At 52.5% G+C, this 115343-nt stretch carries 108 protein-coding genes, 3 pseudogenes and 1 other annotated feature (1 of these 112 running past the window's edge); of the genes and pseudogenes, 66 read left to right on the forward strand and 45 right to left on the reverse strand.

What is annotated here, in order from left to right; translation table 11 throughout:
- Positions 1-673 (forward strand): FadR/GntR family transcriptional regulator (locus tag AC5JPW_RS00005; RefSeq protein ID WP_494237591.1); only part of this gene is annotated, 673 nt, incomplete at its 5' end.
- An 11-nt stretch (positions 674-684) separates the two neighbouring features.
- Positions 685-2114 (forward strand): annotated as a pseudogene (mdtD, locus tag AC5JPW_RS00010) (multidrug transporter subunit MdtD).
- On the opposite strand, the gene rbsR reads toward mdtD, so the two are convergent.
- The 7 genes from rbsR to kup form a co-directional block, all read right to left on the reverse strand.
- Positions 2080-3072, reverse strand: a complete 993-nt coding sequence (rbsR, locus tag AC5JPW_RS00015) for a ribose operon transcriptional repressor RbsR (RefSeq protein WP_494237593.1) — start codon at positions 3070-3072, stop codon at positions 2080-2082. The pseudogene mdtD and the gene rbsR overlap by 35 nt on opposite strands.
- Positions 3073-3075: 3 nt before the next feature.
- Complete coding sequence (rbsK, locus tag AC5JPW_RS00020; protein ID WP_494237594.1) at positions 3076-4005, reverse strand: ribokinase; 930 nt, start codon at positions 4003-4005, stop codon at positions 3076-3078.
- Positions 4006-4114: 109 nt separating this feature from the next.
- The gene (gene rbsB / locus AC5JPW_RS00025) at positions 4115-5005 is read right to left on the reverse strand and encodes a ribose ABC transporter substrate-binding protein RbsB (RefSeq protein WP_494237595.1); all 891 of its coding nucleotides are present in this window, start codon (positions 5003-5005) and stop codon (positions 4115-4117) included.
- Positions 5006-5032: 27 nt separating this feature from the next.
- Positions 5033-5998, reverse strand: coding sequence for a ribose ABC transporter permease (gene rbsC / locus AC5JPW_RS00030; protein ID WP_494237596.1), 966 nt, complete (start codon positions 5996-5998; stop codon positions 5033-5035).
- Positions 5999-6003: 5 nt separating this feature from the next.
- The gene (rbsA, locus tag AC5JPW_RS00035; RefSeq protein ID WP_494238109.1) at positions 6004-7509 is read right to left on the reverse strand and encodes a ribose ABC transporter ATP-binding protein RbsA; all 1506 of its coding nucleotides are present in this window, start codon (positions 7507-7509) and stop codon (positions 6004-6006) included.
- Positions 7510-7516: 7 nt separating this feature from the next.
- A complete protein-coding gene (rbsD, locus tag AC5JPW_RS00040) occupies positions 7517-7936 on the reverse strand; it encodes a D-ribose pyranase (RefSeq protein WP_494237597.1) in 420 nt (139 codons plus the stop codon).
- Positions 7937-8140: 204 nt separating this feature from the next.
- Entirely contained in the window at positions 8141-10009 is a 1869-nt protein-coding gene (gene kup, locus AC5JPW_RS00045) for a low affinity potassium transporter Kup (RefSeq protein ID WP_494237598.1), read from the reverse strand.
- 221 nt (positions 10010-10230) lie between these two features.
- Here kup and ravA point away from each other — a divergent pair, with 221 nt between their 5' ends.
- Together ravA and viaA are read left to right on the forward strand one after the other, a co-directional pair.
- Positions 10231-11727 carry an ATPase RavA gene (ravA, locus tag AC5JPW_RS00050; RefSeq protein WP_494237599.1) on the forward strand — a complete coding sequence of 499 codons (1497 nt, stop codon included), beginning with the start codon at positions 10231-10233 and terminating at the stop codon, positions 11725-11727.
- The gene (viaA, locus tag AC5JPW_RS00055; protein ID WP_494237600.1) at positions 11721-13172 is read left to right on the forward strand and encodes an ATPase RavA stimulator ViaA; all 1452 of its coding nucleotides are present in this window, start codon (positions 11721-11723) and stop codon (positions 13170-13172) included. The genes ravA and viaA overlap by 7 nt, the downstream gene beginning before the upstream one ends.
- Here viaA and asnA read toward each other — a convergent pair.
- Positions 13169-14161 (reverse strand): aspartate--ammonia ligase, encoded by a 993-nt coding sequence (gene asnA, locus AC5JPW_RS00060; RefSeq protein ID WP_494237601.1) that lies wholly within the window; start codon positions 14159-14161, stop codon positions 13169-13171. The two genes, viaA and asnA, sit on opposite strands and share 4 nt — an antisense overlap.
- 153 nt (positions 14162-14314) lie before the next feature.
- Between asnA and asnC the strand changes: the two genes are divergently transcribed.
- From asnC to glmS, 15 genes are all read left to right on the forward strand, one after another.
- Complete coding sequence (gene asnC / locus AC5JPW_RS00065) at positions 14315-14773, forward strand: transcriptional regulator AsnC (RefSeq protein ID WP_041689565.1); 459 nt, start codon at positions 14315-14317, stop codon at positions 14771-14773.
- Between the two features lie 99 nt (positions 14774-14872).
- Complete coding sequence (gene mioC, locus AC5JPW_RS00070) at positions 14873-15322, forward strand: FMN-binding protein MioC (RefSeq protein ID WP_494237603.1); 450 nt, start codon at positions 14873-14875, stop codon at positions 15320-15322.
- Positions 15323-15695: 373 nt separating this feature from the next.
- The gene (mnmG, locus tag AC5JPW_RS00075) at positions 15696-17585 is read left to right on the forward strand and encodes a tRNA uridine-5-carboxymethylaminomethyl(34) synthesis enzyme MnmG (protein WP_494237604.1); all 1890 of its coding nucleotides are present in this window, start codon (positions 15696-15698) and stop codon (positions 17583-17585) included.
- Positions 17586-17689: 104 nt separating this feature from the next.
- On the forward strand, positions 17690-18313 hold the full coding sequence (gene rsmG, locus AC5JPW_RS00080) for a 16S rRNA (guanine(527)-N(7))-methyltransferase RsmG (protein WP_494237605.1): 624 nt from the start codon (positions 17690-17692) through the stop codon (positions 18311-18313).
- A 613-nt stretch (positions 18314-18926) separates the two neighbouring features.
- Positions 18927-19307, forward strand: a complete 381-nt coding sequence (gene atpI / locus AC5JPW_RS00085; RefSeq protein WP_494237606.1) for a F0F1 ATP synthase subunit I — start codon at positions 18927-18929, stop codon at positions 19305-19307.
- A gap of 8 nt (positions 19308-19315) precedes the next feature.
- Positions 19316-20134, forward strand: coding sequence for a F0F1 ATP synthase subunit A (atpB, locus tag AC5JPW_RS00090; protein ID WP_494237607.1), 819 nt, complete (start codon positions 19316-19318; stop codon positions 20132-20134).
- A 47-nt stretch (positions 20135-20181) separates the two neighbouring features.
- Positions 20182-20421, forward strand: a complete 240-nt coding sequence (gene atpE / locus AC5JPW_RS00095) for a F0F1 ATP synthase subunit C (protein ID WP_004393045.1) — start codon at positions 20182-20184, stop codon at positions 20419-20421.
- 58 nt (positions 20422-20479) lie between these two features.
- On the forward strand, positions 20480-20950 hold the full coding sequence (atpF, locus tag AC5JPW_RS00100; protein ID WP_044182687.1) for a F0F1 ATP synthase subunit B: 471 nt from the start codon (positions 20480-20482) through the stop codon (positions 20948-20950).
- Positions 20951-20963: 13 nt separating this feature from the next.
- Positions 20964-21497, forward strand: a complete 534-nt coding sequence (gene atpH, locus AC5JPW_RS00105) for a F0F1 ATP synthase subunit delta (protein WP_494237608.1) — start codon at positions 20964-20966, stop codon at positions 21495-21497.
- Positions 21498-21509: 12 nt separating this feature from the next.
- Positions 21510-23051 carry a F0F1 ATP synthase subunit alpha gene (gene atpA / locus AC5JPW_RS00110; RefSeq protein WP_437888186.1) on the forward strand — a complete coding sequence of 514 codons (1542 nt, stop codon included), beginning with the start codon at positions 21510-21512 and terminating at the stop codon, positions 23049-23051.
- Between the two features lie 50 nt (positions 23052-23101).
- Positions 23102-23965 (forward strand): F0F1 ATP synthase subunit gamma, encoded by an 864-nt coding sequence (gene atpG / locus AC5JPW_RS00115; protein WP_494237609.1) that lies wholly within the window; start codon positions 23102-23104, stop codon positions 23963-23965.
- 26 nt (positions 23966-23991) lie between these two features.
- Positions 23992-25374 carry a F0F1 ATP synthase subunit beta gene (gene atpD, locus AC5JPW_RS00120; protein ID WP_437888184.1) on the forward strand — a complete coding sequence of 461 codons (1383 nt, stop codon included), beginning with the start codon at positions 23992-23994 and terminating at the stop codon, positions 25372-25374.
- Positions 25375-25394: 20 nt separating this feature from the next.
- Positions 25395-25814 carry a F0F1 ATP synthase subunit epsilon gene (locus tag AC5JPW_RS00125; protein WP_004107274.1) on the forward strand — a complete coding sequence of 140 codons (420 nt, stop codon included), beginning with the start codon at positions 25395-25397 and terminating at the stop codon, positions 25812-25814.
- 312 nt (positions 25815-26126) lie between these two features.
- Complete coding sequence (glmU, locus tag AC5JPW_RS00130) at positions 26127-27497, forward strand: bifunctional UDP-N-acetylglucosamine diphosphorylase/glucosamine-1-phosphate N-acetyltransferase GlmU (RefSeq protein ID WP_494237610.1); 1371 nt, start codon at positions 26127-26129, stop codon at positions 27495-27497.
- Between the two features lie 194 nt (positions 27498-27691).
- Entirely contained in the window at positions 27692-29521 is a 1830-nt protein-coding gene (gene glmS, locus AC5JPW_RS00135; RefSeq protein ID WP_494237611.1) for a glutamine--fructose-6-phosphate transaminase (isomerizing), read from the forward strand.
- Between the two features lie 33 nt (positions 29522-29554).
- Here glmS and AC5JPW_RS00140 read toward each other — a convergent pair whose 3' ends face one another.
- On the reverse strand, positions 29555-29902 hold the full coding sequence (locus tag AC5JPW_RS00140; protein ID WP_494237612.1) for a hypothetical protein: 348 nt from the start codon (positions 29900-29902) through the stop codon (positions 29555-29557).
- 330 nt (positions 29903-30232) lie between these two features.
- Between AC5JPW_RS00140 and pstS the strand changes: the two genes are divergently transcribed.
- The 7 genes and pseudogenes from pstS (at position 30233) to AC5JPW_RS00175 (ending at position 38020) form a co-directional block, all read left to right on the forward strand.
- Positions 30233-31273: a phosphate ABC transporter substrate-binding protein PstS gene (gene pstS / locus AC5JPW_RS00145; protein WP_494237613.1), complete on the forward strand. Its 1041-nt coding sequence runs from the start codon at positions 30233-30235 to the stop codon at positions 31271-31273.
- 139 nt (positions 31274-31412) lie between these two features.
- The gene (gene pstC / locus AC5JPW_RS00150) at positions 31413-32372 is read left to right on the forward strand and encodes a phosphate ABC transporter permease PstC (RefSeq protein WP_494237614.1); all 960 of its coding nucleotides are present in this window, start codon (positions 31413-31415) and stop codon (positions 32370-32372) included.
- The gene (gene pstA / locus AC5JPW_RS00155) at positions 32372-33259 is read left to right on the forward strand and encodes a phosphate ABC transporter permease PstA (protein WP_494237615.1); all 888 of its coding nucleotides are present in this window, start codon (positions 32372-32374) and stop codon (positions 33257-33259) included. The genes pstC and pstA overlap by 1 nt, the downstream gene beginning before the upstream one ends.
- A 45-nt stretch (positions 33260-33304) precedes the next feature.
- Entirely contained in the window at positions 33305-34078 is a 774-nt protein-coding gene (gene pstB / locus AC5JPW_RS00160; RefSeq protein ID WP_131413014.1) for a phosphate ABC transporter ATP-binding protein PstB, read from the forward strand.
- 13 nt (positions 34079-34091) lie between these two features.
- A complete protein-coding gene (gene phoU / locus AC5JPW_RS00165; RefSeq protein ID WP_494237616.1) occupies positions 34092-34817 on the forward strand; it encodes a phosphate signaling complex protein PhoU in 726 nt (241 codons plus the stop codon).
- Between the two features lie 457 nt (positions 34818-35274).
- A pseudogene (locus AC5JPW_RS00170) lies at positions 35275-36786 on the forward strand (carbohydrate porin); the annotation flags it as partial.
- Between the two features lie 55 nt (positions 36787-36841).
- Entirely contained in the window at positions 36842-38020 is a 1179-nt protein-coding gene (locus AC5JPW_RS00175; protein ID WP_494237617.1) for an esterase, read from the forward strand.
- 38 nt (positions 38021-38058) lie between these two features.
- Here the strand turns inward: AC5JPW_RS00175 and yieH are convergent, their stop codons facing one another.
- The gene (gene yieH / locus AC5JPW_RS00180) at positions 38059-38724 is read right to left on the reverse strand and encodes a 6-phosphogluconate phosphatase (RefSeq protein ID WP_494237618.1); all 666 of its coding nucleotides are present in this window, start codon (positions 38722-38724) and stop codon (positions 38059-38061) included.
- Between the two features lie 169 nt (positions 38725-38893).
- Between yieH and AC5JPW_RS00185 the strand changes: the two genes are divergently transcribed.
- Positions 38894-40228, forward strand: a complete 1335-nt coding sequence (locus tag AC5JPW_RS00185) for an NCS2 family permease (RefSeq protein ID WP_494237620.1) — start codon at positions 38894-38896, stop codon at positions 40226-40228.
- A 53-nt stretch (positions 40229-40281) separates the two neighbouring features.
- Here the strand turns inward: AC5JPW_RS00185 and AC5JPW_RS00190 are convergent, their stop codons facing one another.
- The 9 genes from AC5JPW_RS00190 to AC5JPW_RS00230 form a co-directional block, all read right to left on the reverse strand.
- Positions 40282-40848 carry an NADPH-dependent FMN reductase gene (locus AC5JPW_RS00190; RefSeq protein WP_494237621.1) on the reverse strand — a complete coding sequence of 189 codons (567 nt, stop codon included), beginning with the start codon at positions 40846-40848 and terminating at the stop codon, positions 40282-40284.
- A gap of 21 nt (positions 40849-40869) precedes the next feature.
- Entirely contained in the window at positions 40870-41616 is a 747-nt protein-coding gene (locus AC5JPW_RS00195) for a 4'-phosphopantetheinyl transferase family protein (RefSeq protein ID WP_494237622.1), read from the reverse strand.
- A 166-nt stretch (positions 41617-41782) separates the two neighbouring features.
- Positions 41783-42463, reverse strand: coding sequence for a hypothetical protein (locus tag AC5JPW_RS00200; RefSeq protein ID WP_494237623.1), 681 nt, complete (start codon positions 42461-42463; stop codon positions 41783-41785).
- The gene (mnmE, locus tag AC5JPW_RS00205; protein ID WP_494237624.1) at positions 42460-43824 is read right to left on the reverse strand and encodes a tRNA uridine-5-carboxymethylaminomethyl(34) synthesis GTPase MnmE; all 1365 of its coding nucleotides are present in this window, start codon (positions 43822-43824) and stop codon (positions 42460-42462) included. The genes AC5JPW_RS00200 and mnmE overlap by 4 nt, the downstream gene beginning before the upstream one ends.
- 99 nt (positions 43825-43923) lie before the next feature.
- A complete protein-coding gene (gene yidC, locus AC5JPW_RS00210; protein WP_494237626.1) occupies positions 43924-45567 on the reverse strand; it encodes a membrane protein insertase YidC in 1644 nt (547 codons plus the stop codon).
- 2 nt (positions 45568-45569) lie between these two features.
- Positions 45570-45827 (reverse strand): membrane protein insertion efficiency factor YidD, encoded by a 258-nt coding sequence (gene yidD, locus AC5JPW_RS00215; RefSeq protein WP_437433072.1) that lies wholly within the window; start codon positions 45825-45827, stop codon positions 45570-45572.
- Positions 45791-46150 carry a ribonuclease P protein component gene (gene rnpA / locus AC5JPW_RS00220; protein WP_088221260.1) on the reverse strand — a complete coding sequence of 120 codons (360 nt, stop codon included), beginning with the start codon at positions 46148-46150 and terminating at the stop codon, positions 45791-45793. The genes yidD and rnpA overlap by 37 nt, the downstream gene beginning before the upstream one ends.
- Before the next feature lie 16 nt (positions 46151-46166).
- Positions 46167-46307, reverse strand: coding sequence for a 50S ribosomal protein L34 (rpmH, locus tag AC5JPW_RS00225; protein ID WP_000831330.1), 141 nt, complete (start codon positions 46305-46307; stop codon positions 46167-46169).
- A 229-nt stretch (positions 46308-46536) separates the two neighbouring features.
- Positions 46537-46617: a hypothetical protein gene (locus tag AC5JPW_RS00230; protein WP_494238110.1), complete on the reverse strand. Its 81-nt coding sequence runs from the start codon at positions 46615-46617 to the stop codon at positions 46537-46539.
- Between the two features lie 361 nt (positions 46618-46978).
- On the opposite strand from AC5JPW_RS00230, the gene dnaA reads away from it, so the two are divergent.
- The 5 genes from dnaA to yidA all read left to right on the forward strand — a co-directional run bounded on the left by dnaA (position 46979) and on the right by yidA (position 53997).
- Positions 46979-48379 (forward strand): chromosomal replication initiator protein DnaA, encoded by a 1401-nt coding sequence (gene dnaA / locus AC5JPW_RS00235; protein WP_494237629.1) that lies wholly within the window; start codon positions 46979-46981, stop codon positions 48377-48379.
- 18 nt (positions 48380-48397) lie between these two features.
- Complete coding sequence (gene dnaN, locus AC5JPW_RS00240) at positions 48398-49498, forward strand: DNA polymerase III subunit beta (protein WP_494237630.1); 1101 nt, start codon at positions 48398-48400, stop codon at positions 49496-49498.
- Positions 49498-50571, forward strand: a complete 1074-nt coding sequence (gene recF, locus AC5JPW_RS00245; protein ID WP_494237631.1) for a DNA replication/repair protein RecF — start codon at positions 49498-49500, stop codon at positions 50569-50571. Before dnaN ends, recF begins: the two co-directional genes overlap by 1 nt.
- 28 nt (positions 50572-50599) lie before the next feature.
- Entirely contained in the window at positions 50600-53014 is a 2415-nt protein-coding gene (gene gyrB, locus AC5JPW_RS00250) for a DNA topoisomerase (ATP-hydrolyzing) subunit B (protein ID WP_494237632.1), read from the forward strand.
- Between the two features lie 170 nt (positions 53015-53184).
- Positions 53185-53997 carry a sugar-phosphatase gene (gene yidA, locus AC5JPW_RS00255; RefSeq protein ID WP_494237633.1) on the forward strand — a complete coding sequence of 271 codons (813 nt, stop codon included), beginning with the start codon at positions 53185-53187 and terminating at the stop codon, positions 53995-53997.
- 22 nt (positions 53998-54019) lie between these two features.
- Here yidA and AC5JPW_RS00260 read toward each other — a convergent pair whose 3' ends face one another.
- On the reverse strand, positions 54020-55105 hold the full coding sequence (locus AC5JPW_RS00260) for an FAD-binding protein (protein ID WP_494237634.1): 1086 nt from the start codon (positions 55103-55105) through the stop codon (positions 54020-54022).
- A 134-nt stretch (positions 55106-55239) separates the two neighbouring features.
- On the opposite strand from AC5JPW_RS00260, the gene AC5JPW_RS00265 reads away from it, so the two are divergent.
- On the forward strand, positions 55240-56466 hold the full coding sequence (locus AC5JPW_RS00265; protein ID WP_494237635.1) for a YidR family protein: 1227 nt from the start codon (positions 55240-55242) through the stop codon (positions 56464-56466).
- Here AC5JPW_RS00265 and AC5JPW_RS00270 read toward each other — a convergent pair whose 3' ends face one another.
- Positions 56467-56799: a YceK/YidQ family lipoprotein gene (locus AC5JPW_RS00270; protein WP_494237636.1), complete on the reverse strand. Its 333-nt coding sequence runs from the start codon at positions 56797-56799 to the stop codon at positions 56467-56469. It lies immediately after the preceding gene.
- Positions 56800-57038: 239 nt separating this feature from the next.
- Positions 57039-57114: a sequence feature (ROSE (Repression Of Heat Shock gene Expression) occurs in the 5'-region of heat shock genes and acts as an RNA thermometer to modulate expression.), on the forward strand.
- Here AC5JPW_RS00270 and ibpA point away from each other — a divergent pair.
- From ibpA to AC5JPW_RS00295, 5 genes are all read left to right on the forward strand, one after another.
- Positions 57108-57521: a small heat shock chaperone IbpA gene (gene ibpA / locus AC5JPW_RS00275; protein WP_437433064.1), complete on the forward strand. Its 414-nt coding sequence runs from the start codon at positions 57108-57110 to the stop codon at positions 57519-57521. (Overlaps the previous feature by 7 nt.)
- A 101-nt stretch (positions 57522-57622) precedes the next feature.
- Positions 57623-58051 (forward strand): small heat shock chaperone IbpB, encoded by a 429-nt coding sequence (gene ibpB, locus AC5JPW_RS00280; RefSeq protein ID WP_494237637.1) that lies wholly within the window; start codon positions 57623-57625, stop codon positions 58049-58051.
- Positions 58052-58177: 126 nt separating this feature from the next.
- Positions 58178-59839, forward strand: coding sequence for a putative transporter (locus AC5JPW_RS00285; protein ID WP_494237638.1), 1662 nt, complete (start codon positions 58178-58180; stop codon positions 59837-59839).
- Positions 59840-59948: 109 nt separating this feature from the next.
- Positions 59949-60296, forward strand: coding sequence for a YidH family protein (locus AC5JPW_RS00290; protein ID WP_494237639.1), 348 nt, complete (start codon positions 59949-59951; stop codon positions 60294-60296).
- Entirely contained in the window at positions 60286-60636 is a 351-nt protein-coding gene (locus tag AC5JPW_RS00295) for a DUF202 domain-containing protein (protein WP_494237640.1), read from the forward strand. Before AC5JPW_RS00290 ends, AC5JPW_RS00295 begins: the two co-directional genes overlap by 11 nt.
- Positions 60637-60640: 4 nt before the next feature.
- On the opposite strand, the gene dsdA is transcribed toward AC5JPW_RS00295, so the two are convergent.
- Both dsdA and dsdX read right to left on the reverse strand, forming a co-directional pair.
- A complete protein-coding gene (gene dsdA, locus AC5JPW_RS00300; protein ID WP_494237641.1) occupies positions 60641-61972 on the reverse strand; it encodes a D-serine ammonia-lyase in 1332 nt (443 codons plus the stop codon).
- A 17-nt stretch (positions 61973-61989) separates the two neighbouring features.
- Positions 61990-63327, reverse strand: coding sequence for a D-serine transporter DsdX (dsdX, locus tag AC5JPW_RS00305; RefSeq protein WP_494237642.1), 1338 nt, complete (start codon positions 63325-63327; stop codon positions 61990-61992).
- A gap of 230 nt (positions 63328-63557) precedes the next feature.
- Between dsdX and dsdC the strand changes: the two are divergent.
- Together dsdC and AC5JPW_RS00315 are read left to right on the forward strand one after the other, a co-directional pair.
- A pseudogene (dsdC, locus tag AC5JPW_RS00310) lies at positions 63558-64471 on the forward strand (DNA-binding transcriptional regulator DsdC).
- Positions 64472-64604: 133 nt separating this feature from the next.
- The gene (locus tag AC5JPW_RS00315) at positions 64605-65693 is read left to right on the forward strand and encodes a cellulase family glycosylhydrolase (protein WP_494237643.1); all 1089 of its coding nucleotides are present in this window, start codon (positions 64605-64607) and stop codon (positions 65691-65693) included.
- Here AC5JPW_RS00315 and emrD read toward each other — a convergent pair.
- From emrD to AC5JPW_RS00350, 7 genes are all read right to left on the reverse strand, one after another.
- Entirely contained in the window at positions 65596-66780 is a 1185-nt protein-coding gene (gene emrD / locus AC5JPW_RS00320; RefSeq protein WP_494237644.1) for a multidrug efflux MFS transporter EmrD, read from the reverse strand. The two genes, AC5JPW_RS00315 and emrD, sit on opposite strands and share 98 nt — an antisense overlap.
- A 176-nt stretch (positions 66781-66956) precedes the next feature.
- Complete coding sequence (locus AC5JPW_RS00325) at positions 66957-67790, reverse strand: EamA family transporter (protein ID WP_494238111.1); 834 nt, start codon at positions 67788-67790, stop codon at positions 66957-66959.
- A gap of 65 nt (positions 67791-67855) precedes the next feature.
- On the reverse strand, positions 67856-68119 hold the full coding sequence (locus tag AC5JPW_RS00330; protein ID WP_494237645.1) for a YkgJ family cysteine cluster protein: 264 nt from the start codon (positions 68117-68119) through the stop codon (positions 67856-67858).
- A complete protein-coding gene (locus tag AC5JPW_RS00335) occupies positions 68116-69765 on the reverse strand; it encodes a dynamin family protein (RefSeq protein WP_494237647.1) in 1650 nt (549 codons plus the stop codon). The genes AC5JPW_RS00330 and AC5JPW_RS00335 overlap by 4 nt, the downstream gene beginning before the upstream one ends.
- Positions 69766-69768: 3 nt before the next feature.
- Positions 69769-71592, reverse strand: coding sequence for a dynamin family protein (locus tag AC5JPW_RS00340; RefSeq protein WP_494237648.1), 1824 nt, complete (start codon positions 71590-71592; stop codon positions 69769-69771).
- 17 nt (positions 71593-71609) lie between these two features.
- Positions 71610-72146 carry a hypothetical protein gene (locus AC5JPW_RS00345; protein WP_494237649.1) on the reverse strand — a complete coding sequence of 179 codons (537 nt, stop codon included), beginning with the start codon at positions 72144-72146 and terminating at the stop codon, positions 71610-71612.
- Between the two features lie 11 nt (positions 72147-72157).
- The gene (locus AC5JPW_RS00350; protein WP_494237651.1) at positions 72158-72991 is read right to left on the reverse strand and encodes a GTPase; all 834 of its coding nucleotides are present in this window, start codon (positions 72989-72991) and stop codon (positions 72158-72160) included.
- 365 nt (positions 72992-73356) lie between these two features.
- Between AC5JPW_RS00350 and ivbL the strand changes: the two genes are divergently transcribed.
- The 5 genes from ivbL (at position 73357) to nepI (ending at position 77456) form a co-directional block, all read left to right on the forward strand.
- On the forward strand, positions 73357-73455 hold the full coding sequence (gene ivbL, locus AC5JPW_RS00355; protein ID WP_103281084.1) for an ilvB operon leader peptide IvbL: 99 nt from the start codon (positions 73357-73359) through the stop codon (positions 73453-73455).
- Between the two features lie 104 nt (positions 73456-73559).
- Positions 73560-75245, forward strand: a complete 1686-nt coding sequence (gene ilvB / locus AC5JPW_RS00360) for an acetolactate synthase large subunit (RefSeq protein ID WP_494237652.1) — start codon at positions 73560-73562, stop codon at positions 75243-75245.
- A gap of 3 nt (positions 75246-75248) precedes the next feature.
- Positions 75249-75539 (forward strand): acetolactate synthase small subunit, encoded by a 291-nt coding sequence (gene ilvN / locus AC5JPW_RS00365; protein ID WP_458045150.1) that lies wholly within the window; start codon positions 75249-75251, stop codon positions 75537-75539.
- Between the two features lie 168 nt (positions 75540-75707).
- A complete protein-coding gene (locus AC5JPW_RS00370; protein WP_494237653.1) occupies positions 75708-76160 on the forward strand; it encodes a DUF1198 domain-containing protein in 453 nt (150 codons plus the stop codon).
- 111 nt (positions 76161-76271) lie between these two features.
- The gene (gene nepI / locus AC5JPW_RS00375; RefSeq protein ID WP_494237655.1) at positions 76272-77456 is read left to right on the forward strand and encodes a purine ribonucleoside efflux pump NepI; all 1185 of its coding nucleotides are present in this window, start codon (positions 76272-76274) and stop codon (positions 77454-77456) included.
- A gap of 37 nt (positions 77457-77493) precedes the next feature.
- On the opposite strand, the gene AC5JPW_RS00380 is transcribed toward nepI, so the two are convergent.
- The 6 genes from AC5JPW_RS00380 to AC5JPW_RS00405 form a co-directional block, all read right to left on the reverse strand.
- On the reverse strand, positions 77494-78399 hold the full coding sequence (locus AC5JPW_RS00380; RefSeq protein WP_494237656.1) for an EamA family transporter: 906 nt from the start codon (positions 78397-78399) through the stop codon (positions 77494-77496).
- Positions 78400-78505: 106 nt separating this feature from the next.
- Positions 78506-79885, reverse strand: a complete 1380-nt coding sequence (locus tag AC5JPW_RS00385) for a carbohydrate porin (protein ID WP_494237657.1) — start codon at positions 79883-79885, stop codon at positions 78506-78508.
- Positions 79886-80033: 148 nt separating this feature from the next.
- Positions 80034-80336: a PTS lactose/cellobiose transporter subunit IIA gene (locus AC5JPW_RS00390; protein ID WP_437889869.1), complete on the reverse strand. Its 303-nt coding sequence runs from the start codon at positions 80334-80336 to the stop codon at positions 80034-80036.
- Positions 80337-80342: 6 nt separating this feature from the next.
- Entirely contained in the window at positions 80343-81731 is a 1389-nt protein-coding gene (locus AC5JPW_RS00395) for a glycoside hydrolase family 1 protein (RefSeq protein ID WP_494237658.1), read from the reverse strand.
- A gap of 14 nt (positions 81732-81745) precedes the next feature.
- Positions 81746-83074 carry a PTS sugar transporter subunit IIC gene (locus tag AC5JPW_RS00400; protein ID WP_494237659.1) on the reverse strand — a complete coding sequence of 443 codons (1329 nt, stop codon included), beginning with the start codon at positions 83072-83074 and terminating at the stop codon, positions 81746-81748.
- A gap of 11 nt (positions 83075-83085) precedes the next feature.
- A complete protein-coding gene (locus AC5JPW_RS00405) occupies positions 83086-83400 on the reverse strand; it encodes a PTS sugar transporter subunit IIB (RefSeq protein WP_494237660.1) in 315 nt (104 codons plus the stop codon).
- Positions 83401-83695: 295 nt separating this feature from the next.
- Between AC5JPW_RS00405 and AC5JPW_RS00410 the strand changes: the two genes are divergently transcribed.
- On the forward strand, positions 83696-84649 hold the full coding sequence (locus tag AC5JPW_RS00410) for a LacI family DNA-binding transcriptional regulator (protein WP_494237661.1): 954 nt from the start codon (positions 83696-83698) through the stop codon (positions 84647-84649).
- Positions 84650-84721: 72 nt separating this feature from the next.
- On the opposite strand, the gene AC5JPW_RS00415 is transcribed toward AC5JPW_RS00410, so the two are convergent.
- The gene (locus tag AC5JPW_RS00415) at positions 84722-85264 is read right to left on the reverse strand and encodes an RNA 2'-phosphotransferase (protein ID WP_494238112.1); all 543 of its coding nucleotides are present in this window, start codon (positions 85262-85264) and stop codon (positions 84722-84724) included.
- Between the two features lie 234 nt (positions 85265-85498).
- On the opposite strand from AC5JPW_RS00415, the gene AC5JPW_RS00420 reads away from it, so the two are divergent.
- A complete protein-coding gene (locus AC5JPW_RS00420) occupies positions 85499-86413 on the forward strand; it encodes a LysR family transcriptional regulator (RefSeq protein WP_494237662.1) in 915 nt (304 codons plus the stop codon).
- Positions 86414-86441: 28 nt separating this feature from the next.
- Here AC5JPW_RS00420 and AC5JPW_RS00425 read toward each other — a convergent pair whose 3' ends face one another.
- The 4 genes from AC5JPW_RS00425 to AC5JPW_RS00440 are packed head-to-tail and all read right to left on the reverse strand — an operon-like array spanning position 86442 to position 90148.
- On the reverse strand, positions 86442-87302 hold the full coding sequence (locus AC5JPW_RS00425) for a fumarylacetoacetate hydrolase family protein (protein WP_494237663.1): 861 nt from the start codon (positions 87300-87302) through the stop codon (positions 86442-86444).
- 26 nt (positions 87303-87328) lie between these two features.
- A complete protein-coding gene (gene ttdB / locus AC5JPW_RS00430) occupies positions 87329-87937 on the reverse strand; it encodes a L(+)-tartrate dehydratase subunit beta (RefSeq protein ID WP_494237664.1) in 609 nt (202 codons plus the stop codon).
- Entirely contained in the window at positions 87934-88833 is a 900-nt protein-coding gene (gene ttdA / locus AC5JPW_RS00435) for a L(+)-tartrate dehydratase subunit alpha (RefSeq protein ID WP_494237665.1), read from the reverse strand. Before ttdA ends, ttdB begins: the two co-directional genes overlap by 4 nt.
- A gap of 19 nt (positions 88834-88852) precedes the next feature.
- Complete coding sequence (locus tag AC5JPW_RS00440) at positions 88853-90148, reverse strand: MFS transporter (protein WP_494237666.1); 1296 nt, start codon at positions 90146-90148, stop codon at positions 88853-88855.
- Between the two features lie 895 nt (positions 90149-91043).
- Between AC5JPW_RS00440 and AC5JPW_RS00445 the strand changes: the two genes are divergently transcribed.
- The 6 genes from AC5JPW_RS00445 (at position 91044) to AC5JPW_RS00470 (ending at position 97603) form a co-directional block, all read left to right on the forward strand.
- A complete protein-coding gene (locus tag AC5JPW_RS00445; RefSeq protein ID WP_494237667.1) occupies positions 91044-91745 on the forward strand; it encodes an oligogalacturonate-specific porin KdgM family protein in 702 nt (233 codons plus the stop codon).
- A 371-nt stretch (positions 91746-92116) separates the two neighbouring features.
- On the forward strand, positions 92117-93007 hold the full coding sequence (locus tag AC5JPW_RS00450) for a carbohydrate ABC transporter permease (RefSeq protein ID WP_494237668.1): 891 nt from the start codon (positions 92117-92119) through the stop codon (positions 93005-93007).
- Complete coding sequence (locus AC5JPW_RS00455; RefSeq protein WP_494237669.1) at positions 93000-93902, forward strand: carbohydrate ABC transporter permease; 903 nt, start codon at positions 93000-93002, stop codon at positions 93900-93902. The genes AC5JPW_RS00450 and AC5JPW_RS00455 overlap by 8 nt, the downstream gene beginning before the upstream one ends.
- A gap of 12 nt (positions 93903-93914) precedes the next feature.
- Positions 93915-95057, forward strand: a complete 1143-nt coding sequence (locus AC5JPW_RS00460; protein ID WP_494237670.1) for an ABC transporter ATP-binding protein — start codon at positions 93915-93917, stop codon at positions 95055-95057.
- On the forward strand, positions 95054-96340 hold the full coding sequence (locus tag AC5JPW_RS00465; protein WP_494237671.1) for an ABC transporter substrate-binding protein: 1287 nt from the start codon (positions 95054-95056) through the stop codon (positions 96338-96340). Before AC5JPW_RS00460 ends, AC5JPW_RS00465 begins: the two co-directional genes overlap by 4 nt.
- Positions 96341-96445: 105 nt before the next feature.
- A complete protein-coding gene (locus tag AC5JPW_RS00470) occupies positions 96446-97603 on the forward strand; it encodes an oligogalacturonate lyase family protein (protein ID WP_494237672.1) in 1158 nt (385 codons plus the stop codon).
- Positions 97604-97657: 54 nt separating this feature from the next.
- Here AC5JPW_RS00470 and nfsB read toward each other — a convergent pair whose 3' ends face one another.
- Entirely contained in the window at positions 97658-98311 is a 654-nt protein-coding gene (nfsB, locus tag AC5JPW_RS00475; protein WP_494238113.1) for an oxygen-insensitive NAD(P)H nitroreductase, read from the reverse strand.
- Positions 98312-98517: 206 nt separating this feature from the next.
- On the opposite strand from nfsB, the gene AC5JPW_RS00480 reads away from it, so the two are divergent.
- Together AC5JPW_RS00480 and AC5JPW_RS00485 are read left to right on the forward strand one after the other, a co-directional pair.
- Positions 98518-99453: a LysR family transcriptional regulator gene (locus AC5JPW_RS00480; RefSeq protein ID WP_494237673.1), complete on the forward strand. Its 936-nt coding sequence runs from the start codon at positions 98518-98520 to the stop codon at positions 99451-99453.
- A 214-nt stretch (positions 99454-99667) separates the two neighbouring features.
- Positions 99668-100621 carry an aldo/keto reductase gene (locus AC5JPW_RS00485; protein ID WP_494237674.1) on the forward strand — a complete coding sequence of 318 codons (954 nt, stop codon included), beginning with the start codon at positions 99668-99670 and terminating at the stop codon, positions 100619-100621.
- A gap of 43 nt (positions 100622-100664) precedes the next feature.
- Here the strand turns inward: AC5JPW_RS00485 and AC5JPW_RS00490 are convergent, their stop codons facing one another.
- Positions 100665-101060, reverse strand: a complete 396-nt coding sequence (locus AC5JPW_RS00490) for a (R)-mandelonitrile lyase (protein WP_494237675.1) — start codon at positions 101058-101060, stop codon at positions 100665-100667.
- Between the two features lie 151 nt (positions 101061-101211).
- Here AC5JPW_RS00490 and AC5JPW_RS00495 point away from each other — a divergent pair, with 151 nt between their 5' ends.
- Positions 101212-102120 carry a LysR family transcriptional regulator gene (locus AC5JPW_RS00495; protein WP_494237676.1) on the forward strand — a complete coding sequence of 303 codons (909 nt, stop codon included), beginning with the start codon at positions 101212-101214 and terminating at the stop codon, positions 102118-102120.
- Here AC5JPW_RS00495 and AC5JPW_RS00500 read toward each other — a convergent pair.
- Together AC5JPW_RS00500 and AC5JPW_RS00505 are read right to left on the reverse strand one after the other, a co-directional pair.
- The gene (locus AC5JPW_RS00500; RefSeq protein WP_494237678.1) at positions 102095-103264 is read right to left on the reverse strand and encodes a multidrug effflux MFS transporter; all 1170 of its coding nucleotides are present in this window, start codon (positions 103262-103264) and stop codon (positions 102095-102097) included. The genes AC5JPW_RS00495 and AC5JPW_RS00500 overlap by 26 nt on opposite strands.
- 189 nt (positions 103265-103453) lie before the next feature.
- A complete protein-coding gene (locus AC5JPW_RS00505; RefSeq protein ID WP_494237680.1) occupies positions 103454-104353 on the reverse strand; it encodes a LysR family transcriptional regulator in 900 nt (299 codons plus the stop codon).
- Positions 104354-104470: 117 nt separating this feature from the next.
- Between AC5JPW_RS00505 and AC5JPW_RS00510 the strand changes: the two genes are divergently transcribed.
- From AC5JPW_RS00510 to AC5JPW_RS00555, 10 genes are all read left to right on the forward strand, one after another.
- Complete coding sequence (locus AC5JPW_RS00510) at positions 104471-105220, forward strand: SDR family NAD(P)-dependent oxidoreductase (protein ID WP_494237681.1); 750 nt, start codon at positions 104471-104473, stop codon at positions 105218-105220.
- A gap of 212 nt (positions 105221-105432) precedes the next feature.
- Entirely contained in the window at positions 105433-106131 is a 699-nt protein-coding gene (locus AC5JPW_RS00515) for an amino acid ABC transporter permease (protein ID WP_494237682.1), read from the forward strand.
- Positions 106109-106876 (forward strand): amino acid ABC transporter ATP-binding protein, encoded by a 768-nt coding sequence (locus tag AC5JPW_RS00520; protein ID WP_494237684.1) that lies wholly within the window; start codon positions 106109-106111, stop codon positions 106874-106876. The genes AC5JPW_RS00515 and AC5JPW_RS00520 overlap by 23 nt, the downstream gene beginning before the upstream one ends.
- 37 nt (positions 106877-106913) lie before the next feature.
- A complete protein-coding gene (locus AC5JPW_RS00525; protein WP_494238114.1) occupies positions 106914-107687 on the forward strand; it encodes an amino acid ABC transporter substrate-binding protein in 774 nt (257 codons plus the stop codon).
- A 260-nt stretch (positions 107688-107947) separates the two neighbouring features.
- On the forward strand, positions 107948-108706 hold the full coding sequence (gene nqrC, locus AC5JPW_RS00530) for an NADH:ubiquinone reductase (Na(+)-transporting) subunit C (RefSeq protein WP_494237685.1): 759 nt from the start codon (positions 107948-107950) through the stop codon (positions 108704-108706).
- Positions 108707-109011: 305 nt separating this feature from the next.
- Positions 109012-110952, forward strand: coding sequence for an FTR1 family iron permease (locus AC5JPW_RS00535; protein ID WP_494237686.1), 1941 nt, complete (start codon positions 109012-109014; stop codon positions 110950-110952).
- Between the two features lie 29 nt (positions 110953-110981).
- Positions 110982-111509 carry an iron transporter gene (locus AC5JPW_RS00540; protein WP_494237687.1) on the forward strand — a complete coding sequence of 176 codons (528 nt, stop codon included), beginning with the start codon at positions 110982-110984 and terminating at the stop codon, positions 111507-111509.
- Between the two features lie 109 nt (positions 111510-111618).
- Positions 111619-112998 (forward strand): Fe-S-containing protein, encoded by a 1380-nt coding sequence (locus tag AC5JPW_RS00545; RefSeq protein WP_494237688.1) that lies wholly within the window; start codon positions 111619-111621, stop codon positions 112996-112998.
- Between the two features lie 2 nt (positions 112999-113000).
- Entirely contained in the window at positions 113001-114284 is a 1284-nt protein-coding gene (locus AC5JPW_RS00550; protein ID WP_494237689.1) for an ABC transporter permease, read from the forward strand.
- Positions 114274-115343: the 5' portion of an ABC transporter permease gene (locus AC5JPW_RS00555; protein ID WP_494237690.1), read on the forward strand. Its footprint extends 61 nt past the window's final position; 1070 of the gene's 1131 nt are visible here — the first part of the coding sequence; the start codon lies at positions 114274-114276; the stop codon falls past the right edge of the window. Before AC5JPW_RS00550 ends, AC5JPW_RS00555 begins: the two co-directional genes overlap by 11 nt.

Genomic DNA, 115343 nt, shown 5'->3' on the forward strand with positions numbered 1-115343 from the left:
AAAGAACCTTTCCTGGATGTTGGCAGAGAAACTCGCTCAGCAAATCCTTAAAGGTGAATATGTCCCAGGAAGCATCCTGCCTGGTGAAATAGAGCTAGGAGAACAGTTCGGCGTCAGTCGGACAGCGGTCAGGGAAGCAGTAAAGACATTAACAGCAAAAGGAATGGTGCTGCCTCGCCCACGTATCGGTACACGTGTCATGCCGAAGGATAACTGGAACTTCCTGGATAAAGAGTTGCTGTCATGGTGGATGAGCGAGGATAATTTTCAGGAAGTCATTGAGCACTTCCTTATAATGCGCAGCAGCCTCGAACCTCAGGCTTGCCATTTAGCGGCAATATTAGGTGAGGCCGAACAGAAAGCGCATCTGAATACATTAATGGAAGAGATGGTCTGGCTCAAAAAACATTTTAACCGCCAACGCTGGATTGAAGTGGACATGGCCTGGCACGAACATATCTATGCCATGAGCGCCAATCCTTTCCTTATCTCTTTCGCTGCACTCTTCCATTCGGTCTATCACACCTATTTCACATCTATTACCCAGGATCAGGTGATTAAGCTCGACCTGCATCAGGCGATTGTTGATGCCATTCAGGAAAGTAATGGGGAAGGTGCCTTTCAGGCCTGCCAGATTCTATTGAAGACACCTCACGCGCCTGCGGCAAAATAACGGGATCCCGCATGACAGAGAAAAAACACCGCAGCATGGCCGGATTGCCGTGGATTGCAGCAATGGCTTTCTTTATGCAGGCACTGGACGCCACCATATTAAACACCGCGCTCCCCGCCATTGCCGAGAGCCTCAATCGCTCCCCCCTGGCGATGCAATCCGCCATCATTAGTTATACGTTAACTGTCGCAATGTTGATTCCGGCCAGCGGTTGGCTGGCAGACAGATTCGGTACCCGCCGCGTATTTATGCTGGCCGTCAGTTTGTTTACCCTCGGTTCTTTGGCCTGCGCGCTCTCCACCTCGCTGGCTTCCCTGGTCCTGTTCCGCGTTCTTCAGGGAATTGGCGGTGCGATGATGATGCCCGTCGCGCGTCTGGCGCTTCTTCGAGCCTACCCGCGCAGCGAATTGCTTCCAGTATTGAACTTTGTGACCATGCCTGGCCTGGTAGGCCCAATTCTCGGGCCGGTACTGGGTGGCGTTATGGTTACATGGGCCAGCTGGCACTGGATATTCCTGATCAACATTCCCATCGGTCTTACCGGCCTGCTCTACGCACGCAAATACATGCCGAACTTCACCACGCCACGTAAACGCTTTGATATGGGCGGCTTCTTTCTGTTTGGCCTGAGCCTGGTGCTGTTCTCCAGCGGTATGGAACTCTTTGGCGAGAAAATAGTGGCAAGCTGGCTGGCTTTCGCCGTCATCGTCAGTGGGATTGTGTTATTCCTTCTTTATATACGCCACGCGCGCCGTCACCCCACTCCACTAATCTCGCTTAACCTCTTTAAGACCCGAACCTTTTCGGTGGGGATCGCCGGGAATATCGCTTCACGACTGGGGACCGGATGCGTACCGTTCCTGATGCCGCTGATGCTGCAAGTTGGATTCGGTTACTCAGCACTGATTGCCGGCTGCATGATGGCACCGACAGCGATGGGTTCTATTCTGGCTAAGTCGCTGGTCACACAGGTGCTTCGTCGCCTGGGCTATCGCAAGACGCTGGTGGGGATTACGCTGTTTATCGGATTGATGATTGCCCAGTTCTCGCTGCAATCACCGTCGATGGAAGTCTGGCTACTGATATTGCCGCTGTTCATTCTGGGGATGGCGATGTCGACGCAGTTCACCGCGATGAACACCATTACACTTGCGGATCTGACCGATGAGAACGCCAGTAGCGGTAACAGTGTTCTGGCTGTCACCCAACAGCTCTCGATCAGTTTAGGCGTTGCTGTGAGTGCGGCAGTTCTGCGGTTTTATGAAGGGTTTGATAGCAACAACACCGTGGAGCAGTTCCACTACACCTTTATTACCATGGGTGTTATCACGCTGATATCGGCCTTTGCCTTTATGCTGTTACGGCCAAAAGATGGCCGTAACCTGATCAAAGAGAAGCACTGACCGTTAGGCCGATCCGCGCTCCATCAACACCGGCGTAAGCTGTAAACGCTGCTGTTGTTGAGTGGGATCGGCAATGCGATGAATCAACACATCAATCGCCAGTTCACCCAGTTCATCTTTCGGCTGATGAATAGTGGTCAGAGGTGGCGTCATGTAGCGTGCCAGCTCAATATCATCGTACCCGACAACAGCGATATCCTCAGGCACTTTCAATCCAGCCTGATACAGCGCCTGATAGGCACCGAAAGCCATCGCGTCGTTACCAATAAACACCGCCTGCGGGCGGACATCCCTCGCCAGCAAGGTTTGCATGGCTTCAAGCCCACCAGCAAACTCAAAATCGCCGATAATCTCATCCCCTTCGTGGATGGTCAGCCCGGCATGAGTCATTGCCGCACGATAACCTTCCAGACGCAGACGCGCAGGGGTTTTATCCAGCGGCCCCGTGATACAGGCAATATGTGTATGACCTTTCTGGATAAGGTATTGCGTTGCCATGTCGCCGCCCAGCAGCGAGTTATCCTGAATCAGGTCACTGTCACCGTCGAACGGCGCCCAGTCCATCATCACGGTCGGCACTGAAGGGTAACGCTGGAGAATTTCCTGAGAGGGCTGATGAGTTTCAGTACAGAGAAGCAGAAGGCCATCGACACGCTTTTGCATCAGCGTTTCCAGGTTGCGGTTCATGCGCTGCTCATCGCCTTCAGTATTACAGAGCACAAGGCTATACCCTCGCTCAAAGCAGCTACGTTCCACGCCCCGAACCAGCTCAGAGTAAAACGGGTTGGTACTGGCAGTGATTAACATCCCGATGGTACGGGTCTGATTTATTTTCAGGCTGCGTGCGAGCGCAGAAGGCGCGTAATTCAGCGCCTTGATCGCAGACTCCACCTTTTCGCGGATGGCATCACTGACAAAACGATCTTTATTGATGACATGTGAAACGGTCGAGGTAGACACACCCGCCACGCGGGCCACATCCTTCATCGTAGCCAAGCATCACCCCTGCTGACTGAGGAAATCATCAATTTCTTTGCGCCACGGCACTGACGGTTGCGCACCTTTACGGGTGACAGCAATCGCTGCCGCCGCATGAGCAAATCGAATGGCGTCATCAAGCACATGGTTTTCCAGTAATGCTGTCATTAATGCGCCATTAAAGGTGTCGCCCGCCGCGATGGTATCAATGGCTTTCACTTTGAAGCCAGGAACACGACGACCTTCACCTTTCACACTCGCCCAGACGCCACGACTGCCGAGCGTAATGATGACCGTCTCAATGCCTTTAGTATGGAGTACTTGCGCCGCATTTGAGGCGTCTTCATCGCTATTAACCCGGATACCGGTCAGTTTCTCAGCTTCTGTCTCATTCGGCGTGATGATGTCCACCAGCGCCAGCAGCTCATCTGACAGCTCACGAGCAGGAGCCGGGTTCAGCGCCACAATAGTGTTGTTCTCATGGGCAATGCGCGCGGCTGCCAGTACGCTCTCAACCGGCGACTCCAGTTGCATCAGCAACGCGGAAGCCTGACCAATAAGCGCACGTTGTGCTTCAACGCGCTCTACGGAGAGCGCTGCGTTTGCCCCCGCATGAATACCGATGACATTCTCACCTTCGCCGTTAACGAAAATCAGCGCAACGCCCGTGGACTCCCCGGCAACAACACTCACCGGCGACACATCGATATGGTCACTGATCAGCTGCTGGCGAACTCGTTCACCGGTGTCGTCATCGCCCGTGCAGGCAATAAAGGCAATGTCGGCACCGCTGCGACCCGCAGCGACGGCCTGGTTTGCACCTTTGCCACCAAACGCGATTTGATACTGACTACCGGTAACCGTTTCCCCTGGGGTCGGGAAAGATTCAAGGTTGAGAATGTGATCGGCATTAATGCTGCCAAGGACGACGAGTTTGCCAGTGGTTTTCATGATGAGCTTGTCCGTTAAATTGCGCCACCCACGAACGGGTGGCGCGTGCCCTGCATTTCTTTTATTCGTTATCCCCAGACCCGTTCCCGAAGGAGGGTCTGAATCCGTCTTACTGTTTGATAACCAGTTTCAGGTCAACCGGGATTTTGGCGTGTACTTTCTCGCCTTTCAGCACTTTATCAGCGGTGACAACGCCCGTTGCGCCAATTTGCTCTGGTAACTGAGCGATAGTTGCTGCCATTTTACCGTCATTTACGGCTTTCACACCGTCCGGCGTACCGTCAAAACCGACCACCATGACATCGGATTTACCCGCAGTTTGCAGTGCGCGCATGGCACCCAGCGCCATTTCGTCGTTCTGAGCGAATACAGCCTGTACGTCCGGATGCGCAGTCAGCAGGTTCTGCATAACGTTCAGACCTTTCGTGCGGTCAAAGTCAGCAGGCTGGCTGGCCAGGACATTGAATTTATGAGCCGCAACGGCCTGCTGGAAACCTTCACCACGCTCACGGGCTGCGGAAGTCCCTGCAATACCCTGCAGTTCGATAATTTTCGCGCCTTCACCGGCTTTCTTGGCGATGTAGTCACCGGCGATTTTGCCGCCCAGTACGTTATCAGAAGCGATGTGGCTGACCACTTCACCTTTCGCCGCTGCACGGTCAAGGGTGATAACCGGGATGTTTGCCTGGTTCGCCATCTTCACGGCATTACCAACGGCATCGGAATCGGTTGGGTTAATCAGCAGCAATTTTGTACCACGAACAGTCAAATCCTGAACGTTAGCCAGCTCTTTAGCCGGGTTGTTCTGTGAATCCAGCACTACCAGGTCGTAACCCAGTTTGTCAGCTTCTTTCTGCGCCCCATCTTTCAGACTCACAAAGAACGGGTTGTTCAGGGTGGAAACAACCAATGCAATCGTATCCTTGGCCATCGCATTCGCGCTTACGGTGGCGCTCAGTGCAACAGCAGAAACCAAAAGAGCCAGTTTTTTCATGTTCATATTCATGATGTCCTGTTGTGTAGGTAATTACTGCTTTTTGTTGTCTACCAGCACCGCGAGCAGAATCACCACTGCTTTAACGATCATCTGGTAATAGGAAGAGATGCCTAATAAATTCAATCCATTACTCAGGAAACCAAGGATAAGCGCACCGATCAATGTCCCCACGATGCGCCCCTTACCTCCTGCCAGGCTGGTACCACCCAATACAACGGCGGCGATAGCGTCCAGCTCATAACCGGTTCCTGCGACTGGCTGTGCGGACGAAAGGCGCGCCACTTCGATAATGCCAGCAAGCGAAGCCAGTAAACCACAGAGGGAATAGACGATAACTTTCACTTTATCAACGCTGATACCTGACAAGCGCGTTGCCGCTTCGTTACCCCCAAGGGCATAAATATAGCGTCCAAGACGGGTGTGGTGCAGCAAATACCAGGTCGCGATAAACACCACGGCCATAATCCAAATCGGCGTCGGGATCCCCAGCGGACGACCAATACCAAACCAGCCAAAAACATCGGCATTATCGGTAAAGCCCGTATTCATTGGGCTACCGTTGGTGTACACCAGCGTCACACCACGCAGTAACAGCATCATGACCAGCGTGGCGATAAACGCCTGCACACGCCCTTTCGCCACAATGACACCCGTCACCGCACCGATAGCTGCACCTAAGGCCAGGGCGGCGGCGACAGCCACCAGCGCATTCACTTCCATACCGACAAGCGACGCGGCGACCGCACCAGTCAGAGCCAGCAAGGAACCGACGGACAGGTCGATCCCGGAAGTCAAAATGACCAGCGTCATGCCAACCGCCATAATCGCGTTGACCGAGGTCTGTTGCAGAATATTCAACAGGTTATTGACGGTAAAAAAGTTCGGGCTCAAGGTCGATACAATCGCAATCAGCACCAGTAAGGCGATCAGTGATTTTTGTTCCATCAACCACGCTTTGGTGAAATAGCGGCGACCAGAAACAGCCTGGGTAGTCATCTTTTTTACTCCTGATTCACACGATTAAGCTTGCCCACTGCGGCAGCCATCAATACTTCCTGAGTGGCCTGCTCGCGCGTGAATTCACCGCCGAGATGCCCTTCGTGCATCACGATGATGCGATCGCTCATGCCCAGCACTTCTGGCATTTCCGATGACACCAGAATGATGCTCAGGCCATCGGCCTTAAACTGGTTAATAAGCTGATAAATCTCTTTTTTCGCCCCCACGTCGACGCCACGGGTCGGCTCATCAAGGATAAGCACCTTCGGCCGCGTCATTAAACCGCGCGCAATGGCAACCTTTTGCTGATTACCACCGGAGAGCAAACCAATCGCCTGTTCCATCGACGGGGTTTTAACGTTGAACAAGCGGATAAAATCGCTAACCGCCTGCTGTTCATCTTTATGTTTGAGATTGCCGCCGGGACGGCTGAAATAGCCCAGCGCCGTCAGCGACATGTTCTCTTTAACCGACATACCGAGCACTAAGCCATCGCGCTTACGGTCTTCTGAGATGTAGACGATACCGTTCGCCAGGCCATCCTGCGGCGTGCGGGTCACCACTTCATGCCCATCCAGCGTGACGTAACCGCTGGTGCGCGGCATCGCGCCATACAGCACCTTCATCAGTTCGGTACGTCCGGCGCCCATCAGGCCCGCCACACCCAGGATTTCACCTTTGCGCAGCGTGAACGAAACATCGTGCACGCCGGGGCCACACAGATTGTCCACTTTCAGGCGGATGTCACCCGGTGCTTTATCAAGGCGCGGATACTGATCTTCGAGCTTGCGGCCGACCATCATTTCAATCAGTGAATCTTCGGTGAGCGAAGCGACTTCGCGTTCAGCGATAAACTGACCATCGCGGAACACGGTCACATCATCACAAATCTCGAAGATCTCTTTCATACGGTGGGAGATGTAGACGATGCCGCGCCCTTGCGCTTTCAGTTCGCGAATCACCCGGAACAGAGATTCTGTTTCGGTATCGGTCAGGGCATCGGTCGGCTCGTCCATCACAATCACTTGTGACTCGTAGCTCAGCACTTTGGCAATTTCGACCATCTGCTGATCGCCAATGGACAGCTCGCCCACCAGCTTGTCACTTTTAAAGCGTAAATTCAGTTTTGCCAGCAGCTTGTCGGCTTCGGCATACATCTTTTTCCAGTCGATTTTGCCGAAACGCCCAACGAACTCACGGCCAAGAAAGATGTTTTCCGCGATGCTCAGTTGCGGGATCAGGTTAAGTTCCTGGTGGATAATGCCAATGCCCGCTTCCTGGGACGATTTTGGCCCCGTGAAGGTTGTCTCTTTCCCCAGCCATAGCAGTGAGCCGGCATCACGCATGTAGATACCGGTCAACACTTTCATCATGGTGGATTTGCCCGCGCCGTTCTCACCGACCAGCGCCATCACGCGGCCAGCATAAACATTCAGCGCCGCACCGGAGAGGGCTTTAACCCCCGGGAATGCTTTGTCGATTCCCTTAAGTTGCAGTAACGCGTCCATGTCGGCCTCAGAAAGTGACGCCAGCACAGAGAATGATATTCGCATACGGGGAACACTCCCCGCTGCGAATAACCGCCTGACTGTCCGCGGTCTGTTTTTTGAATTGTTCGTGGGTCACATAACGAACATTTATGGTGTTGCCCTGGTGTTGTTGCAGTTGCTCAATATGCTTGAGCAACGTTTCGTGGAGCTGCGGATTATGTTCCTGAATTTCCGACGCAATGATAGCTGCTTCAACCTGCATCTCTGTCGTAACCACATCCAGCACCTGCATAAAGCCAGGTACGCCCTGAGTGAGAGCCATATCAATACGCTGAGTACTCTGCGGTACGGGCAAACCCGCATCACAGACGACTAAGGTATCGGTATGCCCAAGACGGGAGATGACCGACGAGATTTCTGAGTTGAGAACAGTACCTTTTTTCATTTTATGCTCCATTAGCGAAACGTTTCGCTATACCCAGTGTAAACCTGAGAATGTTCAGAAAACCACCGTGGCGTTACAGAAGTGTGATCGAAATCGAAACGTTTCGCTCGCGTTGCAGCAAGAAAACATTTCTTTGCTTTCCTAAGCAAAATTGCGGGCGTGAAATAACAAAAACCCCTCAAAAAGAGGGGTTTTAAAAGGTCTTTATATTTCAACCTGTGTGCCGAGCTCAATAACCCGGTTGGGGGGGATTTCAAACTGATCCGGTGCACGCAGGGCATTACGCTGCAGAAGCAGATAGAGCTTGCCGCGCAAGCGCAAATACCAGGGGCGCTTGCCCACAATCAGCGATTCATGTGACATAAAGAAGGAGGTCTCCATCATGCGGCAGCTTAATCCTTCCAGGCCACAGCGATGGAATACCTCTTCAACGTTTGGCGTTTCACGCCAGCCGTAGCTCGCTACCACACGCCAGAACGTCGGTGAAAGCTGCTCTATTTGCACACGACGCACGTTGTGCACATAAGGCGCATCTTCCGTACGCAGCGTCAGCAGAATAACGCGCTCGTGAAGCACCTTGTTGTGCTTGAGGTTGTGCATCATAGCAAACGGGATCACGTTCAGCGCACGAGACATATAGACCGCCGTGCCTGGCACACGTACCGGCGGTGATTTTTCCAGTGACGCAATCATCGCTTCCAGAGAGTTACCGTGTTCGTGCATACGGCGCAGCAGGCGGAAACGCTCGCTCTTCCAGGTCGTCATGATCACGAACATCACCAGACCCAGACTCAGCGGCAACCAGCCGCCGGACAAGAGCTTGTCGAGATTCGCCGAGAAGAGCGGGATATCGATAAACAGGAAGCCCGTCAGCAACAACCCAACGAACAGTTTGTTCCAGTGCCAGTTTTTACGCGCCACGGTCATCGACAGAATCGACGTCAGCACCATGGTGCCGGTCACGGCGATACCGTAAGCTGCGGCCAGGTTACTGGAGTGCTCAAAGCTCACGATCACCACGACCACGGCGCAATAGAGCAACCAGTTAACAAAAGGAATATAGATCTGCCCGGATTCCATCTCCGAAGTGTGAATGATACGCATCGGTGACAGGTAACCCAAACGTACCGCCTGACGCGTCAGGGAGAAGACACCAGAAATCACCGCCTGCGATGCAATCACTGTCGCCAGGGTGGCAATAATCAGCATCGGAATCAGCGCCCACTCAGGAGCCAAAAGGAAGAACGGGTTTTTGATCGCTTCCGGCGTTTTCAACAACAGTGCCCCCTGGCCGAAATAGTTCAGTACCAGTGAGGGAAGTACTACTGAGAACCAGGCCACACGGATTGGTAATTTGCCGAAGTGGCCCATATCCGCATACAACGCTTCAACGCCGGTGATCGAAAGCACGACCGCGCCCAGCGCGACAAACGAAACGGTTTTGTATTCAAGGAAGAAATTGACGGCCCAGGCCGGATTCAACGCCTGCAGCACTTCAGGGTTGGATATAATCCCACGTGCACCCAGCATCGCCAAAATCAGGAACCAGGCGAGCATGATAGGCGCAAACAGCTTCCCCACCAGCCCTGTTCCGTGTTTCTGAATAGCAAACAGCAGCGTCAGTACCACGATAGAAAGCGGAACGGTCCAGGTATCCAGTGAAGGGGCAACGATTTCCAGACCTTCGATGGCCGACATGACTGAGATGGCAGGCGTAATCACAACCTCTCCATAGAAGAAGCTGCCGCCAATAAGTCCCATGATCACCAGAATAGAGGTCATCCGCGCCGACGTATTGCGACCGGCGAGCGACATCAATGTCAGAATACCGCCCTCACCGGCGTTATCCGCACGCATCACGAAAGTGAGGTATTTAATGGAAACGACTAAAATCAGTAACCAAAAAATCAGCGATAAAAAGCCAAAAACGGCGTCGCGTTCTACACCGAAACCAAACTGACCTGACAAACATTCACGAAGAGTATAAAGCGGGCTGGTGCCAATATCACCGTAGACAACCCCAATAGCCGCGAGTGTTATCGCGGGCAACGATTGCTTATTATCAGTGCTCATAGACTAATCTTTTGTTTGAATGACAAATGTGTGCTTAGTCCCTTGGCCCACAAAAAGCGCACAGTATGCACGATTATTTGCTAAATCGTACCCCTAAATGCGACCACATTATTCTGGCGCAATGAAAATGATGCCATTGTTCAGTCTATTACAAGCCCTTATCTAAACGTCTATACTCGCACAGGCAAGCCGGAATCGCGGCGAAAGGATGCAAATCAATTATGGCTCACTCACATTTATTAGCAGAAAGAATTTCCCGTTTAAGCAGCGCACTGGAAAAAGGTCTTTTTGAGCGTAGCCACGCTATTCGCCTGTGTCTGTTAGCCGCATTAAGCGGCGAAAGCGTCTTTCTGCTCGGCCCGCCAGGGATAGCCAAAAGCCTGATTGCCCGCCGCCTGAAATTCGCCTTTAAACACGCCCGTGCATTTGAATACCTGATGACCCGTTTTTCCACACCAGAAGAGGTGTTTGGCCCTTTGTCTATTCAGGCTCTGAAAGATGAAGGGCGTTATGAACGTTTGACCCAGGGCTATTTACCGGAAGCGGAAATCGTTTTTCTCGATGAAATCTGGAAAGCCGGTCCGGCAATCCTGAATACGTTGCTCACTGCCATCAACGAACGTCGTTTTCGTAACGGTGCCAGTGAAGAGAAAATCCCCATGCGTTTGCTGGTGGCAGCATCCAATGAATTACCTGAAGCAGACAACAGTCTCGAAGCTCTGTATGACCGCATGTTGATTCGCCTGTGGCTGGATAAAGTACAGGAGAAAGGGAATTTCCGCTCAATGCTGATAAGCCAGCAGGATGAGAGTGACAATCCGGTTCCTGCCGATTTGCAGATTAGCGATGAAGAGTACAATCAATGGCAGAAAGATATCACGCAGGTCAAACTGCCTGACGTTGTCTTCGAGCTTATCTATCTGCTGCGCCAGCAGCTCGATAGTTTGCCCAATGCGCCTTATGTCTCTGACCGACGCTGGAAAAAAGCGATTCACCTGTTACAGGCGAGTGCCTTCTTCAGCGGACGCGATGCGGTTGCCCCTATCGATCTTATCCTGCTCAAAGATTGCCTGTGGTATGACGCGCAGAGCATGCAGTTGCTGAAAAATCAGTTAGAGATATTGATGACCGGGCACGCCTGGCAACAGCAAACCATGCTGACGCAACTGGCGACCATCGAGCAGCGTCGCATTCAGATCCAGCAACAACAAAGCGATAAAACCGCGCTGAAAGTTTCCCGTCAGGGCGGAATGTTCAGCCGCCGTCCGCATTATGATTTACCGGAAGATCTGCAGGATTCCACGCTGACCCTTCTGCTTCAGCAGCCGCTTAAGCTTCACGACATGCAGGTCATCCACGTCACTATCGAACGTGTGGCTCTGGCACAATGGCTGGCTAAAGGGGGAGAGATACGCGGCAAACTAAACGGGATCGGCTTTGCTCAGGTGCTGAACCTGGATGTTGACGGTGGACTCAATGTGTTAATCCGCGATGTCAGCCTCCAGGGATCGCGCCTTGCTCTACCGGGCAGTACCAGTGCAAACGTGCCGGAGGAGGTAACACAGCAACTGGAAGCGTTAGACACTCTCTGGCATCAGCAACACACCCGGTTCAGCGAACTGCAAAAATGCCTGTTCATCCCGGCCGACTGGCTGGGCCGCATTGAAGCCAGCCTGCAGGACGTGCGCGCGCAGATTCAACAGGCGCGTCAATGCTAACGCTGGACGCCCTGAATGCAATACTGACCATCGGTGAAGAGGCGCTCATTGAAGAGCTGATTGTCGCCTTGCTCGCCTCACCGCAGTTGGCCATTTTCTTTGAAAAGTTTCCCCGTCTTCGCCATGCCATCACCGAAGACATTCCCCGCTGGCGTGACGCGCTTAAAAGCCGCCTGAAAGAGACTCAGGTCCCTCCGGAACTGACCGAGGAGGTGCTGTCCTATCAGCAGAGCCAGTTGCTCTCTACATCACAACTGATTGTCCAGCTTCCGCAAATCCTCACCCTGCTGGATAAGCTTCGCTCACCGTTTGCCGCTCAGGCCCATGCCATGGTGACGGATAACCCGAGCTTCACCCCCGCTTTGCACACGCTCTTTTTACAGCGATGGCGACTGAGTCTGGTGGTTCAAACCACCGCATTTAATCAGCAGCTATTAGAAGAAGAGCGCGAGCAATTGCTCAGTGAAGTGCAGGAACGCATGACGCTAAGCGGTCAGCTTGAGCCTGTATTAATCGAAAACGAAAATGCTGCCGGGCGGCTATGGGATATGAGTGCAGGTCAGATCAAACGTGGCGATTACCAGCTTATTGTTAAGTACGGTGATTTTTTAACGGAGCAGCCGGAATTAAAACAACTGGCGGAACAGCTCGGTCGATCCCGCGAAGCGAAATCCGTACCCCGCAAAGATGCGCCAATGGAAACCTTTCGTATGCTGGTGCGAGAGCCGTCGACAGTACCGGAACAGGTCGATGGTATTCACCAAAGTGACGACATTCTGCGTCTTCTGCCACCGGAACTGGCAACATTGGGCATCACAGAGCTCGAATATGAGTTTTACCGCCGTCTGGTGGAAAAACAGCTGATTACCTATCGGCTTCATGGTGATGCCTGGCATGAACGGGTCGTAGAGCGACCTGTCGTGCATCAGGATTTCGATGAGCAACCACGTGGCCCCTTTATTGTCTGCGTGGACACTTCTGGATCCATGGGCGGTTTTAATGAACAGTGCGCAAAGGCATTCTGTCTGGCGCTGATGCGCGTTGCGCTGGCTGATAAACGTCGCTGCTACATCATGCTGTTTTCCAGTGAAGTGGTGCGTTATGAACTCACCAGCCAGCAGGGGCTTGAACAGGCAATTCGTTTTCTCAGCCAGCGCTTTCGTGGCGGTACGGATATCGCGAGCTGTTTTCGCGCCATTATTGAACGTATGCAGGGGGGAGAGTGGTATGACGCCGACGCGGTGGTTATTTCCGACTTCATCGCCCAGCGACTGCCGGATGATGTGGTCACTAAAGTGAAAGAACTGCAGACCGTGCACCAGCAACGTTTTCATGCCGTTGCGATGTCGGCACACGGTAAGCCCGGCATCATGCGCATTTTCGATCATATCTGGCGCTTTGATACCGGGATGCGCAGCCGTCTGCTGCGCCGCTGGAAGCGTTAAAGCAGAGACGAAACGCTTGAGCGTACTTGCTCCGGCCAGACGCCACACTGCACCTGACCAATGTGCGGCAGTTGCAGCAGAAGCATCGTCAGGCGTGATTGCCCGATACCACCGCCGATGGTTTGCGGCATTTCGCCCTGCACCAGTGCCTGGTGCCATTCCAGACGCAGACGATCTTCATCGTCGGTGATTTTAAGCTGGCGCTTCAGCGTTTCCGCATCCACACGGATCCCCATAGAAGAGAGTTCCAGTACATCTTCCAGGACCGGGTTCCACACCAAAATATCGCCATTCAGACCATGCAGCCCGCTGTCACCAGGGGTGCTCCAGTCATCATAATCCGGTGCACGTACGTCATGACGCTGACCATCGCTCAGCTTGCCACCAATCCCGATCAGGAAGACAGCACCCAACTCTTTGGCAATGGCGCGCTCGCGACCCTTGGCATCCAGATCCGGGAAGCGACTCAGCAATTCCTGGCTATGCACAAAGTGGATCAGATCGGGCAGGAAGCTGGTCAGGCCAAATTCCTGGCTTACGGCGGCTTCGGTGGCTTTGATCCCGGCATAAATGGCTTCAACAGTCGATTTCAGGGTACCAGTATGGCGCTCCCCCTCACCCATCACACGTTCCCAGTCCCATTGATCGACATAGACAGAGTGAATGGGTGACAGACGATCTTCGTCAGGGCGCAGGGCCTTCATGTGCGTGTACAAGCCCTCCCCAGCACTAAAATCATGCTGCCCGAGCGTTTTACGTTTCCATTTAGCCAGCGAATGCACCACTTCGAATTGCGCATCCGGCAGGTTTTTGACTTTAACCTGCACCGCTTTCTCAGAACCCGACAGGTTATCCTGAGTGCCATCCCCAACGCGGCTTAAAATAGGAGCCTGGACCTCAATAAGTCCTAGTTTTTCTTCCAGCTGGCGGGAGAAGTGCGACTTCACGAAAATAATCTGACGTTGTTTGCTGATGTAGGCGGATTTCATTATTCACTTCCTTTTCTCTGTCTGTTGCAGCCATTAAGCAACAAAAAACCTCTGCCATTCAATAATCAATAACAAAAAAGGGCATTCAGGTTTTGATTCGTTAAAATGAAAAGCTAAAATAGAACGATTGTTTATTCAACATAAGAAAAACCTATGGAAAATTATCAGATCGACAATCTGGACCGCGGCATCCTTGAGGCATTAATGGCAAATGCGCGCACGGCCTATGCCGAGCTGGCCAAACAGTTCGGCGTCAGCCCGGGGACCATCCACGTTCGCGTTGAGAAGATGAAACAGGCGGGGATCATTACCGGTGCTCGCATTGACGTCAGTCCCAAACAATTAGGTTATGACGTCTGCTGCTTTATCGGCATCATTCTTAAGAGCGCGAAGGACTACCCTTCAGCGCTGGCCAGACTGGAAAGCCTGGAAGAGGTGACCGAAGCGTATTACACCACGGGCCATTACAGCATCTTCATTAAAGTGATGTGTCGATCGATTGATGCCCTGCAACAGGTGCTTATCAACAAGATCCAAACAATTGATGAAATTCAGTCCACGGAGACACTGATCTCCCTGCAAAACCCCATCATGCGCACGATCCGCCCGTAACAGGGCGTTTTCACTCCCACCTAATACCCATATTGTCCACAGGTAGATCCCAGCTCGTTCACAGCGTACAATACGCCCCTCTTAACGGGAGTGGACTTCATGGCAGATATTACACTGATTAGTGGCAGCACCCTGGGTGGCGCGGAATACGTCGCTGAACATCTGGCTGAAAAGCTGGAAGACGCGGGTTTCAGTACCAAAACCCTGCATGGCCCACTGCTGGAAGATCTGCCGCAGGAAGGCATCTGGCTGGTGGTGAGTTCAACCCACGGTGCAGGCGATCTGCCTGACAACATTCAACCTTTATATGATCAGTTGCAGGAACAGAATGTTTCATTGTCCGGGGTTCGCTTTGGGGCAATCGGAATCGGTAGTCGTGAATATGACACTTTCTGTGGCGCCATTGAGAAATTAGAAGCGTCATTGAAAGCTAACGGTGCAAAACAGATCGGCGAAACAGCAAAAATTAACGTGCTTGAGCATGACATTCCTGAAGATCCGGCTGAAATTTGGCTGGGATCCTGGATTAATTTACTCAATAACGATTAAAGATCACGCAATCAGATGTGGATAACTAGGCTTAAAAACGCTGATCAACCGGTAGTTATCCAATGAATAACTGTTGTTCAGTTTTTGGGTTGTGTATAACTACCTCTTTTGATCCCAGCTTATACTGTGCAGGATCACCGATCATTCACAACTAATGATCCAAGCTAAGATGATGATCTTCCTACCTGGATCCAGCTTATCCACAAGGCAGTGGGATCCTAATAAGAGATCACAATAGAACAGATCTCTCTAAATAAAGATCTTCTTTTTAATACCCAGGATCCCAGTGCTTTCTCCCTGAGCTAAAGTTGAGTAGAATCCACGGCCCGGGCTTCAATTCCATTTCTAACCGCTTTACGCGAGGCAATTCACCATGTTTTATCCGGATCCTTTTGACGTCATCATCATTGGCGGGGGTCATGCAGGCACTGAGGCCGCGATGGCCGCTGCGCGTATGGGTCAACAAACCCTGCTTTTGACACACAATATCGACACGTTGGGGCAGATGAGCTGCAACCCGGCGATTGGCGGCATTGGGAAAGGACACCTGGTGAAAGAAGTGGATGCCCTTGGCGGCTTGATGGCGAAAGCGATCGATCATGCTGGCATTCAGTTTAGGATACTAAACGCGAGCAAAGGCCCAGCGGTGCGAGCTACCCGCGCTCAGGCAGACCGCGTGCTTTATCGTCAGGCCGTGCGTACTGCGCTGGAAAACCAGCCGAATCTGATGATCTTCCAGCAGGCGGTTGAAGACTTGATCGTCGAAAACGATCGTGTCGTGGGTGCAGTCACCCAGATGGGATTGAAATTCCGTGCCAAAGCAGTTGTACTGACTGTTGGGACGTTCCTCGACGGCAAAATACATATTGGTCTGGATAACTACAGCGGTGGCCGTGCTGGCGATCCGCCTTCTATTCCACTCTCACGTCGACTGCGCGAACTACCTCTGCGTGTAAGTCGCCTTAAAACGGGTACACCGCCGCGTATTGATGCGCGCACAATCGATTTCAGTGTACTGGCGCAGCAGCACGGTGATGACCCAATGCCGGTCTTCTCGTTCATGGGCAATGCTGCTCAGCACCCGCGTCAGGTGCCGTGCTACGTCACACACACAAACGAAAAAACACACGATGTGATCCGTAATAACCTCGATCGTAGCCCGATGTATGCTGGCGTGATCGAAGGGATCGGTCCGCGCTACTGCCCGTCGATAGAAGACAAAGTAATGCGCTTTGCCGATCGTAATCAGCATCAGATCTTCCTCGAACCGGAAGGACTGACCTCAAACGAAATTTATCCGAACGGCATCTCCACCAGCCTGCCGTTTGACGTGCAGATGAAAATTGTTCGCTCAATGCAGGGCATGGAAAACGCAAAAATCGTTCGTCCGGGCTACGCCATTGAGTACGATTTCTTCGACCCACGTGACCTGAAACCGACGCTGGAAAGTAAATACATCCAGGGGCTGTTCTTTGCCGGGCAGATCAACGGCACAACCGGTTACGAAGAAGCCGCTGCACAAGGGCTGTTGGCTGGTCTTAACGCCGCACGCTCGTCTGCTGAAAAAGAAGGCTGGGCACCAGCGCGCTCTGAAGCGTATCTCGGTGTGCTGGTGGACGATCTTTGCACCCTCGGGACCAAAGAACCGTACCGTATGTTCACTTCTCGCGCCGAATACCGCCTGATGCTGCGTGAGGATAACGCCGACCTGCGTCTGACTGAAAAAGGCCGTGAACTGGGTCTGGTCGATGATGAACGTTGGGCTCGCTTCAACGAAAAACTGGAAAACATCGAGCGTGAACGCCAGCGCCTGAAATCCGTCTGGGTCAACCCGACTTCTGAGACGGCTCCGGAAGTGAATAAAAACCTGACGGCGCCACTTTCTCGCGAAGCCAGTGGGGAAGATTTGCTCCGTCGTCCGGAAATGACCTACGAACAGCTGGTACAACTGACTGCTTTCGCACCGGGCCTGGCAGATGCGCAAGCCGCTGAACAGGTTGAAATTCAGGTGAAATATGAAGGTTATATTGCCCGTCAGCAGGACGAAATTGAAAAGCAGCAGCGCAATGAAAATACCTTGCTGCCTGCATCGCTGGACTACCGTCAGGTGAATGGGTTGTCGAACGAAGTGATCGCCAAGCTGAACGATCACAAGCCGTCATCCATTGGCCAGGCATCGCGTATTTCAGGGATTACGCCTGCCGCTATCTCCATTCTGTTGGTGTGGCTGAAAAAGCAAGGCATGCTGCGCCGCAGCGCGTAACATGTTGCTCATCGCCCGGTGATGCGTTGCACGCCGGGCAGACAGAACTCCAAAAGCGGGTGAACGTCGTGACACTCGTCTGACATCTTTAACAGGTATCCACTGTGCTTAACAAACTTTCCCGTCTGCTGGATGAAGCAGGTATTTCGCTCACCGATCACCAGAAAACTCAGTTAGTTGCTTATGTTGAAATGCTGCATAAGTGGAACAAAGCTTACAACCTGACTTCTGTACGCGATCCTGATGAAATGCTTGTCCGTCATATTCTCGACAGTATTGTGGCAGCGCCCTATCTTCAGGGGGAGCGTTTTATTGATGTCGGAACCGGACCGGGATTGCCTGGCGTGCCCCTCTCAATTGTGCTGCCCGACGCGCATTTCACACTTCTTGATAGCTTGGGCAAACGCGTACGTTTCTTACGTCAGGTGCAGCATGAGCTTAAGCTGACCAACATCACCCCCGTACAGAGCCGAGTGGAAGATTTCCCTGCGGAGCCGCCCTTTGATGGTGTGATTAGCCGTGCATTTGCTTCGCTCACAGACATGGTTAACTGGTGCCACCATTTGCCGGGGCAAAACGGACGCTTTTATGCGCTTAAGGGATTGATTCCTTCGGATGAAATTGCACTGCTACCGCCAGAACTCATTGTGGAATCTGTCGTTGAATTAACGGTCCCTCACCTGGAAGGTGAACGTCATTTAGTGGTCGTTAAGCTAAACAAAATTTAATTTCTCTCAAAAAATGTAGAATTCGTGCTGTTTTTGGATTGTTAAAAAACGGCACTGAAAATGGTGATACGTCCAGTTACATTTAACGGAGTTGTTACCTGCATTTTTCCTGTTTTTAACGATGTGATTTTGCTTAACCCTTAAAATAGTAAACAGTGAAAATATCAGTCTGCTAAAAATCGACTCTGCAACAGAATTGGTGTTGTTAAATAATTATTATAAATGTCAATGCAAGGTTTTTATTGTGTACCCGGGTCTTTTAAAAAGAGTTGTGGATAATCGCGTTGAATATCAAAATGTTGAAATGGCGCATTTTCCGCAAGGGCATCGTCGTGCTAACGCATAAATGTTTAAATTGTGATCTGGTACGCACTTTATTCTCAGGGTTTTCGCGTTATTTGGGATTTTGCTTAAAGGTTCACAGTTTCCTGAAAAGTTGAAAAACAGGACACGAGAAAAATATTTAAACATTTATTCACCTTTTCGCTACTTATTGTTTGAATTCACGGGGCCGCACCGTATAATTTGACCGCTTTTTGGTGCTTGACTCCGGGCGTTAAAGAACGTTTTATACGACACGCGGCATACCTCGAAGTGAGCAGGAGTGAATACGATGTCGGTGTCGCTTTTAAGTCCAAATATTGCTCGTAGGCTTCTGCTTGTTCAGCTTCTGGCAGTGATTGCTTTAGGAACGCTGTTTAGCCTCAAAGACCCTTTCTGGGGCGTCTCCGCCGCGTGTGGAGGGATGGCAGTAATTTTGCCAAATATGTTGTTTATGATTTTTGCCTGGCGTCATCAGGCACATACACCTGCTAAAGGCCGCGTGGCCTGGTCCTTCGCCTTCGGTGAAGCGTTTAAGGTGTTGGCAACATTCGTGTTGCTGGTGGTGGCGCTGGCGGTTTTCAAGGCGGTATTTTTACCGCTGATAGTCACGTGGGTTTCGGTGCTGGTTGTTCAGATACTGGCACCTGCTGTAATTAACAACAAAGGGTAAGAGGCATCATGTCTGCAGGAGAAATCTCAACACCGCAGGAGTACATTGGCCACCATCTGAATAACCTTCAGTTGGACCTGCGTACGCTCTCGCTGGTGGATCCGCATAACCCCCCGGCCACCTTCTGGACACTCAACATTGACTCCATGTTTTTCTCGGTGGCTCTGGGTCTGTTGTTCCTGGTCATGTTCCGTAGCGTAGCCAAAAAGGCTACCAGCGGCGTCCCGGGGAAATTCCAGACGGCAATTGAGCTGGTTATTGGTTTTGTCCATGGTAGCGTGAAAGACATGTACCACGGCAAGAGCAAGCTCATTGCACCACTGGCCCTGACGATTTTCGTCTGGGTATTCCTGATGAACCTGATGGATTTGCTGCCTATCGATCTGCTGCCGTACATCGGCGAGCACATCTTTGGTCTGCCTGCATTGCGTGTGGTGCCGTCTGCTGACGTTAACATCACGCTTTCCATGGCGTTAGGCGTATTTATCCTGATTCTGTTCTACAGCATCAAAATGAAAGGCCTGGGTGGTTTTGCTAAAGAGCTTACACTTCAGCCGTTCAACCACCCGGTGTTTATTCCGGTCAACCTGATCCTGGAAGGTGTTAGCCTGCTGTCCAAACCGGTTTCTCTCGGTCTGCGACTGTTCGGTAACATGTATGCCGGTGAGTTGATTTTCATTCTGATTGCTGGTCTGTTGCCGTGGTGGTCACAGTGGCTTCTTAATGTGCCATGGGCCATTTTCCACATCCTGATCATTACGCTGCAAGCCTTCATTTTCATGGTTCTGACGATTGTCTATCTGTCGATGGCATCTGAAGAGCATTGATTTTTAATACACTACTACGTTCTAACTGAAACAATCTGGAGACTGTCATGGAAAACCTGAATATGGATCTGCTGTACATGGCTGCCGCTATTATGATGGGTCTGGCGGCAATCGGTGCTGCGATCGGTATCGGCATCCTCGGGGGCAAATTCCTGGAAGGCGCAGCGCGTCAACCTGATCTGATCCCACTTCTGCGTACTCAGTTCTTTATCGTTATGGGTCTGGTGGATGCTATCCCAATGATCGCTGTAGGTCTGGGTCTGTACGTGATGTTTGCTGTCGCGTAGTACGGGTTGCTTAACAGCAAATATTTAAGAACGTTAACCAGATAAGAGGCATTGTGCTGTGAATCTAAACGCAACAATCCTCGGCCAGGCCATCGCGTTTGTCCTGTTCGTTCTGTTCTGCATGAAGTACGTATGGCCGCCTTTAATGGCTGCCATTGAAAAACGTCAGAAAGAAATTGCTGACGGTCTTGCTTCCGCTGAACGGGCTAAAAAGGACCTGGACCTTGCACAGGCCAATGCGACCGACCAGCTGAAAAAAGCGAAAGCTGAAGCTCAGGTCATCATTGAACAGGCGAACAAACGCCGTGCTCAGATCCTGGACGAAGCGAAAGCAGAAGCCGAGCAGGAACGTACTAAAATCGTGGCGCAGGCGCAGGCGGAAATTGACGCTGAACGTAAACGTGCCCGTGAAGAGCTGCGTAAGCAAGTGGCTCTGCTGGCTGTTGCCGGTGCCGAGAAGATCATCGAGCGTTCCGTGGATGAAGCTGCTAACAGCGACATCGTGAATAAACTGGTCGCTGAACTGTAAGGAGGAGGGGCTGATGTCTGAATTTGTAACGGTAGCTCGCCCCTACGCCAAAGCAGCTTTTGACTTTGCCGTCGAAACCCAAAGCGTTGACCGCTGGCAGGATATGCTGGTGTTTGCCGCCGAGGTGACGAAGAACGAACACATGGCAGAGCTTCTCTCCGGTGCAATGGCACCGGAAACGCTCGCTAATTCGTTTATCGCAGTCTGTGGGGAGCAACTTGACGACAACGGCCAAAACCTGATTCGGGTGATGGCAGAAAATGGTCGTCTTAAAGCGCTCCCTGATGTTCTTGAGCAGTTTATTCAATTGCGTGCAGCCAGCGAGGCTATCGCTGAAGTCGAAGTGACTTCTGCGACCGCACTGAGTGAAGAACAGCTTTCGAAAATCAGTGCCGCGATGGAAAAACGTCTATCACGCAAAGTGAAGCTGAATTGCAAAATCGATAAGTCTGTAATGGCAGGCGTAATCATCCGTGCGGGTGATATGGTCATTGATGGCAGCGTACGCGGCCGTCTTGAACGCCTTGCAGACGTCTTGCAGTCTTAAGGGGACTGGAGCATGCAACTGAATTCCACCGAAATCAGCGAACTGATCAAGCAGCGCATTGCTCAGTTCAGTGTTGTGAGTGAAGCTCACAACGAAGGTACTATTGTTTCCGTAAGCGACGGTGTTATCCGCATCCACGGCCTGGCCGATTGTATGCAGGGTGAAATGATCTCCCTGCCGGGTAACCGTTACGCTATCGCACTGAACCTGGAGCGCGACTCCGTAGGTGCAGTTGTGATGGGTCCTTACGCTGACCTCGCCGAAGGCATGAAGGTTAAGTGTACTGGCCGTATTCTTGAAGTTCCGGTTGGCCGTGGCCTGCTGGGTCGCGTGGTGAACACCCTGGGTGCACCAATCGACGGTAAAGGTCCGGTTGATAACGATGGCTTCTCGCCAATCGAAGTTATCGCACCGGGCGTTATCGAACGTCAATCCGTCGATCAGCCGGTACAGACCGGTTATAAATCCGTTGATGCCATGATCCCAATCGGTCGTGGTCAGCGTGAATTGATCATCGGTGACCGTCAGACCGGTAAAACCGCGATGGCAATCGATGCGATCATCAACCAGCGCGATTCCGGCATCAAATGTGTGTACGTGGCTATCGGCCAGAAAGCGTCCACCATTTCTAACGTGGTTCGTAAACTGGAAGAGCACGGCGCACTGTCCAACACTATCGTTGTTGTGGCAACCGCGTCTGAATCTGCTGCACTGCAATACCTGGCGCCGTATGCCGGTTGCGCAATGGGCGAATACTTCCGTGACCGCGGTGAAGATGCGCTGATCGTTTACGATGACCTGTCTAAACAGGCTGTTGCTTACCGTCAGGTTTCCCTGCTGCTCCGTCGTCCGCCAGGACGTGAAGCATTCCCGGGCGACGTTTTCTATCTGCACTCCCGTCTGCTGGAACGCGCATCCCGCGTTAACGCTGAGTACGTTGAAGCCTTCACCAAAGGCGAAGTGAAAGGTAAAACCGGTTCCCTGACTGCGCTGCCAATCATCGAAACCCAGGCGGGTGACGTTTCTGCGTTCGTTCCGACCAACGTAATTTCTATTACCGATGGTCAGATCTTCCTGGAAACCAACCTGTTTAACTCCGGTATTCGTCCGGCAGTTAACCCGGGTATCTCCGTATCCCGTGTGGGCGGTGCTGCTCAGACCAAGATCATCAAGAAACTGTCCGGTGGTATTCGTACCGCACTGGCACAGTATCGTGAACTGGCTGCGTTCTCTCAGTTCGCATCCGATCTGGATGAAGCAACCCGTAAACAGCTGAGTCATGGTCAGAAAGTGACCGAGTTGCTGAAACAGAAACAGTATGCCCCTATGTCTGTTGCACAACAGGGCCTGGTGCTGTTCGCGGCTGAACGCGGTTACCTCGAAGATGTGGAACTGGCGAAAATCGGTAGCTTCGAAGCCGCTCTGCTGGCTTACGTCGACCGTGATCACGCTCCGCTGATGCAAGAGATTAACCAGTCCGGTGGCTATAACGACGAAATCGAAGGCAAGCTGAAAGGCATCCTCGATTCCTTCAAAGCAACCCAGTCCTGGTAACGTCTGGCGGCTTGTCTTAGGACAGGCCGCAAGGCATTGAGGAGAAGCTCATGGCCGGCGCAAAAGAGATACGTAGTAAGATCGCAAGCGTCCAGAACACGCAAAAGATCACTAAAGCGATGGAGATGGTCGCCGCTTCCAAAATGCGTAAATCGCAGGATCGCATGGCGTCCAGCCGTCCATATGCAGATACCATGCGCAAAGTGATTGGTCACCTTGCTAACGGTAATCTGGAATATAAGCACCCTTACCTGGAAGAACGCGACGTTAAACGCGTGGGCTACCTGGTGGTGTCGACCGACCGTGGTCTGTGTGGTGGCTTGAACATCAACTTGTTCAAAAAAGTGCTGGCGGATATGAAAGTCTGGTCTGATAAAGGCGTTCAAAGCGACCTCGCTATGATCGGCTCTAAAGGCGTCTCTTTCTTTAACTCCGTAGGTGGCAACGTTGTCGCTCAGGTAACCGGTATGGGGGATAACCCTTCCCTGTCCGAACTGATCGGCCCGGTAAAAGTCATGCTGCAGGCTTACGACGAAGGTCGTCTGGACAAGCTTTATATTGTCAGTAACAAATTTATCAACACCATGTCTCAGGTTCCGACGATCACTCAGTTGCTGCCGTTACCGGCTGCAGAAGATGAAGAGTTGAAGCGTAAATCCTGGGATTATCTGTATGAGCCAGATCCAAAAGCGCTGCTGGATACCCTCCTGCGTCGTTATGTTGAATCTCAGGTTTATCAGGGTGTTGTTGAAAACCTGGCCAGCGAGCAGGCCGCACGTATGGTGGCGATGAAAGCCGCTACCGACAATGGCGGCAGCCTGATTAAAGAGCTGCAGTTGGTATACAACAAAGCTCGTCAGGCCAGCATTACTCAGGAACTCACCGAAATCGTCGGTGGTGCATCCGCGGTATAACCAGGTTAATTCGTAGAGGATTCAAGATGGCTACTGGAAAAATTGTCCAGGTAATCGGCGCCGTGGTTGACGTCGAATTCCCTCAGGATGCCGTACCGCGCGTGTACGATGCTCTTGAGGTAAACAATGGTAACGAGAGCCTGGTGCTGGAAGTTCAGCAGCAGCTCGGTGGTGGTATCGTGCGTACCATCGCCATGGGTTCTTCCGACGGTCTGCGTCGTGGTCTGGAAGTTAAAGACCTCGAACACCCGATCGAAGTCCCGGTAGGTAAAGCAACCCTGGGTCGTATCATGAACGTCCTGGGTCAGCCGATCGATATGAAAGGCGACATCGGTGAAGAAGACCGTTGGGCTATTCACCGTGCAGCACCGTCCTATGAAGAGCTGTCCAGCTCTCAGGAACTGCTGGAAACCGGTATTAAAGTTATCGACCTGATGTGTCCGTTCGCGAAGGGCGGTAAAGTCGGTCTGTTCGGTGGTGCGGGTGTAGGTAAAACCGTAAACATGATGGAGCTGATCCGTAACATCGCGATCGAGCACTCCGGTTACTCTGTGTTTGCGGGCGTAGGTGAGCGTACTCGTGAGGGTAACGACTTCTACCACGAAATGACCGACTCCAACGTACTGGACAAAGTATCCCTGGTTTACGGCCAGATGAACGAGCCACCGGGAAACCGTCTGCGCGTTGCACTGACCGGCCTGACCATGGCAGAGAAATTCCGTGACGAAGGTCGTGACGTACTGCTGTTCGTCGATAACATCTACCGTTACACCTTGGCCGGTACTGAAGTATCTGCACTGCTGGGTCGTATGCCTTCAGCGGTAGGTTACCAGCCGACGCTGGCGGAAGAGATGGGCGTTCTGCAGGAACGTATCACTTCCACCAAAACCGGTTCTATCACCTCCGTTCAGGCAGTATACGTACCTGCGGATGACTTGACTGACCCATCACCAGCCACCACCTTTGCTCACTTAGATGCAACCGTGGTACTGAGCCGTCAGATCGCGTCTCTGGGTATCTACCCGGCCGTTGACCCGCTGGACTCCACCAGCCGTCAGTTGGATCCTCTGGTTGTTGGTCAGGAACACTACGACACCGCGCGTGGCGTACAGTCCCTGCTGCAACGTTACCAGGAACTGAAAGACATCATCGCCATCCTGGGTATGGATGAACTGTCTGAAGAAGATAAACTGGTGGTAGCGCGTGCTCGTAAGATCCAGCGCTTCCTGTCCCAGCCGTTCTTCGTGGCAGAAGTATTTACCGGTTCTCCGGGCAAATACGTCTCCCTGAAAGACACCATCCGTGGCTTTAAAGGCATCATGGAAGGCGAATACGATCACCTGCCAGAGCAGGCGTTCTACATGGTCGGTTCTATCGACGAAGCCGTGGAAAAAGCCAAAAAACTTTAACGCCTTAATCGGAGGGTGATATGGCAATGACTTACCACCTGGACGTCGTCAGCGCAGAGAAACAAATGTTCTCTGGTCTGGTCGAGAAAATCCAGGTAACGGGAAGCGAAGGTGAACTGGGTATTTACCCGGGTCACGCACCGCTGCTCACCGCCATTAAGCCTGGTATGATTCGCATCGTTAAACAGCACGGTCATGAAGAGTTTATCTATCTGTCCGGCGGCATTCTTGAAGTGCAGCCTGGCAGCACGACCGTTCTGGCTGATACCGCAATTCGCGGCCAGGATCTCGACGAAGCGCGAGCTCTGGAAGCTAAACGTAAGGCTGAAGAGCACATCAAGAGCTCTCACGGTGACGTGGATTACGCTCAGGCGTCTGCGGAACTGGCCAAAGCGATCGCTAAACTGCGCGTTATCGAGTTGACCAAAAAAGCGATGTAACACCGGCTTAAAGTCAAAAAGCCAGTCTGATTATCAGGCTGGCTTTTTTTATGGCTGTCATCCAGACATTCGCCATGCTTCTTTATTCAGGACTAAAAAAAATAATAAAAACAGGATGCTGCCGTCTATTCCTGCATATTGCTCCCTGCATTATCCGACAAATATCCGTGTAATAGCCGATAATATGCCCTAAATTACTTTTCAAAGCGGTGGGTTGAGCATTTCATCCGCAGCCCAATTCGCATCGAAAAAAATGTAGAAGTTTCAACGTGAAACAGTAAAAATTCCACTCAAATTACAGTCAGGACGCGTATGTTGAACACGAAAATGAGTGTGGTGATCCTTGCCGCGGGCAAAGGCACACGCATGTATTCCGATCTGCCGAAGGTGCTGCATACCCTTGCCGGGAAAGCGATGGTTCAGCATGTGATTGATGTGGCTAACAATCTTGGGGCGAGCAACGTGCACCTGGTCTATGGTCACGGCGGCGATCTGTTAAAACAAACACTGTCTGACGACAAACTCAACTGGGTTTTACAGGCCGAGCAGCTCGGTACCGGGCATGCCATGCAGCAGGCCGCGCCCTTCTTCACTGATGATGAAGATATTCTGATGCTTTACGGCGATGTACCGCTGATTTCAGCCGAAACGCTGACGCGCCTGCGTAATGCCAAACCGCAAAATGGTATTGGCCTGCTCACGGTTAAGCTCGACGACCCTACCGGCTATGGTCGTATCACGCGTGAAAATGGCAATGTGAGTGGCATTGTTGAGCAGAAAGATGCCAGCGAAGAGCAGCTCAACATTCAGGAAATCAACACCGGCATTCTTATCGCCAACGGTGGGGATTTAAAACGCTGGTTGAGCAAACTCACCAATAATAATGCACAAGGTGAATACTACATCACCGATATTATCGCCCTTGCTTACCAGGAAGGCCATGAAATCGCTGCCGTTCATCCTGAGCGTCTGAGCGAAGTTGAAGGTGTGAACAATCGTCTGCAGCTTTCTCGCCTTGAGCGCGTCTATCTCACTGAGCGGGCCGATAAACTCCTGTTGGCTGGTGTGATGCTGCGCGATCCCGCGCGTTTTGACTTGCGTGGCGTATTGGTTCACGGTCGTGATGTCGAAATCGACGTTAACGTGATCCTCGAAGGCCAGGTCACCCTCGGTCATCGCGTTAAAATCGGCGCGGGATGTGTTATCAAAAACAGCGTCATCGGTGACGATTGTGAAATCAGCCCCTACAGTGTTGTAGAGGATGCAACGCTTGATGCGGCTTGCACCATTGGCCCCTTCGCGCGTTTGCGCCCGGGTGCTGAACTGCTGGAAGGTGCCCATGTCGGTAACTTCGTTGAGATCAAAAAAGCGCGGTTGGGCAAGGGCTCAAAAGCAGGGCATCTGAGCTACCTTGGTGATGCTGAAATTGGTGATAACGTCAATATCGGTGCAGGCACCATCACCTGTAATTACGACGGTGCAAACAAACACAAAACCCTTATTGGTGATGATGTGTTTGTCGGTTCAGACACCCAACTGATTGCACCGGTTAGCGTCGGCAATGGCGCTACGATCGCCGCTGGCACGACGGTAACGCGTAATGTGGCTGAGAATGAACTGGTGCTTACTCGGGTGCCGCAGGTGCATAAAGCGGGCTGGCGTCGTCCGGTGAAGAAGAAGTAGCGAACAGTATTCGTTTGCCTGATGGCGGTTATGTCTTATCAGGCAAATCAGGGATGAGGGGATAACATAATCCCCCGCCCACTGGCAGTATCATAAAAATAACCCCACTCTCTACAAGGCTCGGGGCGCCTGGAAACAGGCATACAGGTTGACCGACAACGCATGGCGTAAAGCCAAAATCGGAATCAAAAAATATGTGTGGAATTGTTGGCGCTATCGCGCAGCGTGATGTTGCAGAAATCCTTCTCGAAGGTTTACGTCGTCTGGAATACAGGGGTTACGACTCCGCCGGTCTGGCCGTGGTTGATGCAGAAGGTCATATGACCCGCCTGCGCCGCCTTGGTAAGGTACAGGTATTGGCCCAGGCTGCGGAAGAACACCCTTTGCACGGTGGAACAGGTATTGCGCACACGCGCTGGGCGACACACGGTGAGCCCTCAGAAGGCAATGCTCACCCGCATGTATCTGACCACATCGTGGTAGTACACAACGGCATTATTGAAAACCACGAACCGCTGCGTGAAGAGTTGAAAGCACGTGGATATACCTTCGTCTCAGAAACTGATACCGAAGTGATTGCTCACCTGGTGCACTGGGAGCTGGAACAGGGCGGTTCGCTGCGTGATGCAGTACTGCGTACTATTCCGCAACTGCGTGGTGCATACGGTACGGTCATCATGGATTCCCGTGACCCGAGCACCTTGCTGGCCGCGCGTTCCGGCAGCCCAATGGTTATCGGTCTGGGCATGGGCGAGAACTTTATCGCCTCTGACCAACTGGCGTTGCTGCCGGTGACTCGTCGATTTATTTACCTTGAAGAAGGTGATATTGCCGAAGTTACCCGCCGCTCCGTCTCCATCTTTGATAAATCTGGCGCAGGTGTGAAACGCCAGGAAATTGAATCCAACTTGCAGTACGACGCGGGCGACAAAGGTGCTTACCGCCACTACATGCAAAAAGAGATTTACGAGCAGCCGAACGCGATTAAAAACACGCTGACCGGGCGTATCAGCCACGGTGAAGTGGATTTAAGCGAGCTGGGCGCCCATGCCAATGAGCTGCTAAGCAAAGTCGAACACATCCAGATTATTGCCTGTGGGACCTCCTACAACTCCGGTATGGTGTCCCGTTACTGGTTCGAATCCCTGGCTGGTGTTCCCTGCGATGTGGAAATTGCATCTGAATTCCGTTACCGCAAATCAGCCGTGCGTCGGAACAGTCTGATGATCACCCTTTCACAGTCTGGCGAAACGGCAGATACCCTGGCGGGTCTACGTCTGTCAAAAGAGCTGGGGTATCTGGGTTCTCTGGCGATATGCAACGTGCCGGGTTCTTCTCTGGTGCGCGAATCTGATCTCGCCATTATGACCAATGCTGGCACTGAGATTGGCGTGGCTTCCACCAAGGCGTTTACTACTCAGTTAACGGTGCTGTTGATGCTGGTGGCGAAACTGGCTCATCTGAAAGGTCTGGATGCCTCTGTAGAACACGAGATTGTTCATGGCCTGCAGACGCTGCCGAGCCGTATTGAACAAATGCTGTCGCAGGACAAACGCATCGCGCAACTGGCCGAAGATTTCTCTGACAAGCATCACGCGCTGTTCCTCGGTCGTGGCGATCAGTACCCGATCGCGCTGGAAGGCGCGCTGAAGCTAAAAGAGATTTCTTACATCCACGCTGAGGCTTATGCGGCAGGCGAGCTGAAACATGGCCCGCTGGCGCTGATTGATGATGACATGCCGGTTATCGTGATTGCGCCGAACAATGAACTGCTGGAAAAACTGAAGTCCAATATTGAAGAGGTGCGCGCGCGCGGTGGCGTGTTGTATGTCTTTGCTGATAAGGATGCCGGTTTTGCCAGCAGCGACAATATGCACATCATTGAGATGCCGCACGTAGACGAAGTGATTGCGCCGATTTTCTACACCGTGCCGCTGCAGTTACTGGCGTATCACGTTGCATTGATTAAAGGCACAGACGTGGATCAGCCGCGAAACCTCGCGAAATCCGTGACCGTCGAGTAAATCTCCAGACGCCCCGCTAGCCGGGGCGTTTGTCTATTTCAGGCTGTTCAGCTTACTCTCAAGCGAGCTAACTTTGCGCTCCATAGCGTCAATTTTGCTATTCAGGTCCTGGTTGCTTCTTTCAAGAGTTTTCACTGAATCTTTCAAAGATTTGTTCTCATCTTTTAGGCGGGAGACCGCATCTCGGGTTGCAATTAAATCTCTCACCGAAATATTGGGATCAGCCTCTAAACGTATTTCATGTGATGCATTTCGTCCGCTACTGCTCACTATGCCTTGATCATGGAAACTTTCCCAGATGACTTTCCCATCAGCATGACCGTCAGTAGCGGGAATAAGAACCAACAAACCAAAGGCAAAAGCAGAATTTTTGAACATCATGTCCTCCTGGTTAGCCAAAAAAGATATGTTAAACAAAGAGATTAACATCTTGAATAAATGAAAATTAATCAATTTTTTTCGAATTTACTAATGATGTAATCGAGATTTTGATCTACTTTTTTATTGTCACAAAAGTAAAATCTGATTGAAAACTAACCGTCATCAAAATTAGCATCCCCATGATGCTTCAAGAATTTTTACGCGAATTTCGACTTTAGTGGCCATTGTCATCAAACAGTAACAATCCTTGCATATAACTGTCATCAAAGTGTCCTATTTTGCTCATCGTAGCCACTAAACAACGATTTACGATTCCTAGCAGGAGACATTATGAACGTTATGCGTACCACTGTCGCAACTGTTGTCGCCGCGACCTTTTCTCTGAGTGCTTTTGCAGTAAACGCCGCTGCAAGTCTGACGGGTGCGGGTGCAACTTTCCCTGCGCCGGTGTATGCCAAATGGGCTGATACTTACCAGAAAGAAAACGGTAGCAAAGTAAACTACCAGGGTATCGGTTCTTCTGGTGGCGTAAAACAGATCATTGCTAACACCGTTGATTTCGGTGCTTCTGATGCTCCTCTGGCTGACGACAAACTGGCTCAGGAAGGCCTGTTCCAGTTCCCTACCGTTATCGGTGGTGTTGTTCTGGCAGTGAACCTGGAAGGTTTCAAATCTGGCGAGCTGGTGCTGGATGGTAAAACGCTGGGTGATATCTACCTGGGCAAAATCAAAAAATGGGATGACGCGGCAATTGCTAAGCTGAACCCAGGCAAAAAACTGCCTTCTCAGAACATCGCTGTCGTGCGTCGTGCTGATGGTTCCGGTACTTCCTTCGTGTTCACCAGCTACCTGGCTAAAGTGAACGAAGAGTGGAAATCCTCTATCGGTGCTGGCTCTACTGTTAACTGGCCGACCGGTCTGGGCGGTAAAGGTAACGACGGTATCGCTGCATTCGTACAGCGTCTGCCGGGCTCCATTGGTTATGTTGAATATGCTTACGCTAAGCAGAACAACCTGACCTACACCAAACTGCTGTCTGCTGATGGCAAGCCGGTGTCTCCGACCGAAGCAAGCTTCTCCAACTCGACTAAAAACATCGACTGGAGCAAATCCTTCGCTCAGGACCTGACCAACCAGAAAGGTGCAGATGTGTGGCCAATTACGTCCACCACCTTCATCCTGGTGCACAAAGAGCAGAAAAACCCAGAGCAGGGTGCTGAAGTTCTGAAATTCTTCGACTGGGCTTACAAAAACGGTGGCAAACAAGCTAACGAACTGGATTACGCAACTCTGCCTGAGAGCGTGATTGCACAGGTTCGTGCAGCATGGAAAACCAACGTGAAAGACAGCAGCGGTAAAGCGCTGTACTAAGCAAAGTTTCTAACGATGGCGGGTAAGTTTCTCTCTTATCTGCCCTACCAAATCCGGTAACATGTTGTTTTTTGTAGGCCCGGTCAGTGTTCACACTACCGGGCGTCGTTCAAATAGTGTCTAACGTAAAGAGTAACTTATGGCTGCAACCAAGCCGGCTTTTAGCCCACCGGGCAAAAAAGGTGACATGATTTTCAGCGCGCTGGTAAGACTGGCTGCGCTGATTGTGCTATTGCTGCTCGGCGGCATTATCGTGTCTCTGATTTTCTCCTCCTGGCCGAGTATCCAGAAATTTGGTTTCTCCTTCCTTTGGACTAAAGAGTGGGATGCACCGAACGAAATTTTTGGTGCGCTGGTGCCGATTTACGGCACGCTGGTCACCTCATTTATCGCTCTGCTGGTCGCTGTCCCGGTCAGTTTCGGTATCGCCCTGTTTCTGACGGAACTCGCTCCAGGCTGGCTTAAGCGCCCATTAGGGATCGCGATTGAGCTGCTGGCAGCCATCCCCAGTATTGTGTATGGCATGTGGGGTCTGTTCATTTTTGCACCGCTGTTTGCGAAGTATTTCCAGGAACCGGTTGGCAATGTGATGGCCGCCATTCCTTTTGTTGGCGCGCTGTTCTCCGGTCCGGCTTTCGGTATCGGGATTCTGGCCGCAGGCGTTATCCTCGCCATTATGATTATTCCTTACATCGCTGCGGTTATGCGCGATGTGTTCGAACAAACCCCGGTGATGATGAAAGAGTCTGCCTACGGCATTGGCTGCACCACCTGGGAAGTTATCTGGCGTATCGTTCTGCCGTTTACCAAAAACGGTGTGATTGGTGGTGTGATGCTGGGTCTGGGCCGTGCACTGGGTGAAACCATGGCGGTGACCTTTATCATCGGTAACACCTACCAGCTCGACAGCGCTTCTCTGTTTATGCCGGGTAACAGTATTACCTCCGCACTGGCGAATGAGTTCGCGGAAGCGGAATCCGGACTGCATGTTGCCGCACTGATGGAACTGGGCCTGATCCTGTTCGTTATTACCTTCATCGTGTTGGCTATTTCTAAAGTGATGATCATGCGTCTGGCGAAAAACGAGGGGGCACGCTAATGGCTACGCTTGAAATGCAGGCCACCGCAGAGCTGGCTGAATCCCGTCGCAAGATGCAGGCAAAACGCCGTGCTAAAAACCGTCTGGCCTTAACACTCTCTATGGCGACCATGGCATTCGGTCTGTTCTGGCTTATCTGGATCCTGATGTCGACCGTGACCCGCGGTATTGATGGAATGTCGCTCGCACTGTTCACTGAGATGACGCCGCCGCCGAACACGGCAGGTGGTGGTCTGGCGAATGCGCTGGCAGGCAGTGGATTACTGATCTTCTGGGCAACTGCAGTGGGTACGCCGCTCGGCATCATGGCCGGGATTTACCTGGCTGAATACGGCCGTAAATCGTGGCTGGCTGAAGTGATTCGCTTCATTAACGATATCCTGCTGTCTGCCCCATCTATCGTTGTGGGCCTGTTCGTCTACACCATTGTGGTGATGCAGATGCAGCACTTCTCTGGCTGGGCGGGTGTGATAGCGCTGGCGCTACTGCAGGTGCCAATCGTTATTCGTACGACCGAGAACATGCTGAAACTGGTGCCGGATAGCCTGCGTGAAGCGGCTTATGCACTGGGTACACCGAAATGGAAAATGATCTCTGCGATTACGCTTAAAGCCTCTGTTTCCGGCATCCTGACCGGGGTTCTGCTGGCCGTTGCGCGTATTGCTGGTGAAACGGCACCGTTGCTGTTTACGGCGCTGTCGAACCAGTTCTGGAGCACCGACATGATGCAGCCTATCGCGAACCTGCCGGTAACCATCTTTAAATTCGCCATGAGTCCATTTGCTGAGTGGCAACAGTTGGCCTGGGCCGGTGTGTTGCTGATTACTCTGTGTGTGCTGTTGCTGAACGTCCTGGCGCGTGTGGTTTTCGCGAACAAGAAACACTAATTTTTGCGGCACGGCGTAAGCGGTGCTGATTGAGGAAAGAGACAAATGAGTATGGTTGAGACAACGCCGGACAAAATTCAGGTTCGTGATTTGAACTTCTATTACGGTAAATTCCATGCCCTGAAAAACATCAGCCTGGATATTGCCAAAAATCAGGTCACGGCTTTCATCGGGCCTTCAGGCTGCGGTAAATCCACCCTGCTGCGTACGTTCAACAAAATGTTCGAACTGTACCCGGAACAGCGTGCAGAAGGTGAAATTCTGCTGGATGGGGACAACATCCTCACCAATACTCAGGATATCGCCCTGTTGCGTGCGAAAGTTGGCATGGTCTTCCAGAAACCGACCCCGTTCCCGATGTCGATTTATGACAACATCGCCTTTGGCGTGCGTCTGTTTGAAAAGCTTTCTCGTCCTGATATGGATGAGCGCGTGCAGTGGGCATTGACCAAGGCCGCATTATGGAATGAAACCAAGGATAAATTACACCAGAGTGGTTACTCTCTCTCTGGTGGTCAGCAGCAGCGTCTGTGCATTGCGCGTGGTATCGCCATTCGCCCGGAAGTGTTGTTGCTGGATGAGCCTTGTTCTGCACTGGATCCGATCTCAACCGGTCGTATTGAAGAGCTGATCACTGAGCTTAAGCAGGATTACACCGTCGTGATTGTTACCCACAACATGCAGCAGGCTGCGCGTTGCTCCGATCACACAGCGTTTATGTACCTCGGCGAGTTGATTGAGTTCAGTAATACTGATGATCTGTTCACGAAGCCGAAGAAGAAACAAACCGAAGATTATATTACTGGCCGCTACGGTTGATTTGGAGTGCATCATGGACAACCTCAATCTTAATAAACACATTTCTGGCCAGTTTAACGCTGAGCTGGAAAGTATCCGCACTCAGGTCATGACCATGGGTGGCATGGTGGAGCAGCAACTTTCTGACGCTATCACCGCCATGCACAACCAGGACAGTGAACTGGCGCAGCGCGTAGTTGAAGGTGATAAACAGGTCAATATGATGGAAGTTGCCATCGATGAAGCCTGTGTACGCATCATTGCGAAGCGTCAGCCGACCGCCAGCGACCTGCGCCTGGTGATGGCGATTATCAAGACCATCGCTGAACTGGAACGTATTGGTGATGTGGCTGACAAAATCTGCCGCACGGCGCTGGAGAAGTTCTCTTCTCAGCACCAGCCACTGCTGGTGAGCCTGGAGTCTCTGGGTCGCCATACCGTTCAGATGCTGCATGATGTGCTGGATGCGTTTGCTCGCATGGATATCGACGAAGCGGTACGTATTTATCGCGAAGACAAGAAAGTGGATCAGGAATATGAAGGCATCGTGCGTCAGCTGATGACCTACATGATGGAAGATCCGCGCACGATTCCAAGCGTGCTGACCGCGCTGTTCTGCGCACGCTCTATCGAGCGTATTGGTGACCGCTGCCAGAACATTTGCGAATACATCTTCTACTTCGTGAAAGGCCAGGACTTCCGTCATGTAGGCGGCGATGAACTGGATAAATTACTCGCCGGAAGCGATCCGAAAGAGTAATGCTTTATCTCTGCTTTCTCCCAACGCCAGCGTCTGCTGGCGTTTCTCTTTCTGGCTGATGCGTTTTTTGTGAATGCGTTACTGCGCTAAAAATTCGCGGTCAATCACACTTTATTCTTTTGCTCATTGCTGGTGGATTAAAAATCGCTATGTTGTGGGCTGAAACTGGATTGCTACCGCGTTGCGGGCTAAACCTGACATCTCCCTAACGGAGGTGCCAGGTTTTTTTGTTTTTGGGGCATGGAAAAGTGCTCTACCGCATTGCGATATCCAGTACAGGATTGTTACTGCTTTAGACAGGCAAAACCTGAACTTACGCACGTATTACTACGGGCGGGTTCAGGTTTTTTTTTATTCAAAAAATGGTTGGATGGAAACCATGAAAAAAACAATACCCTTAATTCTGGCGTCATCATTTTTATACTCAGTCACACCGGCTCTGGCCGCAACAGAAAACCTGACCATTGAACAGCGCCTGGCGGCACTGGAAAAAGACCTCAGCGAAACCAAAAAGGAATTACAGCGCTACAAGGACGATGAGAAAAACAAGCAGGCGCTTTATTACTCTCAGCCGGTAGCCACGGCAGCTAAAACCCCGGCTGCGGCACCTGCTGCTGTTCTGGTACAGGCCGCTCCGGCAGCGGGTGCTCAGCCTGCGAAAGCAGATGCCGTGACGTCGATGTCGATGAAAGATCTCAGTGCGTTCGTCAAAGACGAGATTGGCTTTAGTTACAACGGTTATTTCCGTTCAGGCTGGGGCGCTTCCACCAATGGCTCGCCAAAAGCATGGGCTATCGGATCGCTGGGGCGTTTTGGTAATGAGTACACCAGCTGGTTTGATTTGCAGCTCTCTCAGCGTGTCTACAATGAAAATGGCAAAACGGCGAAGGCTGTGGTGATGCTGGACGGTAACGTCGGTCAGTCTTATGCATCGGGCTGGTTTGGTGACAACAGCAGCAACGATAATCTCCTGCAATTTTCCGATATCTACCTGACCACCACCGGGTTCCTGCCGTTTGCGCCTGAGGCTGAACTGTGGGTCGGTAAACATCAGTTGCCTAAGCACGAAGTGCAGATGCTTGACTGGAAAACCCTCCCTACCGATAACGCGGGCGGTGTCGGGATCGAAAATATGGCGCTGGGTAGCGGCAAGTTGGATATTGCCCTGCTGCGTGCCGATATTGACCAGTACGATCGTACGCTCAGCCACTCGCAGCAACTCAACACCAACACCGTGGATGTGCGTTATAAAGCGATTCCGCTATGGAATAACGCTGAGTTGATGGTGAATGGTCGTTATGCGATGGGGAACTCCACTGACGAGCAGAAAGATAACGTTAACGACAACGGGTATTACAAATGGAAAGATACCTGGATGTTTGGTACCGCGCTGACTCAGAAACTCAATAACGGCGGCTTTAACGAGTTCAGCTTCCTGATGGCGAACAACTCACTGGCGAGCAGCTTCTCCCGCTACACCGACTCCAGTCCGAATACAGCCTTTAATGGTCGTTACTATGGCGATCACACCAACGGTACCGCGATTCGCCTGGTCTCTCAGGGGGAAACCTATCTGACTGACAACGTGATTGTGGCTAACGCGCTGGTGTATTCACGCGGTGAAGATATCTACAGCTACGAAACCGGCGCACACAGCGACTTTACCAGCTACCGTGCGGTGATTCGCCCGTCTTACATCTGGGATAAATACAACCAGACTGGCGTAGAACTGGCGTATTTCAATCAGGAGAACAAAGATCAACTGGGCGTGAAATACAAAGAATCCGGCTATAAAACGACGCTTTACCATGCGTTCAAGGTCAACACCAGTTTGCTGACTTCTCGTCCGGAAATTCGTTTTTATGGGACGTACATCCACGCATTAAACAACGAACTGGATAACTTTAGCTTTGCTGATGAGAAAAACGATCAGTTTGCCGCCGGTGTTCAGGCTGAGGTCTGGTGGTAATCGTCCGGGGATTAATGGGTGTGTTTGAACGGAAAAACAACACGAAGGATAAGATATGAAACGACAACTTGCCTGCCTGACCCTCGCGGTGACTGCACTGTTGGGCGGTACGACGGTACCAGCGCTGGCTGCACCGTTCCCGGTTACGCCGGATATGTCCGTTCCGGTGAGCCAGTACGTCACTCAGGTTAACGTGGACAAAAGCATCACGTATCGCCTGTTCGCGCCGGGTGCCAAACGGGTCTCGGTCATTACGGGGTCCACGCCGGATAGCTTCGTCTCCCATGACATGACCAAAGATGAAAAGGGTGTCTGGTCCTGGAAGAGTGAAAGCCTGAAACCGAATTTGTACGAATACTATTTCGATGTGGATGGGTTCCGGTCGGTGGACACGGGAAGCCGTTTCCAGAAACCGCAGCGTCAGGTGAATACCAGCCTGATTCTGGTGCCGGGGAGTATTCTGGACGATCGCGCTGTTCCGCACGGCGATTTGTTGACGGTGACCTATCACTCGAAAGAGCTGCGTGCTGAGCGTCGTGTCTATATCTGGACGCCACCGGGCTATGACGGTAAAGGAGAGCCACTGCCGGTGCTCTATTTCTACCATGGCTTTGGTGATACCGGACTTTCGGCTATCGATCAGGGGCGTCTGCCGCAGATCATGGATAACCTGTTGGCAGAAGGCAAAATCAAGCCGATGCTGGTGGTGGTGCCGGATACGGAAACCGACATCGTGCAGGCAATTGCGGAAAATTATCCGCCGAAAGAGCGCCGCAAAACGTTCTATCCGCTTAACGCGAAAGCCGCTGATCGTGAGCTCATGCACGACATTATCCCGATGGTCGACGGACGCTTTAACGTGCGTAAGGACGCAGACGGACGGGCGCTGGCCGGGTTGTCGCAAGGCGGTTATCAGGCGCTGGTCTCAGGGATGAATCATCTGGACAGTTTTGGCTGGCTGGCGACCTTCAGCGGCGTGACGACCACGACGGTGCCGGATGCAGGTGTCGCTGCTCAACTTAACCAACCGCAAGCCATCAATGCCCGGCTCCACAACTTTACGGTGGTAGTGGGTGAGAAGGACTCGGTGACCGGCAATGACATTGCAGGTCTCAAGGCTGAGCTGGAAAAACAGGGAATCAGGTTCGACTACAAGATGTACCCGGGCCTGAACCATGAAATGGACGTCTGGCGTCCGGCCTACGCTGAGTTTGTACAGAAGTTGTTTAAGTAAGGTGTTACGCCTCTCTCTTCGTGGGAGAGGCGTCATACTTAGCGACTGATATTCCAGTCACGCGCATGCCAGAGTGCCGGCAACTGCGACAGTTCGGTAAAGGTCGTCACCTGCGGGTGTTCAATGGGCTTGTTATGCGGATCGGCGCAGAAGTAGAACACCTCCATTCCTGCCGCAATCCCGGACTGTACCCCGGCGACGGAATCATCAATCAGAATGCAGCGCTTCGTGTCCACCGCCAGCGCTTTGGCTGCGTGGAACATTAACGCCGGATCCGGCTTCCAGCTTTGAATATCGTAACCACTGAACAGAAGATCCGGGAAATGGTGTAGCAGACCGGTTTTGCCGAGCGAGTGCTGCATTTTGCTGACCGGGCCATTGGACACCACGCAGACGGGCACGGTAACCCCATCCAGCAGCTCTTTCGCGCCGGGGATGATTTCCAGTTCGGAGTCAAACAGGCGAGCCACTTCGCTACGGAATACCGGTTCCAGTGCGGTTCTTTCCAGTTTCTGGCCATGCTCTTCGCCAATCACGTCAATGATCTCGTAGAGCTTCATGCCTTTAAAGCGTTTGAACACCTCCTCAAGATCGAGAGTGATGCCAAATTCTTTAAACATATGCACATACGCGCGCGAACAAATGACTTCACTGTCGACCAGGGTGCCGTCACAGTCGAAAAATACTGCTTCTATTTTGGGCATGCCTTTTCCTGTTACTCGCAAGTTTAACGTTTACTTAAGGCAGATTACCCCACGCAATCGTTGCCGTATAAGCAAATTCAATGAAAAAAAGTGTGTGATAACGGTCAACATTGTCTCATTTTGGTATAGGATAGCGACGAATTTTCCCTCCTTTGTCCGGAAATTGATAATGAGCCAACAACACACTACCCAGGCGTCGGGCCACGGGTTGCTCGAGCGCGTGTTTAAACTGCGCGAACACGGCACGTCGGCACGCACCGAAGTGATCGCCGGTTTCACGACCTTTTTGACGATGGTGTACATCGTTTTTGTAAACCCGCAGATTTTGGGTGTCGCTGGCATGGACACCAGCGCCGTCTTCGTTACCACCTGCCTGATTGCCGCGTTCGGTAGCATCCTGATGGGCCTGTTTGCCAACCTGCCGGTGGCACTGGCACCAGCAATGGGTCTGAATGCCTTCTTTGCCTTCGTGGTTGTCGGCGCGATGGGCCTCTCCTGGCAGATCGGCATGGGCGCGATTTTCTGGGGTGCGGTTGGCCTGCTGCTGCTGACCATCTTCCGTGTGCGCTACTGGATGATTGCTAATATCCCGGTCAGCCTGCGTGTGGGTATCACCAGTGGTATCGGTCTGTTCATCGGCATGATGGGGCTGAAAAACGCCGGTGTTATCGTGGCGAACAAAGACACGCTGGTCTCAATCGGCAACCTGACCTCCCACAGCGTCCTGCTGGGCGTGCTGGGCTTCTTCATCATCGCGATTCTGGCTTCCCGTAACATTCATGCGGCGGTGCTGGTGTCTATCGTTGTGACCACCCTGCTGGGCTGGCTGCTGGGCGATGTGCAGTATCACGGTATTGTCTCTGCACCGCCAAGCATCACAAGCGTGGTGGGTAACGTTGACCTGGCTGGTTCATTTAACATCGGTCTGGCGGGCGTCATTTTCTCCTTCATGCTGGTTAACCTGTTCGACTCCTCCGGTACGCTGATCGGTGTAACCGACAAAGCCGGGCTAGTGGATGAGAAGGGTAAATTCCCGCGCATGAAGCAGGCGCTGTATGTCGACAGCATCTCGTCCGTAGCGGGTTCCTTCATCGGCACCTCTTCCGTGACGGCGTATATCGAATCCTCTTCCGGTGTCTCCGTGGGCGGCCGTACCGGTCTGACAGCGGTTGTCGTCGGTATCCTGTTCCTGCTGGTTATCTTCCTGTCTCCGCTGGCAGGGATGGTACCGGGCTATGCTGCTGCGGGTGCGCTGATCTATGTTGGCGTGCTGATGACCTCCAGCCTTTCCCGCGTGAAGTGGGATGATCTGACTGAAGCGGTTCCTGCGTTTATTACTGCGGTGATGATGCCGTTCAGCTTCTCTATCACTGAAGGTATTGCGCTGGGCTTCATCTCTTACTGTGTAATGAAGCTTTTCACCGGGCGTCTGCGTGACCTGAGCCCGTGTGTGATTGTGGTTGCACTGCTGTTCCTGCTGAAAATCGTCTTCATCGACCATTAATTTCAGCAAGCATTAAAAAAAGCCCGGTACGCACAAAGCGACCGGGCTTTTTATTAGCGCTTCACCCGCTGAATATAATCACCAAACGCCGTTAACTGCCCGGTCAGATGATCCAGCGTGCTCTGATCAACCACTTCACCTGTCTGCTGGTCGACCTTGTTCTGAATGACCCCGCCCATAAATTCAGGTTTGTTCATCACCATCGCATCCAGGAAGACCAAAATCTGGCGTAAATGATACTGACAGCGTGCGCCGCCAATGGCCCCCATTGAGCTGGTCTGAATCAGTACCGGTTTACCTGCCAGCGGCTGGTTGGGCAAGCGGGAGAGCCAGTCGATGGCATTTTTCAGGCCGCCCGGAACGGAGTAGTTATACTCCGGGGTCACAATGACCACGCCGTCGGCCTCACGGATCTGCTGCGCTATCTCTTCCACGCTAGCGGGAACGCCTTCGTCTTGCTGAACATCCGCATCGTACAACGGAATAGCACCGATAGAGGGTAAGGGAGACACTGTCATTCCCGCCGGAGCGAGTTTTGTCAGCGTGCGTGCGACCATTGCATTGAATGATCCTTTGCGCAGACTTCCCAGTAACGTCACAACTTTTAGTGGTGCAGTCATAATGAGTTCCTTGCGATAAGGTCAGTTAAGGATGAGGGCTTTTTCTGCTGGTAAGCTGGTGAATCGCATTAATCGGGAGGCGGGGTCGTTGGCGCGTGTCTGCACATCAGAAAGGTAGCGCCAGCCGTTTTTATAATCAAACTCCCAGATTTTCAGGCTTTCAATGGCGGGTGTGGCAGCAACTGACCAGATCAGCACGTCTTCAGCATCACACAGTACTTCCACTTGAGCCAGTTGCTGTACCCTCAGGCGTCCGGCACCTGGCAGTAATTGCAGCATATCGTGACCGTCCTGCATCTGGCTTAATAATTTCAGCACGCTTTGTCTGAGGGTAGAGAGCTGCGCCTGGGCTTCATTGGGATCGTTCTGGTTGTTGATCCACAACTGTTCGTTGTTGGTAAAGAACTTATTTTGCTGAGAATGAGGGCTATGAAAGCTGCGTGTCGCGCGCTGGAGTTCCATATCCAGTCCGCATTCGCCTTCTGTCGCGATCGCCACACCGACCATGTTCCCGGCGTAAGCCAGAGAAAAGTGCGGCAGGTCAGGATCGGCAAACCCCGGGCGTCCACTGGCTTCAATAATGATGTCCGGCAGCTCACTGACGCCGTAAAGCATAAACATCATTTCGGCGAGTAAGGCGCGTGATGCCAGAAAGCGAGACTGCTGATGCTCAGGAAGTTGTCTGGCGCTATCGCGGCAGACCTGTGAGAGTCGGGTTGAATCTATACATCCTTCTGAGAGGATCCCTCGTGCAAAATGCGTTGCCATTTTTCGCTCCGTGATAATGGTCCGGTACTGGAAACGATAATTCACATTATCGCGCATACCGCATAGGTTTTAATGTGGAAAAACGTTTCTGAAAAGCCCCTGGAGGTGACTTTTACAATTAATTTAGTCAATACGTGCCCATCTACATATTTCCTTCACAATTGAATCAATAGGGCAGTACAAACGTCCAGTTGTAGTTCACCCGTGCGAGGGTCAGAGAACCTTCTACGGAGCCGTAACGTTGATGCCGGTATTGCTCAAAAAAGTGGCGAAGGCGTAGGGGAAGGTATTGTGCACGATAGCGTAAGAGTGTTGTATGCCAGAAAGGCGGTGGAAGCTGAGTATTAGTATGACGGGCAATCAAACGATCGCGCCAGGGGGAGTTCAGAAGCGCATCACAGAATTTCTGCCGCGCTTGCACGCTTTGTTCATCAGGGATCCCTGCCAGTAAAAGCTGGCTGGGTAATGCCACTAAGCGAAGCGCATTGATGCGTATCGGCCGAGCCTGCCAGGCTTGCCAGAGTACGAGTAACTGCGCTAGTTCTTCAGGCTGCTGGTGGTCAGCATACAGCGGCAAGGTGACAGGCAGAAAAGTAAAATGTAATCCGTCCGGCGGCATCGTATCGGCCCGTTCATCACCGTCGGTCAACAACGTTAGCTGTTTGAGCAAAGTGAAAACCGCAGCGGGTATGGACGGTTGGATCCCACTCGCCAGCGCCAGTTTATGGGGATCGTAATAGGCCTGCAGCCTCTCCTCACCACAATCTGGCGCACGCTGCCAGGCGGCCAGCGTTTTTTCACTGGTCGCTTCGTAGAGAGCATTAAGCGCCGCCGCGGTCCAGGTCATTTCCCGATGCAGAAACTCGAGAAAATACGACCGAGCAGGTCATCAGAAGTAAAGTCGCCGGTAATCTCGCTGAGCGACTGCTGCGCGAGGCGTAGCTCTTCAGCCAGCAATTCTCCTGCCCATGCACCTAATAACTGCGCCTTGCCCTGTTGGAGGTGGTTTGCTGCCTCTTCCAGCGCCTGCAGATGACGACGGCGTGCCAGGAAGCCGCCTTCCATGTTGGTGTCGAACCCCATGCTCTGCTTGAGATGGTTTCTCAGTGCATCCACACCTTCACCGGTACGTGCTGAAAGGCGAATAAGTGAGTGACCATTTACATCGCTGATGCCCAGCGTCTCGCCAGTGACATCCGCTTTGTTACGTACGACGGTAATTGGCAATTTTTGCGGCAGTCGGGCAATAAAATCAGGCCAGATTTCGGCAGGATCCTGCGCATCCGTCGTGGTGCCATCGACCATAAACAGCACACGGTCAGCTTGCTCAATTTCCTGCCAGGCACGTTCAATACCGATACGCTCAACTTCATCGTTCGCATCACGCAGGCCGGCAGTATCAATAATATGCAGTGGCATGCCGTCGATATGGATGTGTTCGCGCAGTACATCGCGTGTGGTACCGGCAATATCCGTCACGATTGCGGCTTCACGGCCCGCCAGAGCGTTCAGCAGGCTTGATTTGCCGGCATTCGGGCGACCGGCAATCACCACCTTCATCCCTTCACGCAACAGGCTGCCCTGGCGCGCTTCGGCACGTACTGCATCCAGATCGACAATGACCTCGTTGAGCTGGGCTTCAATTTTGCCGTCAGAGAGGAAGTCGATTTCCTCATCCGGGAAGTCGATCGCCGCCTCAACGTAGATTCGCAAGTGAGTAAGTGCTTCCACTAAGTGATTCACGCGAGCGGAAAACGCCCCCTGCAATGAGTTCAGCGCGGAGCGTGCTGCCTGCTCGGAGCTGGCGTCGATCAGATCGGCGATAGCTTCTGCCTGGGCTAAATCCAGTTTGTCATTAAGGAACGCGCGTTCAGAAAACTCGCCTGGGTTTGCAATGCGCAGGCCTGGGATGGTCAGGATGCGTTTTAGCAGTAAATCCAGAATGACCGGACCGCCATGACCCTGTAGCTCCAGTACGTCTTCGCCGGTAAAGGAGTTGGGGCCGGGAAACCACAGGGCAATACCCTGATCCAGCGCCTTGCCGTCGACGTCGTTGAACGGCAGATAATCGGCGTAGCGAGGCTTTGGCAGCTTGCCTAAAACCGTCTGCGCCACATCACGGGCTTTCAGGCCTGAAATACGCAGGATACCCACGCCACCGCGTCCTGGTGGGGTTGCCTGGGCGACAATGGTGTCGTTATGGCTCATGGTTTGTCTCTTTTTTACCAATAAAAAAGGCGGTCAACTGACCGCCCTCTCTTTACTCTTCCGTTTGCCGGGTGGCGTGTGGCTTAACCCGGCCATTCATCAGGAGCTTTTCTTCTCGCGGCTATGCAGGCCACGCTTCTCCAGACCACGGTAAATCAGCTGTTGCTGAATGATGGTCACCAGGTTGCTGACGATATAGTACAGCACCAGACCTGACGGGAACCACAGGAAGAACACGGTGAAGATGACCGGCATAAAGGTCATGATCTTCTGCTGCATCGGGTCGGTCACGGTGGTCGGCGACATCTTCTGAATGAAGAACATCGTTACGCCCATCAGGATCGGCAGGATGTAGTACGGGTCTTGTGCGGACAAGTCATGGATCCACAGAGCGAACGGCGCATGGCGCAGCTCAACGGAGCCCATCAGCATGTAATACAGTGCCAGGAAGATTGGCATCTGAATGACCAGCGGGAAACAACCACCCAGCGGGTTCACTTTCTCTGCTTTGTACAGCGCCATCATTTCCTGGCTCTGACGTTGCTTATCATCGCCCAGACGCTCACGCATGGCCTGAATCTTAGGCTGCAGCATGCGCATTTTCGCCATGGAGGTGTACTGCGCTTTGGTCAGCGGGTACATGATGCCACGAACGATAAAGGTGATAGCGATGATGGAGAAGCCCCAGTTACCCAGGAAGCTATGGATCCATTTCAGCAGTTTAAACAGCGGCTGAGAGATGAACCACAACCAGCCGTAGTCCACGGTCAAATCCAGGTGCGGTGCAGCGGCTGCCATTTTGTCCTGAATTTCCGGACCCACCCACAGGGTGCTGTTCAGCGCAACAGTCTGGCCAGGCTGTACCAGAACCGGCTGGGATTTGTAGCCGATGGCGGCAATACCGTTACCGAGGTTGCTGGTGTAGAAGTTATTGGCACCCTCAGCATGTGGGATCCACGCAGTAGCAAAGTACTGCTGCAGCATCGCCACCCAACCGTTATTCGCGCTCAGGTTAAGGTTTTCGTTGTCAGCAATGGTATCGAACTTATATTTCTCATACTTCGCGTCAGGCGTAGAGTACGCTGCGCCGCGGAAAGTATGCAGTGCGAAGTTGCTGCTGCCGGTATCGCGATGCGATGGCAGATTGATGGATTGCTTCAGCTGACCAAAGGAAGAGACTTCCAACGGTTTTTCGCTGCTGTTCTGCACGTTGTAGCCCACGTTTACCGCATATTCACCACGTTTCAGGGTGAAAGTTTTGGTAAAGGTGTTGCCAGCAGCATCCGTAAAGGTCAACGGAATCGCTAATTCGTTCTGGCCATCAGCCAGTACGAACGCATCTTTTTCGATGTTGTACAGCGGACGCGGACCATTAGCCGGGTTATCCGGGCCGTCGCGACCGGTCAGACCGCTCTGCGCCTGATAGATAAACTGCGGTGTGGTTTCCAGTAACTGGAAAGGTTCGTTAGAACCCAGCTCTTTCGGGTAACCCAAAAGCTGCGCCTGCTCAACATCACCACCACGGGTGTTGATGGTCAGTTCCAGCACGTCGGTTTTAACCGTAATCAGTTTCCCCTGGCCACTGGCTGGTACGCCCTGGTCGGCTGCGCTACCCGCTGCGGTGGTCGTAGTCTGCGTGATCTGCTGCTGAGGCTGAGGATTTTTATCCTGCTCCCAGGCTTGCCAGATCATGAAAGACACGAACAACAAAGCGATGACAAAAAGATTGCGTTGCGAATCCATCGTTAGTGTTCTCTGGTATTAAAGGGTCCTGGCGGGACGGGATCGTCTCCACCCGGATGTAAAGGGTGGCATTTTAATACGCGTTTCACTGTCAACCAACTGCCTTTTATCACTCCAAACCTGCGCAATGCCTCAATTCCATAGTGAGAACAGGTTGGTGTGAAACGGCAACGCGGCCCGAGTAGCGGACTAATCAGGATTTGATAGACCCGAATAAGGCCTATCAGGAGCCGTGAGCCAGGCGACAATGGCGGCGCCATAATTTTTCCAACGCTTCCGAGAGAGCACGGTTATCGAGATCGGCAACCCCCTTTTTCGCCACCACCACGAAGTCCATTGCAGGAAGTTCGTGTTGACGTAAACGGAAACTTTCACGCGTCAGACGTTTAATCCGATTGCGCTCATGAGCACGTTTAACATTTTTCTTGGCGACGGTAAGACCGATACGGGGATGCCCCAGCGAATTCAGGCGGCCGAGGATGGTGATTTGCGGCGTGCCAGCCCGTTGTGGCTGCTGGAAGACGAAGGTGAAATGATTGGGAGTTAACAAACGTAACTCCCTGGGAAAAGCTAGCTTAACCACTCAGGGGTTAGCTTTATTACTTGGAAACGGTCAGACGTGCGCGGCCTTTAGCGCGACGACGAGCCAGAACCTGGCGACCATTTTTAGTAGCCATACGAGCACGGAAGCCGTGAGAACGGTTGCGCTTCAGTACGGACGGTTGAAAAGTGCGTTTCATGGCGATTTCTACCTAAACTTGAATGAATTCACTGACTTTTGCGTATGCCCGTAAGGCTAAGCGAACGACTAACGCTTCAGTGTGGGTGATTTAAGAGGCCGGATTGTAATAATTGTACACTCCGGAGTCAATTCTCTTTCCTTATAACGCGTCTATTTTTGCACATATTAGGGTGAAAAACAGCCAGCGTTCGACGGTTGAAAACGAGCATAACACGCCGGGGGGAGGATTATACGGCCCGGACAGGAAATCGCAAGGATCGTCCAGGATCTTCGTTAGATCGATTAAGCAAGAATTTAGCTTTACTCATTAAATTTTCCAATATGCGGCGTAAATCGTCCCGCACCCTATTCCGGATCGTTTACACTTAGCCGGTTCCAAAATGCCCTGTGGATAAATCGTGAAGAATCTGTGAGAAACACAAGATCTCTGAAGCAGTTTAGGCTATGATCCGCGGTCCCGATCGTGATCCGAGGATCTGCACCGGGCAAATTACACCATCCTTTCCATCGCGCAGCGCACCGCCAGCAACACGGTAGCCTGAAGGATGTAGTGTAAAACCGCAGATAGCGGTTCGCACGTTAACCCTCGTTGGGTCTGATCGACGTGTGTCAACAATCATTAATGTTTCTGTCTTTTTATTTATCGATTTTGTTCGAGTGGAGTCCGCCGTGTCACTTTCGCTTTGGCAGCAGTGTCTTGCCCGATTGCAGGATGAGTTACCAGCCACAGAATTCAGCATGTGGATCCGCCCATTGCAGGCGGAACTGAGCGATAACACGCTGGCTTTGTATGCGCCAAACCGTTTTGTACTCGATTGGGTAAGAGACAAATACCTCAATAACATCAACGGGTTGCTGAATGATTTCTGCGGCACGGATGTGCCACAATTGCGTTTTGAAGTCGGGACAAAACCCGTCACGCAAATGCACCGGGAACCTGCACATGTGGCGGCACCCGTGCAAACAGCCTATGTACAGCAACCACAACGTGCTGCTCCTGCGGTACGTCCGGGTTGGGATAATGTTCCAGCACCGGCAGAGCCAACTTACCGCTCTAACGTTAACCTAAAGCATACCTTTGATAACTTCGTTGAAGGTAAGTCGAACCAGCTGGCTCGTGCGGCGGCCCGACAGGTCGCGGATAACCCTGGCGGTGCGTACAATCCTTTATTCCTCTATGGCGGTACTGGTTTGGGTAAAACCCACCTGTTACACGCGGTAGGGAACGGCATTATGGCGCGTAAGCCCAATGCCAAAGTCGTCTATATGCACTCCGAACGCTTTGTTCAGGACATGGTAAAAGCCCTGCAGAACAATGCGATAGAAGAGTTTAAGCGCTATTACCGTTCCGTTGATGCGCTGCTGATCGATGACATTCAATTCTTTGCCAATAAAGAACGATCCCAGGAAGAGTTTTTCCACACCTTTAACGCCCTGCTCGAAGGCAATCAACAGATCATTTTGACGTCGGATCGTTATCCGAAAGAGATCAATGGTGTTGAAGATCGTCTGAAATCCCGCTTTGGTTGGGGACTGACGGTGGCGATCGAACCACCTGAACTGGAAACCCGCGTGGCGATCCTGATGAAAAAAGCAGACGAGAACGATATCCGTCTGCCGGGTGAGGTGGCGTTCTTTATTGCCAAACGTCTACGCTCTAACGTGCGTGAGCTGGAAGGCGCACTGAACCGCGTTATTGCCAACGCCAACTTTACCGGACGCGCGATCACCATTGATTTCGTGCGCGAGGCACTGCGTGATTTGCTCGCGCTGCAGGAAAAACTGGTCACTATCGACAATATTCAAAAGACGGTGGCGGAGTACTACAAAATTAAAGTGGCGGACCTGCTGTCTAAACGCCGCTCCCGTTCGGTGGCTCGCCCACGCCAGATGGCCATGGCGCTGGCGAAGGAACTGACTAACCATAGCTTGCCGGAGATTGGCGATGCGTTTGGGGGTCGTGACCACACTACCGTGCTGCACGCCTGCCGTAAAATTGAGCAGTTGCGTGAAGAGAGCCACGATATCAAAGAAGATTTTTCCAATTTAATCAGAACATTGTCTTCCTGATGCGATGAAAGTGACGCTATGAAATTTACCGTTGAACGTGAACATCTTTTAAAGCCACTGCAACAAGTCAGTGGCCCGCTGGGCGGTCGTCCGACTCTGCCTATCCTCGGTAATCTGCTGCTTCAGGTGGCAGACGGTATCCTGTCGTTGACCGGCACCGATCTCGAAATGGAAATGGTTGCTCGCGTAACCTTGCAGGCAGCACATGAGCCTGGTGCGACAACCGTACCGGCACGTAAGTTTTTTGATATTTGCCGCGGTCTGCCGGAAGGCGCTGAGATTGCCGTGCAGCTGGAAGGTGAGCGTATGCTGGTCCGTTCCGGGCGCAGTCGTTTCTCACTCTCTACATTACCTGCCGCTGATTTCCCGAATCTCGATGACTGGCAGAGCGAAGTGGAATTCACCCTTCCTCAGACCACGATGAAGCGCCTGATTGAAGCCACGCAGTTCTCGATGGCTCACCAGGACGTGCGTTACTACTTAAACGGCATGCTGTTTGAAACCGAAGGTGAAGAGCTGCGTACCGTAGCGACCGATGGTCACCGCCTGGCGGTGTGCTCCATGCCAATTGGTACAAGCCTGCCGAACCATTCAGTGATCGTGCCGCGTAAAGGCGTTATCGAACTGATGCGTATGCTTGATGGCGGTGAGAACCCGCTGCGCGTGCAGATTGGTAGCAACAACATTCGCGCACACGTCGGTGATTTTATCTTCACCTCGAAGCTCGTTGACGGTCGTTTCCCGGATTATCGCCGCGTATTGCCGAAAAATCCGGATAAGCACCTTGATGCGGGTTGCGACATTCTGAAGCAGGCCTTTGCCCGTGCCGCCATTCTCTCCAACGAGAAATTCCGCGGTGTGCGTCTGTATGTCAGTGAAAATCAGTTAAAAATCACCGCCAACAACCCGGAACAGGAAGAAGCGGAAGAGATTCTGGATGTCACTTACGCTGGCAGTGAGATGGAAATTGGCTTTAACGTCAGCTATGTCCTTGATGTGCTTAACGCACTGAAATGCGAGAACGTGCGCATTTTGCTGACGGATTCTGTTTCGAGCGTTCAGATCGAAGATGCCGCATCGCAGTCGGCAGCCTATGTCGTTATGCCAATGAGACTGTAATGTCGCTCACCCGCTTGCTGATCCGCGACTTTCGCAATATCGAAAGCGCGGATCTCCAACTTTCTCCCGGCTTTAATTTCCTGGTTGGTGCCAATGGCAGTGGCAAAACCAGCGTGCTGGAAGCCATCTATACGCTCGGTCATGGCCGTGCGTTTCGCAGTCTGCAAATTGGTCGCGTCATTCGTCACGAGCAGGAATCGTTTGTTCTTCACGGGCGATTACTGGGCGAAGAACGAGAGACCTCTATCGGTCTGACCAAAGATAAGCTCGGCGACAGCACGGTACGTATTGACGGCACTGATGGGCATAAAGTGGCTGAGCTGGCGTTACTGATGCCAATGCAACTGATAACCCCGGAAGGGTTTACTTTGCTCAATGGCGGCCCCAAATACAGAAGAGCCTTCCTCGACTGGGGATGCTTTCACAATGAAGCCGGTTTCTTTACCGCGTGGAGCAACCTAAAGCGGTTGCTCAAGCAACGCAATGCTGCGTTGCGCCAGGTAGGGCACTACGGTCAATTGCGCCCGTGGGACAAAGAACTTATCCCGCTGGCGGAACAAATCAGCGGCTGGCGTGCCGAATACAGTGCCGCCATCGCGGCTGACATGGCAGATACCTGCAAACAGTTTTTACCCGAGTTCAACCTGACTTTCTCTTTCCAGCGCGGCTGGGAAAAGGAGACTGATTACGCTGAGGTGCTGGAAAGAGGCTTCGAGCGCGATCGCATGCTGACCTACACCGCGCATGGCCCGCACAAAGCGGATTTTCGCATACGTGCTGATGGTGCGCCGGTAGAAGACACGCTTTCACGTGGGCAGTTAAAACTTCTGATGTGCGCTTTGCGTTTGGCACAGGGGGAGTTTTTAACCCGCGAGAGCGGACGACGGTGTTTGTACCTGATAGATGATTTTGCCTCAGAACTTGATGATGAGAAGCGCGGACTGCTTGCCAGCCGCTTAAAAGCTTCACAGTCACAGGTTTTTGTCAGTGCAATAAGCGCTGACCACGTTGTGGACATGTCGGACAAAAATTCGAAGATGTTCACCGTGGAAAAGGGTAAAATAACGGATTAACCCAAGATAAAATGAGCGAGAAACGTTGATGTCGAATTCTTATGACTCCTCCAGTATCAAAGTCCTGAAAGGGCTGGATGCGGTACGTAAGCGCCCGGGCATGTATATCGGCGATACGGATGACGGCACCGGTCTGCACCACATGGTATTTGAGGTTGTGGATAACGCTATCGACGAAGCGCTCGCAGGTTACTGTAAAGACATCGTTGTCACCATTCATAGCGATAACTCTGTCTCTGTACAGGATGATGGCCGCGGTATTCCAACCGGTATCCACCCGGAAGAGGGTGTCTCAGCGGCGGAAGTCATCATGACCGTTCTGCACGCGGGTGGTAAATTCGATGATAACTCCTACAAAGTTTCCGGCGGTCTGCACGGCGTAGGGGTTTCCGTGGTTAACGCCCTGTCACAGAAACTGGAACTGGTTATCCAGCGTGACAACAAAGTGCATCGTCAGCTTTACGCTCACGGCGTACCGCAGGCTCCGCTGGCAGTGACAGGCGATACAGAAAAAACCGGCACCATGGTGCGTTTCTGGCCAAGCTACGAAACCTTCACCAACGTCATTGAATTTGAATACGAAATTCTGGCAAAACGCCTGCGTGAGCTGTCATTCCTGAACTCCGGTGTGTCTATTCGCTTGAAAGACAAGCGTGATGGCAAAGAAGACTATTTCCACTATGAAGGTGGTATCAAGGCCTTTGTTGAGTACCTCAACAAGAATAAAACGCCGATCCATCCGAATATCTTCTACTTCTCCACCGAAAAAGACGGTATCGGTGTCGAAGTGGCGTTGCAGTGGAACGACGGTTTCCAGGAAAACATCTACTGCTTCACCAACAACATTCCGCAGCGCGACGGCGGTACTCACCTTGCAGGTTTTCGTGCGGCGATGACCCGTACCCTGAATGCCTACATGGACAAAGAAGGCTACAGCAAAAAAGCGAAAGTCAGCGCCACCGGTGATGATGCCCGTGAAGGCCTGATTGCTGTTGTCTCGGTTAAAGTACCGGATCCTAAATTCTCCTCTCAGACCAAAGACAAACTGGTCTCCTCTGAGGTGAAATCGGCGGTTGAACAGCAGATGAACGAACTGCTGAACGAATACCTGCTGGAAAATCCGTCCGACGCCAAAATTGTGGTCGGCAAAATTATCGACGCAGCGCGTGCCCGTGAAGCGGCCCGTCGCGCACGTGAAATGACTCGCCGTAAAGGTGCGCTGGACCTGGCGGGCCTGCCGGGCAAACTGGCGGACTGTCAGGAACGTGACCCGGCACATTCCGAACTGTACCTGGTGGAAGGGGACTCTGCGGGCGGCTCTGCAAAACAGGGACGTAACCGTAAGAACCAGGCCATTCTGCCGCTGAAAGGTAAGATCCTGAACGTTGAGAAAGCGCGCTTTGACAAAATGCTCGCCTCTCAGGAAGTCGCAACGCTGATTACTGCACTGGGCTGCGGCATTGGTCGCGATGAGTACAACCCGGATAAACTGCGTTACCACAGCATCATCATCATGACCGATGCGGACGTCGATGGTTCGCACATCCGTACTCTGTTGCTGACCTTCTTCTATCGTCAGATGCCGGAAATCGTTGAGCGTGGCCATGTCTACATTGCTCAGCCGCCGCTGTACAAAGTGAAGAAAGGCAAGCAAGAACAGTACATCAAAGACGATGAAGCAATGGACCAGTATCAGATCTCCATTGCGCTGGATGGTGCCACCCTGCATGCCAACGCCAATGCGCCAGCACTGGCCGGTGAACCGCTGGAGCGTCTGGTTTCTGAATACAACGCGGCACAGAAAATGATTGGCCGTATGGAGCGTCGCTTCCCGCGCAGCCTGCTGAAAGAGCTGGTTTATCAACCGACGCTGAGCGAGAGCGATCTGGGTAATGAGCAGACAGTAACCCGTTGGGTGAACGCGTTGGTGACTGAGCTGAACGAGAACGAACAGCACGGTAGCCTGTGGAAATTCGATATCCGCGAAAACGCTGAACAGCAGCAGTTTGAGCCGATCATCCGCGTGCGTACCCACGGTGTGGACACCGATTACCCGCTGGATCACGAGTTTGTGACCGGTGCGGAGTATCGCCGTCTCTGCACGCTGGGCGAGAAGCTGCGTGGTCTGATCGAAGAAGATGCCTTCATTGAACGTGGTGAGCGCAAGCAGCCAGTTGCCAGCTTTGAGCAGGCTCTGGACTGGTTAGTGAAAGAGTCCCGTCGTGGCCTCTCTATTCAGCGTTATAAAGGTCTGGGCGAAATGAACCCGGATCAGCTGTGGGAAACGACTATGGATCCGGACAGCCGCCGCATGCTGCGCGTTACCGTTAAAGATGCGATTGCAGCTGACCAGCTGTTCACCACCCTGATGGGTGATGCCGTTGAACCGCGTCGTGCCTTTATCGAAGAGAACGCCCTGAAAGCGGCAAATATCGATATCTAATCTGCTCTGCAAATAAAAAGCCTGGTCGCATCATGCCTCCGGGCTTTTTTTTGCCTGCAAAAGGGGAATCTCTCGCTGCGATCCTGGCCCCTTTTACCCTCGACTCTTTTGCTGTTTTTTGAGCTAAATCGCGTTAGCATGAGTCTGGAATCATTTACTCCGGGGATCTCATGGCTATCAAACTTATCGCAATCGATATGGACGGAACGTTGTTGTTGCCGGACCATACCATCTCTCCTGCTGTTAAAAACGCTATTGCGGCTGCTCGTGAACGTGGCGTCAAAGTCGTGCTGACCACCGGGCGTCCTTACGCCGGTGTCCACGCGTACGTCAAAGAGTTGCATATGGAGCGTGAAGGAGATTACTGCATCACCTACAACGGCGCGCTGGTACAAAATGCCAGTGACGGCAGCACGGTGACACAAACTGCGCTGAGTTATGACGATTACCTGTACCTGGAAAAACTGTCCCGCGAAGTCGGTTCTCATTTCCATGCGTTAGACCGTAATACGCTCTACACTGCCAACCGAGATATCAGCTACTACACAGTGCACGAATCCTATGTCGCGACTATCCCGCTGGTGTTCTGTGAGCCGGAAAAAATGGATCCGAACACCGAGTTCCTGAAAGTGATGATGATCGATGAGCCGGAAATTCTGGATAAAGCGATTGCCCGTATCCCGGCCGAAGTGAAAGAGAAATACACCGTGCTGAAAAGCGCGCCGTACTTCCTCGAAATTCTTGATAAGCGCGTGAATAAAGGCACTGGTGTGAAATCGCTGGCCGACGTGCTGGGCATCAAACCGGAAGAGATCATGACCCTTGGCGACCAGGAAAACGACATCGCCATGATCGAATATGCAGGAATGGGTGTGGCAATGGATAACGCCATTCCTTCAGTGAAAGCGGTGGCTAATTTTGTCACCAAATCGAACCTCGAAGATGGCGTAGCTTACGCGATTGAGAAGTTTGTGCTGAACTAAGTCTCGCGATGGGCAAGGGCCATTACGCCCTTGCCTGCGTTGCCTCTTCCCGGTGAACAGGAATATGGCTTACACCACTTTTCATGATTGCACCGCGAATCCATGGTGTCGTCAGACAACGGTTTTTCACCACTTTTCCCAGCAATTTAATGCGTAATCCCAGCGTTTTACGCTGATAAACCGCATTGGCGCTCTCGGGCGCATCTTGCAGTACCCCGGCCAGAATCTCTGCGCTGTCCAGCGCATAACTGATCCCTTCCAGCGAACTGGCGCTGATAAATCCTGCCGCTTCGCCAATCAAAAAGGCGTTTTCTTTGCCGCACACAAAATCTTTCCAGCGGGACGGGCACAGCACGGTACATTTTTCGTTTTTTACCGGCTCACCAAAACGGAAATCAAAAGGCACCAGGCGATTTTTGAGTGCTTCAAATTGTTCACGCCCTTCCTTCATGGCAAATGCACCGCCAAAAATAAAATAACCGTCTTTGGAAATACTCCATGCATAACAATCGGTTGTTTGATTATCAAACACGCAGGAGTAGAACGGCGACGGGTGGGTATCCTTAAACCACTGCTGTAGCGCGACATATTTTCGAATCTCATGATCCGGGTATAGCTGACGCCGTACCATAGAATTCGCGCCATCACCGCCCACAAGATATGTGGCAGTGGCGTCATGGGTTTCCCCTTCCACCGTATAACGCAAATGCCAGAGTTCATTGTCGCGCCAGATTTTGCGGCATAAGGCATCGTGATGAACGGTAACCGAATCCGGAATTAGCGATTTCATCCACAAATCAAACGCATGCCTGTCGATATTGAGATAGCTGCGCTGGTAGTTCCGTTCTATGCCCGTCTGCACATCCAGCGTTTGCACGCTGAAAATCTGCGGATCGGCCATCACATGCTTCGGCATCGTAATTCCCGCACGAATAAACGAACGTTGCGCATCCGGCGCGAGCAAACCGCCGCAGGGTTTCATAAACCCGTCTGTGCCTCGCTGCTGCTTTTTATCCAGCGCGAGCACATTTTTCTTGCCCGCTAGCTGCCGGGCCAGCGCAGCGCCTGCAGGCCCCAGACCAATAATGGCTACGTCAAAATGCTGCATATTCCCTCCTCTCATTGATGAGGAGAATAATTTGCTCCGGTGAAGTCAGGGTGAAGTGAAGGTAAAACGGGTAGGTTAATCCCTCTGCCTTGCGATACCCTGATGCTAAACATGGCATCAGGGTCATCCATCACATGAAACAAATCACCACCGCCCCCCGTAATCATCAACTCACTAATATTCATACCTGGACGCCTGACAGCCAGTGGCTGGTGTTTGATGTGCGTCCGTCCGGCGCCTCTTTTACTGGCGAAACCATTGAGCGCGTCAATATTCATACCGGTGAGGTCGAGGTTATCTACAAGGCGCCTGAAGGTGCGCATGTAGGCGTGGTGACCGTTCATCCTGATGACGAGAAATATGTCTTTATCCATGGGCCAGAGAACCCGGATGCCGACTGGCACTATGATTTCCACCACCGCCGCGGGGTTGTCACTGCACAAGGACAAACCGCCAATCTGGATGCCATGGACATCACCGCGCCTTTCACCCCAGGTGCGTTGCGCGGAGGCAGCCATGTACATGTTTTTAGTCCCAATGGTGAGCGCGTGAGTTTTACCTACAACGATCATGTGATGCATGAATGGGATGCCCGTTGCGACCTGCGAAACGTGGGGGTGGCCGTTCCATATGGCCCGGTGCAACCACTGGGGGCTCATCCGCGTGAATATGCAGGTAGCCACTGGAGCGTGCTCATTAGCCACACAGCAGTCAATCCAGAACCAGGCAGTGATGACATCAACCGCGCCTACGAAGAGGGTTGGGTGGGCAACGACAAAATTGCGTTCATTGGCGATACTCTGTCGATAAAAGGCGAGAAAGTGCCGGAGCTGTTTATTGTGACGTTGCCAGAAAGCGAGTCTGGCTGGAAACAACCGGGCGATGCGCCGCTGCAAGGCACCGCAACCACCCTGCCTGCTCCACCAAAAGGGGTATTACAGCAACGCCTGACCTTCACTCACCAGCGCGCCTGGCCGGGGCTGGTTAACGTTCCGCGTCACTGGGTACGCAGCAATCCGCAGGCTACGCATATTGCGTTTCTGATGCGAGATGATGCAGGAATCGTGCAGCTCTGGTTAATCACACCTCAGGGTGGGGAGCTGCAGCAACTGACCCACTCGCTGACCGGCATTCAGTCTGCTTTCAACTGGCATTCATCAGGGAAGGTATTGGGTTTTGTGACGGATAATCGTATTGCCCGATGCGACGCCCAGAGTGGAGAAATAACCTTTTTGACTTCCGATCACGGAAATTGCCCGTCAGCAGACGCGATCGTGTTCTCACCGGACGGAAAACAGATCGCCTGGATGGAAGAGGTGGGCGGTTTCCGTCAGTTGTGGACGACGGAAACAGGCCTGTAATCACTGCGCCGGCATCGGCGCAGGTGGAATCACATTATTGGTTGCAAGATTCGCTTGCTCGCTTTTTTCCACCCGTGACTTGATAGAGCTGTCGGTGCGGAACATGTCCCACGGCAGCAGTAATGTGTCAATTACCGCCGTGAACGGCATATCCAGAACAACCAGGGATTTCATGCCAATGTTGGTGTCATCGTCCGAGAGCATCGTCGAACTCGCTTTCATCCCAGGGTAAACACCCTCTTTACCGCCGGTGTGAGACATGACACTGGAACATCCGCTGACTAAGACCATCCCGCTAAGTAACGCTGAAGCTATCAGAATTTTTTTCATCATGAGTCAATCATAGTTATGTGCAGTATGAGGACTGCTTCAGGCGTTATAGCTGCCTTTGCTGTAAAAACCCAGTCCTCGCGCTCCGCTCTGTGGCGGCATTCGCAATTTGGCATTTTGTGCTGTGATCCCAGTCTATGCAAAGCGCCAGAAACTGCAAAAAAAAGTCAGAAAATGACCCTTGAAAAGGATGTGACTAACCCAATTTTAAGATTGTAGCCCGAAAACACGCCGGAAGGGTGTTGTGCTACAGCGGCCTGTCCATAGTGGAAGGCAATTAATTATCTCGCTGATTTCAGGAGCTTTTACTCATGCGTAACTTCGATCTTTCTCCGCTTTATCGTTCTGCTATTGGTTTCGATCGCCTGTTCAACCTGCTGGAAAATAATCAGAGCCAAAGTAACGGTGGCTACCCTCCGTACAATGTTGAATTGGTTGACGAAAACAACTATCGCATCGCGATTGCGGTCGCCGGATTCGCAGAGAGCGAACTGGAAATCACCGCCCAGGATAACCTTCTTATTGTAAAAGGCGCGCATGCAGCCGAGCAGAAAGAGCGCACCTATCTGTATCAGGGCATTGCCGAGCGCAACTTTGAGCGCAAATTCCAGCTCGCCGAAAACATCCACGTGAAAGGTGCGAATCTGGTGAATGGCCTGTTGTATGTCGATCTTGAACGTGTGATCCCGGAAGCGAACAAACCGCGCCGTATCGAGATTAACTAATTACCTGAATTTACCTGAACTAATTTGCTCGCCGTCAGGGAGCATATGCGAGCCGCGAGGCTTGCAGGAACTCACTCGCTTCTCAGAAGGAGAAACAGACTATGCGTAACCACGATTTATCCCCATTACTGCGTCAGTGGATCGGTTTTGACAAACTGGCTCACGCCCTGCAAAACACCACTGAGCAACAATCTTTCCCGCCTTACAACATTGAAAAAGGCGATGATAATCACTATCGCATTACCCTGGCGCTGGCCGGTTTTAGCCAGCAAGAGCTGGATATTCAGCTCGAGGGAACGCGTCTGGTGATCAAAGGGACGCCTGAAAAACCGGCGAACGAACCAAAATGGCTGCACCAGGGGTTGGTGGTACAACCTTTCACCCTTAGCTTTACGCTGGCTGAGCATATGGAAGTATCCGGCGCGACCTTCAACAACGGGCTGCTGCATATCGATCTGACCCGGAATGCGCCAGAAGCTATTGCGCCGCAGCGCATCGCTATTAGCGAGCGCCCGGCATTAAATAGCTAGCCATAGTTTGATTTACCCCACAAAGCCCCGCGTCGCCGGGGCTTTTTTGTGCGCCATCGCCCATACATCCCGCTGCCGCTCTGAGAGAATCCCTTGTGTTTACAATGTTATTCACAGGGAACCATCATGAGTGATATAGCGTTAACTGTAAGCGTACTGGCTCTGGTCGCAGTTGTCGGATTGTGGATCGGCAACATCAAAATTCGCGGCGTGGGTTTTGGGATTGGCGGCGTGTTGTTTGGCGGCATTATCGTCGGGCACTTTGTCGATCAAGCGGGCGTCACGCTCAGTAGCCCGATGCTGCACTTCATTCAGGAGTTCGGCCTCATTCTCTTTGTTTACACCATTGGTATTCAGGTCGGGCCGGGTTTTTTTGCCTCGCTGCGCGTTTCGGGCCTGCGTCTGAATCTGTTCGCCATTCTGATTGTTATCCTCGGCGGGCTGGTCACAGCGATTCTGCACAAACTCTTTAATATCCCGCTGCCGGTGATCCTCGGTATCTTTTCCGGTGCGGTGACCAATACGCCAGCGCTCGGTGCCGGGCAGCAAATTCTTCACGATTTAGGAACACCGACGACTATCCTCGACCAGATGGGGATGAGCTACGCAATGGCCTATCCCTTTGGCATTTGCGGTATTTTGCTCACCATGTGGCTATTGCGCGTCGGGTTTCGCGTCAACGTTGAACGTGAAGCCCAACTCCACGATGACGGGGTCAGCAATGGCAATTCACTGATTAAAACCATCAACATTCGCGTTGAAAACCCGAACCTGAATAACATGGCGATTCAGGATGTGCCGATTCTCAACAGCGACAAAATTATTTGCTCGCGTCTGAAGCGTGATGAAACGCTGATGGTACCTTCTCCCGGCACCTTAATTCAGTTGGGCGATTTACTGCATCTGGTGGGCTTATCGAAAGACCTGCATAGCGCGCAACTTGTGATGGGTCAGGAGGTGGAAACCTCGCTCTCCACACGCGGCACGGATTTACGCGTGGAGCGTATCGTGGTCACCAATGAAAAAGTCCTCGGCAAACGCATTCGCGATCTGCATTTTAAAGAGCGCTATGACGTGGTGATTTCCCGTCTCAACCGTGCCGGGGTCGAACTGGTGGCGAGCAGTGACACCAGCCTGCAGTTTGGTGACATTCTGAACCTTGTGGGCCGTCAGGCAGCCATTGATGCGGTCGCTGATGAACTGGGTAACGCGCAGCACAAACTCCAGCAGGTGCAAATGTTGCCGGTCTTTATCGGTATCGGCCTGGGCGTGTTACTGGGGTCGATTCCGGTCTTTGTGCCGGGGTTCCCGGTGGCGCTGAAACTCGGTCTGGCGGGCGGCCCACTGATCATGGCGCTGATTCTTGGACGTATCGGCAGCATCGGTAAGCTCTACTGGTTTATGCCGCCGAGCGCCAACCTTGCGCTGCGTGAACTGGGTATCGTGCTGTTTCTGGCGGTCGTCGGGCTGAAATCCGGCGGCGATTTTATCGCCACGCTCACCCATGGCGATGGTATTAGCTGGATGTGTTACGGCATCTTTATTACTGCCATTCCGCTCTTGACCGTCGGTGTACTGGCGCGCCTGTTCGGCAAGATGAACTACCTGACCTTGTGCGGCATGCTGGCCGGGTCGATGACCGATCCTCCGGCACTGGCGTTTGCTAACGGACTACATGCTACCAGTGGTGCTGCTGCACTCTCATATGCCACCGTTTATCCGCTGGTGATGTTCCTGCGTATCATCACACCGCAACTACTGGCGGTGCTATTCTGGGGGATAAGCTAGCGTACAACCATTCGCATCCCGCCCAAAGGGATGCTAAAAGTGTTCACCATGTTCCCGAACACTATTCAGTTTCCCGGCAGAGAGCCTCTGCCGGGACAAGGAGTCCTCCATGAAATCTTCCCTGCCGGGAGAAGCGCCGGATTACCGTTTCTCGCTGGCGAATGAGCGTACTTTTCTCGCCTGGATCCGCACCGCGCTGGGCTTTCTGGCGGCGGGCGTCGGGCTGGATCAACTCGCTCCCGAGTTCGCTACCCCGCTGATTCGCCAGGTACTGGCGCTGCTGCTCTGCCTGTTTTCCGGTGGGCTGGCGGTCTACGGCTATCTGCGTTGGCTGCAGAACGAAAAAGCGATGCGGCTGAAAGAGGATTTACCCTATACCCGCAGTTTGCTGACTATCAGCATTGTGCTGGTGGCGGTCGCGGCAGTAGTGATTGGGCTGGTCTGGTATGAGGGATAACCGTAAGGCGCGGCGTGAAGCCGACCCAGGCCTGCAGCCAGAGCGGACGTCACTGGCATGGTGGCGGACGTTTCTGGGCTACAGTGCCCTGCTGGCCTTTGCGGTTAAACATAACTGGCAGCAATCCGGAGTGACGTTCTGGGTTTCAATCGTCGTTCTGGCCGCTGTCGCGACTGTTCTGTGGCGCTATACGCACAAACGCACCTTAATGGATGTGGAGAGCAGTGATTTTTCCAGGCCAAAAGCCGTGCGCGATAAATTGCTCATTGCGCTGGCCGTGCTCTCCCTCGCCCTGCTTTTTGCGGCGAACCATCTGCGCCACATCCTGTTAGCGCTGTAGCCTGTTAAGGATACAACTGTCCTTTCGCCAGATACTGCGCCATCTCCGCCTCCGGCACCATGCCACCACCTGTCGCCCAGATAACGTGTGTCGCATTCGCCATCTGTTCTGAGGTTAACCCGTGCATTTGATGGTATTCGCGACTGGAGGAGACATGCAGTGGCCCCGGCATCCCGGCCAGCGCAGACGGCTCCAGGCGAATGTTCTCTTCCTGCGCCAGCAAGCCCAGCAGGTCGTACATCGTCTGATCATCAAGCGTGTAGAGACCATCCAGCAGGCGTTGCATTGCGCGCCCGACAAAGCCCGATGCTCGTCCAACCGCGAGACCATCTGCTGCCGTCACATTGTCGATGCCAATTTCCTGAACTGATATCTCATCGTGCAGACCGGTGTAAACCCCCAGCAACATGCAGGGTGAGTGCGTCGGCTCAGCAAAGAAGCAGTGTACGTGGTCACCGAACGCCAGCTTCAGGCCAAAAGCGACCCCGCCAGGTCCACCGCCTACGCCGCAGGGCAGGTAAACAAACAGCGGATGGTCAGCATCCACCACGCGCCCTTGCTGCGCGAACTGGGCTTTCAGGCGCTGCCCGGCAACCGCGTAGCCCAGGAACAGGGTGCGGGAGTTTTCGTCGTCAATAAAGAAGCAGTTCGGATCTGTTTCTGCCGCTTTGCGCCCCTGTTCCACCGCCACGCCATAATCTTCTTCATATTCCACGACGGTTACGCCGTGGCTGCGCAGTTTGGCTTTTTTCCATGCCCGGGCGTCGGCAGACATATGCACAGTCACCTTAAAGCCGATACAGGCACTCATGATGCCGATCGATAGCCCCAGGTTGCCGGTCGACCCCACCGCAATGCTGTACTGGCTAAAGAACTGCTTGAATTCCGGGGAAAGCAGCACGCTGTAGTCATCCTGTGTGCTCAATAGCCCCGCTTCCTGCGCCAGTTTTTCCGCATGGGCCAGCACTTCATAAATGCCACCACGGGCTTTAATGGAGCCGGAAATCGGCAGATGGCTGTCTTTCTTCAGCAACATCTCACCGCTGATGCGTTGCCCGTACTCCTTTTCCAGCCGTTTTTGCATCAATGGAATGGCGACCACGTCAGATTCAATTATCCCACCCGTGGCGGCGGTTTCCGGGAAGGCTTTCGCCAGGTAGGGGGCAAAACGGGCCAGGCGCGCGTGGGCTTCGTGAACGTCCTGCTCCGTCAGGCCAACATAAGGTAAACCCTGCGCAAGAGAGGTGGTGCCGGGGTTAAACCAGGCCGTTTCTTTGAGCGCGACCAGATCCTTGACCAAAGGATACCGGGCGATGAGCGTTTGCATGTTTTCCATAGGACGTCTCTTTACGTTTAGATGATAAAGGAAAGCAGGAATGTGACCGCCAGTGCAACGACTGAAGCGATAAATGTTGCTGTTGTGTAGTACCTGAACGTTTCACTGAGGGTGGCACCGCAGTACTGCTTCACCAGCCAGAAGAGTGAGTCTGTCACGATCGTGCAGCCAATCGCCCCGGAACCGATGGCAATGGCGATGATCTCCGGGCTAACGTTGGGGTAGAGCGGTAACATCGGCGCGACAATCGCCGTTGCACCCATCATCGCAACCGTTGCCGAACCGACTGCGGCGTGCAGAATCAGCGCGACCAGCCAGGCGAGCAGAATTGGATGCATATGCATATTTGAGAGGATCACCGCCAGGGTGTCCGCCAGTCCGCTGCTTTTGAGTATCGCGTTGAACGCTCCGCCTGCACCGATAATTAGCAGAATATTTGCAATCGAACCAAAGCCGTTTTCTGTATGGGTCAGCAGTGTGCCCATGCTGATATGCTGGCGCAGACCAAGGATGTAATAGGCCACAAAGACGGCGATGAACATGGCGGTGATGGGGTTACCGATAAACTCCAGCAATGTATAAAGCGAGCTGCCTTTTGCCATATTCAACTCAGCAACGGTTTTCACCAGCATCAGGCCAATAGGCAGCAGTACGGTAAACAGCGTTGCGCCAAGGGATGGCAGCGTGCTTTCATCCCGAATTTTAAGATCTGAAAATTCCGCGGGCACCGCTTTGAAAGGCAGACAATTGCCGAGACATTTCAGGAACAGTGGACCGCCAATTAATGAGGCCATCAGGCCAACCAGCAGGCCGTAGACGATTACTGTACCCAGGTCGGCCCCCAGTTTATTCGCCACAAACAGCGCAGCCGGGTGCGGCGGTACGACACAATGCACGGCCATCAGCGCGGTACACAGTGGAATTGCCAGCTTGAGCAAAGACGTTTGGGTTTTTTTGGCAATCGAGAACGCCAAAGGAATGAGCAGCACAACGCCAACTTCAACGAACAGCGTGATCCCGCAAATCAGCCCCACCAGCACCATGATGACATCCGTTGAGAGCCAGCGGCAGCGCTGAAGCGTAAGACCGATGCGCTCCGCCGCACCGGATACTTCCATCATTTTGCCAAGAATGGTGCCAAGACCGATGACTGCAGCAAGAAAGCCCAGCGTCCCGCCAATCCCGCTTTCAACCGCATTGACCATCTCCAGCGGGCCCATGCCCATCATCGCACCCACGAAAAAGCTGGCTAACAATAGCGCCAGAAACGGGTGAAACTTGAATTTCACGATGGTCAGAACAATTAATACGATGCTTATCAGCAACGTGCTCACAACCCAGATTTGAGAGTGCATAGTTCAACCTTTCCCAGTGATTAACCTGCTGTTATTGGACTGAAAAACGGTGTGGGCTGACAAACGATAAAAATCATCGTTCAGATGAGCTAAATTGAATCAAAAGGGTGATTTTGGTCAGGTAATAGCGTTTATCTCGCTTGATGATTCGTTTTTGATCATCCAGACGCTGATTTTTCAGGCGTGATTGATTACCCTTTCCGGCACATTCACTCCATTTTGAGATTGGCATGGAACCGCTTCGCGATATCAGAAATCGGCTGCTTAACGGTGGGCAGTTATCCCGGCTGTACACGTTTGAGGTCACGGCCAGACATGAATCGTTCGCCCTGGCGGCGGATGAGCTTTCTCTCAGCCCGAGTGCAGTGAGTCACCGTATTAACCAGCTTGAAGAGGAGCTGGGTATCCAGCTGTTTGTCCGATCGCACCGCAAAGTGGAACTCACCCACGAAGGCAGGCGGGTGTTCTGGGCGCTGAAATCCTCACTGGATACGCTTAACCAGGAAGTCCTGGATATTAAAAATCAGGAGCTTTCCGGCACCCTGACGGTCTACTCTCGCCCTTCCATTGCCCAGTGCTGGCTGGTGCCTGCGTTGGGGGATTTTTCCCGTCGTTATCCTTCGATTTCGCTCACCATTCTTACCGGCAATGACAATGTGAATTTGCAGCGGGCAGGCGTCGATTTGACGATGTGCCATCAGCGCAGATGACACACCACTTCCTGATGGATGAGGCGATTCTGCCGGTTTGTAGCCCCGATTACGCTCGCCGTTTTGATTTAACGAATACGCTGGTGAACCTGCCACACTGCACGCTACTTCACGATCGTCAGGCGTGGAGTAACGACTCTGGCACTGATGAATGGCATAGCTGGGCGCAGCATTTCGCGGTCAACTTGCCGACATCTGCTGGGATTGGCTTCGATCGTTCAGATTTAGCCGTTATCGCGGCAATGAATCATCTTGGCGTTGCGATGGGGCGAAAACGGTTGGTGCAAAAGCGTCTTTATAGCGGGGAGCTCATCGCTCCTTTTGGCGAAATGACATTGAAATGCCACCAGCACTATTACATCACCACGCTTCCGGGCAGACAGTGGCCTAAAATTGAGGCATTTATCCAGTGGCTTAAACAGCTTTCGGGTTAATATCATCGTGCGTTTGGAAGGACTCTGACCATTGTGGAGAAGCGTTGAGAATTTATTACGCTTTCACACTACACCTCAAACCAAAAAGCATGCTAAATACATGTAATCACCACCGATTTTGGCAAGGTTAATCGTGTTAAAACCTCTGTTAGCTGTTGCTCTGCTCCTGGCCGGAACCCCTGCGTTTGCTGCTGATACGCCGCTTACGGCGGCACGCTATGCCCGCGAGTTAGGTGTTGGCATGGACGTTGACTGGGCGCGGACCGATCGCGGCATCCGTGAATTTGACCCGCTGGTTGCCCGCGACTTCTACGCTGAAGGCATCCGCCATGTGCGCATCCGTGTCGCCGATACGCTGACCGAAGCCCGACTTATTCATCTGCGTAAGCTGGTGGAAGCCTGCGAGCAAAATGGCCTGATCCCCATCATCTCTTATCAGGCTGATGCCTTCAAAGCCGACCCTAATGTGAAGAATGAGGCATTGCTGGTGGCGTGGTGGACGACGGTGGCGACGTATTTCGGCACCGGACACCCGACGCTGGGATTCGACCTGATTTACGACCCGGCGGATAAGCTTAATCGCGATCAGGTGACACTCAATCGTGCCTACGAAAACATTATCAGTACGGTGCACGACATTAATCCCCAGCGCATGATCTTTATTGCTCCGCGACTGCGCGCCGCACCGGAAGAACTCAATACGCTGAAATTGCCACCGCATAGCCAGAATTACCTGCTGGCAGAGTGGCATATTTTCCCCTGGGGACCGTTGAAGAATAGCGGCAAGTATCCGTGGACGTCGGGCACGACGGCAGAGAAAGCGGCAATCCGCGCGCGCATCAATATGGCGGTACGCTGGCAGCAGAAAACCGGGCACGCGACCTGGGTTGGTGGCTGGTCGGTCGGGGAAACCATCAAAAATGCGCCTGTAGAGTCACAACTTGCCTTCGCCACTTTTATGGCCTGTGAGCTGAATAAAGCGCAAATTCCCTACGCGATTAACACCGATACGCAATTTTATGATGGGGAAGAAGGGGACTGGCGTCCGACCACCGAGCCTTTACTGAAACTGATGATCTCCCCTGAATGTGAAAAGCCCGACGCGAAGTCGGGCCATCGAAACACTAGACAGTCTGTTCATGTTGCCCCTGACGTAGCGCCAGCGGCAACCAACTCAACAGAATCAGCACCCCCGCGAACGTCATCAGCATCCCGAGGCTAAACTGGCTGGTCTGCGGCAGTTTAGCCGAGAGCCAGGCCAGTCCACCTGACCCCATGTTTTGCATCCCCCCGACCAGTGCTCCGGCCGTTCCCGCAAGAAAAGGGAACGGCTCCATTGCGCCACTGGTGGCGAGGGGAAAGAGCATGCCTGCGCCAAAGAAGAACAGCGCGGCGGGCAGCAGCAATGTCCAGAGGCTCATCACGCCAAACCAGCCGGGGATCCACATCATCAACCCTGCCAGTAAACAACTGATGACGGCCTGCCACATCAACGTTGAGAAACGCTTATTTTGCCGCCCGGCAAACCAGGCACCGAAAAAGGCGGCGGGAATCGGCAGAATAAACAGGATGCTGACCGCCATGCTGGAGAGCCCCAGTACCGAGCCCATCAACACGCCGGAACAGGCTTCGAACACCGCGATACCTGCCAGTCCACCGATCAACATCAGTAAATAACAGTTGAACATGCCGTTGCCGAGCAGGGTTTTGTAGCGCGTCATTAAGCTCATCTTGAGCGTGCCGGAGGGGCGGGTTTCCGGCATCCAGCGTGCCATGCTCCAGGTGACGCCAGCACAGAGCACCAGCAAAAAGAGATAACAGGCGCGCCAGCTCCAGACCGTTGTCAGCAGACCACCGATCAGCGGGGCCAGCAGAGGGCTTATCAAAATTCCCATATTCAGCAGGCTGTTGGCGTGGCGTAACTCGGTTCCCGAATAGAGATCGCGCGGTAATGTACGCGCCATAACCCCACCGACGCCGGTGCCCATCCCCTGGAAGGCGCTGGCGATGATCAGCACCGTCAGACTTTGCGTAAACAGCGCCACCAGCGTTGCCAGCATAAAGAGGCTCATGCCAAACAGGATGGCCGGGCGACGACCAACACGGTCGGCAATGGGGCCATAAAATAGCTGCGAGACGCCGTAGGTGAGCAGGTAGGCTGCCATCACGCTTTGCACCGCCCCTTCGCGCACATTCAGATCCTGCGCCATACCGGCAATGGCTGGAATATAAATGGTCTGTGTCATCTGACCGACCGCCACCAGCAGGACCAGCATTAAAAGCAGACTGACGTTACGTTCTCTTTTCATTCGTGAATTACATTGCCAAAAGTAGATATCGAAGGACAGGATGCTGTCATACCCGCAAAATGCGAGAGGAATCTACCACGGTCATGTGACAAGACAAGAAGGGCGACCATAAAGTGTCGCGAGAAACAGGCAGGTTTTGTAAACGATTTTCGGCAAGATTTGTTGCCAGTCTGCTATCAGGAGAGACGCAGCAGAATCGCCCCCAGTGCAATGCCACAGGCTGCGACAACGCGCAGGCCAGAAACCTTCTCTTTAAGCAGAACGAAGGCAATAAAAGCACCAAACAGAATGGACGTTTCACGCAGCGCTGCGACCACCGCCAGCGGGGCCTGGGTCATTGCCCAGAGCGCAAGCCCGTAGGAGCCCATTGTGCCGATGCCTCCTGGTACGCCTTTCTTCCAGTGGGTGATCAGGTAGCGCGACGCTTCCTGGCGGCGCATTAACATTGCCCAAAGTAATAAGCAAAAACCGTTCAGGAAAAAGGTCCAGAGGGTGTAGCCCAGGGCCGTGCCAGAGAGGCGTACTCCGGTACCGTCGACCAGCGTATACCCGGCAATAAAGCAGGAGTTGAGCAGCGCCAGCCAGATCCCTTTCCGCGAACGGTTTCGGCCGTTACAGGCCATACCGAGTATTGAAAGGCAGATGACCCCAATGCCCGCCCATGCCAGAGATGAGAGTGAGTCGCCAAGAAAAATCACACTAATCAGCGCCACCAAAAGTGGTGCTGTACCGCGCATCAGCGGGTAAGTCTGGCTCATGTCTGACACCTGGTAGGTCCGAGCGACCAGCACGGTGTACACCACCTGCAAAGCACAGGAAACGGCTAAATACGGAACACTGGCAAGCGCCGGTTGAGGCGAGAACGGGAGCATAATCAGGGCCATCGCCGCTGCGGTGCCGCTCACACTGATGGCGGAGTAGAGCTTATCGCTGCCTGCTTTGACGATGGCATTCCAGCTTGCATGCAGCAAAGCGGCGAACAGCAAAATAGAGAAAACCGTGATGGTCATAATGAATGAGATGAGAGAGTTGTCATAAAAACTTAACATGAAGGGCGCGCCGGAGACCAGCGCGGCTAAAGTTTCTCGCAGATCGCGACATTCAGACGCACAAACTCATCCCACGGAATAACATCAGCCAGTTTTGCCCGGTAATACTCTTCAACCCGGCAAACCAGCGGACGGGACGCGTAGATAGCGCACAGATGGGTCTCTTCAACGAAATGGTGACAAACACCGTCCCCGCGATCAAGGAATGCCGTTTCGGGGCTGGCACTCACCCTGCGGCAACATTTGCCGCAGGCATTACACGGAAAAGGCGTGAGCTGTGGTTCATTCATGCAACATCACGCAATTGTAATAACAAACGTTGTGCTTCAAGCTGCGCGTCACCTATGGCCTGGTCCTGACTGCTGGCGATATCCCGCGACGCTTTGACTTTGTCCACGACCTCCTTGAACCAGGGGGTTAGCGCATCATTAATTAATTGCATGGCATTGGCTTCGAATTGCGCTGCCGTCGTGTGAGCAAAATCATCGACTTCCTGTTGATAGCGTTCCCACTCGCGGCGCTGCTGTTCGCTTTGTTCACGCGCCTGTTTGCTTTCACTGTCTTCGGCAAAAATGTCCCACAGTGAACTGATAACCGTGATAGCTGGGCCTACGTAAGGGATCCATTTTCCGATTACGGCAGCACCCCATTTCTCCATGGTTTTTGGTCCGATGCCTTTCATCAGCGAGGGCAACCAGTCTTTCACCAATTTGAGGCCAGTCACTACGTGCTCAGGTTTGGCAAGCGAGCCCAGAGAGGTAACCGCGTGGTTGACCATTTCGGCATTCAGACCGTTCTTTGCATCATTCCCGCCCGATTCAGAAGGGGTTTGTTCACCCGGTTTTTGCGGAATATCATGTGTCGCAGTGGCTTGTGCCTGGCGCAGAATAGCGTCTTCAAGAGTTTCGACATCATCCTGGAATCGCTGCACCAGATAGTCCGTTTCCTGCCTTTGCACCGCTTCGACTTGCCCACTGGCCTGGGTAAACAGGGCTTCAATTTTCGCTTGCGCCTGTTCCGGATCCTGACGGAGAGCGGCTTTACTCCCGCGGTACATCACATCGCGCTGACGTTTTATTTCATCGACAATCGTTTTGCGACAGAGATGTTGCTGTTCAACGATATTTTTAAGCAGTGCATCGTAGCCGCGGACGGTTTCACTGGTGGTTTTATTGCTCAGCGTCTCAAGCAAATGGTCCAGAAATCGACGCAGTTCGCTGCTCAGGCGACGGTAGATAGCCTGCTTGTCGATACCATCGATAAAGGTTTTGAGCGCCTCTTCAAAAGCGGGAAATGCACTTAACTTGAGCAGACCGTCTATCTTTTCCCGTTTCGCTTGCAGCGCCATCTCGGCGTTGACGCGTAGAATTGGGATGTTATGCAATACCTCCTGCATACCCTTTTCTTCCGCAAGTGCCTGTAGACGGCTGCGGATGTCATTTTTCAGACGCGTAAATTCTTCCACATCCATTTTGTCTTTTTCATTGAGTACCAGAAAAAGTTGTTTTTTTGCCTGGAGGATCTCTATCAGTACCTGGAGCGTCTTTTCCTCTTCGGCCGCTCCGGATGGATTAGCGACGAAAATAATGGCATCTGCTTTTAGCATTTGTTCACGAGTGACTTTTTCGTGCGCCAGTGGGGCATCCACCCCTGGCGTATCAAGGATAAGGATGTTATTCCAGTGGTAGGCATCAACCCGATCGGTAAGTGGAATATCGCCCGTTGCGGCGACTTCCTCACCAATAAGGGCGTTGATAAGCGTGCTCTTTCCTGCGTTATAGACACCATAAACCATGATGCTGGCATCGGGCTGGCTGCGCTTGTCCTCAAACTGATCTTGAATGGGGTTGAATTTTTCAGTCAGTTCCGGGAATTGACCTGCCAGCTTTGCTGCCAGGTCATAGGTTTCAAAAAGGGCTGCTGCTGACATTTCCATTCGTTAACCCACCTCTTTTACTAATGTGTCTTCTGCGCTCTTCTTGAGCACGGCCAGTGTGGTTTTGAAATCCCTTATTTCCGTTTCCAGTGTGGAACAGGAGTCGCCCATATCCCGGAGCAGAGTGCTGAAATGGGTATCGACCTGCAGCTGAATCTCTTTTTCGATGCGTTCGTTATAAATATCCAGTACGCGTGTGCGTAAGTCGTTGAGGTTATCTCCAACCGCCACCTCGATATTACGCATACCCGGTCGAGAGCTATTCCCCGTCATCGCGCCTAACCCGGCCCCGATACTGGCCCCAACGGCTACGCCAACTGGCCCCAGTAACAGTCCCAAGCCGCCACCAATTAACCCACCGAGGCCACTGTTTCGGCTTCGTGTACCTTTGGTATAACCGTCGGGGATCTGTTCAGTGACTTTCTCTACCGAGAAGGTGGGCAAAGAGAGCGATGATGTCTGCCATGTTGCAGTTATGGTTGCCTTAAACTCTTTCATTACGTCAGCCAGAATGGCGTTCAGCGCACTGCCAATACGCTTTTCCATCTGGCTGTCCCACGTAGATTTTGACTGTTTTAAGGCGGCATTTACTTGCGACTCGTCATCGCGACCGGCCGCCAGCGTGTCGAATGTGGCCTGAATATCTGCGCGCATTTGTGACTGTGCTTCACGGATGGCGGGCACCATTTGTTTTGGCAAACCCGCACTCAGCTTCTCGAGCTCTTGGACGAATGAACCCGTCAGCCTGTGGTACTCCGTCACTTCACTGATGCATCCAGTGAGAAAGTTTTTGAAATTGGTCATAGGCACGGCACGCTTCATACGCACACCACGTGCCTGGGAGATCTGGTGCAATGTGGCAAACAGTTGCCCCATACCGCTCTCTCTAATGGCTTCCGGGTTATCCGCATTCAGTTCCGCATAGCGTGCTGAGAGGGACAAAATCTCAACGTTACTGATATCGAGGTTTGCTTCCTGAAGCTCTTTTTTGACGTAATCGCGTTGAAGCTGGCGATCCTGAGCAGACTTCATCACGCAACGTTCTGTCGCTTCATTTTTTTCGCTGTCCCAACCATGCGCTTTTTTGTCGCTACTGGTGAGCAGCAGCATGATGTTCTTTTCTTTGCTGTACAGGTCGCGAATTTCCGCCAGATCGCTGGCGCGACCCGGTGCGGAAGACTTCATGGTGTAGAGGATGAGATCAGCGTGGTCAGCATGCTCTTTGGCCAATTCACCATTTTCGGCACGTACCGAATGCAGGCCTGGTGAATCAACCCAGGTCAGACCCGGCAGACGGAAACTCTGGATAGAACTTGTGGCTTCGGTTGCGCCAACCCGAAACTTTGCCTGCTGTTCCGCTTCATTATGTGCATCGCCGTTTTCAGCATTCGAGTTCTCGTAGGTTTGATAATCGTGCTTTTTACCATCCTGCTGTTCCGGCGTCGGATCGGTATAGCCCCAGGCCATGTAATTACCCAGTGAGCTTTTTCCCGATTTTACTTTGCCATAGACGTAGACCAGCAGGGAGTCTTCGAAGTTTTTCCGAAAACTGAGCCCTTTATCTTGGTTTTCAAGCTTGGTTTTCCAGGCTCTATCCAGTGTTTCCAGCCCGTCAATAAATTCAGTAAGGGAGTGGCTTAACGGGCTGGAGGCCGGGAGTTTGACGCGCGCATCAGCCAACAGCTCCGAGAGGGTTGCGTGAAATTTCTGGTAGCGGCTGGCGAATTTGGCATCTAACGCTTTGGCGTCATTCAGTGATGAATCAAATTGCTTCTGTAATTGCTGAAAAGACGCGAGGAGATCCTCGCGTAACATCTCTTCGTTCATGCGCTTTCCCTGTGGCTTTATCCGCGTAACTGTTGATGAATGCGCTCAAACTGGCGGCGATAATCCTGAAGCTCCTGCAATTGTTCCTCGCAATCGGCTAACTCATCGACCGCCTCATGGAAGGTTTCTGTCATGGTCAGCTCAACGTCGTAGCACTCTTCGAACGCCTTCAGGTTTTCGCAGGTGGTGGTGTTCAGCAAATGCAATTCGTTAATGTCAGTGAAGAATTCTTCGACGGTACGCTTGTGCTGTTTGCCGGTCTGCAAAATAGCGGCTTTGAATGATGGGTTGGATTGGTAATCCACATTCACCCAGCCTGATAACAGTTGCTGAAAATCGTTGGCACGCTGTTTCCCTTCCTGACTGAAAGCCGCTTTGATGCTGTCACGTAGCTCTTGCTGTTCGCGGTCGCGACGTTCCTGCTCGGCACGTTCCCGACGACGACGTTCTTCATCGTCACCACCGTTGCCGTTTGAGCTTTCATCGCTGGATGAGGACGCTATCCATGCGCCAACCCCTAATACCGCGGCGCCAATTAACCAAGGTAATGCCATGTTCTTTCTCCTTATACTGCAGGGAATTTATTGAGGTTCTGTTTCATCCAAACGCGAAAATCGCCCATCGCCTTATCAAAAGGGGCAAAACCATTCTGGATTTTCTGTTTGGCTTGCAGTTGTCTGGCATGCAGGGCGAATTCAGCTTGTTTGAACTCCGCAATCATTTCCTCAATAGCAATCACCTGGCGCTCGCGTTTTACTGCGCCAGCCCCGGTATTTAAAGAATCCAAATGTTGGGCTAAATCGTAAAGATGGCTTGCAGTAACCAGACCCTCTATTTTTTGGGTCACTCCAGCCTGAAAGCGGGAGCCAGAAATGGCGAAGCAGCGAGGGGTAAAGCCCAGATCATCCCGACACTGTTCAAGCATGCGTTGCTCAATGGCGGCAATTTTTTCCGGCGTTTCATCGTCAGACTTACTCAGCACCAAAATAATGTTCTGTTCGGCAAACTGACCGAAGGAGTCTTTGAGCTTGCGCAGAATATCGATTTCAATTTTCTCCAGCTCACCCTGCGGCTGGTGAACAAACAGGACGATGTCTGCTTTTGCTGCCCCTTCGTTGGCAATCAGGTCATCACCATTGTTTGCATCCAGACCAGGAGTATCGAGGAAAATAAAATCCTCGGTTTCGAATGATTTCAATTCGGCGGTTTCGCGGATGTCATTGGTGCGAAAACATTCTGTTTCGATATGGTTAGTTAACATATTCAGCAGGAAGCTTTTGCCCGCATTCATCAAACCCCATGCCACAACGATCGGCTTGTCGGCTGCGATGTCCTGATCCAATAAACTGTCTGCTTTGCTCAGTAATTGCGTGTGCAGTGACTTAATTGATTCGTCCATAAATAGTCTTGAATTAAGTAAAGTGGCGATTAAATAAGATGCATCGCAATAATTAATGCATCACCGGAATAATTTTTAATTGAAACTATTTGATCTCTACTAATAAATCTAAAGTGTGCTGCATGCTTATTATCTGTAGTGAAGTGACACAATGTGTCACTCAGAAAAAATAAAACGTCACCTTATATCTTCGGCAGAATGAGGATTAAACTTAAATTTCTTTATGCCTAAAAATGGGGGGATGACAGCCATAACAGAGTGTGATCGCTCGCACGATTCCTCGCTGTCCTGAAAAAAGCGGTTGTCGAAGTGCAGATCCTGTGGTTGTATAAATCCTGTTAAATAATTCAAATACGAGTTCCTAAATGAACGCTTCCACTATGACGATGAACCTACTAAAAACCGCGCACAACGCCGCGGTGGTCGTCGTGCGTGTGGTGGTGGTCGTCGGCAACGCGCCGTAGGGACTGGAACAACACACGATTCCAAAACCCCGCCGGCGCAAACCGGGCGGGGTTTTTAGTTTTAGCCCACCCGGAAAGTCGGCCCAGAAGAAAAGGACTGGAGCATGGCAAGTTCGGGCACAACATCAACAACACGCTATACCGGCGCGCAACTGATCGTTCATTTACTGGAACGTCAGGGGATTACCACGGTAACGGGTATTCCTGGTGGCACGGTTCTCCCTTTATACGATGCGTTAAGCCAGAGCACGAAAATCCGTCACGTATTGGCGCGTCATGAGCAAGGTGCCGGATTTATCGCGCAGGGCATGGCGCGCACGCAGGGCAAACCGGGCGTCTGCATTGCCTGTAGCGGCCCGGGTGCCACCAACCTGGTGACGGCCATTGCCGATGCGCGACTCGACTCCATCCCGCTGATTTGCATCACCGGCCAGGTTCCGGCCTCGATGATCGGCACCGATGCATTCCAGGAAGTCGACACTTACGGTATCTCTATCCCCATCACCAAGCACAACTACCTGGTCCGCGATATCACCGAGCTTCCGCAGGTGGTGAGCGACGCGTTCCGTATTGCGCAATCCGGCCGTCCAGGCCCGGTGTGGATAGATATTCCTAAAGATGTTCAGACTGCCACTATCGAACTGAGCGAGCTGCCAGAGCCGGGCGATAAAGCTCCTGCTCCGGCATTCGAAGTGCAAAGCGTGCAGGATGCGGCGGCGATGATCAACGCAGCTAAACGCCCGGTTCTTTACCTGGGCGGTGGCGTAATCAACTCCCCGGAAGCGGTTCGTGCGCTTGCGGAGAAAGCCAACCTGCCGACCACCATGACGCTGATGGCGCTGGGTGTGCTGCCAAAAGCGCACCCGCTGTCGCTGGGCATGTTGGGTATGCACGGTGCGCGCAGTACCAACTTTATTCTGCAAGAGTCTGATTTGTTGGTTGTTATGGGTGCACGTTTTGATGATCGGGCGATTGGCAAAACGGAGCAGTTCTGTCCAAATGCCAAAATCATTCATGTAGACATCGACCGTGCCGAGTTTGGCAAAATCAAACAGCCGCATATCGCTATCCAGGGAGATGTGGGGGAAGTGGTGGCGCAGTTGCTGCCGCAGATAGAGGCGCAACCGCGTGATGAATGGCGCGGCACCGTCAGCCAGTTGCAGCAGGAGTTCCCGTCTGCCATTCCGCAGGCTGGCGACCCGCTGACGCACTATGGTCTGATTAACGCCGTTGCGGCCTGTGTGGACGACAGTGCGATTATTTCTACCGATGTCGGCCAACATCAGATGTGGACCGCGCAGGCGTATCCGCTGAACCGCCCGCGTCAGTGGCTGACTTCTGGTGGTCTGGGAACGATGGGCTTTGGTCTACCTGCGGCCATTGGTGCTGCACTGGCAAACCCGGAACGTAAAGTGATCTGCTTCTCCGGTGACGGCAGCCTGATGATGAATATTCAGGAGATGGCCACCGCCGCCGAGAACAATCTGGATGTGAAGATCATCCTGATGAACAACGAAGCGCTGGGCCTGGTGCACCAACAGCAAAGTCTGTTCTACAAACAAGGCGTGTTTGCGGCGACCTATCCTGGCATGATCAATTTCATGCAGATTGCCGCCGGTTTTGGTCTGCAAAGCTGCGACCTGAATGCGCAAGCGGACCCACATGCCGCGCTGCAGGAAATTATTTCGCGCCCGGGCCCGGCGCTGATCCACGTGCGCATCGACGCACACGAAAAAGTGTATCCGATGGTGCCACCGGGTGCGGCAAATACTGAAATGGTGGGGGAATAAGCCATGCAACAGACAACTTCTGACAACGTCATCCTCGAACTCACCGTCCGTAACCATCCGGGTGTCATGACCCACGTTTGCGGCCTGTTTGCCCGTCGCGCTTTCAACGTGGAGGGTATTCTCTGTTTACCAATCAAAGAGAGTGAGCACAGCCGTATCTGGTTGCTGGTGAATGATGACCAGCGTTTACAGCAGATGATTAGCCAAATTGAAAAGCTGGAAGATGTGGTGCAGGTGGTGCGTAACCAGTCCTCGCCTGGCATGTTCAATAAGCTGGCAGTGTTCTTCGAATAACAGGCGTATTAGCCCGGTTTACCGGGCTTTTTTATGAGTCTTCACCTTCCACATCAGCCATCTGCGTGATCCTCATATGGGAATAAAATCCGTAACCTGCCGGGAAGGCTGTCCTTTTTACCTCAATTACTTTTATGATGTGCCTCCTTCGTTATGGCAGGAGTTTTCATGATCTGGTTAACGCTCGCGACCCTGGTTGCCGTTTTTATCATCGGATTCAGAGTATTAACCTCTGAACCGCGCAGAGCCGTGCGCCGCTTAAGTGAACGATTGTCTGTCACGCCAGTGCCGGTCGAAACCATGATTGATCAGATGGGAAAAAGTGCGGGCAGCGAGTTTATCAGCTACTTAGCGCGCCCGGACGAAGCCCATTTGCAGAACGCCGCTCAGGTGCTGTTTATCTGGGAAGTGTTTATCGTCGACGGCAGCGAACGTCATCTGCAGTACTGGCACCGGATATTACAAAAAGCCCGGCTGGCTGCACCGATAACCGATGCACAAATCCGCCTGGCGCTAGGGTTTCTGCGCGAACTTGAACCAGATGTGTCAGAACTTAACGCCTTTCAGATGCGCTACAACACGCTCTTTATCCCCGAAGAAGGCGTGCACTGGCTGCACTGATTCCCCCCGTACGTAAAGGCAGCATAAAGTTGCCAAACTGTTAAATGAATCACATCTTTGTTTGTTACACTGCGCGACTTTCACGGAAAAAAACCACGGCAGGTAACAAAAATGATTGAAACATCTCCCGGTTCGCAGCCTCTTCACAACGGCGTTACCCGACCCAACTGGTCAGCGGTTTTTGCTGTGGCATTTTGTGTCGCCTGCTTAATTACGGTGGAATTTCTTCCGGTCAGCCTGCTGACGCCAATGGCGCAGGATTTGGGCATTTCTGAAGGGGTCGCTGGGCAGTCGGTGAGCATCACGGCGTTTGTCGCTATGTTTGCCAGCCTGTTTATAACCAACATTATTGGTAAAACGGACAGGCGCTATGTGGTGATCGTCTTTTCTGTTTTGCTGACGCTCTCCTGCCTGCTGGTCTCCTTTGCGAGTAGCTTTGCACTGATGCTGATTGGGCGTGCCCTTCTGGGACTTGCTCTGGGCGGCTTCTGGGCGATGTCTGCCTCGCTGACACTGCGTCTGGTACCGGCGCGTACCATCCCAAAAGCGCTGTCGGTGATTTTTGGTGCGGTGTCGATTGCACTGGTGATTGCCGCCCCGTTGGGCAGTTTTTTAGGCGGTATTATCGGCTGGCGTCATGTGTTTAATGGCGCGGCGGTGATGGGTCTTCTGTGCATCGTCTGGGTGTGGAAGGCTCTGCCGTCGATGCCGGGGCAGACGGAGCATCACCAGAATATGTTCGGCCTGCTCAAGCGTCCTGGCGTGCTGGCAGGGATGATCGCTATCTTTATGGCCTTCGCCGGGCAGTTCTCCTTCTTTACGTATATTCGCCCGGTTTATATGAACATGGCCGGCTTCGACGTGGATGGCCTGACGCTGGTACTGCTGAGCTTTGGCATTGCCAGTTTTGTCGGTACTTCATTCTCGTCGCATATCCTGAAGCGCTCGGTGAAGCTGGCGCTGGCCTGTGCGCCGCTGATACTGGCAATTAGTGCACTGGTGCTGATTCTGTGGGGCAGCGATAAGGTTGTCGCATCCGGGATTGCCATTATCTGGGGGCTGGCATTTGCTCTGATCCCGGTGGGCTGGTCGACCTGGATCACCCGTTCGCTGGCTGACCAGGCCGAAAAAGCCGGGTCGATCCAGGTGGCCGTTATTCAGCTTGCCAATACCTGCGGTGCTGCCGTGGGGGGGTATGCGCTTGACAATTGGGGTCTGCTTTCACCGCTGGTGCTTGCCGGTTCGCTGATGCTGCTTACGGCGCTGCTGGTGGCGAGTAAAGTGAAGGTGAAGTGATTTCCCCCTCTCCCCGAGAAAGGGAGAGGGAAACCCGTCAGGCCGAAACCTGAACGCGTTTCTTTGAATCCAGGGAAATCAGCAGGACGGAAGAAACAATCAGCAGGGTGCCCAGCCAGTCCGGCAGTGTAAACGCGATGCCCAGCAGAGCGACTGACAGCAGGGCGCTGCTCAGTGGCTCGGCACAGCTCAGAATGCTGGCGCGGGACCCACCAATCATCTGTGCCCCTTTCAAATAGAGGCTAAAAGTCAGCGCGGTACCAATCATCACCAGATAGAAGAACGCCATCATCAGGTTGCCGTCGATGACAAAGTCATTGCCCCTACCGGCATAAAACGGTGTCAGCATCATACCTGCCAGGAACATACTCCAACCCACAATTGGCAGCGTACCGTAACGGGCAATCAGCGCCGACGGATAAGTCGTATAAAGTGCCGCAGAAAAGGCCGAGGCGATACCCCAGATCAAGGCTTCGGTAGAGACGGTCAACGTCGTCGGGTTGCCGTGGGTCACCAACAGGAAGGTCCCGAGCAGCGAGGTGGCAATGGCTGCTGTCACGGGCAGACTGGGCTTCGTTTTACGCACCAACGCAAACCACATCACGATGATGGTTGGCGAGAGAAATTGCAGCACGGTGGCGGTGGCGGCGTTGGATTTTTCGATGGTGACCAGGAAGGTCAACTGCACGATCAGCGCACCAAACAGCGAGAAAAACAGCAGGCTCAGGGTGTCTTTGCGGTTCTTAACGATCGAGAAAATCTTGTCGCCGTTAAAGAATGAGAGAATGAGCAGCACCACACCGCCAGACAACAGACGTACCATTGTCAGCCAGGGGGCATCGATATGACTTCTCTCCATGATGTACTGCGCGCATACGCCCGAGCTACCCCATAAAACGGCGGCTGCCAGTACGTAAAGCATCCCTTTTTTTGTGGAACCCATTTTCCAACCTGCCATGCTGATTGCTTATTATTAAGCCGCGCATCATAACATAAGCAGATTGTGATCGGAGTCGCATCCGTGCTCCCCCGATTACACTTGATCCAGATTAGAACCAGGCTTCCCACATCGCGCCGATGTTGAACGAATCCAGCGTGGTGTCGTTGGTACCATTCACACGCGCGGTGTGTTTGTTATCCACTTCGCCACCGGTCACGTAGAAGCGCAGCATTGGACGGAATTCTGGCCCCATATCGATGGAGATGTTCTGCGACAGGGTCGCTTTCCAGCCATCGTTGTCACCGCCTTTGTCATACGCCACTTTCTGCCAGCCCAGTTCGAGCCAGGTAGAATGGACGTCGTTCCACCAGTACATCGGACGCACGATGGCGTTGTAGTTCTTACGGTTGTCGGTCTTAACTGCACTGTTGTCGTAGTCATGGAAGGCGAGCAGATATTCCACCTGCATCTGACGACTAAATTTGTGCAACCCTTCGAAGCTGGCATAGATGGTTTTCAGATCGTCGGTTTTGTTGTAAACGCTGTTATCTGAGTTATCAGAGTAACGAGCGATGACCTTGTTCACGCCACTGTCGTTGGTGTGGCTCAGCACCACGCCGCCCTGCCAGGCTTTCAGGCGATCGTCACTTTCAATGGCTTTAGAATCAAAACCATAGTTAGCATAAATTTCCAGATCCAACGGGCCGACCTTCATGCCGTGGATTTTTGAGGTCAGCGCGTAGTTGCCTTTATCGCCCGTGCCGGAACCCCCGGTACAGGAGATGCGTGATGGGTTATCGCCCTCATCGATCATTTCCGGATTACAGGACTCGACGGAGGCGACGGTCGCGATATCAAACTGCACGCCACCAATATCGAAGTTTTTCACCCCGGCACCCTGTCCGTCGTGGTTCATCCAGAAGTAGTCGTTGATGCCCTGTTGCGGACGCTGATGGAAGTCACGACCGGCCCAGAAGTAGGCATTTGGATTGGACTCCAGCAGGTTGGTCACACCGGCATAGGCTTTTTTCAGGTTAACTTCGTCGCCCCAGTGGTCAAACATCACGTTGACATCCCAGATAGCGCCGTGTGAACTCTTGAACGCTTTGGAGAGCTGGAATTCACCGCCGTTGCCTTCGTTACCCAGACGACCAATCGCTGAAGAACCGTTATACGAGCCATCTACGCCCACATATTTCTGATCGCCAGCCTGGTAATGGGCACCGTAACGGGCGTAACCGCTGAATTTCACACCATAGGGGATCGCCAGGTCCGGCGTTTGTGCGGTACTTTGTGGTTCCGTAATGACATCCGCTTTTTTAGCAATGGCGGCATCCATTTTTGCCTGACGATCGGCCAGCGCTTTATCCACCGCTTTCGCGACGATGGCGTCAATTTGTTCCTGAGTAAATTCTTGTGCTACCACCGAACCAGAGCAAAGCGCAGCCGCAACTGCCAGCGCCACTGGAAGTTTATTATTTAATTTCATGATTATCTCAGTTTAGTTTGTTGTTTTCAGACAATAACCATCCCGTCCTGATGCGACAGAACAACATGCCTTTATCAAAACAAGCTGATTTTGTTATTTTTAATTTGGGTACAGATTAAACTAATTTACCGTAATCACTTCTCCATTATTAACGCTGATAAAGATGAATAATCTCCTCCGATAATTCACGCGCCAGCAATGATGTCATTAAATGATCCTGGGCATGTACCATAATTAATGTCATAGGTTGCCGGCCTTCCCCGGCATCCTGTTCAATTAATTTGGTCTGCATCTGATGCGCCTGACGCGAATAGCCATCTGCTTCACGCAGCAGGTTTTTCGCTTCGGTAAAGTTGCCCAGACGGGCCTCGCGCAGTGCTTCAAAGCACAGGCTGCGGGATTGACCGGCGTTCACGATAATTTCCATTACCGCTTCTTCTAATGCGACCATATTCATTTACTCTTCGTCAAAACCATTATTGCCTGCGGTGGCAGTAAACCATTCGCCGCTTTTCTTAATGGTACGTTGTTGGGTTTCTAAATCTAACTGCACAAAACCATATCTATTTTTATAGGCATTACACCATGACCAGTTATCAATAAATGTCCACATATGGTAGCCAAGGCAATGACACCCTTCGCTGATTCCTTTATGCAGCCATTTCAGATGGTCGGAAATAAACGTAATACGGTATTGATCGTTTATTTGGCCATTTTCAACAAAGCGTTGTTCGTTTTCGACACCCATACCGTTTTCAGAAATAAAACAGCGTGGGTTGCCATAATTATCACGAAGATTGACCAGAATATCGTAAATACCGGGTTCGTAAATTTCCCAGCCACGATACGGGTTCATTTTGCGTCCCGGCATTTCGTAATAATCAAACAGCCATTCGGGCATAAACGGCGAATCCGGGTTGACCGCACTTTCCCGACACTTCACACGACGTGGCTGATAGTAGTTAATCCCTAACAGTTCGATTTTCCCTTCTGCAATCAGCGCCACATCTTCCGGCTGGCAAGCGGGGAGCTGACCGTATTCCTTAAGCAGCGCCACCAGGTCCGCGGGATACTCGCCACGCAGTACCGGATCGAGAAAGCTGCGGTTAAACAGCAGATCGGCATAATGCGAGGCCTTCACATCCGCCGGATGCTGCGAGCGCGGGTAAGACGGCGTCAGGTTCAGCACTATGCCAATTTCTCCTGCGTAGTGCCCGGCGCGAAACGCTCTTACGGCGCTGGCATGTGCCAGAACGGTGTTATACGCGACGGTGGCTGCGCGTTTGAAATCCACCACGTTCGGGTAATGGAAGTCATACAGATAGCCGCCTTCTACCGGCACAATCGGCTCGTTAAAGGTGAACCAGTGGTTGACCCGATCGCCGAAAAGCTCAAAGCAAATCTGCGCGTAACGGCTGAAAGCATCCACTACTTCACGGCTCTCCCAGCCTCCTTTCTCCTGCATCACCATCGGCATATCAAAGTGGAACAGGGTAATGAATGGCGTGATCCCCTGCGCCAGCAGCTCGTCGATAACGTCGTTATAAAACGCCACCGCCTGCGGATTCACTTCACCCGTACCATCAGGGATCAGGCGCGCCCAGCTCAACGAGGTGCGAAAACTGTTGTGGTTGAGCTGCTTTAACAGCGCGATGTCCTGACGCCAGTGCTGGTAAAACGTCGACGTATCCTGTGGCCCAATCTGACCATGGAAGCGCCAGGGTTGGCTGGCGTGCCAGGCATCCCAGGTTGTCGCGCTTTTTCCGCCTTGCTTGCTTTCCCCTTCGGTCTGGAGCGCGGAACAGGCGCTGCCCCACCAGAAGTGTTCAGGAAATGCATATTTCATGGTTCTCTCCTTGCTCAGTTACTGCCGACGGTTTCCGGCATCGGTACGCTGCTCTGCGCTTTTTGCTCTTCGGTTTTCATCAATGAACGCTCGTAAGCGCGCAGGAATGGCAGGTACATCAGGGCGGACATCACCATACAAATCACGCACATCACGACCGGACTGAGCGCCCAGTTCGCGGCCCAGGACGCACCGATTGGCGCAGGCGTGGTCCACGGTGTCAGTGAGACAACTTGTGCCAGCCAGCCCATGCGTGTTGCACCGTAAGCCAGAACGGCGTTGACCAGCGGGACGCAGACGAACGGGATAAACAGCATCGGGTTCATGATGATTGGCGCACCGAACAGAATCGGTTCGTTGATGTTAAAGAAGCTCGGAACCACGCCCATTTTGCCGATGGTACGCAGGTGCAGCACGCGGCTACGCAGCAGCAGGAAGGCCAGAGGCAGAGTCGAACCTACGCCGCCAATCAGCAGGTAGTGGTCCCAGAAACCTTGCAGGTAGACGTGGGGCAGTGCCGCGCCCGCCGCCAGAGCTGCCTGGTTGGCAGAGAGGTTTGCCATCCAGAACGGGTTCATGATGCCGGTGACAATCAGCGAGCCGTGGATACCGGCAAACCAGAAGATTTGGCACAGCAGAACAGACAGCAGAATGGCTGGCAGGGAATCAGACGCAGAGACCAGCGGTTCCAGCAGGTGCATGATAGCCTGTGGCAGGATCATGCCGGTTTGTGCTTCGATAAACAGGTTCAGCGGGTGCAGCGTGGCGATAATCACCAGTACCGGGATCAGGATTTCGAACGAACGGGCCACGCCGGTCGGGACTTCTTTCGGCAGTTTAATCGTTACGTTGTGCTGCTTCAGCCAGGCATAAACACGCGCAGAGTAAATCGCCGTCAGCAGCGCGGTAAAGATGCCCTGACCGGAGAGGTACTGCGTGGAAATCTGCCCTTCATGGTACGGTGCAGCCACCAGCAGGAACGCCATAAATGCCAGCAAACCGGTCATCACCGGATCCAGATTGAACTGGCGACCCAGACTGGCACCAATCCCCACCGAGATAAAGAACGTCATCACGCCCATGCTGAGGTTGAACGGCAACATCAGTTGTGCACGGTACTGCGTGGAAAAGTCCAGCCATGCACGTGCGAAACCGTTGGTGGTTTCCGGTGAGAACGGCGGGAAAATAAAGACCAGCATAAACGAGCCGATGATCATAAACGGCAGTGCGGCAGTAAAGCCGTCACGGATGGCGATAACGTATTTTTGCTGTCCAAGTTTGCCCGCCAGCGGGGTAATGGACTGCTCAATGACGCCAATCATAGACTGATATAACGAACTCATGGGTTCACCTTTTAGTGCGCCGCTTCAATCAGCGACAGTGCAAAGTCCAGTACCTTATCGCCACGCTGCATCCCGTAGTCCATCGGATTGATGGGTTGCACGGGGATGCCGACGGCAGCGGCCTTTTCTGACAGCGTGTTTAACATATATTTCACCTGCGGTCCGAGAAGCACGACCTGGTATCGCGGAAACTGTACATCGAATTCAGCAACGCCAAATGCATCGATCTCAACCGGTAGATTTCGTTCCTTTGCCTCTTCCACCATTTTCCTGACCAGCAAACTGGTGGACATCCCTGCGGAGCAACACAACATAATCCTGAACATCGTTGACCATCCTCGAATGTAAAAAGTTATTGCGGAGATGATTGGATAACATATGGAAACCGGTTTCCATTTGATCGCAAAAGAAGTGTGACAATCATCAAAATCTAGGTGATATAAGGTCTTTTTTCTGGATTCAGGTCACGGAAATGGGCACTTTTCTGATAGCAAGTGAGTCCAAATGGAAAATCGGTTTCCATGAAAAAAAGAAAAGGATATACTTTGAGTGGTTATATTATGAACCGTTGTGGTACTTGGTTTTTGCAGGCGCGATAGTGTCGCCTGTCAGGGGAGAAAGATGTCTACAATCAACGATGTATCACGTTTAGCTGGGGTGTCAAAAGCCACAGTCTCACGGGTGTTGAGTGGTTCGCGCGGGGTTAAGGAAGCCAGTCGCCTCGCCGTACTGAAAGCGGTCGATGAGCTGAATTATCGGCCCAATGTTATCGCCCAGTCCTTACTCAGCCAGTCGACAGGCTGCATCGGCGTTATCTGCGCCCAGGAAAACATCAACCAGACAACCGGCTACCTTTACGCGCTGGAAAAGCACCTCAGCCAGAGCCAAAAACACCTGCTGTTGCGCTTCGCCAATACCAAAGTGGGTGTGATGAATGCGCTGGATGAGCTGACCTGCGGGTTGTGTGATGACATCCTGATCATTGGTGCGCGTTTCCCGCTCGATATTACCGACGAAAACGTCATTCTGGTGGACTGCGCCGAATCTGACACGCCTAACAGCATCCAGTTTGATCACGCTTTTGCCGCTGAGACTGCCTGTAACTTCCTCATCAGTCAGGGAAGACGGCAAATCGCGCTGATTCACCCGGATGCCCGTGGCTCCACTGACCAGGTGTTGCTCGGCTATAAACATGCACTGGAAAACAATTTCCTGCCGTTTAACCGCAATCTGGTCTTTATGGATGACACCTCGTCGTCCGTGGCGCTGCAGGTACTGCTCAATAATGCCACCACCCTGAACTTCAACGCGCTGCTGGTGGCCGACGAGCAAGAAGCTCAGCGCGTCATTCCGCAATTGCAGGCGTTTAACAAATCCGTGCCGGGCGACATTATGGTCTTTAGTCTTGCCGGTTCGCTGCATTTGCCGGGGATCCCGAAAATACCGGCCATTGAGTATTCAATGGATGCGATGGCGGCGCGCATTGTGGCGTGGCTCAATGAAAAAACCAAAAGCGTGCTGGGTTCCTGCGTGGTGCGTGGGGATCTGATCATCCCTGAGATGGCGAAGCGTTAACGTTGAAAAAAAGCCTCCGCTCGGCGGCTTTTTTGCCGGATGGTGACGCTAGCGCCATCCGGCATTCCAGCATCACTGACCGATAAACTCCACCGCAACCAGCCGGGTCAGCCACACGCCATTATCCGCCTGAAAGAACTGATGCCCCTGTTCAAACATTGCTAACGCCTTGATTTCCAAAACCACCGGCGAGCCGTAGCGCTGCCCCACCTGAATGGCGACCTCCCGATCGGCAGAGAGATGCACATATTGTCGCGACTGCGGGGTTAATCCATCGGCAAGAATAGAGGTGAGAAAACGGCTGGCGGTGCCGTGGTACAAGGTGTCCGGCGGTTTTTTTTCGCTAAACGCAATATCGACTTTTGTGGTCGAGTGACCCTGAACGGCACGAATGCGCAGCCCATCCTCGGAGATCGCGAAGCGTTTTTTATCACTGCTTGCCACGACAGCTTCGATGAGAGGCTTATCCAGCGGTTGCCCCTGGCCGGCCGCTCCCGCGATCAGTGCATCAATGCTCGCCCAACCCTCGCTGTCCAGCTCAAGGCCAATCGCTTCCGGTTGATGGCGGAGTACATAGCTCAGAAATTTGCTGACGTCATTATGTTCTTTTTGCATCATTGCCATCCTTAGAAATAGTTCTCAGTGAGAATACCACCCAAAACTGTTTTTCAAATAAACAAATGATGGCGCATTAAAATTAAAGATTGCAAAGTAAATCAGCAGACAATTAAATGCTAAAAAATTTATTCTTATTTAGCGAAGTCACATAATTTAAGTCATATTCTGGTGCGAATAGGGTCTTAAATATTATCATAAGAAAAAAGAAGTCATTTACTTGTGAGGAATGCCGTGGAACTTCAACAGCTCAGATGTTTTATCGCCGTTGCCGACGAATTACATTTTGGCCACGCGGCGCAGAAGCTGGATATGCTGCCATCGGCGCTCGGGCGTTATATTAAACTACTCGAAGAGGATCTGGGTACGCGGCTGCTCACGCGCTCCACGCGTAATGTCTCGCTGACTGCGCATGGCGCACTCTTTCTACCGGAAGCCCGGGATATCGTCAGCCGTGCTGATGACGTACAAAAACGCTTTCAGACCCTGGCGCGGCAGAATGCAGGCAAGCTGCGCATCGGGGCTATCGACAGTGCGTCTATCAGTCTCATCCCCCATGTGCTGCACCATTTCCGCGAGCAGTGGCCCAGTATTGAGATCAGCTTTCTTGAAGATAAATCTTCCCGCCTGCTACCGAAGTTGAAAACCGGGCGGCTGGATCTGATTTTCATTCGCCCGATGAGCGGTATGGATAGCGCCTTTGAAAGTCAGTTTTTGTTCTATGAAGATGTGGTGCTGGCGGTCGCCGAGAACCATCCTCTGGCACAAAAAAGTGAAATTAATGTCGAGGATTTGCGCGATATTCCGCTCATTGTTCCTGAAAAGCGTGTTCGCCCGCATAGCTATGATTTAACTTTAAGTCTGTTTGATAATGCCGGATTTAAGCCTCAGCTTATTCAAATTGCAGATGAAAAACAGACCATCATCAATATGGTGGCCGCCGAATTAGGTGCTGCCATCATGCCGCGCTGGGTAAAAAGAATGGCAGCATTAAATATTAAGTTTATTCCAATAGGCAAAGGCTACGAAAATATTCGCAGCAAATTACCGATGTCTGCCGTGTGGGTTAAAGGGGCAAGAGATGAAACGCGGGATAATATGATGCAGATTGTAATGGCGGAATTAAAAACCCTCTCCAGCTTGTATTAAAACGCGCCGCCGAAACGGCGCGTTTTGCTTAGTGAGCCATGGCGTTCGACAGAGCGGTCACCCGATTCACCAGACGACCAATCTTGCCGATTTCCACCTCGATAACATCACCTTCTTTCATAAACAGCGGCGGCGTGCGTTTTTTACCTACGCCTCCCGGTGAGCCAGTAATAATTACATCACCAGCCTGCAGCGGGCTGAAGCGAGAGATGTACTCGACCAGTGCCGCCACAGATCTCACCATGTTCTGGGTGGTGTCATGCTGAACGCGATTGCCGTTGAGCCATGTGCTGATCGCCAGATCCTGTGGGTCGCGAATTTCATCACTGGTGACCATCCAGGGGCCGAACGCACCGGTCTTGCGCCAGTTTTTGCCAGACGTGAACCAGGTATATTGCATGTCGCGAACCGACCCATCCATAAAGCAGCTGTAGCCCGCGATATGGTCTAATGCCTCTTCACGACTGACGTTATCCGTCGGTTTGCCGATGACCACCGCCAGTTCGCCTTCATAGTCAAACTCATTGCTGCTGTCAGGTTTACAGACTACTTCCCCATGTGCGGAGAGGGTGTCCGGGAAGCGAACAAACAGGGTGGGTGCATCGATAGTCTGTTCAAACTCGATCCGCTTCTCCATGTAGTTCATGCCTACGCAGAAAATTTTATTAGGGTTTTCGATGACCGGAAGAAAACGGATTTCACTGGCATGAAAATCTGCCTCTTCCGGTTTCACTCGTTCCAGCTCGCTTACCGCGTGGGAGGCAATGACCGATTTCAGATCCGGGTAATACGCGCTAAGGCGTTTTCCCAAATCATAAACCTTCTCACCTTCAATGCAGCCCCATGTTTTTAAACCGGATTTCGGATTAACAAAACTTAATAACTTCATGACGATACCTGTGCCTGGTCGGCGCGTTATTTAATAAACTTAATCTGCTGATTAATCTCTTCGATAATCGGCAATTTCCTCGCGTTGAAGACCTTCTTGTTCTCTTCAAACAAGTTGTTGCCTTCACAGTCGATAGAAATGATCAGCGGACCGAACTCTTTCACTTTGTTGACCCACAGGGTTTCCGGCATCCCGAGATCGCGCCACTGGGCGTCCTCGATTTTCTCCACGCAGGTGGCGGCAAGCACCGCACAACCGCCAGGGAAAACGGCATGCACCGCTTTATGGGTGCGACAACCTTCTTCGGTATTCGGCCCCATACCGCCTTTACCCACGATCAGCTTCACGCCGGTCTGTTCGATAAACTCTTTCTCGAACTTCTCCATACGCATACTGGTTGTCGGCCCAATGGAGATCATTTCGAACTCATTTTCCCCTTTTTCGACGACGATCGGGCCCGCATGGAAAATCGCCAGACCTTTCAGGTCGACCGGCAACTCGCGCTTCAGTTCGATCAGACGGCGGTGCGCTACATCGCGACAGGTCACCAGCGTGCCGGTCAGGTAGACGATGTCGCCCGGTTTCAGGGAGAGTAAGTCTTCGTCTTTAATCGGGGTTTGCAGGATTTTTTTCATAATACGGCGCCTTCATGAGAAAGAATTTCGTAGGACAGGTCAGCAGAGAAACGGATAGCGCCACGGCGGTGCGCCCAGCATCCGGTTGATACGGCTACACCAATGGTGGACGGATGACGTGCGGAGGACTCGATATTGACCCCCATTACGGTCGCTTTCCCGCCCAGTCCTTGCGGACCCAGACCCACTTTATTCAGACCCTCTTCCAGCAGAACTTCCATCTTCGCGGCATCAGCATTCGGGTGCGCAGAATCCACCGGGCGCAGAATTGCTTTTTTGGACAGGCGAGCCGCGGTCTCAACAGAGGTCGACACACCTACACCGACCAGCAGCGGCGGGCAGGCGTTCACACCGTAGGAGGTGATGACGTCAAACACGAACTGGTTAACGCCTTCGTAGCCCTGACCTGGCATCAGCACTTTTGCTGCACCCGGCAGAGAGCAACCGCCGCCCGCCATATAGACTTCAATAGTGCAACTGTCGTCGTCCGGGACGATGTCCCAGTCCAGCCATGGCACACGAGAACCGGTGTTGGTGCCGGTGTTTTTCTCTATAAAGGTTTCTACTGCGTTATGGCGCAGCGGGGCCTTTTTGGTCGCTTCCAGCGTGGCGGTACGCAGGGCATCCTGCAGGCCGCTTAAGTATGGGAATTTTGCGCCACAGGTGATGAAGTACTGAATCACCCCGGTGTCCTGGCAGCACGGGCGGTCCAGTTCATCTGCCCGTTTCTGGTTTTCGAACATTGAGTCATAGACGGCGACGGCCAGCGGTGCATCTTCTTCCGCACGCAGGGCTTCGAGTTTTTTCATCACGTCTGTGGGCAGACGTTTACCGACATACCCGGTAAAACGGGTCATCACATCAGTTAAAGACGACATTGCATCTGAAGTGTTCACAATTTGCTCCATTTTCTCTTTAGGCCAATGAGTTCTTCATAGCCTTGCGTTTACGGCTAATTTCGATAGAAAGGGTTAATAAGGCGGATACCACCAACATACCTGCGACGCAGTACAGCGCGAGGGAGAAGTCACCGGTGGTCTCTTTCAGCCAACCGATGATGGCCGGGCCTGCGAAGCCACCGAGGTTACCGATGGAGTTAATGGCAGCGAGACCAGCGGCAGCTGCCGGGCCATTCAGGAACAGCGACGGAATACTCCATAAAGGTGGTTTGCACGAAGAGATCCCCACGCTTGCCATGACCAGCGCAATGATCGCCAGCGGCAGGCTATGAACGGAACCGGCCAGAATGAAGCCCAGGCAGGCAAACAAACAGGCAGAGACAACATGCCAGGTGCGTTCTTTGGTCTTGTCGGAATGTTTTGCCCACAGGATCATGGCAACAATCGACAATGCAGCTGGAATGGCGTTAATAAAGCCAATCTGCATCGTGGTCAGGCCAAAGGATTTAATAAACTGCGGCGACCAAATGTTGAGAGAATAAAGACCTGCGGAGGTACCGAAATACACCACTGCCAGCGTTAATACGCGAATATCGGTTAAGCCTTTCCAGATACTGGATTTCGCCTGATCCACTTTGCCTTTATTTTCTTCTGCCAGAGTATTAATCAGCCATTGGGTTTCATCGGCCGTCAGCCAGCGGTTTTTTTCCGGACGATCGTTCAGATAGAAGAAGGTGAAAATACCTAACAGAATGGCTGCTATAGCATCCAGCATAAACATCAACTGCCAGCCTTTCAGGCCAATTGCACCATGCAAACTAAGAATGAAACCTGCCAGCGGTGAGCCCAGCATTGAGGAAATAGGGGCGGCTGCCATAAACAACGCGATGACCTGGGCGCGGCGTTTAACCGGGAACCAGGTGCTGAGATACAGGATGATGCCGGAGAAGAAACCGGCTTCTGCAACGCCTAACAGGAAACGCAGAATGTAAAAACCGGTGACCGTTTCAACAAACATCATGCAGGCGGCAATCATTCCCCAACTGACCATGATGCGTGCCAGCCAAATGCGCGGGCCGACTTTTTGCAAAATCACGTTTGATGGAACATCTGTTAAGAAATAACCGATGAAGAACATCCCCGCGCCGATACCAAATACCGTGGAGGAAAATCCCAGATCCTGGTTCATGGTTAGCGCAGCAAAGCCGATGTTTATACGATCAAAGAAAGCGATAAAATAAGCGAACATGACGAAGGGTACTATTCGCCACGATATTTTCTTGAGGGTGATCTGTTCTGTTGAAGGGTTCATGGCATCGTTTCCAGCGTTAAAAAAATGATAACAGGCAACGTTTTATATTTAAGAGCAACCTGCTGACGCGGTAACTATGCGGGGTATAGGGAGGGGGATCATCCGAGGGCGATTGTATAAAAAATTAGAATAATAGTGGCGAGAGTTTAAAAGCACGATTAAAGCATGTGTTCGATCAATAAAACCGCATAAAGCGTGCAGTTATTAACAATTAAACGTGATGTTTTTTACTTTTCACAAACAAAAGCATGGGAATGAAAAGATAAAGAGTGTGATAAATCTCTAATATCTGGAATTTTAGCGTGACGTTTTATCCTGACTCATCTATGGCAACGCAGTTTCTTAAGAACATTGAAAGGCAGCCTGAGCAGAGTCAGTCAGCAGAGATTATCAATCTTGTCACATCATTGCTTATTCAGGCTATCTGACGGAACTGTTGTCAGCGTAAGTCGCAGAATTAATTTTTCGCTTTGATCATTTTTTGATTATCCAATCAAGATCTCAAAACACTGTTTCATTTTATGTCAAATTGTGTTTCGTTGATTCGTGTCTGAAGTGAAGGCGTGATTGCCAGATGACTTAGAATAATTTTCAAATGAAATATTATCAGGAGGGTATTTATAGGTAATCACATTCTACTTGCTTAGCTAGCTTATTATTTTGATGGCAAATTAAAATCAACGTGGCTCTGTCACTGGGTATTTTTTTGCTATTTAACTCTGGGCTTGATTACTCCGCTACACCCCTTCTGGGGCGGGGTTCATTCATCCTGAATATGTTATCGAAGGCATGTGTGTTGTGCTTTTAATTTTCTGCATATAAGCCGATTAACGGAAAAGCACATACATTGCATCGGTCTGAAAAATCTACCTACTATAAATAAGAGGGACCCTCTATGTTTCGCACATTAGCACTGGTATTGATACCTTTAATGAGTATGGCTGCTCATGCAGTGACTTTCGATTACCGTCATGAATTTACAGATAGTGGTGATAATTCCCATAAAGACAGGCTGTTAATGTCTCATCGTTTTGCCAACGGTTTTGGTCTGTCACTGGAAGGAAAATGGAAAGGGGGACAGAATAAAGATAAGGCTTATCATGAAACTGTCAGTAACGGTACAGAAGTAGTTGCCAGCTATGTTTATAAATTTAACCCGACATTTCAGTTAGAACCTGGTTTTTCTCTGGATTCCGGCTCGAACTTTAACAATTATCGCCCTTACCTGCGCGGTAAAGTCAATTTCACCAGTGATGTCGCGGCTTCGTTACGCTATCGCCCCTACTACAAGCGCCTGAACAGTAACATTGGAACCAGCAAAGACAGTACGGAAACGGGATATAATCTTACCAGCGTCCTTTCCTGGAAATTCCTCAAAGACTACCTTCTGGAGTATGAGTTTGAATATAAAAAAGCAACCTCAGCGGGGGTTGTGCTCTCAGATAATGAAGATTATGAATGGACACATGACATTAAACTGACATGGGATTTTGATAAGAACTGGGCCCCTTACGCTGCGGTTGGCAACGTTCCTGGAAGTAAAACAACGGATGAAAGACAGACCCGTTATCGTGTTGGCTTGAAATATTCATTCTGACATGCTTGATGCGGTTTTAGGCAGGGTCTAATCCCCCTGTAAGAGATGAGTCTTTAAAGGCTCGTATAATGACAAAATTATCGAGCCGATCACATAATGAAACATTGCTTCGATCTTGATCACATATTCGACAGTTATTAAAAGACTGATACATAAATTGTTATAAAGTGAAACAGTGTTTTATAAACTTAAAATTATTCTGTGCTGGCATTTTTCTATTCACGCAATGGACTATTAATTTTGCAATATTCAGCATTGACAGGGAAGCGCTTATGCTTGTAACCAGACATATTTTCTAATGTACAGACCCGCAGCTGGTCTGTCGTGCCGCATTAACATTATCCTTTTCGTACTTATTGTTAGGGGTCTGTATGAATGAAAATAAGCTTCTGGGGTTGGCCTGGATATCTCCCTATATCATTGGGATGATACTCTTTACTGCCTTTCCTTTCGTTTCATCTTTTTTCCTCAGTTTTACTGAGTATGATTTGATGAGCCCACCGGTATTTAACGGTATTGAAAATTATCGCTACATGTTTACAGAGGACACCCTCTTCTGGAAGTCCATGGGTGTGACCTTTGCGTATGTATTTTTAACTATCCCACTCAAATTGATTTTTGCGTTGGGTATTGCCTTTGTCCTGAATTTTAAATTGCGCGGAATAGGCTTCTTCCGGACGGCTTATTATATTCCATCTATTCTTGGCAGTTCCGTGGCGATCGCGGTGTTGTGGCGAGCACTGTTTGCCATCGATGGTTTGCTAAACAGCTTTATTGGCGTGTTTGGTTTTGATGCGGTCAACTGGCTTGGTGAGCCATCACTGGCTCTGATGTCCGTGACACTGCTGCGCATCTGGCAATTCGGCTCTGCAATGGTGATCTTCCTGGCCGCACTGCAGAATGTGCCACAGTCCCAATATGAAGCAGCAATGATCGACGGTGCGAGCAAATGGCAGATGTTTATGAAAGTCACCGTTCCACTGATTACGCCGGTTATTTTCTTCAACTTCATTATGCAAACCACCCAGGCCTTCCAGGAATTTACAGGTCCATATGTCATCACCGGTGGCGGTCCAACGTACTCCACCTATCTCTTCTCGCTGTACATCTACGATACCGCATTTAAGTACTTTGATATGGGTTACGGTGCCGCGCTGGCCTGGATCCTCTTCCTGGTGGTTGCTGTCTTTGCCGCTGTGGCCTTTAAGTCGTCGAAATACTGGGTGTTCTACTCCGCCGATAAGGGAGGAAAAAATGGCTGATATTCAGGAAATCTCAGAAACCCAAAGCATTGCTGAGAATGAAGTGGCGCGTACTCTGCGTCGGGAAAAAATCAACGCCGCTGTCCGTTACGTTATTTTGCTGTTTGTTGGTCTGCTGATGCTCTATCCGCTGGTGTGGATGTTCTCGGCATCGTTCAAGCCGAACCATGAGATTTTCACCACCCTGAGTTTGTGGCCTGCTCACGCGACCTGGGATGGTTTTGTCAACGGCTGGAAAACCGGCACGGAATACAACTTCGGTCATTACATGCTGAATACGTTCAAGTATGTGATCCCGAAAGTCGTGCTGACCATTATCTCCTCCACTGTCGTGGCGTATGGTTTTGCCCGCTTCGAGATCCCGTGGAAGAATTTTTGGTTCGCGACGCTGATTGCCACCATGTTATTGCCGAGTACCGTCCTGCTCATCCCGCAATATCTGATGTTCCGTGAAATGGGCATGCTCAACAGCTACATGCCGCTCTATCTGCCGTTGGCTTTCGCCACGCAAGGGTTCTTCGTGTTCATGCTGATTCAGTTCCTGCGTGGTGTCCCGCGCGACATGGAAGAAGCAGCGCAGATTGACGGTTGTAACTCGTTCCAGGTGCTTTGGTATGTGGTGGTGCCGATCCTCAAACCGGCAATTATCTCCGTGGCGTTGTTCCAGTTTATGTGGTCGATGAACGACTTCGTTGGGCCGCTTATTTACGTTTACAGCGTGGATAAATACCCGATTGCACTGGCGCTCAAAATGTCCATCGACGTCACCGAAGGGGCGCCGTGGAACGAAATTCTGGCAATGGCGAGTATCTCCATTCTGCCATCCATCATTGTGTTCTTCCTGGCGCAGCGCTACTTCGTGCAGGGCGTGACCAGCAGCGGAATTAAAGGTTAAGAGGGAAATATCATGGCTGAGGTTATCTTCAACAAACTGGAAAAAGTCTATTCCAACGGCTTCAAAGCGGTACATGGTATCGACCTGAAAATTGCTGAGGGAGAATTTATGGTGATTGTCGGGCCATCCGGCTGCGCCAAATCCACCACGCTTCGTATGCTTGCCGGGCTTGAGACCATCAGCGGTGGCGAAGTTCGTATTGGCGATAAGATAGTCAATAACCTTGCGCCAAAAGCGCGCGGCATTGCGATGGTGTTCCAGAATTACGCGTTGTATCCGCATATGACGGTGCGCGAAAACCTCGCGTTTGGCCTCAAGCTCGGCAAAGTGCCGAAAGCGCAGATTGAAGCCCAGGTCAATGAAGCAGCAAAGATCCTCGAACTGGATGAGCTATTGGACAGGCTGCCGCGTCAGCTCTCCGGGGGGCAGGCACAGCGTGTTGCCGTCGGCCGGGCGATTGTGAAAAAACCGGACGTTTTTCTTTTCGATGAACCGTTATCAAACCTGGATGCCAAGCTGCGTGCGTCCATGCGTATCCGTATTTCAGACCTGCACAAGCAGCTCAAGCGATCGGGAAAACCGGCCACTACCGTCTATGTTACCCATGATCAAACCGAAGCAATGACCATGGGTGACCGCATCTGCGTGATGAAGCTCGGCCATATTATGCAGGTAGATACCCCCGACAACTTGTACCACCGCCCGAATAATATGTTCGTCGCAGGTTTTATCGGTGCCCCAGAGATGAATATCCGCGCCAGTAAACTGGTTGGTGATACGGGTCATCTGGCCTTGACCATCGGTAATGAAAGCATGCCATTAACCGAAGCATTACAAGACAAAGTGTCTGCTCATCAGGGACTGGATGTCTTTTTCGGCATTCGCCCGGAGTTTGTTTCTCTCTCCGACACCCCTTTTGCCGAAGGGGGTTGCAGCGGTGAGATGGTACGCGTGGAAAATATGGGGCACGAATTCTTCGTTTATCTGAAAGTTGCGGACTACGAGCTGACCGCTCGCATTCCATCTGATGAAGCTAAGCCGATGATAGAAAAGGGACTGAATCGGATTGTGTACTTTAAATTCGATATGAATAAGTGCCACATCTTCGACGCAAAAACGGAACAAAACATCTCTCTGCAAGGAATTCAACAATGAAAAAAGTGCTTTTAGGCGCCGCAGTTTCTGCCTGCCTTGGTCTTACTTCGCTGCCATCAATGGCGAACGATGTTGATTTACGCATGTCCTGGTGGGGAGGCAATAGCCGCCATCAGGTAACACTAAAGGCATTAGAAGAGTTCCATAAACTGAACCCGGATATTTCGGTCAAAGCGGAATATACGGGCTGGGATGGGCATTTGTCTCGCCTCACCACGCAAATTGCAGGTGGCACCGAGCCGGATGTCATGCAAACCAACTGGAACTGGCTGCCCATTTTTTCCAAAACTGGCGATGGGTTCTACGACCTGAACACACTGAAAAACATCATCGACTTAAGCCAGTTCGATGCCAAAGAGCTGCAATCTACCACCGTGAACGGCAAATTGAACGGGATCCCGATTTCGGTCACCGCGCGCGTGTTCTACTTTAACGACGAAACCTGGAAAAAAGCGGGCGTCGCGTATCCGAAAACGTGGGATGAACTAAAGGCGGCGGGCAAAACTTTCGAAAGCAAACTGGGTAGCCAGTATTATCCGGTGGTGCTGGAGCATCAGGACACGCTGGCGTTGCTTAATTCGTATATGACTCAGAAATACAACATCCCGGCGGTGGACGAGAAAACAAAAAAATTCTCTTACAGTAAAGAGCAGTGGGTTGAGTTCTTTCAGACTTACAAAGCGCTGGTCGACAGCCATGTGATGCCGGACACCAAATATTACGCGTCATTTGGTAAGAGCAATATGTATGAGATGAAGCCGTGGATTCAGGGAGAGTGGGGCGGCACCTATATGTGGAACTCCACCATTACCAAGTATTCCGATAACCTCAAGCCGCCTGCAAAACTTGAACTGGGCAGCTATCCGATGCTGCCAGATGCGACGGATGCAGGGCTATTCTTTAAACCCGCACAAATGCTATCCATCGGTAAATCGACGAAGAACCCGGAAGCGGCGGCGAAGGTGGTTAACTTCCTGTTAAACACGAAGCAAGGCGTAGAAACGTTGGGTCTTGAGCGCGGTGTACCGCTGAGCAATGTGGCGGTGGAGATCCTGACTAAAGACGGCAGAATTAATGAGAACGATCCTGCGGTTGCCGGACTGCGTCTGGCGAAATCATTGCCCGCTAAACTTTCCGTTTCGCCTTACTTTGACGACCCGCAAATCGTGGCGCAATTCGGCACTTCCCTGCAATACATCGACTATGAACAAAAAACCGTTGAGGAAGCCGCTATGGACTTCCAGCGTCAGGCTGAACGTATCCTGAAACGCGCCATGCGGTAGAGATGTGTGAGCCTACGGCACGCTAAACGGCTTCTCGGGTGAGGGCCGTTTATAACATCCATTTCCTGTGCGTCTGTGAGAACGCATCATCATACGGAGTAAAAAATGGCTAAAGGAATGCGGGTAAAACTTGAATATGACGTCAGGCACGATCCCGATACGGGTGTGGAAGTCACCCGTTTAACACCGCCGGATATCATCTGCCACCGTAACTATTTCTATCAGAAGTGCTTTACCAGTGATGGCGAAAAGCTGTTGTTTGCCGGTGAGTTTGACGGCCACTGGAACTATTACTTGCTGAATATTGCGAATGCCGAAGCAGTGCAATTAACTGAAGGCGCTGGCGACAATACTTTCGGGGGCTTTCTTTCTGCAGATGATAGTAAGCTGTTTTATGTCAAAAACGATCGCACGCTACGCGAAGTGGATTTGGCAACGCTTGATGAACGTGAGGTTTATCGCGTACCGGACGATCGGGTTGGCTACGGAACCTGGGTTGCTAACAGTGACTGCACCAGTCTTGTCGGGATTGAGATAGCGAAAAGCGACTGGACGCCGCTTAACGACTGGAAAATTTTCCACGACTTTTTTTATAAACGTCCACACTGTCGCCTGTTGCGTATTGATTTGCGTACGGGGGAAAGCCAGATTATCCACGAAGAGAAACTCTGGCTCGGTCATCCCATTTATCGTCCGTTTGATGACAACACCGTCGCGTTTTGTCACGAAGGCCCACACGATCTTGTGGATGCTCGCATGTGGCTGGTTGATCAAGACGGTAGCAATATTCGTAAAGTCAAAGAACACGCCGAAGGTGAGAGTTGTACGCACGAATTCTGGGTGCCGGATGGCTCTGCCCTGGTGTATGTCTCTTACCTGAAAGGGCAGAAGGGGCGTTCTATTTACCGATTCGACCCACAAACTGGTGTCAATGAAGAGATCATGTCAATGCCAGCCTGCTCGCATTTGATGAGTAATTTCGATGGCTCAATGCTGGTTGGTGATGGTTCGGGGACCCCTGTAGACGTCAATGATTCCGATGGTTACACCATCGATAATGACCCCTATTTGTATGGGTTTGATGTGGCGAAAAAAATGGCTTTCCGTATCGCACGCCATGATACATCCTGGGCAACAGTCGCCAACAGCCGACAGGTGACGCATCCACATCCGTCTTTCACGCCGGATGAAAAGGCCGTATTGTTCAGCTCTGATAAAGATGGCAAACCAGCCCTGTATATTGCAAAGCTGCCATCGCGTTAACCCTGAACAAACCTGAAAGTACCCGGCAGGCAGCACGCTGCCGGGTATTGTGCATCAGATAAAGGTAAACACATCTTCGCGCGGCAGGCGGGATTTCGGCAGGGCAGCGTTGAAATCTTTCTCGCTGCGATAACCCAGCGACACCAGCACCACGCTGGTCAGCCCTTTTTCACGCAGGCCAAGGGAGAGATCCAACTCACGCTGATCAAACCCTTCCATTGGCGTGGCATCAATACCGAGCATCGCGGCACCCAGCAGCAGGCCGCCGAGCGCCAGATAAACCTGTTTTTCCATCCACTGCGGCACGTCGCGGGACTCATAACGGTGCATATCGACGTAAGAGCGGCGGCTCTTGTCCTGACCGGCCTGCGCGCCGTCGGCCACGAAACGTCCCTGGCTATTTTCCTGCGCGAGTACGTTTTGCAGGTGCTGCTCGGTGATGTCAGTACGCATGCACAGCGCAATCACGTGTGAGGCGTTCAGCACTTTAGGTTCGTTGTAAACAAAGGCACCGGTGGTGGATTTCGCAATCGCTTCGCGGCCTTCCGGCGTGGAGGCCACCACAAAGTGCCACGGCTGGGAGTTTACGGAGGAAGGGCTGTTGTGTAGCACATTCAGCAGGGTATCAATCAGATCCTGGGGCAGCGTCTTACCGGGTTCAAACGCCTTAACGGTATGACGGGTCACCACTGCATCATCTAAAGTCATCATCTCTCTCCTGGCGCAAAAATGAAAATCGAGGGGCCTGCCGCCCCGTCTGGTGGGTTGAGAATAAACGTAAACGAAGGTGAGATAAATCAGCCTAATCGAGCAGCACTTTCACATTTGCAGTGAAAATACCCTGGTAACCCCTGTGCGAAACGGGTTTTTTCTGGCACAAAGAGGGCTACTCGAACCTGGGCTCAGGAGCCGCCATGATCCGCCTTGAAGATGTCACGCTGTTTGTCCGCTCTGCGGCACTGGGCAGTTTTTCCAATGCGGCACGTGAGGCGGGGTTGCTGCCTGGGCAGGTCAGTGCTGCGGTTCACCGACTGGAGCGCGACCTCGATAAGCGCCTGTTTGTCCGTTCCACTCGCAGCCTGCGCCTGACGTCTGAGGGCGAGAAGTACCTGCCGTTTGCCCAGGAGATGCTTGCCGTCGTACAGGCTGGCGCTGAAAGCCTGCATAGCGGCGAAGATGATATTCAGGGCGAGCTACGCGTGGCGGTACCGTCGGATATTGGCCGTAACGTCCTGTTGCCGCTGATTACCCGCTTTTGCGATCAGCACCCGAAGATTTCGCTGCGTTTATCGCTCTCGGATCATATCAGCGATGTCTTCCGCGACCCGGTAGATATCGCCATTCGCTACGGTGTGCTGGATAACAGCAGCTATGTGGCGCTGCCGCTGGCGGAAGATAACCGCCGGGTTCTCGCCGCTTCGCCCGCTTACCTGGCAAAGCATGGCCGACCGCAGACCCTCGACGATATCGTTAATCACCACTGCCTGTTGTTTACGATGAACAGCCATGTCTATGACAAATGGAGCTTCCCGCAGGACGGCATGCGCCGCCAGCTCATCGTTAAAAGCCGAATGCTGTGTGACGACGCGGACGTTGCGCGTCGTTGGGCCGTCGATGGCATGGGGATTGTTTATAAATCCTGGATTGATATCAGTGATGATGTGCAGGCGGGTCGCCTGGAGGTGCTCATACCTGACCAGCCCGGTGAAGCCGCACCACTGAACCTGATTTGCCCGCACCGTAAGCAGTTTTCCCCGGCGATTCGCCAGCTACACGGCACGCTGCGTGAGCATCTGCGCGCCATTACGGCACTGCTCAACACTCTGCCTGTCTTCCGTTCGCCACACTAAAACCGACGGTTCTTTTGGCGTTCTCTGGCTATCGATGCCCGAAATTTGACTGTCTAAAAGCCACGTTTTGCTAACCCCCCACGTGACGATCGGCGACTATTGTGTAAGGCACACAAACATCAGGGTTCCGGTTCAGTGATGAACCGCTCATTGTTGTCCGGACTGAACAGGCAAGGAGCGCCCACCTCCGTCCGTTGTCTGAGGGTATTCATACATGACTTTACGCACATTAGGCACCACGGGTTTACAGATCCCCGCGCTGGTTTTTGGCGGTAACGTATTTGGCTGGACCGTGGATGAAAAGCAGAGTTTCAGTTTGCTGGATGCGTTGCTGGAAAGAGGGTTAACGGCGATCGATACTGCCGATGTCTACTCCTCCTGGGCTCCGGGCAATAAAGGCGGCGAATCCGAGACCATTATCGGTAAATGGCTGGCGGCCCATCCGGGCGCACGCGACAAAGTCACTCTGTTTACCAAAGTGGGTTCCGATCTCGGCGAGCCGGGCAAAAAAGGGCTGTCGGGTCGCTGGATTGCCCAGGCGGTAGAGGACTCCCTGCGTCGTCTGCAAACCGACCATATCGATCTCTATTTTTCCCACTGGCCAGACAATGACACCCCGTATGAAGAGACGCTGGGTGCCTATGAAAAACTGCTGAAGGCCGGGAAAATCCGTGCGCTTGGCGCATCCAACCTGAATGCAGAGCAGTTGCAGACGTCCCTTAGAGTGGCGGATGAAAAATCCCTGCCGCGTTACCAGGTGCTGCAACCGGAATACAATCTGTATGACCGTGAAACCTTTGAAGGCGCACTTCAGGACCTGACGGTACGGGAAAACATTGGCGTGGTGACCTACTACAGTTTGGCGTCCGGGTTCCTCTCCGGTAAATATCGCAGCGAAAAAGATTTGAGCCAGAGCCAGCGTGGACAGGGCATTGGTAAGTATCTCAATGACCGTGGCTTCCGCATTCTTGATGCGCTCGACCAGGTGGCGGCGGCGCACGGTGTGAAACTAGCAGAAGTGGCGCTGGCGTGGCTGATTGCTCAGCCTGGCGTGACCGCACCGATTGCCAGTGCGACCAAAATTCCGCAGGTCGACAGCTTCGTGACCGCGCTTTCCCTGACGCTCTCCGCCGATGAGATTGCGGCGCTGAATAACGCAGGCAAGTAAATCAGAGAACGCACCTGGTGTAGCGTCAGGTGCGATTTACGGCTTATTTGCGGTATTGCTCGTCCGACACTTGCTCAAGCCAGGTGACCGGGCTGCCGTTTTGCGACTCCGCAATGGCGATATGGGTCATGGCATTGTCCGGCGTTGCGCCGTGCCAGTGCTTCACCTCTTCCGGTATCCAGACGATATCACCCTGGTTCATCTCCTGAATCTCTTCGCCTTCACACTGAATCCAGCCTTTGCCTTGCGTGATGATCAGCGTTTGGCCGAGCGGATGGGTGTGCCACGCCGTGCGTGCACCGGGTTCAAAGGTAACGGTAGCACCGCCAACGCGGGCAGGCGCTTCGGCACTGAACGGGGAATCAATACGCACGCGGCCAGTGAAGTAATCTTTTGGGCCAGCGGCTGAGGGCACGGACGCACTACGGGTAATCTTCATCTTCTTCTCCAGAACGGGAAACATCGTCCTGTTAAGCTTACGCAGCGCGAACGGAATGGGTTAGTGGGTAAATCAAAAAGGACCTATGAGGCAAATTCATCAATACCTCAGGTATACTTTTTTCACCTCCCTTCATGCCCCGGAACCGCCCGTGCTGAAAGAAAATTTTAATGACCTCATCGCTTTTCTGGTTGTCGCCCAGGAGCGCAGCTTTACCCGCGCTGCCGCCAAACTGGGCGTGTCGCAGTCGGCGCTAAGCCATTCGATGCGCGGGCTGGAAGAGCGCATGGGCATCCGTCTGTTAACGCGTACCACCCGCAGCGTATCGCCCACCGAAGCGGGAGAAACCCTGTTGGAGCGCATCGGACCGCACTTTAGTGACATCGAAACCGAGCTCAACATGCTCAAAGGGATGCGCGATGTGCCCGCCGGGAATATCCGTATTACGGCAGGGGAACATGCGGTGGATTCGGTGCTCTGGCCGGTGCTAAAGGATTTTCTTGCTTGCTGGCCGGATATCAACGTCGAAGTGACCGTCGACAACGCCCTGATGGACATTGTGACTCAGCGCTTCGACGCCGGTATTCGCCTCGGCGAGTCGGTCGCAAAAGACATGATTGCGATCCCCGTCAGCCCGCCGATGCGCATGGCGATTGTCGGGTCACCGGACTACTTTCGTCGCAATCCGCCGCCAAAAACCCCGGCAGACCTGCAGTATCACCGTTGCATCAACATGCGGATGGCGACCCTCGGCGGCCTGTTGCCGTGGGAATTTTCAAAAGATGGCAAAGAGCTGAAAGTGCGGGTGGAAGGGCAGCTCACTATTAATGCGCTACGTCACCGTATTGAAGCGGCGGTGTCCGGCGTCGGGCTGGTCTACCTGCCCGACGATGCCGTCGCCGGAGAGATAGAACGGGGAGAGGTGGTACGGGTCCTGGACGCCTGGTGCGAGCCGTTCCCCGGTTACTATCTCTACTATCCCAGCAGACGGCAGCACACGGCCGCTTTTTCACTGTTTGTTGAGGCGATGCGCCTCAAGGACGACGTGGCAAAACGATAATCGCGGCGCTGGCGAGGGTAAAAAGCGCCATGATCCATGCCATCGTCCAGGGCGTGCCGTCACTGAACAGCGCCAGCAGCAGCGACGAGACAATGCCGCTGCCGTATTGCAACGAGCCAATCAGCGCCGAAGCGGAACCGGCTATGTTGGGCACTTCGTCCAGCGCGGCGGCGGTCGAGGTAGCGGCAATGATCCCGTTCATCGAGAAATAGACAAACACGCAGGCGACCACCGCTGCGATGCCACCCGCATGCAGTTTCACCGTCACGGCCAGCACCACCACGGCAACGGCGGCAACGGTGACTGCCGCTTTCAGTAAGGTCTCAAGCGGGTAACGCTGCACCAGTCGGCGGTTCACCATGCTCATGCCCATCACACCGACAATATTCACCGCAAACAGCCAGCCGTAATACTGCGGATCAATACCGTAGAAGCTGATGTAAACCCGTGGCGAACCAGTAATAAACGCATAGGCCGCAACGTAGAAGAAGGTCAGGCTCAAGGTGTAACGCATAAACAGGCGGTTTTTCAGCAGTGAACCGTAGTTGCGAAACGCGCCGCGCAGCGAGGCCGGGGTGCGTTTTTCTGCGGGCAGCGTTTCCGGTAAAAACCACAGCGACAAAAACATCAGTACACCAATCACTGCCAGCAGCAAGAAGATGGCGTGCCACGAGGTGAAGCGGATAATCTGCCCGCCCATCAGCGGCCCGGCGATAGGGGCAATCGCCATCACGATAATCAGCGTGGAGAGCATTTGGGCAGCACGCGTGCGGCTAAAAAGGTCGCGGATCATTGCGCGTGCCAGCATCGGTCCGGTACAGGCTCCCATCGCCTGGAAGACGCGCCAGAAGACAATCTCGTTGATGGAAGTGGAGTGCGCGCAGCCCAGCGAGCCAATCACAAACAGTACCATGCCGATAAACAGCGGCAGCCGACGACCCAGATGGTCGCTGATCGGTCCCCACACCAGTTGCGCCAGGGCAAAGCCGATAAGAAAGCCAGTGACGGTGAGTTCAACATCACCCTGTAACTCAACGGCCATCACCGGCATGGCGGGTAGATAGATGTCGGTCGACAGCGAGGTAAACGCCATTAATGCGCTCAGGATCGCGACAAACAGCGGCCCGTTTGTGGATTTAGTCATAAGATCTCGATTAATAACAGCGGATGCAGCGGCAGAGGACGAACGCGCCGGTACGTGATGGGGGCTATTTTAATTGGATTTTCTGCTGTGATAATCCCGCGAAATCATATTGTGGTTATGAGGTGAGTTCATGAATGAGGTGCCCCCTCGCCCCGCCGGGGAGAGGGTGAGGGGGAAATATCGGCACACTCACAACCGGGTCAAGGCCGCAAACGACACTGCCAGACTATCAATCAGCGCCCTCACCGCAGGCGGCAGCCCCTTACGAGTGGTAAACACCAGGTGAACAATTCCCGGCACGCTGCGCCACTGCGGGAAAATCTGCACCAGCTCTCCGCTTTCGAAGGCGCGATGACAGTAATGCTCCGGCAAAAACGCCACCCCCAGCCCCTCTTTTGCCGCACAGCGCACGGCAGAAAAGTCGCTACAGCTCATCACTGGCGTATGGCGAAACGCCAGACTCTGCTTATCGCTGTTTTCCAGCGGCCACTCGACTTCCAGATCGTCATCATTGGTACTGAGCGTTGGCAAACTCTTCAGCGCAGCAATATCTTTTCCGGCGCGGTGCGCCAGTTCCGGGCTGGCGACCAGAATCCGGTGCGAAATGCCCAAAGTGCGCATGATAAGCTCCGCATCGCTATTTAGCTGGGTGCGCACGCGCAGGGCAACATCAATGCGCTCGTTAATCAAATCAACGGCACGATCGACGGCCACAATTTGTAACCGAACCTTCGGGTAGCGGCGCATATAGGCCATTAAGGTGTCGGATACCACCTCGACCATGCCGGTCGGGCAACTGAAACGCACCAGACCGTGCGGCTCCGCATGGGCGTTGACAATCAGCGCTTCAGCCTGCTCCGCTTCCTGCAAAATCGCACGACAGCGCTGGTAAAACGCCTCGCCCACTTCGGTCACACGAAAGCGGCGGCTGGTGCGCTCAATCAGCCGTACGCCCAGGCGTGACTCCAGCTCTGCCACCCGGCGGCTCAGCTTTGACTTTGGCTCATGTAACGCTCTGCCCGCAGCGGCGAACCCACCGTGGCGCACCACTTCGGCGAAGTAGCGGTAATCATTGAGATCGGTACGCATCGTCTTCTCATCGTTCCTTTAATAGAACGATAGGTAGCATATTTGCTGTCTTTTTGCACCATCGTTCCACTGGTATCTTCATCATCACTAACCCAACGGAATAAACCGGAGTTTAAAATGAACAGATACAGCAACAAAGTGGTCGTGGTAACAGGTGGCACCAGCGGTATTGGCCTGGCAACAGCAAAAGCATTCGCGACTGAAGGCGCGCAGGTTTACATCACTGGTCGTCGTCAGGAAGCGCTCGACAAAGCGGTGCAGGAGATTGGTGGCAGCGTGGTCGGCGTGCGTGGCGATATGGGCAAACTGGGTGATATCGACCACCTCTACGATGTAATTCAACAGCAGCACGGGCAGATAGATGTGCTGGTGGCAAACGCCGGTGGCGGTGACTTTGCTGCACTGGGCGAAATTACTGAACAGCACTACGAGCAGACCTTTAACACCAACGTGAAAGGCGTGCTCTTCACGGTGCAAAAAGCCCTGCCGCTGCTGAAAGATGGCGCTTCCATTGTGATGACCGCCTCCACCACCAGTGTGAAAGGCACCCCTGGATTTAGCGTTTACTCGGCGACCAAAGCGGCGGTGCGTAACTTTGCCCGTAGCTGGATTCTGGATCTCAAACCACGTGGTATTCGCGTCAATGCCGTCAGCCCAGGCCTGACCGATACCGCCGGTCTGAATGAACTCTTCGGCGGCGGTGAACAGGCGGAAGGCACCAAATCCTGGCTCTCTGAACAGGTGCCGTCAGGACGCATTGGTCAACCGTCTGAAGTCGCTAACGCAGTGTTGTTCCTTGCCTCTGATGACGCAAGCTACATCAACGGCATCGAACTGTTCGTTGACGGCGGTCTGGCACAGATTTGATGAAGAGGTTGCCCCGTGTTGGCAGTATGAAATACGGGGCCTTCTCCTTTCTCAATGGCGATAGAAATCACTTATGCCCCAAACGCATAAGCATTCCTGGTATATCTAGATACGTCCCGAATTACCCCGTGGTAGACTCGCCCTTCATGAATAAAAATTATCTTATTTAATTTATTACAACTGAAAATAATAATTTTCAGGGAAGGTGAAGTGTGCCTGATTGGTTATCTTTAGCGCTCGATTCATTTTGGCCGATGTTGTATGCCGGGCTGACATTTACGATTCCATTAACATTAATCACTTTTATCCTGGGATTAATTCTGGGATTTATCGTTGCGTTAATTCGGTTATATGGACCAGCCCCGCTGAAAAGTCTGGTGCGTTTTTATGTCTGGATTATTCGCGGCACACCTTTGCTGGTGCAACTGTTCCTTATTTTCTATGCGCTGCCTAATGCCGGTATTACTCTGGATGCGTTCCCGTCAGCGGTGATTGGCTTCACGCTGAATATTGGTGCATATACCTCTGAAGTGATCCGCGCCACGTTGCTTTCAGTACCGAAAGGCCAGTGGGAGGCTGCGCACTCCATCAGCATGAGCTGGAGCCAGTCGCTGCGCCATATCATTCTGCCTCAGGCTGCGCGGGTGGCGGTACCACCGCTTTCAAATACCTTTATTTCGCTGGTCAAAGACACCTCGCTGGCGTCGGTTATCACCGTGCCGGAGATGTTTCTTGCGGCTCAACGCATTGCAGCGGTGACCTATCAGCCGTTAATTCTGTATACCGAAGCTGCCATTCTCTACCTGCTGATCAGTTCCGTTTTATCGTATTTACAGTCGCGTCTGGAAATTCGTTTAGAAAGAAATACCGTGGTGAAGGAAAATTATAATGATAACGCTCTCCGGACTTGAGAAAAGTTTTGGTTCGCAAAAAGTCTTACACGATATTTCGCTTTCTCTGCCAGAAGGCAGCGTCACGGCATTAATTGGCCCTTCTGGTAGCGGTAAAAGTACGTTATTACGCTGCGTGAACTTGCTGGAAATACCGCAGGCCGGAACGGTGCAGATTGGCAGTGAAGAAATTTCATTTAACGGGCAGACAAAAACAAAGAAAAAAGATATTCGCCGGATTTGCCAGCAGACCGGGATGGTCTTCCAGAATTTCCAGTTATTCCCGCATTTAACCGTGCTGGAAAACATCATGCGTGGGCTGGTGGTGGTACAGAAATGGCCAGTCGCCAGGGCGACCGCAAGGGCGGAAGAGTTGCTCACCAAAGTGGGTATGCTGCACAAGCGCGATGCCTGGCCTGCCATGCTTTCCGGTGGTCAGCAGCAGCGTGTGGCGATAGCCCGTGCGCTGGCACCTTCACCCAAAGTGTTGCTGTGCGACGAGCCCACGTCTGCGCTCGATCCTGAATTGTCGCTGGAGGTGGTGGCGGTTCTGCGTCAGCTTGCGCAGGAAGGCACCACCATGCTGATGGCTACCCATGACTTGCGGCTGGCGGCGAATATTGCCAACCAGGTGGTCTTTCTGGAGTCCGGGCACATTGTAGAGAGCGGCACGTCAAAGGCCATCTTTACCCAGGCGAAGAAGACGCGCACCCAACTGTTTATTTCCACCCTGACCGACACCCTTCCCGATTCCTGGGAAATTTAAAACAACAACACGGCATTCAATCTTCAAGGAGTTAATGATGAAAGTATTAGTGACTGCACTGCTGGCTACCGCCATTCAACTGAGTGCCTCGCATGCGGCCTTTGCCGCAGACGACCTGGCAAAGATTAAGTCTGCCGGGGTGTTTAAAATCGGTACTGAAGGCACCTACCCACCGTTCACCTACCACGATGCCTCCGGCAAACTGGTGGGCTTTGACGTGGAAATTGGCCAGGAAGTTGCCAAACGTATCGGGGTGAAAGCCGAGTTCGTAGAAGGTAAATGGGATGGTCTGGTCGCCGGACTGGATGCCAAACGTTATGACGCAGTCATTAACCAGGTCTCCATTACACCTGAGCGTAAGGCGAAATTTGATTTCTCCGAGCCGTACATCTCCTCCAAAGCGGTGCTGATCGTTAACAGCAACAACTCAGCAATCAAATCCTTTGACGATCTGAAAGGCAAAAAATCCGCCCACACCCTGACCAGTAACTATGCGCAACTGGCGCGTAAATACGGTGCGGAAGTAGTAGGAACCGATGGTTTTGATCAGTCCGTTTCGCTGGTCGCGCAGGGCCGTGCTGATGCCACTATCAACGACAACCTGTCGTTCCTCGACTTCAAAAAACACAAGCCGGATGCGCCGGTGAAAATCGTGGCTTCACAAAGTGATGCGGAGCAGGTTGGCGTGCTGATTCGTAAAGACAATGCCGATCTGCAGCAGGCGATTAACAAGGCGCTGGAGAGCATTAAATCTGACGGCACGTACCAGAAAATTTCCAACACGTACTTCGGTACAGACGTCTCTAAATAAGCTATTCACCCCGCTTTCATGGCGGGGTTTTTACTCATGTTTCCCCCCGAATGAATTAACGTACGCAGACTTATTTCTCATCATTAATATTCTCTCTGAAAATAAAGGTGCTGCTTTTTTATCATTTTTGTTATCACAATAGCGTCTGGCGAGTAGTTGCAAACCCGATCTGCCAGTGGCATAGATATAAAAAGCATCATCACTGGCGCACTATTTATTTGTCGTCAGGTCGAGTCGTTACTAAGGGGTGAAAAATTATAATGAGTAAAGGTAAAATTATTGTTGCATCAATGATGTTATTCCTTGTTTTATGTTTTGCTGCGGCGGCTGTCTGGTTTCTGGTCATTAAGAGCAATGATGCACAGCCAACCAGTCAACAACAGACGGCGGCGATTCTTCAGGTAGCGGGTCTGAGCTCTGGCAAAGAAGATGAAAAGACGCTAAATGCGTTATTTGATAAAAGGGTCATTACGCGTCAGGTGAATCTCGACAGCGGTACATTGCTGCCCGTTTCCTCTCGTCAGAGTGTACAAAAATCCTGCGTAAATCTCGCGCCAGAGCAAGATCCGGCTCAGATTCGCCAGCGTTGCAGTACTGCAGAAGTTTATCTCGTGCAGAATAATCATAATGAAATACAACAAATTATCCTGCCTGTTTCCGGAAAAGGGGCGAAGTCGATGATGCATGCGTTCATCGCGCTGGAGACCGACGGGCGCACGGTAAAAAACCTCTTCTACTACGAACAAAACGAAACCCCGATGTTGGGGGCGAAAGTTGAAGACCCGCAGTGGCTTAGCCAGTGGCCCGGTAAAAAGATCTTAAACGACGATGCCAGACCTGCGCTGAAAGTGGTTCAGGAAAGCGCGGGTCCCCACGATGATTACACGGTGGATGGCATTACCGGGGCCACAATGACGTCAACGGGCGTCGAGAAAAGCATTAATTTCTGGATGGGCGAACGCGGGTACGGTCATTTCCTCCAGCGGGTCGCGAAAGATAAGCAATTATTATCAGACTAAGTTTCAAAATACCCTGAGAAGTTAAGTAATTGTATTTAAGCCAGCGTGGTTGTTATCGCTGGCTTATTTATTTTCTCTTTTTCACATTATTACTCGATCTTGCTATTAGCGCTTTTAATAACCCCTAAGCTAAATGTGGAAATAAACCTGTCGGTCTCGACAAACATGCCTGGTTATTAACATTCACTTTTTATAATTAATTTACACAACTTGTCACTGTTTGACGGTTTCATGATCCTGGTCATGTACAAACGATAAAAAAGAATCATGATAATCATTATCATTTGTATTTTACGGTACACATTGTGTCTATTTCCCGATCTTTTCTGGTGGTTTTAGTGGGGCTACTGTTCAGCGCATGCACCTGGGCAGAAACAAGCTACGCCCCTTTTATTGAAGATATTGAACAACGCCTTGATAAAACGGCAGAACTTTATCAGCAGCAAAAAGACAATGATGCGCGCCGCGAAGTGCAGATGGCCTATTTCGAAGTGTTCGAAAACCTCGAAGGGCCGATTCGCATCAATTTCTCCGCCAGCAAAAGTTACGAGATGGAGAGCACCTTCGGCGAAATCCGCAAGATGATTGGCGAGAAGAAACCGCTCAGTGAAGTGCAGGCCAAAATCGACGGGCTAAAAAAAGCGTTACGCGAAGTGGAACCGGTGCTGGATGGCGGCCACAAACTGGTAGCCGAAGAGCAGCACACGGCGCTCTCCCGTGACGATATTGCCGTTTACTGGCAGGACAATTTCCGCACCATCGACGATTTACTGGCGCAGGCTGTGACCGAATATCAGGCAGGCAATTACAGCGCCGCCAGCCAGCACGTTCAGCAGGCCCACTTCCAGGGTTTTAAAAACTCTGAAATGGAGATGTCGGTACGCCAGAACCGGTCATCAAAAGATGCCGCGTCGATTAATCAGCAATTTACTGCGCTGATTGCCCTGGCGGCCCAGCCCGATCGCCTGAACGATGTCTCTTACCAGACTACTGCGCTGTTACAGGACATTGAAGACCTGCTGCCGGGGCTGCCCACCACCCGTGATGATCAGCCGGTAACTACACCGAAGCAGGCTGCTGCCAATGCGCCTGCGTCAAGCGATACACCTGCTAATGCCGACTGGGCGGGCATTTCGGATGGCATCAACCAGAGCATCGCGGATGCCATCGCCCGCTATAAGAGCGGCAAAGCGCAGGACGCGATTCTGGACGTGCAGGACACCTATTTTGACCGCTTTGAAGCCACCGGCATGGAGAACAAAATCGGTTCCCGTGACTCCGCCTTCAAAACCACGCTGGAAAACCACTTTACCCGCCTGGTCAGCCTGATGAAGGCCGGCCAGCCGGTTGAAACGCTGATGGCGGAAGCCAACGGGCTGAAAACCGATCTGCAAAGCGCCGTCACCATGTTGGGTGAAGGAGAGGAAACCCAGTGGAGCCTGCTGCTGTACAGCCTGATGATCATCGTGCGTGAAGGGCTGGAAGCGCTGCTGATTGTCGCGGCAATTGTGGCTTACATGGTGAAAAACAACCATCAGGACAAGATGCCGCTAATTCGTCAGTCGGTGATTGTCGCCCTGGTCGCCAGCGTGGTGACGGCGGTTATCTTCCAGATGTTATTCACCAACTCCGGTGCCAGCCGTGAAATGCTCGAAGGCTTCACCATGCTGATTGCCGTGGTGATGCTCTTCTCCATGAGCTACTGGCTGCTCTCTAAGGTGGAAGCGCGCCACTGGAAAGCCTGGCTGGAAGGCAAATTATCCCACTCGTTAACACGCGGTTCGCTGGTCGGACTGTGGCTGACCTGTTTCCTTGCGGTGTACCGCGAAGGGGCGGAGACAGTGCTGTTCTACTTCGCGCTGATCGGTGATGCGAAGGATTTTGCCGGTCACATGGCGATTGGCGCAGGCTTTGTCGTGGGCTGCGTGGTGCTGCTGATCGCCTGGCTGGTGATGCGCTACACCGTCGTCAAATTACCGCTCAAACCATTCTTTATGTTTACCGGCAGTTTTATGTACCTGATGGCATTTGTCTTTGCCGGTAAAGGGGTGCTGGAACTGGTGGAAGGCAAGTTGTTCCAGCCAACGCTCATCAACGGATTGCCGGAAATCAGTTGGCTGGGCATTTATCCCTATGTGGAAACGTTAGTTCCGCAGGCGGTGTTACTGCTGGCGGCGCTGGTCGCGCTGTGGGTGATGCGTCGCCGAAACCACGTTCCCGGGGAAACAATTAAAACTAACCCATAGTCCATTTTTTAGACGAGAGGATGTGTCAGATGACCATGAAGAAGAGCCTGATTGCCAGTGCAGTCATTGCCGGGATTTTCACCGCCCCTGCGGCGTTTGCGTTCCAGGAACACCCGGCGGGTGAACCGATCAAAATGAACGAAATGGAACTGGCCGCTGTTTACCTGCAGCCCATTGATATGGAACCTCGTGGCATGGGCCTGCCAGCAGCGAAAGCTGATATCCACCTGGAAGCCGATATCCACGCGACCGAAGGGAACAAAAACGGTTTCGGCGCCGGTGAGTGGGTTCCGTATCTGACCATCAGCTACACCCTGGTAAACACCGACAGCGGTGAGAAACAGGAAGGGACTTTCATGCCAATGGTGGCGAGCGATGGCCCGCACTACGGCGCGAACATCAAAATGATGGGCGTGGGTAACTACAAAGTGACTTACCACATCGAGCCGCCAGCCAAAGCGGGTATGCACCGTCACACTGACACCGAAACTGGTGTAGGCCGCTGGTGGAAACCGTTCGACGTAAGCTATGACTTTAAATACGTCGGCCTGAATTAATTAATACGCAGGTGTTGGTGTTAACCACGCGGGAGGGCCATTCTGGTCATCCCGCGCTCTGCTTTCTGGTACACCACTTTTTTACACCCTCTCTGGCCGGGTTGAAGTTATGAGTTACTTTTTCGTCACCACGCTACAGGTTTTTTTCTGCGTCGCTCTGCTTAGCGCGCTGCTCTGGAGCCGTAACCCGCTCCCGTCGCTGCGACCGCTGGTCTGGACATCCCTCGTTGGTCTGGTTGCCGGGCTGCTGTTCGGTCTCTGGTTCAAAGGTTCCCAACAGGTTCAGTTGCTGCTGGTGGGCGTCGAACTACTGGTATCGCTGCTGTTCCTGCTCAGTTTCTGGTGGGTACCACACCGTGTGCGCTACTTATGGCAGGCGATTCTGGTGTTTGGTGCCGCACGTCACTGGGGGCTGGATCCGAACCTTGAAGGGTTGACCAGCACCCATGTGTTGAATACCGATCTGCTACTCAATCTCACGTCATTGGTACTGGCTTTCGCCGCGCTGTGTCTTGCCGCTGCCATGTGCTGCATGCTGGTGCGTCGCCTTCGCTGGACACACTGGCCACTGACGCTGGTGTTGATGGTGATGTTGTGGCTGCCGATAAGCGGAAACCTGTTGCTGCTGCTGATGAAACTGCAGGTGGTGCCACTGGTGAAATCGCTGCTGAGTTTTGTGGCGAAGGTGACGAATAATGCCGAACTGTACAACTGGGTTGGGGCGGGGCTGTTGCTGTGTCTTGCGCTGTGCTGGCTACCGACCCTGTACCGCTATTTCCGTGATGTACGGGTGACGCACGAGCCGATAGCTCACCGCCTGGCCCTTGCCCAACGCCGCAATGCTACACGTCTGCTGCTCAGTACCGTCGGCTGTGCTGCGGTGATCGTTGCCGGGCAACTGTGGTGGAACCTGGTAGCCTCGCAGCCGCCGCAGTTATCGCAAGCGCAGCCAGTTCAGCTTGCCAGCGACGGCATGGTGCACCTGCCGGTAGAGCAACTGCGTGATGGCAAATTACACCGTTTTGTCTGGGTGGCGGACGACGGCAAAGCCGTGCGCTTTTTCATCATCAACCGTTACCCGGACAAACTGCGTTTTGGCGTGGTGTTTGACGCCTGTCTGCTGTGCGGCGACCAGGGCTATGTGATGGAAGGCAATCAGGTGATTTGCGTGGCCTGCGGCGTACACATTTTCATTCCGTCGATAGGTAAAGCGGGAGGCTGTAACCCGGTGCCGATCGACAACTGGCGCAACGACGAGAAAGAACTGACCATCCCCGGCGATGCGCTGGCGGCTGGGGTGAATTACTTCTCAACGGTGGTGACCATTAAGGTGACCGATCCGGTGGATAAGACCCCCCTCACCAACACGGCTGCTGAGTACAAATACAGCTGGGGCGGCAAAACGTGGTTCTTTGCTTCTGAGGCAAACTACAACCGCTTCCGCGCAGCGCCTGAGCAGTTCGCGCCTGATATCGTGAAGGAGGAATAGTCATGTTATGGCGAATGCTACGGCAGTCCTGGGGGCGTAATCTGCGGCGAAAAATGCTGGCGATCCTGACCGTCTTTCTGGCTTCCAGTCTCATCTCTGCGCTGCTGGCGGTGTCGATTGATATCGGTGACAAGATGTCGCGCGAGCTGAAATCCTACGGAGCGAACATTTTGATTGAGCCCGCCGGGCAGGCGGCGCTGCCTGCGATGTTCAGCGAGAAGAGCAACCCGCTCTCCGGGCAGGATTTCCTCGACGAAAACGAACTGCCGAACATCAAAGATATCTTCTGGCGTAACAACATTGTTGGCTTTGCCCCGATGCTGGGCGGCGAGGTGACGGTGGGCGGGCATGATGTCCGGGTACTCGGCACCTTCTTCAGTCAGCCGGTGGATATTCCGGACGAAGAGGGTTACCAGACCGGGCAGCGCACCGTGAGCCCGTTCTGGCAGGTGACCGGCGAGTGGCCGCAGGAGCCCGTGAGCAATGTGCCGCAGACGCTGGTCGGTCATGCGCTGGCGCGCAATAACGGCTGGAAACCCGGCGACAAACTCACCCTGCAGGCCGGAAGCAAAACGCAAACCGTGGTCGTCAGCGGCATTCTTTCCAGCGGTGGCGAAGAGGACAGCCAACTGGTTATGCCACTTGCTGTGGTGCAAAACCTGCTGGGACTACAAGGCAAAGTGCAGGCCATTCGCGTCTCGGCGCTGACGGTGCCGGAAAACGAACTTTCGCGCCGCGCCCGTGAAAACCTCGATGCACTGAATGCCGAAGAGTATGACCTCTGGTACTGCACGGCGTACGTCTCGTCTATTGCTCACCAGCTTGAAGAGGCGATTTCCGGTGCCGAAGTGCGTCCGGTCTGGCAGGTTGCCGCTTCGGAGGGGGTGGTTATCGACAAGATCCAGCTCCTGATGGGCGTGGTGACGCTTGCCGCCCTGGCTGCTGCCGCGATGGGCATTGCCTCGTTGATGACCAGTACCATTATGGAACGCGCCAAAGAGATCGGCCTGATGAAGGCGCTCGGTGCGCGTCAGTGGCAAATTCTGCTGCTGTTCTATCTGGAAGCGGCTTCGAGTGGACTGGCCGGTGGTGCGGTGGGCTGTATTGCGGGCTGGGGACTGGCGAAAGCCATCGGCCTGATGCTGTTTGATGCACCCCTCAATTTCGCGTGGATTGTTTTCCCTTGTGTGCTGGTGGTGGCGGTGCTGATTGCCGTTATCGGCACCTGGTTCCCGGCGCGCCGTATTGCCCGCCTTTACCCTGTGGAGGTGCTGTATGGCCGCTAAGCACGACATGCTCTGGCTTCTGGTCTGGCGCGCATTGCGCCTGCGTTTGCAGCGCGTCAGCGTGGTGTTTGCTGCTCTCACCGTGGGGGCGACCATTGTCACTGCGCTCTCCGCCGTGTGGTTCGACATCAACACCAAAATGAGCGAAGAACTGCGCACCTTCGGGGCAAACTTTTACATTGGGCCGGGGCACGGTTCCAGTATGCCGCAGCCGGAATTACAGGCCATTCTCGACAAGGCCCCGCAAGGGTTGATTCATGGAGCCAGCCCCTGGCTGTACGGGATGGCGCGCACCGAACTCGAGAAGGTGGTGATCGTTGGCGTATGGTTTGAATCGATGCAAAAACTGGCGCCGTACTGGCAGGTGACCGGTAACTGGATCGGTGTGAGTTTTGATGACCGGAACGCGATGGTGGGCGTCAAGCTGGCCGAACGACTGAACGTTCGACCGGGCGACAGTATTACCCTGGTCGATCATAAAGAGCGTAAAAAACTGCTGGTGAAGGGCATCGTTGAAGCAGGTGATGCCACCGATAACATGCTGATTGTCAGCCTCGATGTGGCGCAGAAATGGCTCCATCAGCCGGACAAAATCAGCCATGCGCTGCTCAGCGTGAGCAACGATGTGGGTCAGGTGGAGAGCTACGCCCAGCACCTGCAACAGCAGTATCCTGATCTGGAAATTCGCCCGGTGCGTAAAGTCTCGGCCTCCGAAGGGCAGGTGCTCGACAAGATAAAAGGGCTGATGGGGCTGGTCTCGGTGGTCATTCTGGCGCTCTCGTCGCTGTGCGTGAACACCACGCTGATGGCGATAGTGGGAGAACGCTCGCGAGAGTTTGCGCTGCAAAAAGCGCTCGGCTCCAGCAACGGCGACATCATGCGTCAGATGGTGCTGGAAACCGGCATTATTGCGCTGGCTGCAGTGGTGACGGGCTGGATCCTTGGCTATCTATTGGCCCAGCTGTTGGGGATGACGGTGTTCAACGCAGCTATTTCCCTGCGCCTGCCCGTTCTGCCTATCACCCTGGTGCTGTCTTTGCTGGTCGCGGTGCTCGCGGC

It is taken from the genome of Phytobacter sp., from assembly GCF_059074235.1.

What these genes read in the sequence shown, in the direction of transcription:
- ilvN (WP_458045150.1), top strand. Translation starts at nt 75,249, where the DNA reads ATGCAACAGACAACTTCTGACAACGTCATCCTCGAACTCACCGTCCGT.
- ilvB (WP_494237652.1), top strand. Translation starts at nt 73,560, where the DNA reads ATGGCAAGTTCGGGCACAACATCAACAACACGCTATACCGGCGCGCAA.
- AC5JPW_RS00490 (WP_494237675.1), bottom strand. Translation starts at nt 101,060, where the DNA reads ATGAAGATTACCCGTAGTGCGTCCGTGCCCTCAGCCGCTGGCCCAAAA.
- AC5JPW_RS00405 (WP_494237660.1), bottom strand. Translation starts at nt 83,400, where the DNA reads ATGTTCAGGATTATGTTGTGTTGCTCCGCAGGGATGTCCACCAGTTTG.
- AC5JPW_RS00185 (WP_494237620.1), top strand. Translation starts at nt 38,894, where the DNA reads ATGAGCCAACAACACACTACCCAGGCGTCGGGCCACGGGTTGCTCGAG.
- AC5JPW_RS00175 (WP_494237617.1), top strand. Translation starts at nt 36,842, where the DNA reads ATGAAACGACAACTTGCCTGCCTGACCCTCGCGGTGACTGCACTGTTG.
- yidC (WP_494237626.1), bottom strand. Translation starts at nt 45,567, where the DNA reads ATGGATTCGCAACGCAATCTTTTTGTCATCGCTTTGTTGTTCGTGTCT.
- ibpA (WP_437433064.1), top strand. Translation starts at nt 57,108, where the DNA reads ATGCGTAACTTCGATCTTTCTCCGCTTTATCGTTCTGCTATTGGTTTC.
- AC5JPW_RS00330 (WP_494237645.1), bottom strand. Translation starts at nt 68,119, where the DNA reads ATGAATGAACCACAGCTCACGCCTTTTCCGTGTAATGCCTGCGGCAAA.
- AC5JPW_RS00415 (WP_494238112.1), bottom strand. Translation starts at nt 85,264, where the DNA reads ATGCAAAAAGAACATAATGACGTCAGCAAATTTCTGAGCTATGTACTC.
- AC5JPW_RS00260 (WP_494237634.1), bottom strand. Translation starts at nt 55,105, where the DNA reads ATGCAGCATTTTGACGTAGCCATTATTGGTCTGGGGCCTGCAGGCGCT.
- AC5JPW_RS00200 (WP_494237623.1), bottom strand. Translation starts at nt 42,463, where the DNA reads ATGACCTGGACCGCGGCGGCGCTTAATGCTCTCTACGAAGCGACCAGT.
- AC5JPW_RS00295 (WP_494237640.1), top strand. Translation starts at nt 60,286, where the DNA reads ATGAGGGATAACCGTAAGGCGCGGCGTGAAGCCGACCCAGGCCTGCAG.
- AC5JPW_RS00540 (WP_494237687.1), top strand. Translation starts at nt 110,982, where the DNA reads ATGACCATGAAGAAGAGCCTGATTGCCAGTGCAGTCATTGCCGGGATT.
- AC5JPW_RS00505 (WP_494237680.1), bottom strand. Translation starts at nt 104,353, where the DNA reads ATGCGTACCGATCTCAATGATTACCGCTACTTCGCCGAAGTGGTGCGC.
- AC5JPW_RS00510 (WP_494237681.1), top strand. Translation starts at nt 104,471, where the DNA reads ATGAACAGATACAGCAACAAAGTGGTCGTGGTAACAGGTGGCACCAGC.
- AC5JPW_RS00195 (WP_494237622.1), bottom strand. Translation starts at nt 41,616, where the DNA reads ATGGCAACGCATTTTGCACGAGGGATCCTCTCAGAAGGATGTATAGAT.
- AC5JPW_RS00190 (WP_494237621.1), bottom strand. Translation starts at nt 40,848, where the DNA reads ATGACTGCACCACTAAAAGTTGTGACGTTACTGGGAAGTCTGCGCAAA.
- AC5JPW_RS00390 (WP_437889869.1), bottom strand. Translation starts at nt 80,336, where the DNA reads ATGGTCGCATTAGAAGAAGCGGTAATGGAAATTATCGTGAACGCCGGT.
- rbsB (WP_494237595.1), bottom strand. Translation starts at nt 5,005, where the DNA reads ATGAACATGAAAAAACTGGCTCTTTTGGTTTCTGCTGTTGCACTGAGC.
- AC5JPW_RS00140 (WP_494237612.1), bottom strand. Translation starts at nt 29,902, where the DNA reads ATGATGTTCAAAAATTCTGCTTTTGCCTTTGGTTTGTTGGTTCTTATT.
- ivbL (WP_103281084.1), top strand. Translation starts at nt 73,357, where the DNA reads ATGAACGCTTCCACTATGACGATGAACCTACTAAAAACCGCGCACAAC.
- AC5JPW_RS00545 (WP_494237688.1), top strand. Translation starts at nt 111,619, where the DNA reads ATGAGTTACTTTTTCGTCACCACGCTACAGGTTTTTTTCTGCGTCGCT.
- AC5JPW_RS00550 (WP_494237689.1), top strand. Translation starts at nt 113,001, where the DNA reads ATGTTATGGCGAATGCTACGGCAGTCCTGGGGGCGTAATCTGCGGCGA.
- nfsB (WP_494238113.1), bottom strand. Translation starts at nt 98,311, where the DNA reads ATGACTTTAGATGATGCAGTGGTGACCCGTCATACCGTTAAGGCGTTT.
- ttdB (WP_494237664.1), bottom strand. Translation starts at nt 87,937, where the DNA reads ATGAAAAAAATCCTGCAAACCCCGATTAAAGACGAAGACTTACTCTCC.
- mnmG (WP_494237604.1), top strand. Translation starts at nt 15,696, where the DNA reads ATGTTTTATCCGGATCCTTTTGACGTCATCATCATTGGCGGGGGTCAT.
- dsdX (WP_494237642.1), bottom strand. Translation starts at nt 63,327, where the DNA reads ATGCACTCTCAAATCTGGGTTGTGAGCACGTTGCTGATAAGCATCGTA.
- pstA (WP_494237615.1), top strand. Translation starts at nt 32,372, where the DNA reads ATGGCTACGCTTGAAATGCAGGCCACCGCAGAGCTGGCTGAATCCCGT.
- emrD (WP_494237644.1), bottom strand. Translation starts at nt 66,780, where the DNA reads ATGAAAAGAGAACGTAACGTCAGTCTGCTTTTAATGCTGGTCCTGCTG.
- atpI (WP_494237606.1), top strand. Translation starts at nt 18,927, where the DNA reads ATGTCGGTGTCGCTTTTAAGTCCAAATATTGCTCGTAGGCTTCTGCTT.
- AC5JPW_RS00410 (WP_494237661.1), top strand. Translation starts at nt 83,696, where the DNA reads ATGTCTACAATCAACGATGTATCACGTTTAGCTGGGGTGTCAAAAGCC.
- glmS (WP_494237611.1), top strand. Translation starts at nt 27,692, where the DNA reads ATGTGTGGAATTGTTGGCGCTATCGCGCAGCGTGATGTTGCAGAAATC.
- AC5JPW_RS00290 (WP_494237639.1), top strand. Translation starts at nt 59,949, where the DNA reads ATGAAATCTTCCCTGCCGGGAGAAGCGCCGGATTACCGTTTCTCGCTG.
- atpG (WP_494237609.1), top strand. Translation starts at nt 23,102, where the DNA reads ATGGCCGGCGCAAAAGAGATACGTAGTAAGATCGCAAGCGTCCAGAAC.
- mioC (WP_494237603.1), top strand. Translation starts at nt 14,873, where the DNA reads ATGGCAGATATTACACTGATTAGTGGCAGCACCCTGGGTGGCGCGGAA.
- atpD (WP_437888184.1), top strand. Translation starts at nt 23,992, where the DNA reads ATGGCTACTGGAAAAATTGTCCAGGTAATCGGCGCCGTGGTTGACGTC.
- pstS (WP_494237613.1), top strand. Translation starts at nt 30,233, where the DNA reads ATGAACGTTATGCGTACCACTGTCGCAACTGTTGTCGCCGCGACCTTT.
- AC5JPW_RS00460 (WP_494237670.1), top strand. Translation starts at nt 93,915, where the DNA reads ATGGCTGAGGTTATCTTCAACAAACTGGAAAAAGTCTATTCCAACGGC.
- AC5JPW_RS00485 (WP_494237674.1), top strand. Translation starts at nt 99,668, where the DNA reads ATGACTTTACGCACATTAGGCACCACGGGTTTACAGATCCCCGCGCTG.
- mnmE (WP_494237624.1), bottom strand. Translation starts at nt 43,824, where the DNA reads ATGAGCCATAACGACACCATTGTCGCCCAGGCAACCCCACCAGGACGC.
- nepI (WP_494237655.1), top strand. Translation starts at nt 76,272, where the DNA reads ATGATTGAAACATCTCCCGGTTCGCAGCCTCTTCACAACGGCGTTACC.
- rbsD (WP_494237597.1), bottom strand. Translation starts at nt 7,936, where the DNA reads ATGAAAAAAGGTACTGTTCTCAACTCAGAAATCTCGTCGGTCATCTCC.
- AC5JPW_RS00470 (WP_494237672.1), top strand. Translation starts at nt 96,446, where the DNA reads ATGGCTAAAGGAATGCGGGTAAAACTTGAATATGACGTCAGGCACGAT.
- AC5JPW_RS00270 (WP_494237636.1), bottom strand. Translation starts at nt 56,799, where the DNA reads ATGATGAAAAAAATTCTGATAGCTTCAGCGTTACTTAGCGGGATGGTC.
- AC5JPW_RS00465 (WP_494237671.1), top strand. Translation starts at nt 95,054, where the DNA reads ATGAAAAAAGTGCTTTTAGGCGCCGCAGTTTCTGCCTGCCTTGGTCTT.
- pstB (WP_131413014.1), top strand. Translation starts at nt 33,305, where the DNA reads ATGAGTATGGTTGAGACAACGCCGGACAAAATTCAGGTTCGTGATTTG.
- AC5JPW_RS00350 (WP_494237651.1), bottom strand. Translation starts at nt 72,991, where the DNA reads ATGGACGAATCAATTAAGTCACTGCACACGCAATTACTGAGCAAAGCA.
- AC5JPW_RS00370 (WP_494237653.1), top strand. Translation starts at nt 75,708, where the DNA reads ATGATCTGGTTAACGCTCGCGACCCTGGTTGCCGTTTTTATCATCGGA.
- AC5JPW_RS00400 (WP_494237659.1), bottom strand. Translation starts at nt 83,074, where the DNA reads ATGAGTTCGTTATATCAGTCTATGATTGGCGTCATTGAGCAGTCCATT.
- AC5JPW_RS00230 (WP_494238110.1), bottom strand. Translation starts at nt 46,617, where the DNA reads ATGAGTAAAGCTAAATTCTTGCTTAATCGATCTAACGAAGATCCTGGA.
- pstC (WP_494237614.1), top strand. Translation starts at nt 31,413, where the DNA reads ATGGCTGCAACCAAGCCGGCTTTTAGCCCACCGGGCAAAAAAGGTGAC.
- phoU (WP_494237616.1), top strand. Translation starts at nt 34,092, where the DNA reads ATGGACAACCTCAATCTTAATAAACACATTTCTGGCCAGTTTAACGCT.
- AC5JPW_RS00325 (WP_494238111.1), bottom strand. Translation starts at nt 67,790, where the DNA reads ATGACCATCACGGTTTTCTCTATTTTGCTGTTCGCCGCTTTGCTGCAT.
- atpB (WP_494237607.1), top strand. Translation starts at nt 19,316, where the DNA reads ATGTCTGCAGGAGAAATCTCAACACCGCAGGAGTACATTGGCCACCAT.
- nqrC (WP_494237685.1), top strand. Translation starts at nt 107,948, where the DNA reads ATGAGTAAAGGTAAAATTATTGTTGCATCAATGATGTTATTCCTTGTT.
- AC5JPW_RS00480 (WP_494237673.1), top strand. Translation starts at nt 98,518, where the DNA reads ATGATCCGCCTTGAAGATGTCACGCTGTTTGTCCGCTCTGCGGCACTG.
- AC5JPW_RS00450 (WP_494237668.1), top strand. Translation starts at nt 92,117, where the DNA reads ATGAATGAAAATAAGCTTCTGGGGTTGGCCTGGATATCTCCCTATATC.
- viaA (WP_494237600.1), top strand. Translation starts at nt 11,721, where the DNA reads ATGCTAACGCTGGACGCCCTGAATGCAATACTGACCATCGGTGAAGAG.
- AC5JPW_RS00440 (WP_494237666.1), bottom strand. Translation starts at nt 90,148, where the DNA reads ATGAACCCTTCAACAGAACAGATCACCCTCAAGAAAATATCGTGGCGA.
- AC5JPW_RS00520 (WP_494237684.1), top strand. Translation starts at nt 106,109, where the DNA reads ATGATAACGCTCTCCGGACTTGAGAAAAGTTTTGGTTCGCAAAAAGTC.
- rpmH (WP_000831330.1), bottom strand. Translation starts at nt 46,307, where the DNA reads ATGAAACGCACTTTTCAACCGTCCGTACTGAAGCGCAACCGTTCTCAC.
- AC5JPW_RS00395 (WP_494237658.1), bottom strand. Translation starts at nt 81,731, where the DNA reads ATGAAATATGCATTTCCTGAACACTTCTGGTGGGGCAGCGCCTGTTCC.
- AC5JPW_RS00345 (WP_494237649.1), bottom strand. Translation starts at nt 72,146, where the DNA reads ATGGCATTACCTTGGTTAATTGGCGCCGCGGTATTAGGGGTTGGCGCA.
- AC5JPW_RS00265 (WP_494237635.1), top strand. Translation starts at nt 55,240, where the DNA reads ATGAAACAAATCACCACCGCCCCCCGTAATCATCAACTCACTAATATT.
- AC5JPW_RS00380 (WP_494237656.1), bottom strand. Translation starts at nt 78,399, where the DNA reads ATGGGTTCCACAAAAAAAGGGATGCTTTACGTACTGGCAGCCGCCGTT.
- AC5JPW_RS00335 (WP_494237647.1), bottom strand. Translation starts at nt 69,765, where the DNA reads ATGGAAATGTCAGCAGCAGCCCTTTTTGAAACCTATGACCTGGCAGCA.
- yidD (WP_437433072.1), bottom strand. Translation starts at nt 45,827, where the DNA reads ATGGCGCCGCCATTGTCGCCTGGCTCACGGCTCCTGATAGGCCTTATT.
- atpA (WP_437888186.1), top strand. Translation starts at nt 21,510, where the DNA reads ATGCAACTGAATTCCACCGAAATCAGCGAACTGATCAAGCAGCGCATT.
- AC5JPW_RS00455 (WP_494237669.1), top strand. Translation starts at nt 93,000, where the DNA reads ATGGCTGATATTCAGGAAATCTCAGAAACCCAAAGCATTGCTGAGAAT.
- asnA (WP_494237601.1), bottom strand. Translation starts at nt 14,161, where the DNA reads ATGAAATCCGCCTACATCAGCAAACAACGTCAGATTATTTTCGTGAAG.
- yidA (WP_494237633.1), top strand. Translation starts at nt 53,185, where the DNA reads ATGGCTATCAAACTTATCGCAATCGATATGGACGGAACGTTGTTGTTG.
- AC5JPW_RS00285 (WP_494237638.1), top strand. Translation starts at nt 58,178, where the DNA reads ATGAGTGATATAGCGTTAACTGTAAGCGTACTGGCTCTGGTCGCAGTT.
- rbsK (WP_494237594.1), bottom strand. Translation starts at nt 4,005, where the DNA reads ATGAAAACCACTGGCAAACTCGTCGTCCTTGGCAGCATTAATGCCGAT.
- ibpB (WP_494237637.1), top strand. Translation starts at nt 57,623, where the DNA reads ATGCGTAACCACGATTTATCCCCATTACTGCGTCAGTGGATCGGTTTT.
- rbsC (WP_494237596.1), bottom strand. Translation starts at nt 5,998, where the DNA reads ATGACTACCCAGGCTGTTTCTGGTCGCCGCTATTTCACCAAAGCGTGG.
- kup (WP_494237598.1), bottom strand. Translation starts at nt 10,009, where the DNA reads ATGAGCACTGATAATAAGCAATCGTTGCCCGCGATAACACTCGCGGCT.
- AC5JPW_RS00125 (WP_004107274.1), top strand. Translation starts at nt 25,395, where the DNA reads ATGGCAATGACTTACCACCTGGACGTCGTCAGCGCAGAGAAACAAATG.
- AC5JPW_RS00500 (WP_494237678.1), bottom strand. Translation starts at nt 103,264, where the DNA reads ATGACTAAATCCACAAACGGGCCGCTGTTTGTCGCGATCCTGAGCGCA.
- dsdA (WP_494237641.1), bottom strand. Translation starts at nt 61,972, where the DNA reads ATGGAAAACATGCAAACGCTCATCGCCCGGTATCCTTTGGTCAAGGAT.
- ravA (WP_494237599.1), top strand. Translation starts at nt 10,231, where the DNA reads ATGGCTCACTCACATTTATTAGCAGAAAGAATTTCCCGTTTAAGCAGC.
- atpE (WP_004393045.1), top strand. Translation starts at nt 20,182, where the DNA reads ATGGAAAACCTGAATATGGATCTGCTGTACATGGCTGCCGCTATTATG.
- yieH (WP_494237618.1), bottom strand. Translation starts at nt 38,724, where the DNA reads ATGCCCAAAATAGAAGCAGTATTTTTCGACTGTGACGGCACCCTGGTC.
- rbsA (WP_494238109.1), bottom strand. Translation starts at nt 7,509, where the DNA reads ATGGACGCGTTACTGCAACTTAAGGGAATCGACAAAGCATTCCCGGGG.
- AC5JPW_RS00340 (WP_494237648.1), bottom strand. Translation starts at nt 71,592, where the DNA reads ATGAACGAAGAGATGTTACGCGAGGATCTCCTCGCGTCTTTTCAGCAA.
- AC5JPW_RS00525 (WP_494238114.1), top strand. Translation starts at nt 106,914, where the DNA reads ATGAAAGTATTAGTGACTGCACTGCTGGCTACCGCCATTCAACTGAGT.
- AC5JPW_RS00425 (WP_494237663.1), bottom strand. Translation starts at nt 87,302, where the DNA reads ATGAAGTTATTAAGTTTTGTTAATCCGAAATCCGGTTTAAAAACATGG.
- asnC (WP_041689565.1), top strand. Translation starts at nt 14,315, where the DNA reads ATGGAAAATTATCAGATCGACAATCTGGACCGCGGCATCCTTGAGGCA.
- recF (WP_494237631.1), top strand. Translation starts at nt 49,498, where the DNA reads ATGTCGCTCACCCGCTTGCTGATCCGCGACTTTCGCAATATCGAAAGC.
- AC5JPW_RS00385 (WP_494237657.1), bottom strand. Translation starts at nt 79,885, where the DNA reads ATGAAATTAAATAATAAACTTCCAGTGGCGCTGGCAGTTGCGGCTGCG.
- glmU (WP_494237610.1), top strand. Translation starts at nt 26,127, where the DNA reads ATGTTGAACACGAAAATGAGTGTGGTGATCCTTGCCGCGGGCAAAGGC.
- AC5JPW_RS00445 (WP_494237667.1), top strand. Translation starts at nt 91,044, where the DNA reads ATGTTTCGCACATTAGCACTGGTATTGATACCTTTAATGAGTATGGCT.
- atpH (WP_494237608.1), top strand. Translation starts at nt 20,964, where the DNA reads ATGTCTGAATTTGTAACGGTAGCTCGCCCCTACGCCAAAGCAGCTTTT.
- gyrB (WP_494237632.1), top strand. Translation starts at nt 50,600, where the DNA reads ATGTCGAATTCTTATGACTCCTCCAGTATCAAAGTCCTGAAAGGGCTG.
- dnaN (WP_494237630.1), top strand. Translation starts at nt 48,398, where the DNA reads ATGAAATTTACCGTTGAACGTGAACATCTTTTAAAGCCACTGCAACAA.